At 56.6% G+C, this 113,623-nt stretch carries 113 protein-coding genes and 1 tRNA gene (2 of these 114 cut by a window edge); 86 read left to right on the top strand and 28 right to left on the bottom strand.

Features of this window, described 5'->3' with window-relative positions; genetic code table 11:
* The 5 genes from Q8O73_RS12925 to Q8O73_RS12905 all read left to right on the top strand — a co-directional run.
* A protein-coding gene (locus Q8O73_RS12925) for an FIST C-terminal domain-containing protein (RefSeq protein ID WP_305558578.1) crosses the window boundary here: on the top strand, nt 1-878 show its 3' portion. It extends 250 nt beyond the left edge of the window; 878 of the gene's 1,128 nt are visible here — the last part of the coding sequence; its start codon lies beyond the left edge, outside the window; it ends in the stop codon at nt 876-878.
* Nucleotides 879-1,013: 135 nt separating this feature from the next.
* Nucleotides 1,014-2,054, top strand: coding sequence for an NADP(H)-dependent aldo-keto reductase (locus tag Q8O73_RS12920; protein ID WP_305558577.1), 1,041 nt, complete (start codon nt 1,014-1,016; stop codon nt 2,052-2,054).
* 35 nt (nt 2,055-2,089) lie between these two features.
* A complete protein-coding gene (locus Q8O73_RS12915) occupies nt 2,090-2,950 on the top strand; it encodes a pirin family protein (RefSeq protein ID WP_305558576.1) in 861 nt (286 codons plus the stop codon).
* Nucleotides 2,951-2,978: 28 nt separating this feature from the next.
* Nucleotides 2,979-3,536 carry an RNA 2',3'-cyclic phosphodiesterase gene (gene thpR, locus Q8O73_RS12910; RefSeq protein WP_305558575.1) on the top strand — a complete coding sequence of 186 codons (558 nt, stop codon included), beginning with the start codon at nt 2,979-2,981 and terminating at the stop codon, nt 3,534-3,536.
* Between the two features lie 25 nt (nt 3,537-3,561).
* Entirely contained in the window at nt 3,562-3,756 is a 195-nt protein-coding gene (locus tag Q8O73_RS12905) for an XRE family transcriptional regulator (protein WP_305558988.1), read from the top strand.
* Nucleotides 3,757-3,767: 11 nt separating this feature from the next.
* Here the strand turns inward: Q8O73_RS12905 and Q8O73_RS12900 are convergent.
* Nucleotides 3,768-3,857: transfer RNA gene (locus tag Q8O73_RS12900), tRNA-Ser, on the bottom strand.
* Between the two features lie 331 nt (nt 3,858-4,188).
* On the opposite strand from Q8O73_RS12900, the gene Q8O73_RS12895 reads away from it, so the two are divergent.
* From Q8O73_RS12895 to Q8O73_RS12885, 3 genes are read left to right on the top strand one after another with little or no spacing between them, the layout of a single operon-like run.
* Nucleotides 4,189-4,494, top strand: a complete 306-nt coding sequence (locus Q8O73_RS12895) for a hypothetical protein (RefSeq protein ID WP_305558574.1) — start codon at nt 4,189-4,191, stop codon at nt 4,492-4,494.
* A gap of 27 nt (nt 4,495-4,521) precedes the next feature.
* A complete protein-coding gene (locus tag Q8O73_RS12890) occupies nt 4,522-5,514 on the top strand; it encodes an NADPH:quinone oxidoreductase family protein (RefSeq protein WP_305558573.1) in 993 nt (330 codons plus the stop codon).
* An 11-nt stretch (nt 5,515-5,525) separates the two neighbouring features.
* A complete protein-coding gene (locus tag Q8O73_RS12885; protein ID WP_305558572.1) occupies nt 5,526-6,851 on the top strand; it encodes a bifunctional 2-polyprenyl-6-hydroxyphenol methylase/3-demethylubiquinol 3-O-methyltransferase UbiG in 1,326 nt (441 codons plus the stop codon).
* A gap of 161 nt (nt 6,852-7,012) precedes the next feature.
* On the opposite strand, the gene Q8O73_RS12880 is transcribed toward Q8O73_RS12885, so the two are convergent.
* Nucleotides 7,013-7,231, bottom strand: a complete 219-nt coding sequence (locus tag Q8O73_RS12880; protein ID WP_305558571.1) for a DUF1127 domain-containing protein — start codon at nt 7,229-7,231, stop codon at nt 7,013-7,015.
* A 146-nt stretch (nt 7,232-7,377) separates the two neighbouring features.
* On the opposite strand from Q8O73_RS12880, the gene Q8O73_RS12875 reads away from it, so the two are divergent.
* From Q8O73_RS12875 to Q8O73_RS12845, 7 genes are all read left to right on the top strand, one after another.
* The gene (locus Q8O73_RS12875) at nt 7,378-8,298 is read left to right on the top strand and encodes a LysR substrate-binding domain-containing protein (protein WP_305558570.1); all 921 of its coding nucleotides are present in this window, start codon (nt 7,378-7,380) and stop codon (nt 8,296-8,298) included.
* Between the two features lie 199 nt (nt 8,299-8,497).
* Entirely contained in the window at nt 8,498-10,441 is a 1,944-nt protein-coding gene (locus Q8O73_RS12870; protein WP_305558569.1) for an extracellular solute-binding protein, read from the top strand.
* A 3-nt stretch (nt 10,442-10,444) separates the two neighbouring features.
* Nucleotides 10,445-11,551 carry a microcin C ABC transporter permease YejB gene (locus Q8O73_RS12865; protein WP_305558568.1) on the top strand — a complete coding sequence of 369 codons (1,107 nt, stop codon included), beginning with the start codon at nt 10,445-10,447 and terminating at the stop codon, nt 11,549-11,551.
* A 2-nt stretch (nt 11,552-11,553) separates the two neighbouring features.
* Entirely contained in the window at nt 11,554-12,585 is a 1,032-nt protein-coding gene (locus tag Q8O73_RS12860; RefSeq protein ID WP_305558567.1) for an ABC transporter permease, read from the top strand.
* An 11-nt stretch (nt 12,586-12,596) separates the two neighbouring features.
* Nucleotides 12,597-14,228, top strand: coding sequence for an ABC transporter ATP-binding protein (locus Q8O73_RS12855; RefSeq protein ID WP_305558566.1), 1,632 nt, complete (start codon nt 12,597-12,599; stop codon nt 14,226-14,228).
* Between the two features lie 22 nt (nt 14,229-14,250).
* Entirely contained in the window at nt 14,251-14,862 is a 612-nt protein-coding gene (locus Q8O73_RS12850) for a hypothetical protein (protein ID WP_305558565.1), read from the top strand.
* An 83-nt stretch (nt 14,863-14,945) separates the two neighbouring features.
* Nucleotides 14,946-15,617 carry a LysE family translocator gene (locus tag Q8O73_RS12845; protein WP_305558564.1) on the top strand — a complete coding sequence of 224 codons (672 nt, stop codon included), beginning with the start codon at nt 14,946-14,948 and terminating at the stop codon, nt 15,615-15,617.
* A gap of 253 nt (nt 15,618-15,870) precedes the next feature.
* Here Q8O73_RS12845 and Q8O73_RS12840 read toward each other — a convergent pair whose 3' ends face one another.
* Together Q8O73_RS12840 and Q8O73_RS12835 are read right to left on the bottom strand one after the other, a co-directional pair.
* Nucleotides 15,871-16,218 carry a MarR family transcriptional regulator gene (locus Q8O73_RS12840; protein ID WP_305558563.1) on the bottom strand — a complete coding sequence of 116 codons (348 nt, stop codon included), beginning with the start codon at nt 16,216-16,218 and terminating at the stop codon, nt 15,871-15,873.
* An 84-nt stretch (nt 16,219-16,302) separates the two neighbouring features.
* The gene (locus Q8O73_RS12835; protein WP_305558562.1) at nt 16,303-17,694 is read right to left on the bottom strand and encodes a M17 family metallopeptidase; all 1,392 of its coding nucleotides are present in this window, start codon (nt 17,692-17,694) and stop codon (nt 16,303-16,305) included.
* A 209-nt stretch (nt 17,695-17,903) separates the two neighbouring features.
* Between Q8O73_RS12835 and Q8O73_RS12830 the strand changes: the two genes are divergently transcribed.
* The 3 genes from Q8O73_RS12830 to Q8O73_RS12820 are packed head-to-tail and all read left to right on the top strand — an operon-like array spanning nt 17,904 to nt 19,522.
* Nucleotides 17,904-18,563: a glutathione S-transferase family protein gene (locus tag Q8O73_RS12830; protein WP_305558561.1), complete on the top strand. Its 660-nt coding sequence runs from the start codon at nt 17,904-17,906 to the stop codon at nt 18,561-18,563.
* Between the two features lie 8 nt (nt 18,564-18,571).
* Nucleotides 18,572-19,225: a uracil-DNA glycosylase family protein gene (locus Q8O73_RS12825; protein ID WP_305558560.1), complete on the top strand. Its 654-nt coding sequence runs from the start codon at nt 18,572-18,574 to the stop codon at nt 19,223-19,225.
* A gap of 12 nt (nt 19,226-19,237) precedes the next feature.
* Nucleotides 19,238-19,522: a 4a-hydroxytetrahydrobiopterin dehydratase gene (locus Q8O73_RS12820; RefSeq protein ID WP_305558559.1), complete on the top strand. Its 285-nt coding sequence runs from the start codon at nt 19,238-19,240 to the stop codon at nt 19,520-19,522.
* 12 nt (nt 19,523-19,534) lie between these two features.
* On the opposite strand, the gene Q8O73_RS12815 is transcribed toward Q8O73_RS12820, so the two are convergent.
* The 3 genes from Q8O73_RS12815 to Q8O73_RS12805 form a co-directional block, all read right to left on the bottom strand.
* Entirely contained in the window at nt 19,535-20,296 is a 762-nt protein-coding gene (locus Q8O73_RS12815) for an SDR family NAD(P)-dependent oxidoreductase (protein WP_305558558.1), read from the bottom strand.
* A gap of 93 nt (nt 20,297-20,389) precedes the next feature.
* Complete coding sequence (locus Q8O73_RS12810; RefSeq protein ID WP_305558557.1) at nt 20,390-21,286, bottom strand: DMT family transporter; 897 nt, start codon at nt 21,284-21,286, stop codon at nt 20,390-20,392.
* Complete coding sequence (locus tag Q8O73_RS12805) at nt 21,286-22,275, bottom strand: DMT family transporter (RefSeq protein WP_305558556.1); 990 nt, start codon at nt 22,273-22,275, stop codon at nt 21,286-21,288. Before Q8O73_RS12805 ends, Q8O73_RS12810 begins: the two co-directional genes overlap by 1 nt.
* A gap of 129 nt (nt 22,276-22,404) precedes the next feature.
* Here Q8O73_RS12805 and Q8O73_RS12800 point away from each other — a divergent pair, with 129 nt between their 5' ends.
* From Q8O73_RS12800 to Q8O73_RS12780, 5 genes are all read left to right on the top strand, one after another.
* Nucleotides 22,405-22,860, top strand: coding sequence for an Lrp/AsnC family transcriptional regulator (locus Q8O73_RS12800; RefSeq protein ID WP_305558555.1), 456 nt, complete (start codon nt 22,405-22,407; stop codon nt 22,858-22,860).
* A 189-nt stretch (nt 22,861-23,049) separates the two neighbouring features.
* On the top strand, nt 23,050-24,966 hold the full coding sequence (locus tag Q8O73_RS12795) for a potassium/proton antiporter (protein WP_305558554.1): 1,917 nt from the start codon (nt 23,050-23,052) through the stop codon (nt 24,964-24,966).
* 97 nt (nt 24,967-25,063) lie between these two features.
* Entirely contained in the window at nt 25,064-25,990 is a 927-nt protein-coding gene (locus tag Q8O73_RS12790) for a DMT family transporter (protein WP_305558553.1), read from the top strand.
* A gap of 1 nt (nt 25,991) precedes the next feature.
* Complete coding sequence (locus tag Q8O73_RS12785; RefSeq protein WP_305558552.1) at nt 25,992-26,495, top strand: DinB family protein; 504 nt, start codon at nt 25,992-25,994, stop codon at nt 26,493-26,495.
* Complete coding sequence (locus Q8O73_RS12780) at nt 26,492-27,154, top strand: LysE family translocator (RefSeq protein ID WP_305558551.1); 663 nt, start codon at nt 26,492-26,494, stop codon at nt 27,152-27,154. The genes Q8O73_RS12785 and Q8O73_RS12780 overlap by 4 nt, the downstream gene beginning before the upstream one ends.
* 181 nt (nt 27,155-27,335) lie before the next feature.
* Here the strand turns inward: Q8O73_RS12780 and hisN are convergent, their stop codons facing one another.
* Both hisN and Q8O73_RS12770 read right to left on the bottom strand, forming a co-directional pair.
* The gene (gene hisN, locus Q8O73_RS12775; protein WP_305558550.1) at nt 27,336-28,118 is read right to left on the bottom strand and encodes a histidinol-phosphatase; all 783 of its coding nucleotides are present in this window, start codon (nt 28,116-28,118) and stop codon (nt 27,336-27,338) included.
* Between the two features lie 89 nt (nt 28,119-28,207).
* Nucleotides 28,208-28,933 carry a cytochrome c family protein gene (locus Q8O73_RS12770; RefSeq protein WP_305558549.1) on the bottom strand — a complete coding sequence of 242 codons (726 nt, stop codon included), beginning with the start codon at nt 28,931-28,933 and terminating at the stop codon, nt 28,208-28,210.
* Nucleotides 28,934-29,264: 331 nt separating this feature from the next.
* Between Q8O73_RS12770 and Q8O73_RS12765 the strand changes: the two genes are divergently transcribed.
* A complete protein-coding gene (locus Q8O73_RS12765) occupies nt 29,265-30,011 on the top strand; it encodes a 3-deoxy-manno-octulosonate cytidylyltransferase (RefSeq protein WP_305558548.1) in 747 nt (248 codons plus the stop codon).
* An 85-nt stretch (nt 30,012-30,096) separates the two neighbouring features.
* Nucleotides 30,097-30,969 (top strand): prephenate dehydratase, encoded by an 873-nt coding sequence (locus Q8O73_RS12760; protein ID WP_305558547.1) that lies wholly within the window; start codon nt 30,097-30,099, stop codon nt 30,967-30,969.
* 41 nt (nt 30,970-31,010) lie between these two features.
* Here Q8O73_RS12760 and Q8O73_RS12755 read toward each other — a convergent pair whose 3' ends face one another.
* A complete protein-coding gene (locus Q8O73_RS12755; protein WP_305558546.1) occupies nt 31,011-32,681 on the bottom strand; it encodes a methyl-accepting chemotaxis protein in 1,671 nt (556 codons plus the stop codon).
* A 397-nt stretch (nt 32,682-33,078) separates the two neighbouring features.
* On the opposite strand from Q8O73_RS12755, the gene Q8O73_RS12750 reads away from it, so the two are divergent.
* From Q8O73_RS12750 to Q8O73_RS12720, 7 genes are all read left to right on the top strand, one after another.
* Nucleotides 33,079-34,947 (top strand): DEAD/DEAH box helicase, encoded by a 1,869-nt coding sequence (locus Q8O73_RS12750; protein ID WP_305558545.1) that lies wholly within the window; start codon nt 33,079-33,081, stop codon nt 34,945-34,947.
* A gap of 220 nt (nt 34,948-35,167) precedes the next feature.
* Entirely contained in the window at nt 35,168-35,980 is an 813-nt protein-coding gene (locus tag Q8O73_RS12745) for an ABC transporter substrate-binding protein (RefSeq protein ID WP_305558544.1), read from the top strand.
* 123 nt (nt 35,981-36,103) lie between these two features.
* Nucleotides 36,104-36,574, top strand: coding sequence for a PaaI family thioesterase (locus Q8O73_RS12740; RefSeq protein ID WP_305558543.1), 471 nt, complete (start codon nt 36,104-36,106; stop codon nt 36,572-36,574).
* Between the two features lie 33 nt (nt 36,575-36,607).
* Nucleotides 36,608-37,780 carry an isovaleryl-CoA dehydrogenase gene (locus Q8O73_RS12735; protein ID WP_305558542.1) on the top strand — a complete coding sequence of 391 codons (1,173 nt, stop codon included), beginning with the start codon at nt 36,608-36,610 and terminating at the stop codon, nt 37,778-37,780.
* Nucleotides 37,781-37,804: 24 nt separating this feature from the next.
* Complete coding sequence (locus Q8O73_RS12730) at nt 37,805-38,992, top strand: acetyl-CoA C-acyltransferase (RefSeq protein WP_305558541.1); 1,188 nt, start codon at nt 37,805-37,807, stop codon at nt 38,990-38,992.
* A gap of 92 nt (nt 38,993-39,084) precedes the next feature.
* Nucleotides 39,085-39,702: a carbonic anhydrase gene (locus Q8O73_RS12725; protein ID WP_305558540.1), complete on the top strand. Its 618-nt coding sequence runs from the start codon at nt 39,085-39,087 to the stop codon at nt 39,700-39,702.
* Between the two features lie 49 nt (nt 39,703-39,751).
* Entirely contained in the window at nt 39,752-40,885 is a 1,134-nt protein-coding gene (locus tag Q8O73_RS12720; protein ID WP_371135094.1) for an acyl-CoA dehydrogenase, read from the top strand.
* A gap of 290 nt (nt 40,886-41,175) precedes the next feature.
* Here the strand turns inward: Q8O73_RS12720 and pspF are convergent, their stop codons facing one another.
* Entirely contained in the window at nt 41,176-42,204 is a 1,029-nt protein-coding gene (gene pspF, locus Q8O73_RS12715) for a phage shock protein operon transcriptional activator (protein ID WP_305558538.1), read from the bottom strand.
* 166 nt (nt 42,205-42,370) lie between these two features.
* Between pspF and pspA the strand changes: the two genes are divergently transcribed.
* The 6 genes from pspA (at nt 42,371) to Q8O73_RS12685 (ending at nt 47,218) form a co-directional block, all read left to right on the top strand.
* Nucleotides 42,371-43,036: a phage shock protein PspA gene (gene pspA, locus Q8O73_RS12710; RefSeq protein ID WP_305558537.1), complete on the top strand. Its 666-nt coding sequence runs from the start codon at nt 42,371-42,373 to the stop codon at nt 43,034-43,036.
* 48 nt (nt 43,037-43,084) lie between these two features.
* Complete coding sequence (pspB, locus tag Q8O73_RS12705; protein ID WP_305558536.1) at nt 43,085-43,345, top strand: envelope stress response membrane protein PspB; 261 nt, start codon at nt 43,085-43,087, stop codon at nt 43,343-43,345.
* Nucleotides 43,342-43,890, top strand: coding sequence for a hypothetical protein (locus Q8O73_RS12700; protein WP_305558535.1), 549 nt, complete (start codon nt 43,342-43,344; stop codon nt 43,888-43,890). Before pspB ends, Q8O73_RS12700 begins: the two co-directional genes overlap by 4 nt.
* 200 nt (nt 43,891-44,090) lie before the next feature.
* Nucleotides 44,091-45,467 (top strand): ATP-binding protein, encoded by a 1,377-nt coding sequence (locus tag Q8O73_RS12695; protein ID WP_305558534.1) that lies wholly within the window; start codon nt 44,091-44,093, stop codon nt 45,465-45,467.
* Complete coding sequence (locus tag Q8O73_RS12690; RefSeq protein WP_305558533.1) at nt 45,464-46,066, top strand: EndoU domain-containing protein; 603 nt, start codon at nt 45,464-45,466, stop codon at nt 46,064-46,066. The genes Q8O73_RS12695 and Q8O73_RS12690 overlap by 4 nt, the downstream gene beginning before the upstream one ends.
* A 39-nt stretch (nt 46,067-46,105) precedes the next feature.
* The gene (locus Q8O73_RS12685) at nt 46,106-47,218 is read left to right on the top strand and encodes a serine hydrolase (RefSeq protein ID WP_305558532.1); all 1,113 of its coding nucleotides are present in this window, start codon (nt 46,106-46,108) and stop codon (nt 47,216-47,218) included.
* A 4-nt stretch (nt 47,219-47,222) separates the two neighbouring features.
* Here the strand turns inward: Q8O73_RS12685 and Q8O73_RS12680 are convergent, their stop codons facing one another.
* From Q8O73_RS12680 to Q8O73_RS12670, 3 genes are read right to left on the bottom strand one after another with little or no spacing between them, the layout of a single operon-like run.
* A complete protein-coding gene (locus Q8O73_RS12680; protein WP_305558531.1) occupies nt 47,223-48,068 on the bottom strand; it encodes a hypothetical protein in 846 nt (281 codons plus the stop codon).
* 14 nt (nt 48,069-48,082) lie between these two features.
* Nucleotides 48,083-49,591 (bottom strand): hypothetical protein, encoded by a 1,509-nt coding sequence (locus Q8O73_RS12675; protein WP_305558530.1) that lies wholly within the window; start codon nt 49,589-49,591, stop codon nt 48,083-48,085.
* Nucleotides 49,592-49,616: 25 nt separating this feature from the next.
* Nucleotides 49,617-51,143: an OmpA family protein gene (locus Q8O73_RS12670; RefSeq protein ID WP_305558529.1), complete on the bottom strand. Its 1,527-nt coding sequence runs from the start codon at nt 51,141-51,143 to the stop codon at nt 49,617-49,619.
* A gap of 278 nt (nt 51,144-51,421) precedes the next feature.
* On the opposite strand from Q8O73_RS12670, the gene Q8O73_RS12665 reads away from it, so the two are divergent.
* From Q8O73_RS12665 to Q8O73_RS12630, 8 genes are all read left to right on the top strand, one after another.
* Entirely contained in the window at nt 51,422-52,303 is an 882-nt protein-coding gene (locus Q8O73_RS12665; RefSeq protein ID WP_305558528.1) for a CoA ester lyase, read from the top strand.
* A 25-nt stretch (nt 52,304-52,328) separates the two neighbouring features.
* The gene (locus Q8O73_RS12660; RefSeq protein ID WP_305558527.1) at nt 52,329-53,384 is read left to right on the top strand and encodes a MaoC family dehydratase; all 1,056 of its coding nucleotides are present in this window, start codon (nt 52,329-52,331) and stop codon (nt 53,382-53,384) included.
* 229 nt (nt 53,385-53,613) lie between these two features.
* Nucleotides 53,614-53,994 (top strand): succinate dehydrogenase, cytochrome b556 subunit, encoded by a 381-nt coding sequence (gene sdhC / locus Q8O73_RS12655; RefSeq protein WP_305558526.1) that lies wholly within the window; start codon nt 53,614-53,616, stop codon nt 53,992-53,994.
* 26 nt (nt 53,995-54,020) lie between these two features.
* Nucleotides 54,021-54,404 carry a succinate dehydrogenase, hydrophobic membrane anchor protein gene (gene sdhD, locus Q8O73_RS12650; protein ID WP_305558525.1) on the top strand — a complete coding sequence of 128 codons (384 nt, stop codon included), beginning with the start codon at nt 54,021-54,023 and terminating at the stop codon, nt 54,402-54,404.
* A 3-nt stretch (nt 54,405-54,407) separates the two neighbouring features.
* Nucleotides 54,408-56,204, top strand: a complete 1,797-nt coding sequence (sdhA, locus tag Q8O73_RS12645) for a succinate dehydrogenase flavoprotein subunit (RefSeq protein WP_305558524.1) — start codon at nt 54,408-54,410, stop codon at nt 56,202-56,204.
* Nucleotides 56,205-56,230: 26 nt separating this feature from the next.
* On the top strand, nt 56,231-57,013 hold the full coding sequence (locus Q8O73_RS12640) for a succinate dehydrogenase iron-sulfur subunit (protein ID WP_305558523.1): 783 nt from the start codon (nt 56,231-56,233) through the stop codon (nt 57,011-57,013).
* A 99-nt stretch (nt 57,014-57,112) separates the two neighbouring features.
* Complete coding sequence (locus Q8O73_RS12635; RefSeq protein WP_305558522.1) at nt 57,113-58,831, top strand: DUF4153 domain-containing protein; 1,719 nt, start codon at nt 57,113-57,115, stop codon at nt 58,829-58,831.
* 78 nt (nt 58,832-58,909) lie between these two features.
* Nucleotides 58,910-59,674 carry a M48 family metallopeptidase gene (locus tag Q8O73_RS12630; protein WP_305558521.1) on the top strand — a complete coding sequence of 255 codons (765 nt, stop codon included), beginning with the start codon at nt 58,910-58,912 and terminating at the stop codon, nt 59,672-59,674.
* Here the strand turns inward: Q8O73_RS12630 and Q8O73_RS12625 are convergent.
* From Q8O73_RS12625 to puuE, 4 genes are read right to left on the bottom strand one after another with little or no spacing between them, the layout of a single operon-like run.
* Nucleotides 59,671-60,189 carry an ureidoglycolate lyase gene (locus Q8O73_RS12625; protein ID WP_371135086.1) on the bottom strand — a complete coding sequence of 173 codons (519 nt, stop codon included), beginning with the start codon at nt 60,187-60,189 and terminating at the stop codon, nt 59,671-59,673. The genes Q8O73_RS12630 and Q8O73_RS12625 overlap by 4 nt on opposite strands.
* A complete protein-coding gene (gene alc / locus Q8O73_RS12620; RefSeq protein ID WP_305558519.1) occupies nt 60,186-61,211 on the bottom strand; it encodes an allantoicase in 1,026 nt (341 codons plus the stop codon). Before alc ends, Q8O73_RS12625 begins: the two co-directional genes overlap by 4 nt.
* A gap of 35 nt (nt 61,212-61,246) precedes the next feature.
* Nucleotides 61,247-61,777, bottom strand: a complete 531-nt coding sequence (uraD, locus tag Q8O73_RS12615) for a 2-oxo-4-hydroxy-4-carboxy-5-ureidoimidazoline decarboxylase (RefSeq protein WP_305558518.1) — start codon at nt 61,775-61,777, stop codon at nt 61,247-61,249.
* Nucleotides 61,774-62,706 carry an allantoinase PuuE gene (gene puuE / locus Q8O73_RS12610; RefSeq protein ID WP_305558517.1) on the bottom strand — a complete coding sequence of 311 codons (933 nt, stop codon included), beginning with the start codon at nt 62,704-62,706 and terminating at the stop codon, nt 61,774-61,776. Before puuE ends, uraD begins: the two co-directional genes overlap by 4 nt.
* A 353-nt stretch (nt 62,707-63,059) precedes the next feature.
* Here puuE and uraH point away from each other — a divergent pair, with 353 nt between their 5' ends.
* The 10 genes from uraH (at nt 63,060) to Q8O73_RS12560 (ending at nt 74,773) form a co-directional block, all read left to right on the top strand.
* Complete coding sequence (gene uraH, locus Q8O73_RS12605; protein WP_305558516.1) at nt 63,060-63,413, top strand: hydroxyisourate hydrolase; 354 nt, start codon at nt 63,060-63,062, stop codon at nt 63,411-63,413.
* A gap of 5 nt (nt 63,414-63,418) precedes the next feature.
* Entirely contained in the window at nt 63,419-64,909 is a 1,491-nt protein-coding gene (xdhA, locus tag Q8O73_RS12600) for a xanthine dehydrogenase small subunit (protein ID WP_305558515.1), read from the top strand.
* Nucleotides 64,902-67,256 (top strand): xanthine dehydrogenase molybdopterin binding subunit, encoded by a 2,355-nt coding sequence (gene xdhB / locus Q8O73_RS12595; RefSeq protein ID WP_305558514.1) that lies wholly within the window; start codon nt 64,902-64,904, stop codon nt 67,254-67,256. The genes xdhA and xdhB overlap by 8 nt, the downstream gene beginning before the upstream one ends.
* The gene (gene xdhC / locus Q8O73_RS12590) at nt 67,253-68,281 is read left to right on the top strand and encodes a xanthine dehydrogenase accessory protein XdhC (RefSeq protein ID WP_305558513.1); all 1,029 of its coding nucleotides are present in this window, start codon (nt 67,253-67,255) and stop codon (nt 68,279-68,281) included. Before xdhB ends, xdhC begins: the two co-directional genes overlap by 4 nt.
* Nucleotides 68,274-68,750: a nucleoside deaminase gene (locus Q8O73_RS12585; protein ID WP_305558512.1), complete on the top strand. Its 477-nt coding sequence runs from the start codon at nt 68,274-68,276 to the stop codon at nt 68,748-68,750. The genes xdhC and Q8O73_RS12585 overlap by 8 nt, the downstream gene beginning before the upstream one ends.
* A 108-nt stretch (nt 68,751-68,858) precedes the next feature.
* Entirely contained in the window at nt 68,859-70,430 is a 1,572-nt protein-coding gene (locus Q8O73_RS12580; protein WP_305558987.1) for an ABC transporter ATP-binding protein, read from the top strand.
* On the top strand, nt 70,414-71,496 hold the full coding sequence (locus Q8O73_RS12575; protein WP_305558511.1) for an ABC transporter permease: 1,083 nt from the start codon (nt 70,414-70,416) through the stop codon (nt 71,494-71,496). The genes Q8O73_RS12580 and Q8O73_RS12575 overlap by 17 nt, the downstream gene beginning before the upstream one ends.
* Nucleotides 71,496-72,416: an ABC transporter permease gene (locus Q8O73_RS12570; protein ID WP_305558510.1), complete on the top strand. Its 921-nt coding sequence runs from the start codon at nt 71,496-71,498 to the stop codon at nt 72,414-72,416. Before Q8O73_RS12575 ends, Q8O73_RS12570 begins: the two co-directional genes overlap by 1 nt.
* Nucleotides 72,417-72,544: 128 nt before the next feature.
* Nucleotides 72,545-73,612 carry a BMP family ABC transporter substrate-binding protein gene (locus tag Q8O73_RS12565; protein WP_305558986.1) on the top strand — a complete coding sequence of 356 codons (1,068 nt, stop codon included), beginning with the start codon at nt 72,545-72,547 and terminating at the stop codon, nt 73,610-73,612.
* Nucleotides 73,613-73,759: 147 nt separating this feature from the next.
* Nucleotides 73,760-74,773, top strand: coding sequence for an adenosine deaminase (locus Q8O73_RS12560; protein ID WP_305558509.1), 1,014 nt, complete (start codon nt 73,760-73,762; stop codon nt 74,771-74,773).
* Here the strand turns inward: Q8O73_RS12560 and Q8O73_RS12555 are convergent.
* Nucleotides 74,770-75,147, bottom strand: coding sequence for a hypothetical protein (locus Q8O73_RS12555; RefSeq protein ID WP_305558508.1), 378 nt, complete (start codon nt 75,145-75,147; stop codon nt 74,770-74,772). The two genes, Q8O73_RS12560 and Q8O73_RS12555, sit on opposite strands and share 4 nt — an antisense overlap.
* Nucleotides 75,148-75,355: 208 nt before the next feature.
* Between Q8O73_RS12555 and Q8O73_RS12550 the strand changes: the two genes are divergently transcribed.
* The 5 genes from Q8O73_RS12550 to Q8O73_RS12530 all read left to right on the top strand — a co-directional run bounded on the left by Q8O73_RS12550 (nt 75,356) and on the right by Q8O73_RS12530 (nt 78,809).
* Entirely contained in the window at nt 75,356-75,889 is a 534-nt protein-coding gene (locus Q8O73_RS12550; RefSeq protein ID WP_305558507.1) for a PAS domain-containing protein, read from the top strand.
* Nucleotides 75,890-75,912: 23 nt separating this feature from the next.
* Nucleotides 75,913-77,088: a methyl-accepting chemotaxis protein gene (locus Q8O73_RS12545; protein ID WP_305558506.1), complete on the top strand. Its 1,176-nt coding sequence runs from the start codon at nt 75,913-75,915 to the stop codon at nt 77,086-77,088.
* Nucleotides 77,089-77,164: 76 nt separating this feature from the next.
* On the top strand, nt 77,165-78,202 hold the full coding sequence (locus Q8O73_RS12540) for a histone deacetylase family protein (protein WP_305558505.1): 1,038 nt from the start codon (nt 77,165-77,167) through the stop codon (nt 78,200-78,202).
* A gap of 62 nt (nt 78,203-78,264) precedes the next feature.
* Nucleotides 78,265-78,489, top strand: coding sequence for an antitoxin MazE family protein (locus tag Q8O73_RS12535; protein ID WP_305558504.1), 225 nt, complete (start codon nt 78,265-78,267; stop codon nt 78,487-78,489).
* The gene (locus tag Q8O73_RS12530) at nt 78,477-78,809 is read left to right on the top strand and encodes a type II toxin-antitoxin system PemK/MazF family toxin (protein ID WP_305558503.1); all 333 of its coding nucleotides are present in this window, start codon (nt 78,477-78,479) and stop codon (nt 78,807-78,809) included. The genes Q8O73_RS12535 and Q8O73_RS12530 overlap by 13 nt, the downstream gene beginning before the upstream one ends.
* Here the strand turns inward: Q8O73_RS12530 and Q8O73_RS12525 are convergent.
* On the bottom strand, nt 78,806-79,720 hold the full coding sequence (locus Q8O73_RS12525; RefSeq protein WP_305558502.1) for a LysR family transcriptional regulator: 915 nt from the start codon (nt 79,718-79,720) through the stop codon (nt 78,806-78,808). The two genes, Q8O73_RS12530 and Q8O73_RS12525, sit on opposite strands and share 4 nt — an antisense overlap.
* A 237-nt stretch (nt 79,721-79,957) precedes the next feature.
* On the opposite strand from Q8O73_RS12525, the gene Q8O73_RS12520 reads away from it, so the two are divergent.
* Entirely contained in the window at nt 79,958-81,154 is a 1,197-nt protein-coding gene (locus tag Q8O73_RS12520) for a urate hydroxylase PuuD (RefSeq protein WP_305558501.1), read from the top strand.
* A 53-nt stretch (nt 81,155-81,207) separates the two neighbouring features.
* Here the strand turns inward: Q8O73_RS12520 and Q8O73_RS12515 are convergent, their stop codons facing one another.
* Nucleotides 81,208-82,191 carry an MBL fold metallo-hydrolase gene (locus Q8O73_RS12515; protein WP_305558500.1) on the bottom strand — a complete coding sequence of 328 codons (984 nt, stop codon included), beginning with the start codon at nt 82,189-82,191 and terminating at the stop codon, nt 81,208-81,210.
* A gap of 76 nt (nt 82,192-82,267) precedes the next feature.
* On the opposite strand from Q8O73_RS12515, the gene Q8O73_RS12510 reads away from it, so the two are divergent.
* The 15 genes from Q8O73_RS12510 to Q8O73_RS12440 all read left to right on the top strand — a co-directional run bounded on the left by Q8O73_RS12510 (nt 82,268) and on the right by Q8O73_RS12440 (nt 95,569).
* A complete protein-coding gene (locus Q8O73_RS12510) occupies nt 82,268-83,227 on the top strand; it encodes a LysR substrate-binding domain-containing protein (protein ID WP_305558499.1) in 960 nt (319 codons plus the stop codon).
* Nucleotides 83,228-83,559: 332 nt separating this feature from the next.
* Entirely contained in the window at nt 83,560-84,834 is a 1,275-nt protein-coding gene (gene urtA / locus Q8O73_RS12505) for an urea ABC transporter substrate-binding protein (RefSeq protein ID WP_305558498.1), read from the top strand.
* Nucleotides 84,835-84,954: 120 nt separating this feature from the next.
* Nucleotides 84,955-86,637, top strand: a complete 1,683-nt coding sequence (urtB, locus tag Q8O73_RS12500; protein WP_305558497.1) for an urea ABC transporter permease subunit UrtB — start codon at nt 84,955-84,957, stop codon at nt 86,635-86,637.
* A gap of 3 nt (nt 86,638-86,640) precedes the next feature.
* Nucleotides 86,641-87,828 (top strand): urea ABC transporter permease subunit UrtC, encoded by a 1,188-nt coding sequence (urtC, locus tag Q8O73_RS12495; RefSeq protein ID WP_305558496.1) that lies wholly within the window; start codon nt 86,641-86,643, stop codon nt 87,826-87,828.
* Nucleotides 87,825-88,604, top strand: coding sequence for an urea ABC transporter ATP-binding protein UrtD (gene urtD / locus Q8O73_RS12490; protein ID WP_305558495.1), 780 nt, complete (start codon nt 87,825-87,827; stop codon nt 88,602-88,604). The genes urtC and urtD overlap by 4 nt, the downstream gene beginning before the upstream one ends.
* Before the next feature lie 9 nt (nt 88,605-88,613).
* Nucleotides 88,614-89,309: an urea ABC transporter ATP-binding subunit UrtE gene (gene urtE / locus Q8O73_RS12485; protein ID WP_305558494.1), complete on the top strand. Its 696-nt coding sequence runs from the start codon at nt 88,614-88,616 to the stop codon at nt 89,307-89,309.
* Between the two features lie 150 nt (nt 89,310-89,459).
* A complete protein-coding gene (locus Q8O73_RS12480; protein WP_305558493.1) occupies nt 89,460-90,386 on the top strand; it encodes an urease accessory protein UreD in 927 nt (308 codons plus the stop codon).
* 18 nt (nt 90,387-90,404) lie between these two features.
* Nucleotides 90,405-90,725, top strand: coding sequence for an urease subunit gamma (locus Q8O73_RS12475; protein ID WP_305558492.1), 321 nt, complete (start codon nt 90,405-90,407; stop codon nt 90,723-90,725).
* On the top strand, nt 90,722-91,033 hold the full coding sequence (locus tag Q8O73_RS12470; protein ID WP_305558491.1) for an urease subunit beta: 312 nt from the start codon (nt 90,722-90,724) through the stop codon (nt 91,031-91,033). Before Q8O73_RS12475 ends, Q8O73_RS12470 begins: the two co-directional genes overlap by 4 nt.
* A 2-nt stretch (nt 91,034-91,035) precedes the next feature.
* Entirely contained in the window at nt 91,036-92,745 is a 1,710-nt protein-coding gene (gene ureC / locus Q8O73_RS12465) for an urease subunit alpha (protein WP_305558490.1), read from the top strand.
* A gap of 15 nt (nt 92,746-92,760) precedes the next feature.
* Nucleotides 92,761-93,318 carry an urease accessory protein UreE gene (locus tag Q8O73_RS12460; protein ID WP_305558489.1) on the top strand — a complete coding sequence of 186 codons (558 nt, stop codon included), beginning with the start codon at nt 92,761-92,763 and terminating at the stop codon, nt 93,316-93,318.
* Complete coding sequence (locus Q8O73_RS12455; protein WP_305558488.1) at nt 93,308-94,012, top strand: urease accessory protein UreF; 705 nt, start codon at nt 93,308-93,310, stop codon at nt 94,010-94,012. Before Q8O73_RS12460 ends, Q8O73_RS12455 begins: the two co-directional genes overlap by 11 nt.
* Entirely contained in the window at nt 94,009-94,626 is a 618-nt protein-coding gene (gene ureG, locus Q8O73_RS12450; RefSeq protein ID WP_305558487.1) for an urease accessory protein UreG, read from the top strand. Before Q8O73_RS12455 ends, ureG begins: the two co-directional genes overlap by 4 nt.
* 156 nt (nt 94,627-94,782) lie before the next feature.
* Nucleotides 94,783-95,223 (top strand): SRPBCC family protein, encoded by a 441-nt coding sequence (locus Q8O73_RS12445; protein WP_305558486.1) that lies wholly within the window; start codon nt 94,783-94,785, stop codon nt 95,221-95,223.
* On the top strand, nt 95,210-95,569 hold the full coding sequence (locus Q8O73_RS12440) for a helix-turn-helix transcriptional regulator (protein ID WP_305558485.1): 360 nt from the start codon (nt 95,210-95,212) through the stop codon (nt 95,567-95,569). The genes Q8O73_RS12445 and Q8O73_RS12440 overlap by 14 nt, the downstream gene beginning before the upstream one ends.
* A gap of 560 nt (nt 95,570-96,129) precedes the next feature.
* On the opposite strand, the gene Q8O73_RS12435 is transcribed toward Q8O73_RS12440, so the two are convergent.
* Entirely contained in the window at nt 96,130-96,378 is a 249-nt protein-coding gene (locus Q8O73_RS12435) for a hypothetical protein (protein ID WP_305558484.1), read from the bottom strand.
* Between the two features lie 43 nt (nt 96,379-96,421).
* Between Q8O73_RS12435 and Q8O73_RS12430 the strand changes: the two genes are divergently transcribed.
* From Q8O73_RS12430 to Q8O73_RS12420, 3 genes are all read left to right on the top strand, one after another.
* Nucleotides 96,422-96,967, top strand: coding sequence for a biotin transporter BioY (locus Q8O73_RS12430; RefSeq protein ID WP_305558483.1), 546 nt, complete (start codon nt 96,422-96,424; stop codon nt 96,965-96,967).
* Between the two features lie 63 nt (nt 96,968-97,030).
* On the top strand, nt 97,031-97,705 hold the full coding sequence (locus tag Q8O73_RS12425; protein ID WP_305558482.1) for an energy-coupling factor ABC transporter ATP-binding protein: 675 nt from the start codon (nt 97,031-97,033) through the stop codon (nt 97,703-97,705).
* Nucleotides 97,702-98,304, top strand: coding sequence for an energy-coupling factor transporter transmembrane protein EcfT (locus Q8O73_RS12420; RefSeq protein WP_305558481.1), 603 nt, complete (start codon nt 97,702-97,704; stop codon nt 98,302-98,304). The genes Q8O73_RS12425 and Q8O73_RS12420 overlap by 4 nt, the downstream gene beginning before the upstream one ends.
* A 25-nt stretch (nt 98,305-98,329) precedes the next feature.
* Here the strand turns inward: Q8O73_RS12420 and fghA are convergent, their stop codons facing one another.
* Together fghA and Q8O73_RS12410 are read right to left on the bottom strand one after the other, a co-directional pair.
* Entirely contained in the window at nt 98,330-99,184 is an 855-nt protein-coding gene (gene fghA / locus Q8O73_RS12415) for an S-formylglutathione hydrolase (protein WP_305558480.1), read from the bottom strand.
* Between the two features lie 11 nt (nt 99,185-99,195).
* Nucleotides 99,196-100,332, bottom strand: a complete 1,137-nt coding sequence (locus tag Q8O73_RS12410; RefSeq protein WP_371135085.1) for an S-(hydroxymethyl)glutathione dehydrogenase/class III alcohol dehydrogenase — start codon at nt 100,330-100,332, stop codon at nt 99,196-99,198.
* A 104-nt stretch (nt 100,333-100,436) separates the two neighbouring features.
* Here Q8O73_RS12410 and Q8O73_RS12405 point away from each other — a divergent pair, with 104 nt between their 5' ends.
* Nucleotides 100,437-101,312: a LysR family transcriptional regulator gene (locus Q8O73_RS12405; protein ID WP_305558479.1), complete on the top strand. Its 876-nt coding sequence runs from the start codon at nt 100,437-100,439 to the stop codon at nt 101,310-101,312.
* Nucleotides 101,313-101,454: 142 nt separating this feature from the next.
* Nucleotides 101,455-101,637 (top strand): DUF1508 domain-containing protein, encoded by a 183-nt coding sequence (locus tag Q8O73_RS12400; RefSeq protein ID WP_305558478.1) that lies wholly within the window; start codon nt 101,455-101,457, stop codon nt 101,635-101,637.
* Between the two features lie 16 nt (nt 101,638-101,653).
* Here Q8O73_RS12400 and Q8O73_RS12395 read toward each other — a convergent pair whose 3' ends face one another.
* Entirely contained in the window at nt 101,654-102,436 is a 783-nt protein-coding gene (locus Q8O73_RS12395; protein WP_305558477.1) for a 3-hydroxybutyrate dehydrogenase, read from the bottom strand.
* 96 nt (nt 102,437-102,532) lie between these two features.
* Nucleotides 102,533-104,131: a sigma-54-dependent transcriptional regulator gene (locus tag Q8O73_RS12390; RefSeq protein ID WP_305558476.1), complete on the bottom strand. Its 1,599-nt coding sequence runs from the start codon at nt 104,129-104,131 to the stop codon at nt 102,533-102,535.
* A gap of 212 nt (nt 104,132-104,343) precedes the next feature.
* On the opposite strand from Q8O73_RS12390, the gene Q8O73_RS12385 reads away from it, so the two are divergent.
* Complete coding sequence (locus tag Q8O73_RS12385; protein WP_305558475.1) at nt 104,344-105,561, top strand: methionine gamma-lyase; 1,218 nt, start codon at nt 104,344-104,346, stop codon at nt 105,559-105,561.
* 279 nt (nt 105,562-105,840) lie between these two features.
* The gene (locus Q8O73_RS12380) at nt 105,841-108,222 is read left to right on the top strand and encodes a transketolase (protein WP_305558474.1); all 2,382 of its coding nucleotides are present in this window, start codon (nt 105,841-105,843) and stop codon (nt 108,220-108,222) included.
* Nucleotides 108,223-108,367: 145 nt separating this feature from the next.
* Here Q8O73_RS12380 and Q8O73_RS12375 read toward each other — a convergent pair whose 3' ends face one another.
* Nucleotides 108,368-109,060 (bottom strand): MarC family protein, encoded by a 693-nt coding sequence (locus Q8O73_RS12375; RefSeq protein WP_305558473.1) that lies wholly within the window; start codon nt 109,058-109,060, stop codon nt 108,368-108,370.
* Nucleotides 109,061-109,171: 111 nt separating this feature from the next.
* Complete coding sequence (locus Q8O73_RS12370; protein ID WP_305558472.1) at nt 109,172-110,038, bottom strand: M48 family metalloprotease; 867 nt, start codon at nt 110,036-110,038, stop codon at nt 109,172-109,174.
* 423 nt (nt 110,039-110,461) lie between these two features.
* Here Q8O73_RS12370 and Q8O73_RS12365 point away from each other — a divergent pair, with 423 nt between their 5' ends.
* Nucleotides 110,462-112,561, top strand: coding sequence for a type I secretion system permease/ATPase (locus Q8O73_RS12365; protein WP_305558471.1), 2,100 nt, complete (start codon nt 110,462-110,464; stop codon nt 112,559-112,561).
* A protein-coding gene (locus Q8O73_RS12360) for an HlyD family type I secretion periplasmic adaptor subunit (RefSeq protein WP_305558470.1) crosses the window boundary here: on the top strand, nt 112,558-113,623 show its 5' portion. 239 nt of this gene lie beyond the right edge of the window; 1,066 of the gene's 1,305 nt are visible here — the first part of the coding sequence; the start codon lies at nt 112,558-112,560; the stop codon falls past the right edge of the window. Before Q8O73_RS12365 ends, Q8O73_RS12360 begins: the two co-directional genes overlap by 4 nt.

Here is a 113,623-nt window from a genome sequence, read left to right as displayed (position 1 = left end):
TCGGGGTGCCTGCGGCATCTGTGCTGATTGCACCGATGGCACGCGACCGGTTCCATATATTTGAGCCGCTCCAAAGCGAAGACGACATTGATGCCCCTGAAATGCGGGCGGCCATCGCCCGCTTGCAGCCGGTTTTCGGGCTGGTGCATTGTGATCCCGGTGCGGTTGGCGCGTTAAAAACCCTGCCGGAACTTGCCCGGATCGGATCGACCTATCTGGTGGGCGGTGTGGCATCGGGTGAACGGGTGGCACCGCAAATCGCCGACAAGGTAGTCGATAGCGGCCTTTCGGGGGTGTTGTTTGCATCCGACGTGGCGGTTCAGGTCGGGTTGAGCCAGGCTTGCACGCCCATCGGGCCGATCCACCGGATTACCGAAGGACGCGGCGGCATTATATCGATGATTGATGATCGACCAGCTTTGGAAGTCTTCCGTGAGGAACTGGAACGCGATGGCGGCGGGCAAGCGATTGCCACCGGGCGTTATCATGTCGCCTTTATGATTCCGGGGTCCGATACCGGCGATTTTGTGGTGCGCAACCTGATGGGGATCGATCCGCAAAACAATCTGATGGCGGTCAGCGGTGAATTTCGTCTGGGCGATACAATCCGCTTTGTCCGCCGCGATGCCGCCGCCGCCGAACAGGATTTGCGTCGCATGTTGGGGGATGTGCAACGCCGGTTGCCCGGCAAGCCACGCGGGGCGATTTATTGCAGTTGTGTGGCGCGGGGGCCGCATCTGTTTGGTACCGAAAACCGTGAAATGATGATCATCCGCGAAGAACTGGGCGATTTACCGCTGACCGGATTTTATGGCAATGGCGAGGTCTGCAACGACCGTTTCTATAATTATACCGGGGTTTTGACCCTGTTTGTCTGACACATCCGGGCGGGGTATTTGCATGAAATTACATAAAATATCGCCCCGGTAGTTTCATTGTCGCCGCATCGCGATATATTCAGACCAGTTCTAATTCAGCCCGCGTCGCAATGTGGGTAAAAAGGGGATTGTTGTATGGAATATCGTCGTTTGGGCCGCACCGACATCAATGTCAGTGTGATTTGTCTTGGCACCATGACATGGGGCCAGCAAAACACCGAGGCCGAAGCCTTTGAACAGCTTGATTACGCCACCGCGCATGAGGTCAATTTTATCGATACCGCCGAAATGTATCCGGTCCCGGCGATGGAAGAAACCTTTACCCGAACCGAAACCATCATCGGCAACTGGCTGGAAAAACGCGGGCGTCGCGATGATCTGGTGATTGCCAGCAAAATCGTTGGCCCGGCGGATCGTTTTGCCTATGTCCGGGGCGGGCCGCGTTTGACACGCGCCCAAATTTTTGAGGCCATTGACGGGTCGCTGAAACGTCTTAAAACCGATTATCTCGATCTGTATCAATTGCACTGGCCCGACCGCAACGCCAATTTCTTTGGCAAACTGGGATATCAGCACGAGACGGACGAGGATTTCACCCCGATTGAAGAAAGTCTTGCCGCTCTTGATGAAATTGTGAAGGCGGGCAAGGTGCGCCATGTTGGCCTGTCCAATGAAACGCCGTGGGGATTGATGAAATTCCTGGCGTGCGCGGAAAAGTCCGGTGGTCCGCGGGTTGTATCGGTTCAAAATCCGTATGGATTGCTGAACCGTACCTATGAAGTTGGCCTTGCGGAATGTTCGATCCGCGAGGATGCCGGGCTTCTGGCCTATTCGCCGCTGGGCGGCGGGGCGTTGTCGGGCAAATATCTGGGCGGGGCAAAACCGGAAGGCACACGGGTCACCAAATGGCCGCAATATTTCGGGCGGTATCTGACTGAAAATGGCGTCAAGGCGACCGAAGCCTATGTTAAACTGGCCCGCGATCACGGCTTGGACCCGGCACAAATGGCGCTGGCCTATGTCAATTCCCGCCCGTTCCTGACGGCCAATATCATCGGGGCAACCTCGATGGCGCAGCTTGAAAGCAATATCGGTTCGGCCAAAATCAAACTTGATGATGATGTTCTGGCCGGAATTGAATCGATTCAGACTTTGTGGCCCAACCCCTGCCCCTAAGGGTCGGGCGGGCGTTTAAGAAAAGGAGACGGCGCATGGTAACGATCCTGACAGGCAAGGAAACTGATCTTGGGAACATGACTGTGTGCCGTTTCATCCCGCATCGTGATGTGCGGGCAGTGGGGCCGTTTGTGTTTTTTGATCATATGGGCCCGGCGCGGTTTGCGGCTGGGGATGGCATTGATGTCGCCCCGCATCCCCATATCGGTCTTGCGACCGTGACTTATCTGTTTGACGGGGCGATCCTGCATCATGACAGTCTGGCCAATCATCTTGAAATCCGGCCGGGCGACCTTAACTGGATGAATGCCGGGCGTGGGATTGTACATTCCGAACGCGAAACACCCGAAGTCCGGCAATCGGATCATAGCCTGCATGGCTTGCAATTATGGGTCGCCCTGCCCGAAGATGCCGAGGACAGCGACCCGGATTTTTACCATATCCCCCGGGATGATTTGCCTCTGATTGACGAGGCAGGTCTTCATATGCGTCTGATTGCGGGTACGGCTTTTGGCAAAACCGCGCCGGTGCCGGTGAAATCAAAACTGTTTTATCTGGATGTGCATATGGATGAAGGGGCGCAATTGTTGCTGCCCGGCGAGAATCAGCAAGCCGCCCTTTATGTGATCGAAGGCCGACTGCGTGTTGATGGCATCCCTCATGATCCGTTTGCCTTTATCTATGTCGCGCCCGAAGAAATCCCCGATATCGTGGCGGAAACACCGTGCCGGGTGATGCTTCTGGGCGGGATGCCGCTTGGCCATCGTCATATCTGGTGGAATTTTGTCGCCAGCGACAAGGCCCGGATCGAGCAGGCCAAGGAAGACTGGTTGCGGGGTCGGTTTGACCCGGTGCCGGGCGAAGATGATGTGATCCCGCTACCCGGTCCGCGCTGAATATACCCAAAGACAAACAGGTGATGCCATGCGGTTATTCGTCGGCATTGAAATTCCCGATGATATTACTGCAGGATTATATCCGCTGGCCCGCGGGATAAAGGGGCTGGATGCGCAAACGCCGCACAACATGCATGTCACCCTGAAATTCATTGGCGAAGTCCCGCCGGTGCTGGCCCACGAGATTGACCGCGCCCTCTCGGCGGTGGATTTTGCGCCGTTCGATTTGCAAATTTGCGGCCTTGGCATGTTTGCATCGGCCCGCAAATTGCGCATTTTCTGGGCGGGCGTCCGGCCTCAGCCGGAACTGGATGCCTTGGCGCGACGGGTGGAAAATACCCTGCTGGCGATGGAAGGCGGGCCGGAACTTGAACTGCGCCATTTCAAACCGCACATCACACTGGCCCGCAACCGCGATGCTGATCGCCGCCGCATCGAACAAATGATCGCCGATCATGCCGACCTGACCAGCCGGATTTTCACGGTGGACCGTTTTTGTCTGTATCAATCCCATGCGGGGATGGACGGGCCGGATTTTCGGGTGGTGGCGGCGTATGACGGGGTGGATGGAAAGATAAAGAGCTAACCCCATGGCATAAAAATTACGGGGTCTGGTACAAAAGGATCTTGCCGAACATCTGAATATTCAGCAGGCGTCGGTTTCCAAAATGGAATGCCAGACCGACATGTACCTTCCAACATTGCGCAATTTTGTCGAGGCTTGTGGCGGGTGTCTGGGCTTGACCGTGACTTTCCCTGACCAGAAACAACCATTGCATCTGACATCTTTGAGTGGTGAGGTTTGATTTTGCTTTAGTGGCAGAGAGGAGGGGATTCGAACCCCTGAGGGGCTTACACCCCAACACGCTTTCCAGGCGTGCGCCTTAAACCACTCGGCCACCTCTCCACAGGCGATATCATCTATCGCAAAGCGGGCGGACATTAGCCGACCCGATCCCGGATGACAAGGCCAAATCAGGGCCTTTTTCCGCTTTGTTTTGCGCACCCGGTTTTGACCCGCCCACCGGGATGATTTCCCGGCGATCCTGAAAGATTTTCCGGTTTTTACCTGTTGTTCAGGTCTTGTCCCCTAAAGTTTTCAGTCAGATGCCGTATTTTTGGCACTAAATCGGTGTTATATCGGGGTCTGCCCTTTACGGGGCGACGATAAAACCGTTACGGTTGGTGCGGTTATATCGAAACCGGAAGTTTTACAGCCAGATTTGGCGGAGCAAGACATGTGGGTGTTCAGGGTTCTGGGCTGGATCTTTCTTTTTTCCAGCCTGGCCGTTTTGGTCGGTGACGCGGTGGGCGGTTTGCAAACCGGGACGTTCCGGTTCGTCGCGGCAGGAGAGCTATGGTATCGCCTTGATGCGGGCAGCCTGAATTTTATGCAGGCGATTACGCAACGTTATGTGTCGGCATGGTTATGGGACAGTGTTTTTGTCCCCGCCCTTCTGGTTCCAGCCTTTGTGTTTTTGCTGGTGCCTGCGGTAATTTTTCTGGTGCTGGGCCGCCGCCGCCGCCGTCAGAGATATTTTTAAATCACGATCTTTCCGGGAACGGCAGACATGCGGGCAATGATCTGTTCGGCATTGGGTGAATCACCCCGTCTGGTTGATGTGGCCGAACCGGTGCCTTTGGCCGGTGATGTGGTGATTGATATTGCCGCCTGTGGCGTGAATTTCGCCGATACCCTGATCCTGCAAGGCAAATATCAGAAACGCGCCGATCCGCCCTTTGCGCCGGGTTTTGAAGTGGCCGGGGTCATCGCATCGGTGGGGGCGGATGTCACCGGCTTTGCACCCGGTGATCGAGTGATGGCCCTGCCTGATTTTGGCGGCTATGCTGACTTGGTTTGTGTGCCGGCCCATCTGGTGACCCATCTGCCGGATTCGGTTGATTTTATCGATGCTGCGGCATTTCAGATTGCCTATGGAACATCCTGGATCGGGTTGAAATATCGCGCCGGGGTTCAGTCGGGCGAGGTGGTTCTGGTGCATGGGGCCGCCGGGGGTGTCGGGGCAACGGCGGTGGAGTGCGCCAAAATGTTGGGGGCCTCGGTAATCGCCACCGCAGGCGGGCCGGAAAAATGTGCGCTGGCCCGGCATTATGGTGCCGATTTCACCATTGATTACGCCTCCGAAAATATCCGTGACCGGGTTCTGGAAATCTGTGCGGCACAAGGATGGAAGCGCGGGGTGGATGTGGTTTATGACCCGGTGGGGGGCGATGTTTTTGCGCAATCCTTGCGTTGTGTCGCCCCCGGTGCGCGTTTGCTGGTGATTGGTTTTGCCAGTGGTGATGTGCCGCAAATTCCTGCCAATATATTGCTGGTGAAAAATATCAGTGTTCTGGGATTTTATTTCGGCGCGTGGCTGGATCAAAATCCCGATCAGGCGCAAGAAGCAATGGGCGGATTGTTGGCGCATCTGGCGGCAAAGGATATCTCGCCCGTGATATCGAAAATTTATGATCTGGCCGATGCCAATGCCGCCCTTGATGCGCTGCGGATGCGCACGGCGACGGGCAAGCTGGTGATTGATTGTCGCACCGGAAGATAATCCGGTCTGGCATGTCTGGTCATGACAGCCTGTTTTATGGCAGTGTGCCGGACCCCGTTTTTGCCGAAAGAATCAAGATGAGCAGCAACAAGCCCCGCCCTGCAAAACCATCGAAAAACCGTACCCGCGATCAATATGAAACCTTTCCCTATCCGGCCCGAAATGCCGGGGAAGAGGATTCCCGCCTGATCGTCGGATCGCCGGGCAATTGGGGTGAGGTGGTGCATTATGTTTTCGGCGGGCGTGATCCGTCGCAGGATGGCATACCCTTGCGCATTCTGGTGGCAGGCGGCGGCACCGGCGATGCAGGGGTGATGCTCGCACAGCAGGCACAGGATCGCGGAGTGGCGGCCGAGATCGTCTATGTCGATCTGTCCACGGCATCCCGCGCAATTGCCGAGGCACGGATTGCCCGCCGCGGCCTTGATAATGTGACCTTCGTTACCGGATCATTTGTCGATCTGGCGGCTGAACTGGGGCCGTTTGATTATATCGATTGTTGCGGGGTGTTGCATCATCTGCCCGATCCGGATGCCGGATTGCGGGCCTTGGCTGCCGCCCTGAAACCGTCGGGCGGCATGGGATTGATGGTCTATGGCGAGTTGGGCCGCATTGGTGTTTATCATATGCAGGATATGATGAACCGCCTGTCAGCAGCGGCAGGCGGGCGCAAGCGGTTGGAACTGGGCAAGGAAGTCTTTGCCGGTTTGCCAGCCACCAACTGGCTGAAACGCAACCCGTTTGTGAATGATCATATTCAGGGCGGCGATGCCGGGTTTTATGATTTGCTGTTGCATCAGCAAGATCGCGCCTATCGTGTGGATGAAGTGTTTGATTTTGTCGAACAGGCAGGATTGCGCCTGCAAGGTTTTATCGAACCGATGCGCTATGACCCGCTGACCTATGCCAGCAGCCCCGCCATCCGCAAGGCCGTTGCTCGGCTGGATTTTCGCGGGCAGGCCGCCCTGGCGGAATTGATGGTGGGCAATCTGGCAAAGCATATTTTCTATGTGGTCCGGGCCGATAACCCGGCAAGGCCGACGGTGCTCGATGGCAATGCGGTGCCATATTGGGGCCGGATCGATGGCGCGGTTCTGACCGCATCGATTGCCAAAAATAATCAGGTCAAGGTCAATCTGAATGGCCTGTCGGTGACATGCCCCTTGCCGGTCGGAACGGCGGAAATCATTGCGCAGATTGACGGGGTGCGCAGCATCGCACAAATCCGCAAATCAATGCAGCCCGTACCCGACAAAAAGGATTTCACCGCCCGGTTTGACGGGATTTACCGGGTATTGTCCGGGGCCAATTTGCTGTTTTTACGGGCCGGGGCATAAAGACAAAACAAAGGCCGGACATCGGGCGATGACCGGCCTTGATCTTTATTTATCCCCGTTTCGAAGGCCGGGCAAAAACCCCAAGCAGGGCTTCAAGCAACTGGCTGGTAAAAGACGGGGTGCGCTGTGCGCGCAAATATCGGGGGGACATGATAAAACTCTCAGGCTTTCCAAAACGGTTTATAGGCTTCAAGCCGCGCATCGCTGGGTTCCCAGCCGATATCGCGCAGCAGATAATCATCCATAACCGCCAGTTTGCGGCGCAGGGTGTAACGGGCGGCCCACTGTGCCGGAACGGCAAACAGGCGGTCCGCAAGATCGCGCACATCGTGGCGCGGGGCAGTGGCAAAGACACCGGCATGACGGATGAGGGCAGCCATGATCATATTCCTTTAATCTGCGGGCCGTTACCTGTCAGGTCGGTCCATGAATTTCGTGTTGAAAACAGGATTACGCCTGTTTTTACTTGTGCTCAAACCATATTTCGTCATCATTGCATGATATAAACTCATGCAAAGGCTTGGTTATGAAGCGTCGTCCATTGCCGTTGAACGCCTTGCGCGCCTTTGAAGTTGCAGGGCGTCATGAAAGTTTTACCAAAGCATCACAAGAACTTAATGTCACGCAAGGCGCTGTCAGCCGTCAGGTACAACATCTTGAGGATGTTCTGGGTCGTAAATTGTTTGACCGTCATCACAGGCGATTAAAACTCACAAGGCCGGGGCGTATTTTTCTCGCCGCGATCAGTTCGGCGTTTGATTCGATTGAACTGGCGGTGTCCAAAATTGAAAATCGCGCCGACGATACACAGTTAAAACTGTTATCGCCCCTGACATTTGCCATGCGCTGGATCGTGCCGCGTTTGGGCCGGTTTCAGATGGAACATCCCGATTTGCAGGTGCAACTGGGCACCTATAGCGACGATAGCCAGCCGGTTGATTTCAGCGAAACCGATATTGCGATCCGCTTTGCCGATACCGGCGATGATCAGCTTGTGCATGAATTCCTGACCGGCGAACGTCTGTTGCCGGTCTGTCATCCCGATCTGGCAACACGGTTAAAAAGCCCGGACGATCTGTCCGACGTGACGTTGCTGCATTGTTCCGCCCAGCGCGAAGACTGGCGTATCTGGTTAAAGGGTACTGGGATTACCGGGGTCGATCCGGATCGCGGTCCGGTTTTTGCGACGCTGGATATGGCGATGGAAGCAGCGGCAAGCGGGGTGGGTGTGGTGATTTCCGATCCGGCAATGATCGGTGAATATGTGGTGACCAAACGCTTGATGGTGCCGTTCGACCTGCCGGTTGACAGCCCCTATGCCTATTCGTTGTGCTATCCCGAAGGCCGGTTGGAGCGGCGCAAGGTCCGGGCGTTCCGGGATTGGCTGATGGGCGAAATTCGCCATGAAATCGAAAAACGCAAACTGTCGCAAAAAAGAGGCACCTGATGCATGACGCCTTGAAATCGAACCATTTTGTTCTTCATTATAGTAAGGTCGCCGTCGGCGGATGGGGGTGATGTCTGGTTGATGTCCGGTCCGGGGCTTGTGCAGCGTCCTTATTGATGACATGTGAAACGATAACAATCGGCATGGCCGGAATTCAGGCTTGGCACCGCAGAAATTTCAGGAAAAGACGGTCATATTGATGAACAGATATACAGGCGGGGTCCGGCGGACCGGATTGGCGTCATCACGATGGATTGCGGCCCTGATGACGGCGGGCATGGCAATGATAATGCCACTGGCCGGGGGGCAGGCGCAAAATGCCGACAAACCCAAAATCATTGCCGCCCCCACCGTCCCGGTCAGCGAGGAACCGCTTGAGGTTCTGGCCGTGCCGCGTCACGGGATTTCGGTCTATGGCGAGGCCGATCTGAAATATGACGAGAATTTCACTCATTTCGATTATGTCAATCCGGATGCGCCCAAGGGTGGCACCCTGATTGACAGTGCGACCGGGTCGTTTGACTCTCTTAATCCCTTTATCCTGCGTGGCAGTCCGGCGGTCGGTCTGGGGTTGATCTACGATACTCTGATGGTCGCCAGTATGGATGAGCCCTTTTCAAAATATGGCCTGATCGCCGAAAAAATCGAAGTCCCTCAGGATTTATCCTTCACCACCTTTCATATCAATCCGAGCGCCCGCTTTCACGATGGTGAACCGATTACGGCCGATGATGTGATTTTTTCATTCAACACCCTGATCGAACAGGGATCGCCGGTTTATCGGCAATATTATGCCTCGGTGGACCGGGTGGAAAAAATTGATGATCTCAAGGTTAAATTTGTTTTCAAGCCGGGTGATAATCTTGAATTACCACTGATTCTGGGCCAGATTCCGGTATTGCCCGCCCATTACTGGAAAGACCGCGATTTTTCCAGAACCACCTTTGAAATCCCGGTGGGCAGCGGCCCTTATCGCATCCGCTCGTTCGAGCCTGCCCGTCAGATTACCTATGAACGGGTCAAGGATTACTGGGCGCAGGATTTGCCGACCCAAAAGGGATCGAACAATTTCGATGTCATTCGCTATGATTATTATCGCGATCTGGATGTCGAACGGCAGGCCTTTATGAGTGGCGCCTATTATTACCGGTCGGAACATTCGGCCCGTGAATGGGCGACGGCCTATGACATTCCGGCGTTTCAGCGCGGTGATTTTATCAAGGAACTGATCCCCAACAGGCAACCCCGTGGCATGCAGGCCTTTGTCCTGAATAACCGCAATCCGTTATTTGCCGACCGGCGGGTGCGTCGCGCCCTGCAATATGGCATGGATTTCGAATGGCTGAACCGGGCGATGTTTTACGGGGCCTATAAACGCACCGACAGTTATTTTGTGAATTCCGAACTGGCGGCAACCGGCCTTCCCAAAGGCGAGGAATTGATCATTCTGGAACAATATCGCGATCAATTACCGCCCGAACTGTTTACCGAACCGTACCATTTGCCCAATTACGACGCCGAAAACGGCCGTCGCGAGGCCTTGCGCGAATCCATGGCGTTGCTTAACGAAGCCGGGTGGGAATTGCGCGATATGAAACTGGTCAACAGGGAAACCGGTGCGCCGTTTAAATTCACCCTGCTGTTGCGCCAGCCGGGGGTCGAGAAAATCGCCCTGATGATGCAGACACGGTTGCGGCAACTGGGCATTGATATGGATTTCCGCCTGATTGACAGTGGCCAGTGGGTCAATCGCATTCAGGCCTTTGATTTCGATGTCACCAGTTTCTGGTGGCAGCAAAGCCTGTCGCCGGGCAATGAACAACGCTGGTTCTGGACATCGGAATCCGCCGATCAGCCGGGAACGCGCAATTTCGCCGGGATCAAAAACCCGGTGATTGACGATCTGGTCGATCTGGTGATTTCGGCCGATAACCGGCAAAGTCTGGTGGAACGGACCCGTGCCCTGGACCGGGTTTTGTTGTGGGGGGATTATGTGATCCCGCAATGGTATCAGGATTCCGACCGGATATTGTATTGGGATATTTTCGGGCGGCCCGATGAAATTCCGTTGATGGGCAATTCAATCATGAATTGGTGGATTGATCCGGAAAAATCCCGGGCGATGCGCAAGGGAGGGTATTAGGCGATGCTCAGTTATGTCCTTCGTCGTCTGTTACTGATTCCGGTGACTTTGTTTGGCATCATGGTTCTGAATTTTACCATTGTGCAATTTGCCCCCGGTGGCCCGGTTGAACAATTGATTGCCCAGTTGCAGGGTACCGATGTTGCGGCCACTGCCCGTATTTCAAACGAGGGCGCGGATGGTGGGTCGGCACCATCGGCGGCGACCAATAATTTTTCCAGTACTTCCACTTATCGCGGGGCGCAGGGGCTGGACCCTGAAATCATCACCCAGCTTGAAAAACAGTTCGGGTTCGACAAACCGGCGTATGAACGGTTCTGGCTGATGATGAAGAACTATGCGACGTTCGACTTCGGCCAAAGCTATTTTCAGGACCGCGATGTGATTGACATCGTTCTGGATAAAATGCCGGTGTCGGTGTCGCTGGGCCTGTGGTCCACCCTGATCATTTATATAATTTCGGTGCCGCTGGGCGTGGCCAAGGCGGTGCGTGACGGATCGTCCTTTGATGTCTGGACGTCGGCGGCGATCATTGTCGGTTATGCCATTCCGGGCTTTTTGTTTGCGGTGATGCTGATCGTGCTGTTTGCCGGGGGCACCTATTTTGATATTTTCCCATTACGTGGTCTGACTTCGTCGAACTGGGAAGAATTATCGCTGTGGGGCAAGATCGGCGATTATTTCTGGCATCTGACCCTGCCGATCATTGCCCTGACGATTGGCGGTTTTACCACCCTGACGATGCTGACCAAAAATTCGTTCCTTGATGAAATCAACAAACAATATGTGGTGACGGCCCGCGCCAAGGGTGTCAGTGAAAAGCGCGTTTTATACGGACATGTGTTTCGCAATGCCATGTTGCTGGTGATTGCCGGGTTCCCCAGTGCGCTGATTGGTCTGCTCTTTACCGGATCGGTGCTGATCGAGGTGATTTTCTCGCTCGACGGGTTGGGGCTTTTGGGCTTTGAGGCGGTGATGAAACGCGATTACCCGGTGATGTTCGCCACTCTTTATATCTTTACGCTGTTTGGGCTGGTGCTCAATCTGATCAGTGATCTCAGCTATCACTTCGTCGATCCGCGCATCGACTTTGACGCGCGGGAGAATTGATCATGACCGGTTTGAAACTGTCCCCGCTCAATGCGCGTCGTCTTGCCAGTTTCCGGGCCAATCGCCGGGGATACTGGTCTTTGATGATTTTTGCGGTGTTGTTTGTTGTGTGCCTGTTTGCCGAAGGCATTGCCAATGACAAACCGATTTTCGTCAAATATGACGATAACTGGTATTTCCCGATTGTCCGGGATTATCCCGAAACGGCCTTTGGCGGCGATTTCGAGGTCGAAACCGATTTTTACGACCCTTATTTGCAAAACAAGATCAATGAACATGGTTTTGCGATTTGGCCGCTCATCCCGTTTTCCTATGACACCATCGATTTTGATATGCGCGAAACCCTGCCTGCCTCACCATCGGCGCGGCATTGGCTGGGCACGGATGATCTGGGGCGCGATGTCCTGGCACGGCTGATTTACGGGTTCCGGATTTCGATTGTTTTCGGCCTGGCGCTGACCGCGATCAGTTCGGTAATCGGCATTATAGCCGGTGCGGTGCAGGGATATTTTGGCGGCTGGACCGATCTGACATTCCAGCGGGTGATTGAAATCTGGTCCGGATTGCCGCAATTATTCATCCTGATTATTCTCGCCAGCCTGTTTGTACCGGGATTCTGGAGCCTGTTATTCATTCTGGTGTTGTTTAGCTGGATGAGTCTGACCGGGCTGGTGCGGGCCGAATTTTTACGGGCACGCAATTTTGAATATGTCCGGGCGGCCCGCGCCCTTGGCATGACCGATTATCGCATCATGTATCGCCATGTTTTGCCCAATGCGATGGTGGCGACGATTACGTTTTTGCCTTTTGTGCTGAACGGGTCGATTGTCGCGCTGACCTCGCTTGATTTTCTGGGGCTGGGCATGCCGCCGGGTTCGCCTTCTTTGGGTGAATTGCTGTCACAGGGCAAAAACAATCTGCAATCGCCGTGGCTGGGCATGACGGCCTTTTTCACGATTGCGGTGATGCTGAGTTTGCTGATTTTCATTGGCGAGGCAGTGCGCGATGCATTCGACCCGCGCAAAACCTTCTAGGAACATAATATATGTCAGAGTCCCCAAAGACCGAGAACCTTCTGGAAGTCAGTGACCTGTCGGTGCATTTTGGGCCGATCCGGGCGGTGCGCAATATCTCCTTTGCGATGAAACGCGGTGAAACTCTGGCGCTGGTGGGTGAAAGCGGATCAGGCAAATCGGTGACCGCCCTGTCGATCCTGCAATTGCTGCCCTATCCGCGCGCCAGCCATCCGACCGGATCAATCCTTTTTGACGGGCGTGAAATGGTCGGGGCCGAAGAACGCATGTTGCGCCAGATCCGGGGCAACCGTATCAGCATGATCTTTCAGGAACCGATGACGTCGCTGAACCCGCTGCATAATGTTGAAAAACAGATTGGCGAGGTTTTGGGCCTGCATAAAGGCCTGCGTGGGGCAAAAGCACGTGAGCGGATTATTGAATTGCTGGAACTGGTGGGGATTGATGATCCGGCATCGCGCCTGCGATCCTTGCCCCATGAATTGTCCGGCGGGCAACGGCAACGTGTCATGATTGCAATGGCGCTGGCCAATGAACCGGAATTGCTGATTGCCGACGAACCGACGACGGCCCTTGATGTGACGATTCAGGCGCAAATTCTGGAACTGTTGCGCGATTTGCAGGCCCGCATGGGCATGGCGTTATTGCTGATTACCCATGATTTGCAGATTGTCCGCAAAATGGCCGATCAGGTCTGCGTGATGAAGGATGGCGAGATCGTCGAGGCTCGCGAAACCGCCGCCCTGTTTGACGATCCGCAACATGCCTATACCCGCAAACTGCTGGATGCCATTCCACGCGGCACGGCGCACCCGGTGCCCGAAGGGGCCGGGGAACTCTTGCGCACCGGCGATATTCATGTGCGCTTTCCGATTGGCAAAAAAGGCATTTTCGGCCGACCGGAACGCTATATCAATGCGGTGGATGGCATTTCGGTTTCGGTGCGTCAGGGCGAAACACTGGGCATTGTCGGGGAAAGCGGATCGGGCAAAACCACGCTGGCACTGGCGATTTTGCGGCTGTTATCGTCCAGTGGTGATATTACCTTTGACGGGCAGAATATCCGGGAACGCAGCGGGGCCGGTTTGCGGGCCTTGCGCCGCGATATGCAGGTGGTGTTTCAGGACCCGTTCGGTTCCTTAAGCCCGCGCATGTCGATTGCCCAGATCGTGGGCGAGGGGCTGGAAATTCATGAACCCGGTCTGGATCGTGCAGCCCGCACCGCCCGCATTGCCGAGGCCCTGCACGAGGTTGATTTGCCACAGGATGCGATGGATCGGTACCCTCATGAATTTTCCGGCGGGCAACGGCAACGCATTTCGATTGCCCGTGCGCTGGTGCTCAAACCGCGTTTCATGGTGCTGGATGAACCGACATCGGCCCTTGATATGTCGGTACAGGCGCAAATCGTTGATTTGCTGCGCGATTTGCAACGGCGTCACAATATGGCGTATCTTTTTATCAGCCACGATCTCAAGGTGGTCCGCGCCCTGTCGCATCGGGTGATGGTGATGCAGGGCGGCAAGATGGTCGAAAGCGGGGTGACCGACGATGTGTTTGAACGCCCGCAACAGCCCTATACCCGTGCCTTGCTTGCCGCTGCCCTTGATATCCGGACGGACAAGGGGGCAATGGCCCGCTGATGAAAAATGCAAAGGTTGGGTTATGAATATCCGTAAATTTCTGCTGCGGGCGGGGTGCCTGCTGGGATGTGCTGCCATGCTGATGACGGCGGTCGGCAGTGAATCCCGTGCGGCCGGTGGTGCAGCGCGTGCCACCGCCGATGGGGTTCCGGCCAATGTTTATGTGCTTGATGCGATGACGCTGACCATTGTGTTGCCGCGTAATGGCATGCTGCGCAATGTATCGGCGCGCATCTGGCTGGAAATGACGGACCCGATTCATGCGGCGACGATTGAACGTAACAAGCCAAAAATCATCAACGGGTTCCTGCGGGATTTTCAACGCCATTTTTACCGTGATACCGAACGGCGTGCCGCCCTGCCCGAAGACCAGCGCGGTTATGTCTATCATGCCCCGGCCCTGATCCCTCCGCCCGCTCCGGTCGAAGGCGCGGAAGAAAAAGAAGACTCACCGGAAGAAAACGGTGCTGTCACTTCGGCACCGGTATCGCCCTTTGCTCCGACCACAGATGTCGATATTGCCCGGTTGCAGGCGCGCCTTCTGGCCGGTTTGCAGACCATATTGGGACCCAATATGGTTACCAGTGTCCAAATTCGCACCATTCAGGACCGCTGGCCTGCTGCCATTCAATAATGCGATTTCAATAACAGAACTTGCCGTTCCTGATGTTTGTGATACGACGCCGGGGCGGGTGTTTTGGAGGTGGTTCTGTAATCATGTCATTTGATGTCTGGCTGGGTTTTTGTGCGTTGGTGGTGTTGGTGGTCAGTACACCGGGGCCAAGTGTTTTGATCGGCATGTCGCATTCGATGCGATATGGTATCAAACCGGTGATGATCACTGCCTTGGGAGATGTCACCGCCAATATGATTCAGATGGTGATCGCCGCCGTTGGTCTTGGCGCGATCCTCGCCACATCGGAAAGTGCCTTTGCGATTGTCAAATGGGCTGGGGTTGCTTTCCTGATGGGGATCGGGCTGATGGCCTTTCTGCGCAAACCGACACCTGCCAATCCTGAAAATAACGATACCGAAACGAAATTAAATCACGGGTATGAAGCCGCAAGGCCGGGTCGCCTGTTTGGCGATTGCTTTTTGGTTGCCGCAGGCAATCCCAAGGCGATTGCTTTTTTCGGGGCGCTGTTTCCACAATTCATCGATGCAGGCAGCCCACTTGCCCCACAATTATTCATTCTGGGTGCGACCTTTGTCATTTTTGATTACAGCCTCGTAATGATTTATGCAATGGGTGCGGCACGACTGATGCCGTGGCTGAAACGGCGGGGCGGTAACAACGTGATTGGTCGGGTCAGTGGGGTGGTGTTGATCCTGGCGGCGGTGATTTTGTCGCTGATTGACACTCCGCAAAGCATCGCCCGCGAGTCATAAATCGGTGTTTTTCTCTGGCAAGGCGGTTGCGGCAGTTATCCCCGGATTGGAGGGAAACAGGCAAATGCCAGACCTTGCAGAGATATGATTCCCCTACAGAAATAAAGGAACTGCCACAATTCTATACAGAATTCAGATTGCATACCAACTGGTATGGATGTGTGACATTTTCGGGGTATTTTCGAGGGAGCGGGCCAAGGGGCTGCGCAATTTCAGGTTCAGGGATTAAATGCACCGCAAGGTCAAAAAAGACCTAGGCGGTTTCCTTGCCTGCCGCGACGATGATATCGCCAAATTCACGCAGAAAGACTGACCCCTTGACCGTCCGCTGGATCAAAACAGACCGCCGATCGTCTTCATCTACCTTGCGTTTGACCATGCCCAGCGAACTAAGCCGGTCAAGGGCGCGGGTAATTGCCGGTTTGGAAATATTCAGGGCATCGGCAAGGCCACGCACCGTATGCGGGGCCGGGGTCAGGTAAACCGACAACATCAGGGCCATCTGTCGGGCAGAAAGATCGGGGGAATCCCGTCTGACGCTTTCGACAATCGCGATACGCCAAAGGTCAAGTGCCTGTGACGGTTTGATCTCGATCGACATGCCCTGTGCCCAGTCGTTGTTTTGTTACGAATACGTAATCTGTTTACCTGACCCCTTGGTAGGTGTAAAGGGGCTTTTATTAATTTACTTTCCGTAACGACCCGAGATCAACCGGAAAGCGGTGCGGATGCCCTGGGCTTCGCCGCCTTCGGGGCGACCGGGGCGGGTCGAAGGGTTCCACGCCATCAGGTCGATATGTGCCCACGACTTTGCCCCTTCTGCGAAACGATCCAGAAACAGGGCGGCAATGATCGCGCCGCCAAAGGGGGATCCGGAAATGTTGTTGGTGTCGGCGGCCTTGCTATCAAGCATCGGGCGATAGTCATCCCACAGCGGCAACCGCCATACCGGATCGCTGATCGCCATGCCGGTTTCCTGCAAATCGGTCGCCAGTTTGTCGTCATTGCAAAACAGGGCCGGCAGGCCAAGGCCAAGGGCGACCCGTGCTGCCCCGGTCAGGGTGGCAAAATCCAGCAGGATATCCGGGTCCTCGCTGGCGGCTTCGGTCAGGGCGTCGGCCAGAACAAGACGGCCTTCGGCGTCGGTATTACCGACTTCCACCGTGATGCCCTTGCGGGTTTGCAAAATGTCGCTGGGCCGGAATGCTTTGCCCGACACCATATTTTCAACCGCCGGAATCAGAACCCGCAAGCGCACCGGCAGGTTTGCCGTCATGATCATGCGCGCAAGGCCCAATACCTGTGCCGCCCCGCCCATATCCTTTTTCATCAGTAACATATTGTTGGATGGTTTGAGGTCATAGCCGCCAGTGTCAAAACACACCCCCTTGCCGACCAGCGTGATTTTGGGTGCGGTTTCATCGCCCCAGCGCAGATCAATCAGGCGCGGGTCGCGGTCACTTCCTTTGCCGACCGCATAAATCGCCGGATAGTTTTTCGCCAGCAAATCCTCGCCGATGATGCTGGTGACTTTTGCGCCAAATTCCGCGCCCAGATGACGGGCGGCGTCTTCCAGGTCGGCCGGGCCCATATCATTGGCCGGCACATTGATCAGATCGCGGGCCAGCCCGATGCCACGGGCAATATTTTCGGCGGTGTCGGCATCAGGGCCGCCAGGGCGGACAAACCGCGCCCGGCTTTCCGGGGCCTTGCGATACCGGTCAAACCGGTAACCGCCCAGATAAAGCCCAAGGGTCGCCTTGCCGGTTAGCGGGCCGTTCCGGGTGATGCTGTCATCAAACTGATAATCCCCGACTGGAAGGGCTGTCGGCAGGGTGGCAAAATCCCACAGGGTTTTGGCATCATCGACATAGCCCAAAATCACCGATTGCACCGTGCCATTGGCATCGGGCAGCAGGATCAGGCTGCCTCGTTTGCCTTCAAACCCGTTGGCGGCAATCCATGCGCGATGGGCCGGGCTTTGGTGCGACAGCCAACCGGCAAAATCATTTTCGGCGACGGCAAAAATCGAAACAGGGTTGGTGGTATCGGGGGTGGCAATCATATGGTCGAACAATTTGATGGTCCTTGCTGATGGTAGCGCATCGCAGCCGCAATGCCGAACCCGGAACCGGGTTTGGGGCAGCATCGGGTGCGACCGGAAAACAGGATGCCTGATCTTAGGGGGATGTGAAGCCGGGAGCAATTACCCATTGCGTTGGTCTTGCCAGCGGGTGCAAAAAGTCCGACAGTCGCGCCCTTGGTCAGGATGCAGGAGAGATCGTCATGGAACAGCTACCGGTGCTGTATATCGGCAATAAAAACTATTCATCATGGTCCTTGCGGGCGTGGCTGGGCCTGAAAATGGCCGGGGTGGCATTCGAGGAAAAACTGGTGCCGCTTTATGGCCCCGACTGGGCAGCCAAGGCCCCGGTCATTTCGCCCAGTGGCAAGGTTCCGACCCTGTTTGACGGCGGTAAAACCATTTGGGAAGCCTTGGCGATCCTTGAATATATCGCCGATTGCAGGCCCGATACGATGTTATGGCCGCTTGATATCGACATCCGGGCGATGGCGCGGTCGGTGTCGATGGAAATGCATGGCGGGTTTTCGGCCCTGCGCACCCATATGCCGATGAATTTGCGCAAAAACCTGCCGGGGCGTGGCCGCAATGCGGCGGTTGAAAAGGACATTGCCCGTATTGGTGAAATTTTCCGCACCTGTCGCCGTCAATACGGGCAGGGCGGCGATTTCCTGTTCGGGTCTTTTTCGATTGCCGATGCCATGTACGCGCCGGTGGTCACACGGTTTAAAACCTATGGCGTGGAACTTGATGCGGTCGGTAACGCTTATATGGAAACCATCCTTGGCTTGCCCGCGATGCAAGGCTGGTACGCCGATGCGAAGGACGAAGAATGGGTCATCGCCGCATCCGAACTTGACTGAGGTTTTCCATGGTTGGCCTGACAGGACACTTGCCGGACATTGATCCACCCGGCAATGACCCCGCCCTTGATGCAACCTTGCGCGAGGTGCGGGCCTGTCGCATCTGTGCCGCCGATTTGCCATTGGGGCCGCGCCCGGTGGTGCGGATGGCAGCGGGGGCGAAAATCCTGCTGATCGGGCAGGCACCGGGGACAAAGGTTCATGAAACCGGCCTGCCGTGGAATGATGCGTCGGGTGACCGGTTGCGCGACTGGTTGCGGATGGATGTCGCCAGCTTTTACGATCCGGCAAAACTGGCGATCATGCCGATGGGGTTTTGTTATCCGGGGCGGCTGGCCGGGGGCGGGGATGCGCCGCCGCGCCCCGAATGCGCCCCGACATGGCATGATCCCCTGCGCCGTCATTTGCCCGACATCCGGCTGACGCTTCTGATCGGCCAATATGCGCAAAGGTTTTATTTGGGAACGCGGCGTGCCAGAACCATGACGGCAACCGTGCAACAATTTGAAAATTATCTGACCGATAACATCATGCCGTTGCCCCATCCCAGTTGGCGCAATACCGCATGGATTCGTAAAAATCCGTGGTTTGAACACCGTTTGTTGCCGGTGTTGCGTCACAGAATTCATGATATCCTGACGATAACGGGCAACCCAACCTGACAGGAGACGACAATGACCAAACTGTCCAAAGCCGAGATCGATCATGCATTGCAGGCGCTTGAAGGCTGGGCCCTTGCCGAAGATGGTCTGTCGATTGCCAAAAGTTTCCGCTTTCGCGATTTTAACGCCGCCTTTGGCTTTATGACGCGCATTGCCCTGATGGCCGATAAAATGGATCACCATCCCGAATGGTTCAATGTCTATAACAAGGTCGAAATCACCCTTTCGACCCATGACGCCGGGGGCGTGACCGACAAGGACATCACGCTGGCGAAATTTACCGATACGCTGGTGTGAGAGGCCGTCCTGTTATTTTGGTTCCAGCCGGACGGCGCCATCAATGCGGATGGTTTCGCCATTGATCATGCCGTTTTCGCAAATATGCAGGGCCAGACGGCCATATTCTTCGGGATGGCCCAGCCGTTTGGGAAAGGGCGTATTGGCGGCAAGGCTTTCCTGCACCTCGTCGGGCAGGCCCATCAACATCGGGGTGCCAAACAGCCCCGGCGCAATCGCCACCACCCGGATGCCATGACGGGCCAGTTCCCGCGCCGCAGGCAGGGTCAGGGCATGAACGCCGCCCTTTGATGCGGCATAGGCTGCCTGTCCGATCTGCCCCTCAAAGGCTGCGATCGAGGCAGTATTGATGATCACGCCACGTTCACCATCAATCAGGGCCTCGTTGCGGCTCATGGCATCGGCGGTGACGCGCATCATGTTGAACGTACCGATCAGATTGACATTGATCACCCGGGCAAAGGCGGCCAGATCGGCCGGGCCATCGCGCCCGATAATGCGTTCGCCATGCACGATCCCCGCACAATTGACCAGAATGCGCGGTGCGCCCATTTCGGCCGTAACACGGGCAAGGGCGGTTTCGACGCTATGGGCATCGGCAACATTGACGGGAAATCCCCGTCCGCCCAGCGGGGTTGCGGTTTGTGTTGCGCCTTCTTCATTCAGATCAAAGGCGGCAATTTTGGCCCCGGCATCGGCCAGAACCCGTGCGGTTGCCGCCCCCAAACCCGATGCCGCCCCGGTGACGATGGCAATATGACCCTTGACCTGCATGGCGTATCCATCCCGTTCAAATTTATAATAGGTATTTCTATACCAAATTATATCTTTATCGGGCAAGCCCCGGATATGCGCAGCAGATAAAGCCTATGGGCTGGTTTTCGGGGCGGTGGTGTGGCTTTTGCGTTCACGATGCACGACATAAAGGGCCGCCCCGATAATCAAGGCACCGCCGGGCAAAAGCCAGATATCAGGGATTTCACCAAACAGGATAAAGGCAAGCAAGGCAATCACCGGCAGGCGTAAATAGGAAAACCCGACGAAAAAGCTGTAATCGGCCAGTTGCATCGCCCGGACATTGCAATATTGCATGACATTCATCATTGCCGCTGCCAGCGCCATCAGCAAAACCGGCTGCCAGCCGGGCATTTGCCAGACAAACAGGGCGGGGATCAGCGAAACCGGTGTGGTAAACAGCATCAGATAAAAAATGATGGTGGTGGCACTTTCGGTCCGCACCAGCATTTTCATGGTAATGCCGATCATCGCCATGCACATTGCTGCGGCAATCGGCAACAACCATGCCGGGTCAAGGGGGACGGCACCGGGCCGGATCACCAGCGCCACCCCGATAAAACCGACCAGCACCGCCAGCCAGCGATGCGCCCGGATTTTTTCCTTGAGGATCAGGGCGGCAAGCAGGGTGCCAAAAAGCGGTACCGTAAAATTAAGCGTGGTGGCCGTTGCCAGCGGCAACCAGACAAGGGCCAGAAACCAGAAGCACATTTCCGCCACCGACAAGGCGGCACGCAGGCCCAGCAAGGGTAATTTGAGGGTGCGCAACGATGCAAACCCACTGCGCAAAACCATCGGCGCGATCAGCAACAACCCAAAGAAAAACCGAAAAAACACTGCCTGAAACGGATGAATATCGGTGGTGGCAATCCGCACGGTAATCGAAAAACAGGCGGCAATCACGGCAGCGGCTATTGCAAAAATAGCCGCCCGCATCAACGCAGGCAGGTTGTCAAACCAGTGCCGCATCAGGTTCGAGGTCCGTATGATGCCGGATCGGTGGCGGTTCGGGCCTTTGTTGCCGGAATCGCCTGTGCGTCGGCCGGGGCGGTGGTCGGCGGTGGCAGGGTTTGTTTATTTTTGCGCGCCAGAACGGCCTCGCGCCGGGCGATATACAGGGTGGACCCGATAATCAGTGCCGCCCCGGCCCATGTCCAGAAATCCACCGTTTCGCCAAAGGCGATATAGGCAAGGGCGGCGACAAAGGGCAGGCGCAGGAAATCAAACGCCATGACATAGGATTGATCGGCGGCCCGGTTGGCACGGACAAAAAGTTGTTGCCCGGCGGTGGCAAGAATGGCGATCAGCAACAGGATTGCGGTTTGCATCCATGTCGGTGTTTGCCAGACAAACAGCATGGGAATCAATGACAACGGTGCCATGATCAGGCCCATCCATGTGACAATGGCATTGGCACTTTCGGTTCGCGACAGCAATTTGACGGTGGTCACTGACGCCGCCATGAAAAATGTCGCGGCAATCGCCAGAATGATTCCGGTGCTCAGCTCCTGTGCGCCGGGCCGGACAATGATCATGGCCCCGACAAAACCGATGGCGACCGCACTCCAGCGCCGCGCACGCACCACTTCGTGCAAGACAATGGCGGCCAATATGGTCGTGAGGATCGGCACGGTGAAATTAATCGCAATAACCTGTGCCGCCGGAGTGCTGGCAAGGGCTGAAAACAGGCAAAACATGGCGATCAGGCCGATGATCGACCGGGTGACATGCAATTTCAGGCGCAATGTCCGCAATCCGTTTAACCGGTTGCGCAGCAACCATGGCACCATCGGGATCAGCCCGTATAAATTCCGGAAAAAGACCGCCTCAAACGGATGCAATTCCTGGGTGATCTGCCGGATCAGCACCGCCATTCCGGCAAAGCACATGGCCGCACCGGTCATCAGAAGCGCACCGCGGAGCGCGCCATTATCGGCAAGAATTGTGGAAACTGTCATGGTCATACAGGGATAAACCGGATTTTATAAAAAATCCACCATGCCGGAATAAAAAGGGCAGTGCATGTGCAACTGCCTGATTTTTGTGTATTATTGCAGCTACGCCGAAATTTTTAAGGAAAACAGGTCATGGACGCGATTGATCGCAAATTGCTTGATATTTTGCAGCAGGATGCATCGCAATCTTATGCGGTTTTGGGGGCGGCGGTCGGGCTTTCGGTTTCGGCCGTCAATGACCGGGTGCGCAAATTGCGCGAACAGGGCATCATTCGCGCCTATCGGATCGAGGTGGACCCGGTGGCCGTTGGTTTGCCTTTAACCGCACTGGTATGGCTGCGGACCGATCCGGCCAAAGGCAACAAAAAACTGGTCAAATCCCTGATCAAGGCGGACGAGGTTCTGGAATGTCACCACATGACCGGGCGGTTTGATTTTCTGTTGAAATTGCGGTTGCGCGATACGGCACATCTGGAAAGTTTTGTTGCCGATACCATCAAGGAACTGGGGGGCATTGTCGAAGTTCTGCCGGAAATCGCCCTGTCAACGGCCAAGGAAACTGCGTTTCTTCCGGCGCAGGCGGAATAAATCCGGTTTGTCCGGTCAGTTATTCCGGCAAAGCGCGGCGATTTCGGGCAATTTGCAAAATTTGCCGTAACTTTGCCGCCTTTGGGTGTTGTCAATCACAGACAGGGCCACAGATATAGTCTGGCGGATCATGTCGGTTTCGGGTGCCCGCAGCGTAATGGAAATTTTGGCAGGAAAGGAGGCTGAACAATGATCGATTCGATGAATCTGGTGATCCTGGTTACATCGCTTCTGGTTGTTGTTGCCGTTTTTACCAGCCTGATCAGTTTCCGGGTTGGTGCCCCCTTGCTGTTGGTGTTTTTGTTTGTCGGCGTGGCGGCGGGCGAGGATGGCATTGGCGGCATTGCTTTTGACAATGCGCCGCTGGCCTATTTTATCGGCAGTACCGCCCTTGCCATGATCCTGTTTGACAGCGGCTTTGAAACCCCGACGCGCGCCTTGCGCATTGCGGCCGCCCCGGCCCTTGTGCTGGCGACTTTCGGGGTCATTCTGACCACCGGGGTCATTGGGGCGGCGGCGTGGTTTTTGCTGGGCGTGCCGTGGCTGGTGGGCTTGCTGTTTGGTGCGATTGTCAGTTCAACCGATGCGGCGGCGGTGTTTTTTCTGTTGCGGGTTGGCGGTATCCATTTGCGTGATCGCACGCGATCCACCCTCGAAGTCGAATCGGGCAGCAACGATCCGATGGCGGTGTTTCTGACGATTTCGCTGGTTGAACTGATTGTCATGGGGGGCGGTGACAATATCGCCTTTGATCTGTTTCAACGGTTTGTCTTCCAGATCGGCTTGGGCGGGTTGTTGGGGCTTTTGGGCGGGCTGATCATTGTACAGGTGATCAACCGGGTCAAACTGGAACCCGGACTGGTGCCGATTGTCGTTCTGGCCTGTGCGCTCAGCCTGTTTGGCGCAACCAGCCTGATCGGCGGCAGCGGTTTTCTGGCGGTTTATGTTGCCGGTCTTTATGCAGGGAACAGCAAAATACGCATGGCAGTGGGCATCCGCCGGTTTCAGCATGTCACCACATGGTTGGCACAGATCGGCATGTTTGTGACCCTTGGCCTGCTGGCGACCCCCACCGAATTTGCCGATGTTTTGATTCCGGGTATTTTGCTGGCGCTGACGCTTGTGTTTGTGGCGCGCCCGGTGGCGATCTGGCTGTGTTTGCTGTTTTTCAATTTTTCACGCAATGACACGGCCTTTGTGTCGTGGGTCGGGTTGCGCGGGGCGGTGTCGATCCTGCTGGCGATTGTGCCGATGGTCGAAGGGGTCGAACAGGGACAGCTTCTGTTCAATACCGCCTTTATCGTGGTGATTACGTCTTTGTTGTTGCAAGGCTGGACGATCCGGCCAATGGCGAAATGGCTGGGCATTATTGTGCCGCCCCGGCATGGTCCGGTGGACCGGATTGATCTTGAATTGCCGGGTAATGCCAATCAGGAAGTGGTGGTGTATCGCGTCCATCCCGACAGCCCGGTGGCCGGGGGGCAACGTATTCCGCGCTGGGCGCGCCCGTCACTGGTGCTGCGCGATGGCAAATCACTGCGCCCGCAGGCCGCAGGCCGTCTTCAGGTTGATGACCGGATTTATATCATCACCCCGCCTGAACATGTGTCCTTGCTTGATCAGTTATTTGCCGGGGCGGCCGAAGGCGAAAACGACCGCGATCTGTTTGGCGATTTCAGTTTTGCCCCGACCACCCTGATTGGCGATCTGGGTCGCCAATACGGATTTCCGGTGGCAGTAGGCGATGCGGAACTGACGGTGGCCGATATTTTGCGCCGGGAATTGTCAGGAGACATCGAACCGGCCGACCGTGTACCCTATGGTCCGGTTGAACTGATTGTCCGGCGGATTAATGACGAACATGGTGTGGTTGAAGTCGGCCTGGCGGTTGAACAAATTGTGCATGTCAAGCGCCGTTTGCCGTTGTTTCATTCGCGCACGGAATTGCTGGCCCTGTGGAAACGCAGGAAACGCGCCCGCTTGCGCCGTAAATTACGCCTGAAACGGGCCGGGTCCGCCGGGCGAAAATCCCCGGCAAAAAAACAGTCCGATGGCGATGCGTCGCCCAAATCAACCGATAATCCGGCTGATCCTGATCCATCATGAATTAGCGTGCCTAATACATATATGACAATTGCTGGTTTGTCGTACAGGCGGCAATCGCCCTAAATATTCCGGTCATTGACCTGCCGGGAAAGCCATCATGGGCCAATTGGGATTATATGCCGCCGTTGTGCTGATTTGGGGCACGACCTGGATCGCCATCAAATATCAGCTTTCAGTGCCACCCGAGGTCGCGGTGGCATGGCGCTTTATCCTTGCTGCGGCAATCCTGTTTGCCTATGTCGCGATCCGGCGGTTGCCGATGCGTTACAGCCTGCGCGATCACGTTTTTATGGCGGTGTTGGGCGTGTGCCTGTTTTCGGTCAATTATGTGCTGATTTATATCGCCGGAGGCTATTTGACATCCGGGCTGCTGGCAGTGGTGTTTTCGACCATCGTCATCATGAACATGATTAATGGTGCGATCTTTTTTCATCGCCGCCCGGAAACCCGCACCATTATTGGCGCTATCATTGGCATGGCGGGGATATCACTGGTTTTTGCCCGCGATCTGGCGGCTTTTGATCTGGCAACCGGCGGAAGCATCGGCCTGATTGTTTCCCTGGTCGGCAGTTATATTGCGTCGCTGGGCAATATGGCCTCGGCCCGTAATCAGTCGCGCGGCATTCCGGTCATACAGGCCAATGCTTGGGGCATGTTTTACGGATCGGTATTGCTGGTCCTCTATATCCTTGTCAGCGGCACCGAATTTACCTTTGACACCAGCCCGTCTTTTGTTGCCGCCCTGATTTATCTGTCGGTTTTTGGTTCCATTCTGGCGTTTGGATTTTACCTGACATTGCTGGGCCGGATCGGGCCGGACAAGGCGTCTTACAGTTCGGTGATGTTTCCGGTGGTGGCCCTTTTGATTTCCACCTTTGCCGAAGGTTTTGTCTGGAACAGCAATATCGTTCTAGGCGTCGGCCTGACATTGCTGGGTAATATCGTCATTCTGACGCGCCGTTTGCCGGTGCGCCCGGTGACGGCGGCGATCACGCCCGAACCCTGCAAGATTGAGGGACGCTAGCATGAATATCGATTATTTTCGCATGATGGCCCGTTATAACCAGTGGGCGAATGAGCGCATGCTGGCTGCTTGTGCGACGCTGGATGGGGGGGCGCTTGCGGCCCCGCGTGTGGCGTTTTTCCCCTCGATCCTCAAAACCTTCAACCACATTCTGGTCGCGGATCGTTTGTGGCTGGCACGGCTGGAAGGGCGGGTGGAAAAACTGGCCCTTGATGATGTGCTGTATCCGGAATTTGGTGCCTTTCGGTCGGCCCGCATGGCGCAGGATCAGGCGATCATCGCCTTTGTCGATGCTCTGGATGACGACGTTCTGGCAACGGACCTTGCCTATCGCAATGTGGCGGGCAAGGCGTTTGAAACGCCACGCTCCGTTGTAATCGGACATTTTTTCAATCATCAAACCCATCATCGAGGGCAATTGCATTCGATGTTGCTGGAGGCCGGATGCGGGTCGCAGGAAATCGACCTGATTTATTTTGCCCGCCTGCACGGATATTCAAAATGATCGACCTTGTGGCGCAATATGGGACTTTTCTGGTGGCGGTAGTGTTGCTCAGTATCACACCGGGCCCGGATATGGCTTATTTGCTGGCGCAGGCCGCCACCCATGGCCGGCGGGTCGGGATCATGGCAAGCCTTGGCGTCTGTTCGGGGGCATTTGTGCATGTGATTGCCGCCGCCCTTGGTCTGTCGGCGATTCTGGCGACATCGGCAATGGCCTTTGCCGTGGTGAAATGGATTGGTGTTGCCTATCTGGTGTGGCTGGGTGGGCGGGCAATCTGGCAAAGTTTTCGCCCTCCGCAGGATGATCCGGATGATCTGATTGTCGTATCCGCCGTCGTGCCCTTGCGTCAGCCGGGATATTTCCGGGCATGGGGACAGGGGGTGATGATCGACATTTTCAATCCCAAGGTCGCGCTGTTTTTCATGGCATTTCTGCCGCAATTTGTCGATCCGGCGCATGGGGACATGGCGGCCCAGTTTTTGGTGTTGGGCCTGATGGTCAATGTGATCGGTTTTATTGTCGAATGTGCGCTGGTGTTCGCTGTTGCCTTTATGGTCGGGCGGTTTACCCGGAAATCCGGGGTGTCTGTCTGGTTGCAACGCTCCCTGGGCGGTATGCTCATTGCACTGGGCGCACGCCTTGCGCTCAGTGATCGTTAACGAACGGCATTCGTCGGGCGACCGGTTCTGACCGGTTCCGTCGCCCGGCGATACAGGGGCATTGTGTTCAGGCACAATGTTCCAGGTCCGGTTCAGGCCGGACCCTCTGGCATTCCAGAGCTCTCTACAGCAAACCTTCGACTTGCGCCCGGCCTGTGCCGGGCGTTTTTTTGTCGGCAGGTCAGGCGATGGCGGCGGCAATCATATCAACCACTTGCCGGTGACAGCGGGAATCGCCACTGGCGATCACCTGTCCGCTGCTATGCATGCTCAGGTCTTTACCCTGCCAGTCGGTGATGGCACCACCGGCGCCCGCCAGAACCGGGGCAAGGGCGCAAAAATCATAGGCCTGAAGTCCGGCCTCAACCACAATGTCGGCCAGTCCCAGCGCCACCAGCCCATAGGCATAGGCATCCATGCCATACATCGGTTGACGGCAACCATCGCGCACCGCCTCATATGCCTTTTGCTCGACGCCGCGAAACAATTCGGGGGCGGTGGTAAAGAAAATCGCCTGATCCAGTGACGGGCAGGCGCGGCTGGAAATAGTGGTGCCGTTAAAGGTCGTCGATTGACCTTCGGCCCCGAACCAGCGTTCATCGGTGATCGCCTGATCAATCAGGCCCAGCACAGGAACACCATTACGGCACAGAGCAATCAGGGTAGTGAAACTGGGCTTGCCGGTAATAAAGGATTTGGTGCCGTCAATCGGGTCCAGAACCCAGACATATTGTGCATCCATATTGTGACGGCCATGTTCCTCGCCCAGAATGCCGTGATCGGGCAATTCGCGGGTCAGAATCTCGCGCATGGTGCGTTCGACCTCGCGGTCGGCGATGGTGACCGGGCTGGCATCGGCTTTGACATCGATGGCGACTTTGGTGCGGTAATAGTGGCGCACGACAGGGCGGGCCGCATCGGCCAGTTGATGGGCGATATCGATAAAATTCCGGTCAACGGCCATATTGCGAACTCCTGATCTGATCAGACATCAAAAAAACAGGGGACGGCAAACCGTCCCCTGTCAGAATTATCGGCACATCACCGGCACGCTTACTGTGCGGGTGCGGCTTCGGTTTCGCCAGTTGCTTCGCCAGTTGCTTCGCCTTCTGCCGGAGCAGATTCAGCTTCGGCATCCACGCTGCCTTCCCCTTCGGGTGCATCCGCCGGGGCGGTTTCACCTTCTTCGGCAACAGCTTCGTCAGCCGGAGCTTCTTCTGCAACTTCTGCCGGGTCCGGATAAGGTAACGGATTGTCCGACATGCTGTTGAGATAGGCAATGACATTGGCGCGATCCGAGGCCTTGCTCAGACCGGCAAAGCTCATTTTCGTGCCGCTGATGTAATCACGCGGTTTGAAAAGAAACTCGTTCAGTTCGGCAAAACCCCAATTGCTGCCATGTTCGGCCATGCCTGCGGAATAGGCAAAGCCATCCATATGGGCAAAGCTGGCACCGACAATACCATAAAGGTTCGGGCCGACCTTGTTCGGGCCGCCTTTGGTAACGTCATGACATGACGCGCATTTTTTAAAGACGGCTTCGCCATCGGCGATACTGGCACTGGCCAGCATGGCCAGAATGGGTTCCGGACCAGCCGGTGCCGCGGGGGCACTGGCGGGCGCATTCGCCGCTGCAAGCAGATCGTCAGAGAAGGGATAGACGGGTTCTTCCAACTCTTGCGGGTGCACGAGTGCACCACCGACCTTGCCAACAACGATAACCAGAAGCACGGCGCAAATTACACCGGCGACGATCTTGTTGATTTCCATCGTTTTCATGACGGGATCCCGTTACAGCCTGTTCACTCTCAAGTCTTCATTTGACGCTGCTGACCCATGCGTCTCCGACGCTCTCACAAGAATACGCATGCGACAGCAGGTCAGACTGGTCGGACGGAAACTATACGTTTCAGGGATTTGCATCAACCTTTCTTAACAACCGATCCAAAACTTGCGAAAAAACAGGACTTTCCGGGCGATTCCGGCTTTTCCTTGCAGGGTAAAACCGGCTATTGTCGCGCCGCTTTCATGATCCGGGCCGGGGTGGGGGGTGCCTTGCATCCACCCGGATTCTGCCTGATCGTTTCTGTTTGCCACTTCGGAGGCTTTGATGTCCGTGCCGCGCAATCCTGTCATTATCATTCCGGCCCGTCTGGGATCGACCCGGCTGCCCGACAAGCCATTGGCCGATATTCATGGCGAGGCGATGATTGTGCATGTCTGGCGGCGCGCGGTTGAGGCCGGGATCGGTCCGGTGATTGTCGCCTGTGCCGAACAAAAGATTGCCGATGCCATCACACAGGCCGGTGGTATTGCGGTTCTGACCGATCCGGATCTGCCCAGCGGGTCTGACCGGGTGCATCAGGCCTTGCAGGAATGTGATCCCGACGGTCTTTATGATGCGATTGTCAATGTGCAGGGTGATTTGCCGACGATTTCTCCCGAAGACATCCGGGCGGTGTTTGATCCGCTGTCCGACCCGTCAGTGGATATTGCCACCCTTGCCGCCGTCATCACACGCGATGGTGAACGCACCAATCCCAATGTGGTCAAGGCGGTGGCGGCATTTGGTGGCGGGCGTGTGGCCCGCGCCCTGTATTTCACCCGGGCAACGGCCCCTTATGGTGACGGGCCGCTTTATCATCATATCGGGCTTTATGCTTATCGCCGTGCCGCGCTGGACCGGTTTGTGACCCTGCCGCCCGCCGAACTGGAACAGCGCGAAAAACTGGAACAGTTGCGCGCCCTTGAAAACGGTATGGTGATTGCGGTGGCGCTGGTGGACGGGGTGCCGCTGGGTGTCGATACACCCGAAGACCTTGAACGGGCCCGCGCCGCGCTGGGTCCCCGGCCCTGATCGCAGGATCGCGGTTTGATGTTTTGATTTGCCGAAAAATAAAACGGATGAGTAAATTTTACCTAATAATTCGGGAATGTGCCAGATGACTGCCGAAAAAACCGCCCATAAACGTATTGCCTTTCAGGGAATGCACGGTGCCTATTCCGATCAGGCCGCCCGCCGGTGTTTCCCCGGGGCGGTGACGGTGCCCTGCCGGACATTTGAAGGGGCATTCGGGGCATTGCGCGATGGTGAAGTCGATCTGGCGGTGATTCCGATTGATAATTCGCTGGCCGGGCGGGTGGCCGATGTGCATCACCTGTTACCCGAGTCGGGCGTCCATATCATCGGCGAAACCTTTTTGCGCATCAATCACGCCCTGCTGGCGGTCAAGGGGGCGCAGATTTCCGATATTCGCGAAATCCACAGCCATGTGCATGCGCTGGGCCAGTGCCGCAAAATTCGCAAGGAACTGGGCGTGCATACGGTGGTCGGGCCTGATACCGCCGGATGCGCCAAGGAAGTCGCGGATCGTGGCGATAAAAGCATCGCGGCGATTGCCCCGGTGCTGGCCGCCGAGATTTACGGGCTGGATATCCTGCGCACCGAAATCGAGGATGCCGAACATAACACCACCCGTTTCATCATCCTGTCACGCGATGCACAGGAAGCCGCGATTGACAGTGGCCCGGTGGTGACCAGTTTTGTCTTTCGGGTGCGCAACGTTGCCGCCGCCCTTTACAAGGCGCTGGGCGGGTTTGCGACCAACGGCATCAATATGACCAAGCTGGAAAGCTATATGGTGGAGGGGCATTTCACCGCGACGCAATTCTTTGCCGAGGTCGAAGCCCATCCCGAAGAATTACGCCTGCGCCACGCCCTTGAAGAATTGCAGTTTTTCTCGCACGAAGTCCGCATTCTGGGCGTTTATCCGGCCGATCCGTTCCGCCGGGATAACGATCTTCCGGCAGAATAAATATAAATCCGGGAGCCCGAAACCGGGCCCCCGGATCAAGGTTATGCGTTGGCCTGTGCGACCAGATCGCCGGAAAACCGGTTGATGATCTTGGTCAGTTCTGCCGACTGGCTGGACAGGGCCTCGGACGCGCTTTTAAGTTCGTCGGCATGAATTGTGGTGGCGTTGGCGTCTTTCATGGTCTGGCTGACATTGTCGGAAATCTGTTTGACGCCATCTGCACTGCGATTGGCGTTTCCGGCGATTTCCTGGGTTGCGGCCCCCTGTTGTTCGATGGCTGCGGCAATGGCGGTCGAGGCATTGCGAACCATTTCGATGGTTTCGGAAACCTGACCGATGCCGCGTACTGCCCGTTGTGTTCCATCGACAACGCCATTGATCTGGTTGGCGATTTCTTCGGTGGCGCGGGCGGTCTGGGTGGCAAGGTTTTTGACTTCGCTGGCGACTACGGCAAAGCCCTTGCCGGCATCTCCCGCGCGGGCGGCTTCAATCGTGGCATTCAGGGCCAGAAGATTGGTCTGCCCCGCGATATCATTGATCAGATTGACGATTTCCTGAATTTTATCAACAGAACGTGACAGGCCGCCGACATCCTCGCTGGCACGGTTGCTTTCATCGGTGGCGCGGACAACCGTATCGGCCATCTGGGTAATCTGCATGTTGATTTCGGCAATCGAGGAGGACAGTTCCTCGGTGGCGGCGGCAACGGCATCGACATTGTGGGAAACGTCACTGGCGGCCGAAGAAACCGTGCTGCTGTGTTGCAGAATGCCCCCGGCATTGCGCGACATATTGACCGACAGTTCAAGGCTGCGATGAACCGATTGATCGACCGAGCGGGCGATACTGCCGACTTCGCTTTCAAGTTTGTGGGCGATGTTGCGGATATTTTCCCGCCGTTCGTTTTCGCTGCGGCTTTTTTGTTCGGCGGCATCCTGTTCGAGTTGCTGGGCGCTGGCCGATTTGTCGCGCAGTGCCAGAATACCCGATGCCATATCCTGTATTTCGACGAATTTGGACTCGGTATCGACCGGGGCCTTGTAATTGCCTTCGGCGATGGTGCGGATATTGCGGTTCAGCGAGACGATGCTGTTGGTGATCCGGGTGCCGACCAGCCACGACAAAGCCCCGGCAATCGCAATGGCGATGACCGATATGATGGCGATATTGGTCATCACTTCCTGAAATTCGGCCTGAACATCATCCATATATACACCGGCACCCAGGGCCCAGTTCCATTCGGGAATGCCCCGAATATAGGCCGCCTTTTCAATCAGGCGTTCACCTTCGCCGGGTTTTTTGGTTTCATAGGTGATGATCCCGCCACCGGATTTGGCAGTGCTGACAATCATTTTGCGAACGGCACTGTCAGGTTTGCATTCGCCTTCATCACCGGGGCTGAGCGGATCAAGAACCATGCAATGGTTCAGATCGGAAATGAAAATGTAATTCTCGCCGTCAAAACGGTAATCCCGCAGAATGGCAAGGACGCGGCTTTGGGCTTCGGCCTCGTCAAATTCGCCCTGTTGCGCACGTTGCATATGGGATGTGACGATTTTGGTGGCACCTTCGGTCAATTGGCCGATGGCCTGAAATTTGCCGTTTCTGAGGCTTTCCTGATAATTCAGGGCGACCGTCAGGATGATGGCCAGCAAGGTCAAAAGACAGATGGCCGGAATCGAGAAAATACCCGTTACTACACGAAACTTCATAACACCTGTTCCCCGGTAAGACATGTCGGTTAACTTACATTGGCATCACAGGGTTTAATTATAAGGTCTTTCAGTAAATTAGAGGTAACAAATTTATCGGGCGCGCGTTCGGCGCATGGCTGCCCGGCGTTCGGAACGACAATTGAATTGATTGACTTTCGCAGGGCGGGCCTGTATCACCCCCTCATTCCTTCGCTTGTGGGCAGATTTGAGCTGCCAGGAACTGTATGAATAGGCGGGGGCGGCAGTGACGTGATGACGTCAGTGCCTCATCATATGCCTCTCATGCAGGGTCCTTGGCGCCGATTTGACGCGCACCGGGATGCTTTGCGCCTGAGCAGGCTTCTTTGTGGCGTGAACATGGCGCCGACCGGTGATTTGAAGGATCATCCTGATTATGACAAGTTTTGAAGGGCTCAAACTTATCGAGCCCCTGCTGCGCGCTGTTGAAGCTTCCGGCTTCACCGCACCGACCGAAATCCAGTCCGCCACCATTCCGGCATTGCTGGAAGGCCGCGACCTGATGGGGATTTCGCAGACCGGTGGCGGCAAGACCGCAGCCTTCTGTTTGCCGATGCTTCAGCGTCTGGCTGAAAATCCGAAACGCTCTGTCCCGGGTCAGCCGCGTGCGCTGATTCTGGCACCGACCCGCGAACTTGCCAACCAGATCGGCCAGTGCCTGCGCGATTTCAAAAAAGGCATCCGTCTGTTTTCGTCTGTCGTTTATGGTGGCGCGCCGATGGGCCCGCAGATTCAGGAACTGCGCCGTGGCGTAGACATTCTGGTCGCGACCCCGGGTCGTTTGCTCGATCATATGTCGCGCAATACCGTGCGCTTTGACGATGTCGAAGTCTTCGTGCTTGATGAAGCCGACCGGATGCTCGACCTTGGTTTTTCGGAAGATGTCCTGTCTGTTGCCGCTTTGCTGCCGAAAGATCATCAGACGGTGATGTTCTCGGCCACCATGCCGGCCGAAGTCAAACATCTGACCGACCGCCTGTTGAATAACCCGGTCATGGTTCAGACTGCACCGCAGTCCAGCGTGACCGAACGTGTAACCCAGCGTGGCATGTTCGTGACCCGTCATAACAAGACGCCGCTTCTGGTGCAGCTTCTGAAACGTGAAGGCGCGGATCGCGTTCTGGTTTTCACCAAAACCAAGGCGGATGCCGACGAACTGTCTTTCCAGTTGCGGGATGAAGGCGTTCAGGCCGATGCCATTCATGGTGACAAGCAGCAGCGTATTCGTCAGAAAATCCTGCGCAATTTCCGCGATGGCCGGTTCCCGGTTCTGGTGGCGACCGATGTCGCCGCCCGTGGTATTGACGTTCCGGGCATTTCGCATGTGATCAACTATGATTTGCCGACCGATCCGGAAAATTATGTTCACCGTATTGGCCGTACCGGTCGTGGTGGCGCAGACGGTATTGCGATTTCGTTCTGCGAACCGCGTGATGTCCGTCATCTGCGCAATATTGAACGCACCATCCGTCAGGATGTTGAAATCGATGCCGATCATGAATTCCATTCGCCGCCTGCCGCCCGTCGCGAAGGTGCCGGTGCAGGCCGTCCCGAAGGCCGTGGCCGTAACAGCAATTTCGGCAGCGGTCGTCCGTCTGGTCGTCCGGGTGCCGGTGGTGGAGCCGGTCGTGGCTTTGGCGGCGGTCGTGATGGCGAACGTTCGGAAGGCAAGCGTCGTTTCGATGGCCCGCGTGATGGCGAACGCCGTTTCGACCGTGCCGATCGTCCGGCAGCCGCCCGTCGCACCTTTGAAGAAGATCGTGCGCCGGATCGCGACAAGCCGCGTTTTGACGGCCCGCGTGGTCGCAATGAACGGTCGGATTTTGCCGGTCGCAACACCAATGATCGTCCGGAACGTTCGGATCGTGCCGACCGTGGTGCCCGTTTCGAGCGCAGCGGTGGTCGTGGCGAAGGCTTTGCCGCCGCCGCAGCCGGTGCGGGTGCCGGTCGTCCGACTTCGTTCCGTCCGCGCAGCGAACAGGGTGAAAAACCCGGCGCACGTTTTGAGCGTGCCGGTGAGCGCGGCGGTGAACGTGGTGCAGAACGTGGCGGCGAAAAACGTTTCGCAGGCAAGCCGCGTGTCGGTGCCGACCGTGGCAAGCCGGGTGGTTTTGCCAGTCGTGACCGCGATGACCGCAGCCGTGATTTCAGCGCCGACCGTCCGCGTCGTGCGGAAGGCCGTCCTGAAGGACGCAGCGAAGGTGGCCGTAGCGGCCAGCAGGGCCTGAAACGTCGTTCTGCCTAAGGGTACGATGCTGTCATTGATGACGGTAACAGATTTTTAAAAAGGGGCTCCGGTTTATGTCGGGGCCCCTTTTGCGTCAGGGTGATGTGGTTGTAATTATTTGAAATTTATGGTTGATTTTCAGGGGTGATAAAAAAAGTTATTCGCGACATTTTCCGGCGTATATTTGACACCATATAAAAATCCGGGGCGGTCAGGCAGGGCGAAAGGGCAGGCACAGATGCAGGTTTTTGAGCGTGGTTATCTGTGTTTTCTGATAGTGCTGGGCGCGATTGCGGTGGTGACACCCGGCATCGCGCAGGCCGATACGGACCGGTGCCATAAACTGGTGGCGTCAGGCAATCCGGATTACCCGCCCTATCTGTGGCGCAATCTCGAAAATCCAAATGAACTGATCGGTGCCAATGCCGATTTCATGGATCGTCTGTCGCGTGAAATTGGCATCCATATTGATGTGATCTATGTCGGCCCGTGGGGCCGCGTACAGGAAGAGGCCCGGTCCGGCAAGATTGACCTGATTGCCGGGGCGTTTCTGACATTGCCGCGCATGGAATATATGGATTATGTCCATCCACCGTTTCAGGGAACCGAAACGGTGATCTGGACACCCGAAAATTATACGATGGCGTATCAGAAGTGGGATGATCTGATCGGGCTGGAAGGCCTGACAGTGATCAATAACAGTTTCGGTCAGGCATTTGATACCTTTGCCCGCCAATCCCTGACCATTCGTGAAACCCCCAATCTGGAACAGGCCCTGCGCATGTTGTCGCTGTCGCGGGCCGACTATCTGATTTACGAGGAATATCCCGGTGCCGCCTATGTGGCGCGCTATAACATCGAGGGTATCCGCGCCCATGCGGTGCCGGTCAGTACCGAAGACCTTTATATTACCCTGTCCCATCAGTCGCCCTGCAATAATGGGGCCTTGCGGGGCCGTCTGGCGCAGGCGGTTTTCAAGCTGGTACAGGAAGATGTGATGACGGAAATGATTGCACGCAATGTTGCGCGATGGGGATCGGATACCAACTGACGGGCCGTTTTTTGCAAGGTCGCGCTTAAATCCGCATAGCAGTACGGATTTAATTTGACGTTTACGTTAACGTCAACTACAACGGAGTCCATATTTGATCCGGCAAGGTGACAGGATGGCCCGATGACTGTGTTTGAACCGTCAAATCCCGATTACGCAACCGAAGTCCGCCTCCGGTTTCGCCAGCAACCCTATAATTTGGCAATCGGGGCGGAAATTACCGATGTCCGGCCCGGTCAGGTCGAAATGGTCCTGCCTGCGCGGGCCGATCTGATCCAGCATAACGGCTATTTTCATGGCGGGTTGATTGCCGGGCTGGCCGATATCGCCGGGGGATTTGCCGGATGGAGTCTGGTCGCCGCCGATCAGGGCATGTTGACCATCGAATATAAACTGAACATTGTCGCCCCCGGACAGGGCCATCGCCTCAGGGCGGTGGGGGATGTGATCAGCCGGGGCCGATCGATCATTGTGACCCGTATTGATGTTTTTGGCGAAAAAAACGGTCAGGACAATCTGTGCGCCACCGCGTTGCAAACCCTGAAAGTCATGACATTGCCACCGGAACTGCAAGGCGCACAAACCGCCGGTTAAAACCATAATCCCACCCAGGGCAGGAAACACATAATGGCCTTTATTGATCTTCCCGGTTTGAAATTTGACCTTGGCGAAACCGCCGAGGCAATCCGCGATGCCGTTTCGACCTTTGCCGAGGCCGAAATCGCCCCCCGCGCCGCTGAAATTGATGCAAAAAACGAATTTCCGAACGATTTATGGCGCAAATTCGGTGATTTGGGCCTGTTGGGCATTACCGTGCCCGAAGAAGATGGCGGCACAGGCCTTGGCTATCTGGAACATGTCGTGGCGATGGAAGAAATCAGCCGGGCTTCGGCCTCGGTCGCGTTGTCTTACGGGGCGCATTCCAATTTGTGCGTCAATCAGATTCGCCGCAATGGCACGGCAGAACAAAAGGCACGTTATCTGCCCAAACTGATCAGTGGCGAACATATCGGTGCCCTGGCAATGAGCGAACCGGGTGCCGGATCGGATGTGGTGTCGATGAAACTGCGCGCCGAAAAAAAAGGCGACCGCTACATCCTGAACGGCAATAAAATGTGGATCACCAACGGCCCGGATGCCGATACGCTGGTGGTTTATGCCAAGACCGATATGTCCGCCGGGCCCAAAGGCATTTCGGCCTTTATCATCGAAAAGGGTTTTGCCGGATTTTCCACCGCGCAAAAGCTCGACAAGCTGGGTATGCGGGGTTCCAACACCTGCGAACTGGTGTTTATCGATTGCGACGTTCCCGAAGAAAATATTCTGGGCAATCCCAATGGCGGGGTGCGGGTATTGATGAGCGGCCTTGATTACGAACGTGCCGTTCTGGCCGCAGGCCCCACCGGGATCATGCGGGCCTGTATGGATGTGGTGGTGCCCTATATCCATGAACGCAAACAGTTCGGTCAGGCGATTGGCGAATTTCAACTGATGCAGGGCAAGATCGCGGACATGTACACGACGATGAATGCCTGCCGCGCCTATGTGTACGAGGTTGCCAAGGCCTGTGATCGCGGTGAAACATCGCGCAAGGATGCGGCGGGGGTCATCCTCTATGCCGCTGAAAAGGCAACATGGATGGCACTGGAAGCCATTCAGGCACTGGGCGGCAATGGCTATATCAACGAATATCCGACCGGTCGTTTGCTGCGTGATGCCAAACTGTATGAAATTGGCGCAGGCACCAGCGAAATCCGCCGCATGTTGATTGGCCGCGAATTGTTTGGCGAAACCGCCTGAAATATCTGACAGGAACATAAAATCATGAACCAGAATGATCCGATTGTCATTGTGTCCTGTGCACGCACCCCGATGGGCGGGTTTCAGGGCGATCTTGCCGGGATGACGGCATCCGAACTGGGCGGAATTGCCATTCGGGCCGCCCTTGAACGCGGTGGTGTGGCGGCGGCCGATATTGATGAAATCATCATGGGCAATGTCCTGTCGGCCGGACAGGGGCAGGCCCCCGCCCGACAGGCGGCATGGCATGCCGGAATCCCGCGCAGTGCCGGGGCAACCACACTCAATAAAATGTGCGGATCGGCGATGAAGGCGGCGATGCTGGGCCATGATGCGCTGATCGCGGGTAGTGCAACCATTGTGGTCGCGGGCGGAATGGAAAGCATGACCAATGCGCCGTTCCTGCTGCCCAATATGCGTAATGGACAGCGTTACGGCCATAGTCAGGTTTATGACCATATGGCGCTGGACGGGCTGGAAGATGCCTATGACAAGGGCCATTCAATGGGCACCTTTGCCGAGGATACGGCGGATAAATACGGTTTCACCCGTCAGGAACAGGATGATTATGCCATAACATCCCTGACACGGGCGCAAAATGCCGCAACCGGTGGCTATTTCGATGCGGAAATCACCCCGGTAACGGTTGCAACCCGCAAGGGTGATGTCATCGTCGGTACCGATGAACAGCCGCCCAAAGCCAATCCGGAAAAAATTCCAACATTGCGTCCCGCCTTTCGCAAGGATGGTACGGTAACGGCGGCGCATTCGGCATCCATTTCGGACGGGGCGGCAGCATTGGTGCTGATGACGCAATCTGAATCGCAAAGGCGCGGCCTGAAACCGCTTGCCCGGATTGTCGCCCATGCCACCCATGCGCAGGAACCCTGCTGGTTTACAACCGCCCCGATTGAGGCCAGCCGCAAGGTTCTGGCGCGGGCGGGCTGGACTGTTGATGATGTCGATCTGTGGGAAATCAACGAAGCCTTTGCCGTGGTGGCGATGGCGGCCATCCGCGATCTGGAACTGGATCATGGCAAGGTCAATGTGCATGGCGGGGCCTGTGCGTTGGGCCATCCGATTGGTGCGACCGGGGCGCGGTTGATCGTAACCCTGATTCATGCGCTGCAAAGCCGGGGCGGGCGCAAGGGCGTGGCATCGCTTTGCATTGGCGGGGGCGAGGCAACGGCATTGGCGGTTGAATTGCTATAGATTTTAATAATCCAAAAGAGGGGCTACCATCTTTGGCGCTCTGCCCTTATTTTGTCGCAGCTTATTTTGCGGCATAGGAGGGAACCAGACCAATGACCATGCGCACAATAGACCGGATGATGGCAGGATTTCGCAGTTTCCGGGCGATCTATTATGAACAGCGCCCGGAACGGGTGGCCGATCTGGTCGAAACCGGACAGCGCCCCGAAGTCCTTTTGATCGCCTGTTCGGATTCCCGTGTCGATCCGGCGATCCTGATGAATGCCGAACCGGGCGAAATGTTTATCGTGCGCAACGTCGCCAATCTGGTGCCACCTTACGAACCCGATGATCAGTATCACGGGACTTCGGCGGCGATTGAATTTGCGGTGCGCGACCTGAAGGTGCGCGATGCCGTGGTGTTGGGCCATTCATCCTGCGGCGGCATCAGTGCGCTGGTGGACAGTGCCGAAGGCGGTGTGGTCCCGGATCATGATTTTATCGGGCCGTGGATGAACATCGCCCGCTGCTGTCTGGAACATGGCCCCGATATTGACAAGGTATCGCGCCATTCGGTGCGCAATTCCTTGAAAAATCTTCTGGATTTCCCGTTTGTGCGCGACGCGGTGGATGCCGGAACCCTGAATGTGCATGGCTGGTGGTATGGCATGAAGGAAGGCGCCTTGTGGCGTTACCGGGCCGACGAAGACAAGTTTTACAAGGACGACTGACGGAACCGGTTTTCTTTCTGGTCCGTCCCATTGCGGAGAAGAAAGCATGCTGCGGCTGGAAGATCATCAGGTTATGGTGCGCGATACGGCGCGTGAATTTGCCGAAAATGAACTACGACCCCATGCCGAAAAATGGGACCGCCACCATACTTTCCCGGCCGAGGCAATTGCCGGTCTGGGCGAACTTGGCTTTCTCGGCATGCTGGTGCCCGAACAATATGGCGGGGCGGGCATGGATCATGTGTCCTATGCGCTCGCACTCGAAGAAATCGCGGCGGGCGATGGCGCGACATCGACCATCATGTCGGTGCATAATTCGGTCGGCTGCATGCCGGTCCTGAAATTCGGGACCGAGGCGCAAAAACAGGATTATCTGGTGCCGATGGCCCGCGGCGAAAAAATCGGCGCATTCTGCCTGACCGAACCGCAGGCCGGATCGGATGCCAGTGCGCTGCGTACCCGGGCAATTCGCGATGGCGATCATTGGGTTCTGAACGGGTCCAAGCAATTCATCACATCGGGCAGCGAAGGCGACATCGCCATTGTCTTTGCCGTCACCGACCCGGAGGCGGGAAAACGCGGCATTTCCGCCTTTATCGTGCCAACCGATACACCGGGTTATGTGGTGTCGCGGGTCGAGGAAAAACTGGGCCAGAATGCCTCCGATACCTGCCAGATCACCTTTGTCGAATGCCGGGTGCCGGTGGAAAACCTGCTGGGTGTCGAAGGCCAGGGCTATAAAATCGCCCTTGCCAACCTCGAAGGCGGGCGGATTGGCATTGCCGCCCAGGCCGTCGGCATGGCGCGCGCCGCGTTCGAGGCCGCACAGGCCTATGCCAATGAACGCGAAACCTTTGGCAAGAAAATCATCGATCATCAGGCGGTGGCGTTTCGCCTTGCCGATATGGCAACAAAAATTGATGCCGCCCGGTTGCTGGTGCTGCGCGCGGCTGCCTTGCGCGATGATGGCAAGCCCTGTTTGACCGAGGCCTGCATGGCAAAACTGTTTGCATCTGAAATGGCCGAAGAAGTCTGTTCCGCCGCTATTCAGATTCATGGCGGTTATGGATATCTCAAGGATTTCCCGGTCGAACGGATTTATCGCGATGTCCGGGTTTGCCAGATCTACGAAGGCACATCCGATATCCAGCGCATGGTGATTGCGCGGTCGTTGGCGGATTAAGGCTTTGCTGCCCGCCGCGCATGTCAACAGCACGCAAGGCAATGTGCAGGTTATTGTTTTGCGGGTTGCGCATCAGGCTGTTTTTGTTGTGACACCGCGATCATTGATGAGGCGGTGGTGCAAAGTGGTCGAGAAATTCTGTGTGTTCTGCGCGTCATATCGCTCGATAAAAGCATAAGCCAGAATGTGACAGGCTCCGCAGGCGAAAAATACCCGGTCTGGCAAATGCCAGCGTTTAACGGCGTCGTGTTTTGAATAGCCAGGCGTGCGGGGTTGATACATGTTGGCGTCTATTTTAGCGGCAACAGGTTGTATTTTTCCAGCAAGCGCCGCAGCTGATGATAATTCAGTTTCAGCATCTCGGCGGCTTCGGTCTGGTTGTTGTGGCTTTGGCGCATGGCGTGTTCCAGCAGGATAATTTCGTAATCGCGGGTTGCGGCTTTAAAATCGATTTCGCTTATTGTCAGGGTGGGCGGTGAAGGCGCGTTGGCTAAGCCGGGAGCGGTATTGTTTGCTGGTGTCGTGGTGTTTGTGTCCGTCTCGCTCCATATCTCGGCAAACGGGTCCAGCACGATATGCGAAACAGGTTTGTCGCCATCGTCGGACAAATACAGGCTGCGTTCAACCGCGTTGCGCAATTCGCGCACATTTCCCGGCCAGTCATGGCCCAAAAGCTGCCGGGTGGCACGCGGCGAGAATCCGCTGAAAACCTGCCGCGACAGGCGTTTGGTCATATCAAGCGCAAACTGTTCGGCCAGCAACAAGATATCATCGGTACGTTCGCGCAGAGGCGGCACGGCAATCACATCAAAGGCAAGACGATCCAGCAAATCGGCGCGGAATTTCCCCTGTGCGGCCAAATCGCGCAAATTTTCATTGGTGACGCCAATCACCCGCACATCGATATCAATCACCTCGCTGCCGCCGACCCGTTCGATTTCACCATATTCCACCACGCGCAGCAGTTTTTCCTGCACCACCGCGCTGGCGGTGGCGATTTCGTCCAGAATGATTGTGCCGCCATGCGCCCGTTCGAACCGGCCAATATGGCGTTTGGCGGCCCCGGTAAAGGCCCCGGCTTCGTGGCCGAACAATTCGGTATCAAGCAGGGATTCGGATAATGCCGCGCAATTGATCGTCACCAGCGGCCCGCCCCAGCGCGTGGACAGATAATGCAAACGCGCCGCAATCAGTTCCTTGCCCGACCCGCGTTCGCCAATCACCAGGCAGGGGCGATTGATCGGCGCCAGCCGCGAGACATGCTCGATCACCGCCAGAAACCGGGGGTCTTCCCCAAGGATGGGTTGTAAATGATCCATGATTGCGAAAAACGTTATCGAAAATCGATAATAAAGTCGCGATAAAAGTTAAGTGTAATGGTGAAAAATTTTGAAAACCATGTAATATCAATGAATTAATAAAATGGCATGCTTCCTGCAATTATCGGGGCAGAATAATGTGTCCCCCAAAACAGGAGATCAGACAATGGGCGTGTTTTCGCGTTTGTCCGATATCGTTAATGCCAATATCAATTCGCTTCTGGATCGTGCCGAAGACCCGGAAAAGATGGTTCGCCTGATGATTCAGGAAATGGAAGATACCCTGGTCGAAGTCCGGTCATCCGCCGTCAAGGCGATTGCGGATAAGAAGGAAGTCGAACGCAAGCTGAAAAAGCTGTATGACGGCCAGAATGAATGGGAACAAAAGGCCGAGTTTGCCATTGCCAAGGGCCGTGACGATCTGGCCAAGGGGGCGCTGATGGCGCGCCGCCGTCTGGCCGATCAGTCGCTGGTTCTGGAGCGCGAACTGGAAGTGATCGAGGAAACCCTTGGCAAATTTGACGAGGACCTCACCAAGCTGCAAAACAAGCTGAACGAAGCCAAGGGCAAACAGCGCACGGTGGAAATTCGCATGAAGACCGCCGAAAAGCGGGTTAAGATGCGTGAAAAGATCCATTCCGGCCAGATCGACGAGGCGCTGCTGCGCTATGAGCAGATGGAACGCCGGATTGACGAACTGGAAGCCAGTGCCGACTCATATGATCTGGGCCGAGGCCAGACGCTGGAAGAACAGTTTGGCGATCTTGAAGTGGAACTGGGGATCGAGGATGATCTCAAGGCGTTGAAAGAACGGGTCAAAAAAGACAAGTAACCGGATCCCGCCCACCGGGGCGGGATCAGTTTCAACCAGAAATCAGGTTTGAAAGCCAATATGTGGGCATTTGTGGTACCGTTAATCGTCTTTGTGGTCGTGGTCGGGCCGATTTGGGTGGTGTTTTATTACATCACTGTCTGGAAACGCATGAAGGCCGAACGTCCGCAAATGTCCGCCGATGATGATGCGCGTTTCAGGGAGGCAGTCAGCAGCCTGAAACGCCGGGCCGAAGGCCTTGAAAATCGTGTCGAAACGCTTGAACGCCTGTTGGATGCCGAGGTTGCCGAATGGAGGAACAGGATATGACTGCCCAGCAAGCGACAGCCGGATGCGGCTATCATCGCGGTCATGATAAGAACAAACGCCATAATTGCCGGTTTTCCCGCAATTCCGGCGACGAAGGCCAGAAATGCAAGGGTGTTTTCGGACGCACATTGCACGGCATTTCAGAAAAATTCGGGATTCCGCGCAAGGGTGTGCTGGTTGCCTGGATCATTACCCTGATTTTCAGTTTCCCGGTCGGGGTGGCGCTGTTTGCGCTGGCATGGGCCTTTGTCCATCATCCCGAATGGTTTGACGGATTGCGCCGCAAGGGGCGCGGCACGGCAACCCGCCCGGCAACGGCGGCCTCTGCCGCATCGGCGTCATCGGATGCCGAAGATGACCGTCCGGTGGTCGGGGTGGATTTTGAAGACCCGTGGATGGAAGAATTGCGGCGCAAATTCGATGATCTTGAGGCCCGCACCGGTTCGATGGAAGGTTATGTTGCCTCGGGCGATTACAAACTGTCATCGGAATTCAACAAGATGCGCAACGAAGACCGTGATCGCGAAGACGACAGCAAGGCCTGATCCCCTGTCGTACCCGGTCTGAATGAAAACCGCCCCTGATGCAGCGCATCCGGGCGGTTTTTTGTTTTTACCGGTTCCGGCCCTTGAAAAATCCCTGCATCTCAAGCATTTGTTAAAAACATACCGAATAAGGTTTATTACGAAACCTAATTCGGGTTTATGCCGGATAAAATCATCTGGCCGGTACGGGGTGGGGCGATATGGCGACCTTGGTCGATCATCCGGGCGAACCGGATTTCTTGCGGCGTCTGGTGCTGGACAATCCGTGGTGGGATGGCATTACCGACGACAAGGTGCATCACCTGTCGCCACGCGCCTTTTTCAAACGGTTCTGGACGGCGGTTGAAAAGAATGACGGCAGCAAGGCCGTGATTCTGACCGGCCCGCGCGGGGTTGGCAAAACCGTGATGTTGCGTCAGGCGATTTCGCAATTGCTGGATGGCGATACGCCGCGCCGCCATGTGTGTTACGTGTCGCTGGAACATCCGCTGTTTATGGAACTGGACCTGGTGCGTCTGCCCAAAATGTTGCGGGCGACACGCGGTATTTCGGCCGATCATCCCTTGTGGCTGTTTATCGACGAGGTATCATATCAGCGTGACTGGGAAAGCAGCCTGTCGCGTCTTTTGACGGTTGATCCGATGTTGCGTGTGGTTGCGGTCAGTGCGCTGGCCCCGACAGCGGCGGCAAAATCGCATTTGACCACTCTGTTCCTGCCGCCTTTCAGTTTCGCCGAATATCTGGAACAACGCGGCATCAATCCCCGCGATGTTTTGCCCGCCGCCCCCAATGCCAGCCGTTATACCGCCGATATTCCCGACGGACTGACCGAACTGAATCATTTGTTTGAAGATTATATTTACGAAGGCGGTTTTCATGACCGTGATGGCGAGGCCGGGGCGATTCACCGGTCCCTGCATTCGGATTTACCCGGCCTGCATGGCATTTCCAGCCCGTCGGATTTGCACCGGCTGTTTGTGTTGCTGGCCTATAATACCGGGTCGGAATTTTCGATTGAAACATTGGCGCGGGAACTCGACATCGCCAAAAACACCCTGCGCCGTTATCTCGATTATCTGGAATCGGCATGGCTGGTGCGACGGTTGGAACGGGTCGATCAGGATGCCAGACTGTTTCAGCGGGCGGTGGCCTTCAAGGTGCATCTGATCCATCCCGGTCTGCGCAGCGGCCTGACTGGCGGGCGGGCCGAAGACAGCGCGACGATGACGCGCCTGGTCGAAACCGCGATCCAGACCCAGTTTCTGGCCTCCAATGCCGGGATGGAAAGCCTGTTTTACGCCCGATGGGGCCATTACGAAGTCCCGTTTGTGTTTCTGGACCGGCGCAACGGCACACCGTTATTTGCCTATCATTGCCTGTGGCGCGACGAGGGGATCCGCAAACCCAGAGAAGTCCGGGCGCTGGTCAATTTCAAAACCGCTCATGCCTTGCCGCTGGGGGCGTTTGTCCTGACCAAGGCGCAATGGCATGGCGGCAAGCTGGGTGGCGAAGCCATGCGGTTTGAACCGGCCAGTGTGCTGGCCCTGCGCATTGGTCTGGAATTTTCACAATTATGAACATGCGATCCGCCCTTTTGCTGATGCTGTGGGCGGTGGTGCTGACATCCCCCGCACAGGCCCTTGACGGGCAGGATGCGGCGAATACCGCCCTGATTGCGGCCCTTCCGGCATCCTGTCCGCATGATGTTGTGCAATGGACGCAGGAAGATATCCCGGTCAATCTCAGTCATATTTTTTGTGGTGAAATTGCATCGGGGCGCAAGGCCAAGGGCCTGCATGCCCGCCCGAATGGCGATGCCCCGGCGATTTTGCTGCATATGGAAATGGTTCTGACCCCGGATGCTCAGGGTGTTTACGCCGCACGGATAACACTTGCGCAGGATGGCAGATCGGCCCAAAAATATTCCAGCTTTTTCCCCGATCATTGCGATGCAAGTGCCGTGATTGCCTCGATCCGTCATGCCGCCCGCCATCCATCGGTCTGCCCGGCCAATGCGCCGCGCTGGGCATCCTGCGGCCCCGGGGCGCCAAAGGTCTTGACGGATGATGAGGCGCAAAAATCGGGGTTTTGCATGGGCGCGGATGGATCGGTGATTGATATTGCGATTGGTTATCTGCAAGACGGGCGGATCAACACCGCCTTTCCACCGCGATGAAGGTGCCATGAGGGCGCGATGAAGCCAGGGGGATGTAAATTGGTCCGCATCGGGTGTCTGGTGCTTGTGATGATGGCGGGGATGCTTGTGGCGCCGGTGTTGCTGCGTGCCCAGGGCAATGCCGATTTGCTGCAATCCTATGTGTCGTCCTATATCCGGCAGGCCGGATTGCCGGGTGCTGTCATTGGTATTTCCTATCCTGATGGTGGCATGCGTCTGGCGTCTGGCGGCCTTGCCAAAGCCGCCCCCAAACAGCCGATGCGCGATGATCATTTGTTTTATATCGGGTCGCTGACCAAAATGATGACGTCGGTGGTGATCCTGCAACTGGCCGCCGAAGGCTGGCTTGATCTGTCGGACCCGGTGGCGAAATGGTTGCCGCCCGATGTGGGGCCGCGCATTGCCAATGGTCATTCGGCGACGATCCGCGATTTGTTGCGCAATGCGTCGGGCATTCCCGATTATCTGGATGGTGATTTCTTCTTTGAACTGGTGGGTAGCGACCCGCAGCATGGCTGGCGCAATGCCGAATTATTGCCATTGATCATGGATCGCGACCCGCATTTCCGCGCCGGGACCCGCTATGCCAATTCCAACAGCAATTATATCCTGTTGGGTGTGATCCTTGAACATGTCGAACAGGACGATATCGAACAGATTTTTGCCAAACGGATTTTTGAACCGCTGGCAATGCGCGACACGTCTTTTGGTATTTTTCCGCGCCCGGCCCGGCTGGCGCGGGGCTATGATGACGGCAATGGCGACGGCCAACTCGAAGATGTCAGTGAATTTGACGTTGGCGACCGTCTGGCCGATGGCGGGGTGGTATCAACGGCGGCAGATATGCTGCGCTTTGCCCGCGGCCTGTTTGCCGATGGCAAGTTATTGGGCCCCAACGCCCTGAAACGCATGACCGAAGACACCCTTCTGGCCGGGGACGGGTCCTATGGCTATGGCCTGATGACGGGTGAAAGCGACTGGGGGTCGGTCTGGGGGTATGACGGGGTCTATTTCGGTTATTCTGCCGAATTTTCATGGTTCCCCGATCAGAAAACCGCGATTGTTTTCCTGTCCAATGGCCGGGCACTAAACGATGTGCCACGCGCCACCCAACAACTTTTGCCCGGCTTGTTTGGCGCGCCGCAGCAATAAATATTCAGTCGCCGATCTTTCCCAAAAGGGAAGGTGTGCCGAATAATTTCATCGTACCGTTGGAGCGTTCAAAATACGCTGTCCAGAAATCCTGAAGCGATTTCAGTTCGGTTGAAGGGCGATAATTGCCATCCGACACATACCCGCCCCCAATGACATAGGCTTTGGCACCTTGCATGTCGCCAAATACTCCGGCGGCGTCAAGGCGGTCAAGTTCCGGGTCTGTCGCAAATTTGTTCAGTTTTCCCGCACCATAAAATGATGCCAGTTCGGAATTTTCCATCATGTCCGACACAAGCAAAACATATTTGTCGGGAATGTCCGATTTGGAAATCACATCATTCGCAATGGTGCGCAGGCTGGCCAGTATTTCTGTTTTGGGCAGATCGGTGCTGGCTTGTGAAAACGCATATATCAAGGCCTTTCCCGTATTCTGACGGACCTGAATATCCTGATTTTTCTGACAGGCATCAAGACGTTGCAAGGACCGTTTCGGGATGCTGTAGCGATTGTCGTCGGTCAGGCGCTGATCGATCTGGCCGCTCAGGATGATATGTGTATAACGATCAGAGACATTGGCCGAAAAACCAATGACATGAACCGCATCCCCCGGCGACAGGAATTGAAGGATCTTTTGGAACGCTTCTTCCTTGATGCTTTGGTTAAAGACAAGTGTCTGATCTACAATGACAAAAAGTTCACGCGAAAGAGGGGGGGGCGTTACTCCCCCAAGATCAGCACCCTGATAACAGCTTCCGATGACGGCTGTTGCGGCGTTTGCCGGTTGCACATGGGCCACCAGCGCCGTGATTGCTGTAACGACAGCCGCCTTTCCGAATTTTCGCAACATCTTGCTATCCTGTTTTAGGGCTTCATTTCTGCGGCCAGTTCCTTGCGGATACGCTCGCGCATTTCTTCATCGCTTTCGGGTTTCGGGGCCGCTGCCGCCATTTCCTGCATTAATTCAGCCCGGATGCGGGCTTCTTTTTCTGCCGGTGTTTCTTCTGGCGCTGTCACGGGTGGCGTTGAAACGGGTTTCGCAGAAGCGGCATTTGTTTTCCGGTCCTTGCCAGCTTGGCGGACCTGCTCGGTTTTTTCCTCGGACTGCTGGTAATGATCCATAAAGGTCCGGTCTGCCGATTGCAGCAAAATCTCGCGGTGGGACTTGTCAACGCCGCTTTCGGCGGCCCGGATGGTCAGACGGGATTGAAGGTTGGAAAGATGTTTCTGGGCAACCCGGGCAATGGCATCGCGCTTGCGCTCGTACCACGATTCATAAGAAACCCGGCTTGGAAAATTCCGGATAATTTTGCGGGCTTGCGAACTTTCTTTCCCGGCAAATCCTGTTTTGTAACCGATACCAATACCCATGATCTGTATCAGAATGAACAAGGTGGCCAGAATGGCATAGGTTGTCAGATTGGCCGCATCCCGTGCGCCGCTTTGTTCATTGCCAGCCTGATTGTCTGCTTCATCTTGCGGCTGTTGCAAAATGGATGGCAGGCCACTGCTTTCGGGTATCAACTGATCCAGCGAGAAGGTGTTGGTATTTCCCGGTGCCGTCAGGCCTGCAACCTCGGCGGTTTTTTCCTGTTGATAGGTTTCGTAGCGGACATAGGTTGCGCCAATTGCCACACCGATAATTGCGATGGCGGCAATGATTGTCCACATCGGCGTTCCCGGTGTGACGTGGGCATTGCTGTCAACCCGGTGCAGGATTTGCAAATAAGCCGGATCATCATCGTCCAGATGGTCGTTTTCCAGTGTAACCTTGTTGGTGCGGCCAAAAAGATTGGGGCGGTTTTCATCGGTGTCATGCATCCACCAGATACGCACCTTTTTAATCAGGCCGCGTTTATGAAGTTCATGACCCGATTGGTGCGTCAGATACACCAGAACAGCCGAAATAAGGAACGCGATCAGAAACGATCCCTGGACCTGTAACTGTTCGCTGGCACCGGGCAAGGTGTAACCCGACAGGATGTAGGCAAAGCCGAGGGCCTCGACAAAAACCATGGCGATCAACAAAAGACGCATGAAAAAGCCCAGTTCACTACGGCCCAGTTCCTGAACTTTTCCAAGATAGCTTTTGGATTTGTCATACATGTCCGGATCGGCGGCAATGCGCCGGATATCGCCTGAAAAATCGTCGCAAAGTGTTCCTTCGGATGCAAACCACCCATTCTTGCGGATCGAAATGTCTTTTGACAGACGGGCCGTTTTTCCAATAACCGGCAGGCTGTACAGCATGCTTTTAAAGAATAATTTGACCTCGTCCCACCAGTTGATAATCAACAAAACCAGAACTGCGGTCAGGACAACCGCACTGATGATGGTTCGATAAGCCATGATGAAAGCAAAAATTTCGTTCATTGTCTGGAATCCTGATCCTAAAAATTCACTTCATTGGCTTGAAAGAGATATCGTTGGCATAGACGCTGTTATCTTTGTCGTAATAGATGCGGCCACGCGATGCCTGAAATGCCTTGTCCTTGGAAAAAACAACATCAAGGCAACGGGCAGGCCATGCGGATTCATCAAGAAATACCCGATAGATCACGCCGTTTTTGCCAACATAGGACCGGGCCTGTGCTGTTGTATTAAGGGTCGGCGTTTCGGTTCCGGGCTGGTAATTTTCAAAGACGACAAAATCCGGGGCCTTGTCGACAAGGCCGCTATCTTCCAGAACGGCAACTTTGGTCAGGCCGACAAGATGACCATTGACGGTGTCATGCCATGATGTCGAATACAGTCCCGGAAGATATTCAGATGTGCGGCGAACCGGCGCATCGGTTTCAAGCGACATGACCTTGCCAATTGGCCGGTAGGTGTCATCAATGCAGGAACTGTCGAGCATGGAGGAGTTTTCCGATGCCTGTGCATCGGAAATCGGCCAGATTGATGACAACAGACTTTTGTCGTCGTTCTTTTCGACAAGAGATGCGATGTTCTGATCGTCACCATCGATTTTATGCCCGCCAAAATCAATGGATTTCCCGGCCTTGAGAACAGCAGTTTTTGTGTTCGGAACGCTTGCAGGCGGGGCCGTGACGGATGGTTTTGCCGGGGTTGGTGCTTGTGGGGCTGCCGGTGCCGGAACGGCTTTTGAGGCAGCAACCCGCGAAGGCAGAAAAGGATCGGTCTCGACAAGGCTGTCATAGGCGATGATGCCGTCTTCTGTTTCCAGTTCGACCACTTCAACCCGACGGTTCTTGCCTCGGCCTTCGGCGGTCAGGTTGCTTGCAATCGGGCGGTCTTCGCCAGCACCTTTGTAATAAAGATGTTTTTTGCTGACGCCGGCCTGTTCAAAAATATTGGCAACCGTGCGGGCGCGTTCTTCGGACAGGCGGCGATTGCCTTCGGTGGAACCGGTATCATCGGTGTGGCCAAGAATCAGCACGCGGCGCTGTGTCCCTGCGTATGATTTTGCAAGTTCGGTCAAATCTTTGGCGGCGCTGGCTGTCGGTTGTGATGCACCCGTTGCAAACATGGCGTCATTGGCAACCGTAACCGAAAATCCTTGCTCGATCTCATCTTTGGATGCCGCGTCGGGATTGCTCCAGGTGCTGTTGGCAACCGAAATCGGCTGCACACCCAGTTGGGTTTCCTGCATTTTTTTCTGAACGGCGGCAAATTCTTCGCAACGGCTTTGCAAATAGGATTGCAGTCCTTTGCCTGCGAGGCCGCCTGCCGCCCCGCCTGCAACACCGGCAAGTCCCTTGTTATCACCGCCAACAAGCAAGCCGATGCCAATGCCAATGATGGCGCCACCGATCACATAAGCGGCTTCGTTGTAATTGCAGGATCCGTCTGCGCCGGGGGTTGTGCTTAAAAAGGATGGCGTGCCCTGATTGGTTACGCATCCGCCAAGAATGCTGGTAACGCAAAGCGAGGCGACAAACGCACGCACTGATTTATGGTTCATAAAAACCCCCGATTTGGCAGAAGTCCAAACATTATCCCCAACTATACTATTAGCTGCAATTTCTAATGGTTCGCAAGGCGGGTTTTACCTGCTTGCGGAAAAATATCCGTCGGAATGGATGTGGAATTCCCAATCGCCGATCTGTTTTGCCGCCGATCCGCCTTTTTACCAATGCCGCACTGCAAAATATGGCTTGCCCTGAGGGGAGTGGTTCGGTAATTTTTGGAATAATGAATTCATAAAATTGTACGAAAATTACCAAATCGAGGAAATCTGTCATGGTTGCAGCAGTGCGTCCCCGCCGTTCGGTTCTGTATATGCCCGGTTCCAATGCCCGGGCGCTGGAAAAGGGGCGGGGGCTTTTGGCGGATGGCCTGATCCTTGATCTGGAAGACGCGGTGGCACCCGATGCCAAGGATATGGCGCGTGATCAGATTGTTGCCGCCCTTGATGCCGGGGGGTATGGCGGGCGCGAAATTCAGGTGCGTGTCAATGGTCTGAACACGCCGTGGGGCCATGCCGATCTTGTTGCTGCCGCCAAAACATCGGCCGATGCCATTTTGCTGCCCAAGGTCGAAAGTGCCGATACCGTGCGGCAGGTCGCCGCCATCCTGGAGGCCGAAGGCGCCCATGATGCCATGCGCATCTGGTGTATGATGGAAACACCGCTGGCGATGCTCAATGCCAAAGAAATTGCATCTGCCCATCCGCGTCTTGGCGGGTTTGTGATGGGCACATCCGATCTGGCCAAGGATTTGAATTGCGCCCATACGCCGGATCGCCTGCCAATGATCACCAGCCTTGGCCTGTGTTTGCTGGCCGCACGGGCCTATGGCCTTGCCATTCTGGATGGCGTTCATCTGGATCTTGCCGATGATGCCGGGTTTGCGCGCGCCTGCCAGCAGGGGCGCGAATTAGGCTTTGATGGCAAAACCCTGATTCATCCCAAAACCATCGATGTCGCCAATGCCGCCTTTGCCCCCCATGCCGACGAGGTGGACTGGGCGCGCAAAATCATTGCCGCCCATCAGGCCGCCAGCGCCAGCGGACAGGGGGTGGTCGTGGTCGATGGCAAGCTGGTGGAAAATCTGCATGTGGTGTCGGCAAAACGTCTGGTGGCGATGGCCGATCAGATTGCCGCGATGGCGGACCCGGCATGAACAACCTGGCAGGAGGAACAGCGCGATGACATCCAAAACCAGTCAGGGCAATTTTTTCGAGGATTTCCGCATCGGTCAGGAAATCCGCCATGCGACGCCGCGTACGATTACCAGCGGGGATGTCGCGCTGTATAACGGGCTGTATGGTCCGCGCTTTGCCGCGCAATCGTCCGATGAATTTGCCCGCGCCATGGGTTATCGGGCCGCCCCGGTCGATGATTTGCTGGTCTTTCATATGGTGTTTGGCAAAACCGTGCCCGATGTGTCGTTAAATGCGGTGGCCAATCTGGGTTATGCAGGCGGGGTGTTCGGGGTGCCGGTTTATCCTGGCGATACGGTGTCCACCACATCGATTGTCACCGGATTAAAGGAAAATTCCAACGGCAAGACCGGGGTGGTGTATGTCAATTCGACGGGGCGTAACCAGCGCGGCGAGATGGTGATTGATTACAGCCGCTGGGTCATGGTGCGCAAACGCGATGAAACCCGCCCTGCCCATGACGAAACGGTGTTGCCCGAACTGGCGCATGGTGTTGCCGCCGATGCCCTGCATGTGCCGGTTGGGCTGGATCTGTTGTCATATGATTTCGATCTGGCCGGGGCACCGCATCGCTGGGGCGATTATCAGGTCGGCGAGAAAATCGATCATGTCGATGGCATGACAATCGAAGAAGCCGAACATCAGATGGCAACGCGGCTGTATCAAAATACCGCACGGGTGCATTTTGATCAGGTCGCGGCAATGCAGGGACGGTTTGGCAAACGCCTGATTTATGGCGGGCATATTATTTCGCTGGCGCGCGCCCTGTCATTTAACGGCCTTGCCAACGGGTTCCGGATTGCCGCAATCAATGGCGGCACCCATGCCAATCCGGCCTTTGCCGGGGATACAATATTTGCCTGGTCCGAGGTGCTGGACAAATACGAGATTGCCGGTCGCCATGATGTCGGGGCCTTGCGGTTGCGGCTGGTGGCGGTGCGGGACCGGCAGGGAAACGATTTTCCGTTGCGCGATGCCGAAGGCAAATATGACTCCGCCGTGTTGCTGGATTTTGATTACACCCTGCTGATCCCGCGATGACCAGCCTGCGTAGAAAGACTGTATTGCGTCGTGATCCTGAAAATATGGTGTGATATCCCCCGGCCCATGGGGGAAACTGTGCCGCCCCTATCATCTGACGAATGAGACTTTTGGCGGTAATTCGCAGATTTCTTTGGGTTTCAAAGGTGTGGTGATTGACTCATGCCCTGTGCATGGCTAAATAATCGCTGCTTTCCCGCCAGCATATTTGAGAAGAGGCAAATCCGTCATGAGCAAAGCCAATCGGCCGCTGTCTCCCCATTTACAGGTGTACAGACTTCCGATGGCAGCAAAGATGTCCATCTCTTTCCGCGCGATGGGCGTCGGCCTTGCTATTGGTTTCGTATTCCTGGCGTCCTGGCTGATTGGGGCCGGCGCCGGTCGTGATGCCTTTAACGGCTATCACGCATTTTTCACCTCGTGGTTCGGTCTGTTGCTGCTGTTCGGTTGGACGGTGGCGTTTTATTACCATGCCTGCAACGGTGTCCGGCATCTTGTCTGGGATACCGGTCGCGGCCTGACGAATGAAGGGGCGGCGAAATCCACCCCCGTCGTTCTTGGCGCGGCAGTCGTGCTGACCGTGGTCACGTGGGTTATCGGTCTGGCGTAAGCCGGGCAAAAGGGGACAAGGTTGTTATGAGTATGCAATCCGATCTGGGCCGCGTGCGCGGTCTTGGTTCTGCCAAAAGCGGTTCGGCGCATTGGTGGAGCCAGCGCGTTACCGCCATCGCCAACCTGCCGCTTGGCATCTGGTTTATCCTGTCCATTCTGGCGGGTCATACCGCCGATTATGACAGTGTCCGGGCATGGCTTGGTTCGTATTTCCATTCGACGATGATGATCTTGCTGGTCATCTCTGTGGCCTGGCACTTTACGCTGGGCTTGCAGGTTGTGATCGAGGATTACGTTCATAACCGTACAATTGAAATCACATCGCTGATGCTGATCAGGGCTGCTGCGGCTTTTCTGTCGGTTGCCGCCATAGTGTCGGTGCTGCGTATCGTTTTTGCCGGAGCCTGACCCATGACCGAATCCTATAAAATTATCGACCATAACTACGATGTCGTTGTTATGGGAGCCGGGGGTGCCGGTTTGCGGGCGACGCTGGGCACGGTTGAGGCCGGTTTGAAAACCGCCTGCATCACCAAGGTCTTCCCGACCCGTTCCCATACGGTTGCCGCCCAGGGCGGCATTGGCGCCTCACTGGGCAACATGTCCGAAGACCATTGGCAGTGGCATATGTATGACACTGTCAAGGGATCGGACTGGCTCGGCGATCAGGATGCCATCGAATATATGTGCCGCAATGCGGTGCCTGCCGTTCATGAACTTGAACATTACGGCATGCCGTTTTCGCGCACCGCCGAAGGCAAGATTTACCAGCGTCCGTTTGGTGGCCATACCCGCGACCACGGCAAGGCCCCGGTCGAACGCGCCTGTGCGGCGGCCGACCGTACCGGTCACGCCATGCTCCATACGCTGTATCAGCAATGCCTGAAGCACAAGGCCGAATTCTTTATCGAATATATCGCCCTTGACCTGATCATGGACGAAGACGGTTCGTGCCGTGGTCTGGTGGCGTGGAACCTTGATGACGGCACCATTCACCGTTTCAACGCCAAGATGACCGTTCTGGCATCGGGCGGTTATGGTCGCGCCTTCTTTAGCTGTACCTCGGCCCATACCTGTACCGGCGATGGTCATGGCATGGTGGCCCGTGCCGGTCTTGGTCTTCAGGATATGGAATTTGTGCAGTTCCACCCGACCGGCATTTATGGTTCGGGTTGCCTGATTACCGAAGGCGCGCGCGGCGAAGGCGGCTATCTGACCAATTCCGAAGGCGAACGTTTCATGGAACGTTATGCCCCGACGGTGAAAGACCTGGCATCGCGCGACGTTGTGTCGCGCGGTATGGCCCAGGAAATTCGCGATGGTCGCGGTGTCGGCGAACATGGCGAATATATCCACCTGCATCTTGAACATCTGGGGTCGGAAGTCCTGTGGGAACGTCTGCCGGGCATTACCGAAACCGCCAAAATCTTTGCCGGTGTCGATGCCACCCGCGAACCGATCCCGGTTCTGCCGACGGTCCATTACAATATGGGCGGCATTCCGACCAATTATAAGGGCGAAGTCCTGAACCCGACGGCCGATGACCCGAACCGTGTGGTGCCGGGCCTGATGGCGGCGGGCGAGGCGGCCTGTGTGTCGGTTCATGGTGCCAACCGCCTTGGCACCAATTCGTTGCTCGATCTTGTGGTGTTTGGTCGCGCCTGCGGCCTGCATGCTGCCGAAGTGGTCGATCCGAAATCATCCTTCAAGGAACTGAAAGCCAGCGACGGCGAAATCGGCATTGCCCGGTTTGACCGTCTGCGCTGGGCCAAGGGGTCGCGTCCGACCGCCGATATCCGCCTGGAAATGCAGCGCGTCATGCAGGGCAATTGCGGCGTGTTCCGCACGGCGGAAATCCTTGGCGAGGGTGTTGAAAAACTGTCGAAGACCGCGGCAACACTTCCCGATGTTGCCGTCAGCGACCGCTCGCTGATCTGGAATTCCGATCTGGTGGAAACGCTGGAACTGGAAAACCTGATGGTCTGTGCTGCCTCAACCATGAATTCGGCCGAAGCCCGTCATGAATCCCGCGGGGCCCATGCCCACGAGGATTACCCCAAACGGGACGATGAAGTGTGGATGAAGCATACGATTGCAACGGTCGCGTGGGACAAGGGTTACGGGGTTGATCTGACCTATCGTCCGGTCAACACCTTCACCCTGACCGATGAAGTCGAATATATCGAGCCGAAGGAACGCGTCTATTAAGGCGCGGCAAGAGAGGATTTGAGAGAATGGTAGAGTTCAATCTTCCCGCCAATTCGGTCGTGAAAGAGGGCAAGTCGTTCTCGGCCCCGGCCGGTGCGAAGACCCCGCGCAAGTTCAGGATTTATCGCTACGATCCCGATAGTGGCGAAAATCCGCGGACCGATACCTATGAACTGGATCTGGATGCCTGCGGCCCGATGGTTCTGGACGCGCTGATCAAGATCAAGAACGAAGTCGATGCGACCCTGACTTTCCGCCGGTCCTGCCGCGAAGGCATTTGCGGGTCCTGTGCGATGAATATTGACGGGCGCAACACGCTGGCCTGTCTGAAACCGATCGAAGACATCGATGGCGAGGTCAAGATCTATCCGCTGCCCCATATGCCGGTGGTCAAGGATCTGGTGCCCGACCTGTCGCAACCCTATGCGCAGCTTGCCTCGATCGAACCGTGGCTAAAGGCCGACAGCCCGGCACCGCCCGATGGCGAACGCCTTCAGTCGCGCGAAGAACGCGCCAAACTTGACGGTTTGTGGGAATGCATTTTGTGCTTCTCCTGTTCAACCGCGTGCCCGTCCTATTGGTGGAATTCGGACCGTTATCTGGGCCCGGCCGTTCTGCTGCAAGCCTATCGCTGGCTTGCGGACTCGCGTGATGAATATACCGGTGAACGTCTTGATATGCTCGAAGACCCGTTCCGCCTGTATCGGTGCCACACGATCATGAACTGCACCAATACCTGCCCCAAGGGCCTGAATCCCGCGCTTGCGATCACTGAAATCAAAAAGATGATTGTCGAACGCAACATCTGATTTGGTGACTGCCTTAAAAAGACCGTTTAAAGCCGCTGGTTTATCGCCAGCGGCTTTTTTATGATCAGGCGCAACGCGCCCCGCGACCCGGCAAAAGGAATGATTGATATGCGTATGGCAAACTGGCTTTTCCCGGCAAGTGGTGCGGCCTATGGACTGGCATTCTGGTATCTGGCGTCGGAATCCGGTGCGCAACCGTCCTTTCTGATGCCAATGATGACCTTTGTCGCGACATTGGCTTTTGCCGGATGGTTCGTGGCCGGGGTCCGCGATGTCTGGCGGGACAGTCTGGTCGCGCTGGTTCTGGCCGGATTGGCGGGATTGCAGGTCTGGCTGTTTGATCTCATGATCGGCTTTGTCCATGTCGATGACATTTCCCTGATCGGTTTGCTGTTGTGTCAGGCGATCTGGGTCGGGGTGGTGGTGGCGGCATGGCGGGTCTGGGGGCCGGTGCAGGGGACGGTGTTGCCGCCGGAGAAAAACCGCGCCTTGCTGGTGCCGGAAATCTGGTTGATCAAGATATCGCTGGCATTCGGGATGCTGGCGATTGGCCTGTTCTGGGGCATGATCTATGTCCTGTCGGTTTTGCTGGAACTGGTCGGGATTGACGATATCTGGGATTATATCGGCCATGCTCCGGTCGCCAGCACCCTGACCGGGCTGGCCTTTGCCACCGGTCTGTTGCTGGTGCGAATGATGGACCATTTGCTGGTGCCGGTGCGCCAGGTGATTGGCGCAATGTTTCGCGTTCTGTATCCGTTGCAGGCACTGGGTTTGTTGCTGTTTCTGATTCTGGCGGCCTTTGGCGGCTGGCGTATTTTTCTGGAACGTCAGGACGGGGTGTGGTGGACGGTGATTGCCGGGGCATTCGCCCTTTCCTATCTGTTGTTTGGCACGGTACAGGCCGATAATCGCCCGACCCTGTTTGGCCGGTATGGCGACCGGGTGTTTCGCGCCACCTTGTGGATGGCCCCGTTATTGTCCCTGATGGCGCTGGCGGCGATTTATGTGCGAATTGATGATTATGGCCTGACGCCATCCCGGCTTTACGGGGTCTGGGTGGCGGTATTTTCCCTGATTGCAACTTTCTGGCTGGCCTGTGCGGCCTTTGGCCGTCGGCAATCCACACCCGATGCCTTGCGCGGGACTTTTGGCCATATCCTGATCTCGGCGGCGGGGGTGGCCTTTATCCTGCATTTGCCGATGATTGATCCGGTATCAATGTCGGTGCGCAGCCAGATGCAGCGGATTGTGGCCGATGATCAACCCGATCAGAATGATCTGATTTTCATGGTACAGGATCTGGGCAAACCGGGCGAGGCCGCCCTGGTCGAACTTGCCGGGCTTTACCCCGATCAGGTCGCCGATATTGCGACCCTGCGCGCCCGTTATATCGGGCAAAACCGCCAGGAAGATACGGTTGCTGTCGATCATATTCCGGTCTTTCCGGGCGGAACACAGCTTACCCGCGACCAGATTTCGCGTCTTCTGGAAAATGAATTGAAATATGCGCGTCAGAACTGTCTGGCCGATGGTGACATCGCGGATCGGGGCGGGCAGAATATGTGCGCCCTCCTGCTGGTTGATCTGGATGCGGATGGCCGTGAAGAAGCCGTGTTTTTTGGCAAATATCCGTTTGCTGAAATGTATGCCCTGCAAAATGACGGGGTATGGCAACCGGTTCTGACCTTTCGGCTGGGGAGCGATATTACGCCCGGATCGGTGCTGGAGGCGCTTGAAGCAGGGGATTATCAAACCGTCATTCCGCGCTATCGCGATCTTGAAGTTGGCGGGCAACGTTGGGAACAACATCGTTAACCGATGGCTTATCCCGTCGGGTTAGGATGGGGCAATGTGCAGAAGGGGTGAATGACAATGGCGGGATCGGAACGTTTGTTGAAATCTGTTATGCCGCTTGCGGTGATGGTCATGGCATCGGTTCTGGTGGCCTGTGGCGATACTGCCCCGAAATGGGAACCGCAAAGCATGTTCGGAACCCCGGCGGCACCGGGGATCGATGATCAGTATCTGGCGATGGCGGATTTCAAGGCAATGGCACGCGATGAAGCGGGCAAGATGTATCCCGCCGGGCCAAATGCCACGGTTCTGGGCGCGGTCGAAGAAGCCGTGGTGTTATGCCAGAATGGTGGTGGTACAGGCTGCAAGGCCGTCCGGGTGGGCCTGACTTATCTCGAAGGACTGGACCGCACCGCCATTGATGCGGCGATTTCATCCTATCGCGATACCCTGACGGCGGAAGCCTATCAGGCGGCACGGGCGGGTAATGCCGAAGCCGCCAACTGGCTGGCCTATCATTATGCGACGCGCAACGAAAATCTGGGCGAGGCGGAACGCCTGATCCGTGCGGCGATGGCGCAACAGCCCGACAACCCCAATATCCTCGATACCTATGGTCTGATCCTGTTTCGCAAGGGTGCCTATGCCGAGGCCGAAGAAGTCTTTGTCGCGGTTAACCGGGTGTCGCCCAGTGCCGAACATATCGCCCATTTCGCCGACAATGCACTGGCAATGGGCAAGACCGACATGGCACGGGCGGCGTTTTTGCGCGCCCTGGATGCCGGGCCGGGGCCGGTCCTGCAACAACAGATTCAGCAACGGTTATTGTCGATTGACCTTGGAAACGGCAATACCACGCCTTAACCCGATACCGGCCAGTCCAGTATAACGGGCCTGCCATCAACCAGTGGCAGGTCGATCTCATCAAGGTTATTACCCGGCCCGCTGCGATCCACGATCAGAAAATCACTGTCGGGTTCCAGCACCAGAAGCGGATGATGCCAGACATTCTTGGCATAGGTCACCCCCTGCGTGCCGTCCGATATGAAGGCCCGCAGATCGTCCGGTTTCGGGGTGTCGGTGCCGGTTGCCACCACAATCAGGAATTTCTGCTGTGCCATCGGCATAAAGGCCTGCGATCCCAGCGGATGGCGTTCCATCATTTTGATTTCAATCGGCATCGGGCGCGGTGTGCCGCGAAAAATGCTGATGATCGGGGTGCCGCCTTCATCCGCAACATCAACTCGCGCAATTTCGTGAAACCGGGTCGTGGTGCCCAGATTGATCGTATAACAATCGCGGGCGGTGGCGGTTGACATCACCTCGCCAAACGGCGCAAAGGCTTCGGCGGTCAGGGGTTCGACTGTCAGTTTCATCACGCCTGCCGCTTTGCCGGTTTGCCAAGGATGCGGATGCGGCTGATGCCGCCATCGGGGATCGAATTGATCCGCAAATGGCTGACTGGGCCGGTGGCGGTGATATGGGCGGCATCATATTCATGGATATGATCGGCCTGCATTTTTTGTTCCGGCAAAAGGGTTGGCCAGAACATGGATCGCGCAATGATCGATTTGTCCTTTTCGCCGTCAACATAGGCCGCCTGTATCGATACCCGGTCGGGGAAATTGCCCTTGAAATGACAGGTATCGACAATGATTTTGTCGATCATGCCGGGATGGCCCAGTTCAATAATCAACCACTCATTGCCCGGTTCGCGCCGCCGCCGGGTTTCCCAGCCATCCCCCATATTGATGCCGCGTCCGGGGGCCAGCACCACATTGGGGTTGCCGTAATGGGCATTGGACCATGCCACCGCAATGCCGCCATTGATCATCGATGCCAGATCAACCTGGCTGCCCGATTGCGCCAAATTGCTCCAGTCCCGGTCCGGGCGGCCATACACCCGCAGTCGCGCCACCCCGCCATCGGGATAGATATGCAGGCGGACATGGCTGTAAACCGCATCATCGGTGACGCTGGCATAATGATGCGCACTGGCACCCAGCCCGATCGGCGCGACGATTTCGGTCCATCTGGTCGCATCATCCGGGTCGCCATCCGGGCAATAACATCCTTCTAGCGAGGCCGCCGGGGGAAAATTGCCGGTGAAATGGCTGGTGTCGATATCAACGCCATAAATCCGCGCCGATGTCGCCAGGCGGACAATCGCATAATCATGGCCTTCAACCCGCTTGCGGCGGCTTTCCCATCCATCCATCCATTTGCCATTGTCGTCATATTTGTCCGGATAAAAAATCGCCGGGCCGCTTTGCAACATGCGTTGCCGGTCGGCAAAAAAATCATCGGTGGCAAATATGGCAATGGCACCAAGACGTTCATCGGCAATATTGACAAATCGCCGGACAAATTCCGGTGCGGATGGGTCGATGTCATGGCTCATGGTGAAAATTCCCTGTTATTTGATTATTGTTGCGGTCAAAGACCTTGCAGGCGCAGCAACGCGATGCGGTGAACCTGGGCAAGGGCCTGGGCAAATTCGGTGTCCGGGTCGTTTTTAACCCGTTTTTCAAAGGCGGCCAGAATATCGCGGCGATGATATCCCTTTACCGCAAAAATAAACGGAAACCCGAATTTGGCTTTGTAAAGATCGTTCAGTTCAGTAAAGCTCGCCAATTCGTCGGGCGTGCATTGGTCAAGCTGTGCGCCGGTCTGCTCGGCCCGCGACGATGCCGTCAGGTCGGCCAGTTTCAGTTTCCCGGCCAGATCGGGATGGGCGCGAAGCAAGGCCAACTGTTCGGGTTTCACCGCCCGGTCCACAATCAGCGCCATGGCCGCGGCCAGTGTTTCCGGGGTGTCGAGGATATCGGGAATGCCTTCGTCATAAAGCCGTTCGGCAATCCACGGCGAATGTTCGTAAACCCCGCCATACAGATTGACAAACGCCTTGCGGGCCAGCGTGCTGGGCGGATTGGTGGCAAACAGCGATGCCGGATTTTTTGCCGTCATTTACCACCCCCCGGAAACGGATGATGCTTGCGCCAGTGGCGGGCAATGTCGATGCGCCGGGCAAACCACACATCATCATGGCCGCGCACATAATCGACAAACCGTTTCAGCGCGGCAAACCGGCCCGGCCGTCCAACCAGACGGCAATGCAGGCCAACCGACAACATTTTCGGGGTATGCACCCCTTCCTCGTACAAAATATCGAAACTGTCTTTCAAATACTGAAAATATTGTTCGCCGGAATTGAACCCCTGAAAGGCGGCAAACCGCATGTCGTTGACATCAAGGGTATAGGGCACAATCAGGTGCGGGGTTGCGGTCTGGGTGCTCCAGAACGGCAATTCGTCGCTGTAATCATCGGCATCATATAAAAATCCGCCTTCTTCGGCGACCAGACGCCGTGTATTGGGGCTGGTGCGGCCAGTATACCAGCCCAAAGGCCGTTCCCCGGTCACATCGCGGATGATTTCAATCGCCTTGTGCAGATGTTCGCGTTCCAGATTTTCATCGAAATACTGATAATCGATCCAGCGATAACCATGCGAACAGATTTCATGCCCGTCTTTCATCGCGGCTTCGCCCACCTTGGGATGGCGGGCCAGCGCCATGGCGACGGCAAAAATCGTGATCGGAATATCGCGTTCGCGAAACAGGTTCAGGATGCGCCACACCCCGACCCGCGATCCATATTCATAGATCGATTCCATGCTCATATGGCGGACACCCTTGCGCATGTCGGCCCCGACGATTTCCGACAAAAAGGATTCCGATGCGGCATCGCCATGCAGGATGCAGTTTTCACCACCTTCTTCGTAATTCAGGACAAACTGCACGGCAATCCGCGCCCCACCTGGCCAGTTGGCCTTGGGCGGATTGGGGCCATAACCGACAAGATCGCGGCCATAGTCCATATTGGTGCTGTCTGTCATTTCTGCCTCCTTGCGAAACCCGGTATTGTCTGTCGCGTTATTTGGTGTAGCATTCACCATTGGCTGCGGTGCAGCAAGAACGATCTCTTGCTGAAATCCGCCCGACTATCAAACTGATTTTGATAATGCTTGCCAACAGGTCCGCACCCTGAGGCCACTTTGCCCGAAATCCGCCGGTTCGTTTTTCAAAGAATTATTGATATAGTTTCACTTTATCCCCTCTTTCCCGGTCTGCGTTGCAATGCGACCTTTTTAAAAGATTATAAAAGAAATATCCGGTGGCAAAAACAGCCGGGATCAGAGGCAGGCAAATATCGCCAGATCGACCAACGCCAAACAAAGGAGGCCCCGCAATGGGACGCCTGACCACCCATGTGCTTGATACGGCAAGGGGATGCCCCGCCAGTGGCATCAAAATTGAATTGCGCCGTGTTGACAACGGACAGGGCGACCTTGTGGCAACCGCCATCACCAATGCCGATGGCCGCACCGATGCGCCGATGCTGGCTTCTGATGTGTTTCACACCGGCTGTTATGAATTGACGTTTTTCGCCGGGGATTATTTTGATGCAACCGGGCTGGATTTGCCGGACCCGAAATTTCTGGATCAGGTGGTGATCCGGTTTGGCCTGTCGGCGCAGGAAACGCATTATCATGTGCCGCTGTTGCTCTCGCCATTCGGCTATTCCACCTATCGCGGCAGCTGAGGCGCATGATGACAACCGCACCCCGCGATGATATCCGTTTTTTGCTGGGCGATGAAGAACGCCGTTTGCGCGGTATCGATCCGCAAATGACGGTTCTGAATTATCTGCGTTTGCAGGAACGCAAATGCGGCACCAAGGAAGGTTGTGCCGAAGGCGATTGCGGGGCCTGCACGGTGGTTCTGGGCGAGGCGGATGGCAAGGGTGGCCTGCATTATCGCACGGTCAATGCCTGTATTCAGTTCCTGCCGACCCTTGATGGTAAACAGGTCCTGACCGTCGAACATCTGAAATCACCCGATGGCAGTTTGCATCCGGTGCAACAGGCGATGGTCGATACCCACGGGTCGCAATGCGGGTTTTGCACACCCGGTTTTGTCATGAGCCTCTATCAGATGTGGCTGGATGGCGGAACGGATGACCGGGGGGCGATCAATGATGCGCTGGCCGGGAATTTATGCCGTTGCACCGGCTATGGCCCGATTATCGAGGCGGCCCGCAAGGCTGGCGGCATCGCCGCATCGGACCCGGTGGAACATCACCGCCGGATGGCGATTGCCGACCGGCTTGCCAGATTGACCAGCGATAAGGCGATGTTGGCGATAGAGCATCCGGCAGGCCGGTTTTTTACCCCGAAAACTGCCGACCAACTGGCGCAATTGCTGGTCACCCATCCCGATGCCACGGTTCTGGCCGGGGGGACTGATGTCGGTCTGTGGGTGACAAAACATCTGCGACGTCTGGACCCGGTGATTTATCTGGGCGATGTCGCCGATCTCAAAACGGTCGCGATGGTTGGCGATGATCTGCATATCGGGGCCGGGGCAACCTATAGTGCGGCGCATGACGCCCTGGGCCATCTGTCGCCCGATCTGGGCGAACTGGTGCGGCGCATCGGATCACGGCAAATCCGCAATGCCGGAACCGTCGGGGGCAATATTGCCAACGGGTCGCCGATTGGCGACATGCCGCCCGCCCTGATTGCGCTGGGCGCGCGGCTGGTTCTGCGGATGGGCGATGTCCGGCGTGAAATCCCGCTGCAAGATTTCTTTATCGCCTATGGCAAACAGGACCGGGCGAAGGGTGAATTTGTTGAAAAGGTAATTGTGCCCAAACCGGCGAATGCGACACAGTTCAGGGCTTATAAAATTTCCAAACGGTTCGATCAGGATATCACCGCCGTTCTGGGCGCATTTGCGATAACGCTGGAAAACGGTGTGGTGGCGGATTTGCGCGTCACCTTTGGCGGCATGGCCGCAACGCCGATGCGGGCCCGCCAGTGCGAGGATGCCCTGCGTGGCAAGCCGTGGAATACGGCAAATCTTGAAGCCGCCCGGCAGGCACTTGCCCGCGATTTCACCCCGATGAGCGACATGCGCGCCTCGAAGGAATACCGGACACTGGTCGCGCAGAATCTGTTGACCCGGTTGTATTTTGAAACGACATCGCCCGGTGTGGCGACCCGTCTTGTCGGGGCGGAGGCCATGGCCCATGCTTGAAACCCCCGATATCCTGATGCCGACACCGGGCCTGTCTGGCGGGGTCGGCCGTGCCAGCAAACATGACAGCGGTCCGAAACATGTGACCGGCGAGGCGGTCTATGTCGATGATATCAACGAACCGCTGGGCACCTTGCATCTGGCACCCGGTGGGGCGACCATCGCACATGGCCGGATCACGAAAATGGATCTGTCCAAAGTCCGGTCTGCGCCCGGTGTGGTCTGTGTTTTGACCGCCGATGATATTCCGGGAGTCAATGATATCTCCCCGGCCCATACCCATGATGAACCGGTTCTGCCCGACGGGCTTGTGCAATTTTACGGGCAGCCGGTGTTTTGCGTGGCCGCCGAAACTCGCGAACAGGCCCGCGCTGCCGCCCGGCTGGCCGTGATTGACTATGACGAATTGCCCGCCATTCTGTCGATTGACGAGGCCCTGGCCCAGCAACTTTATGTCGCCCCGCCCCATGTGATGCGGCGCGGTGATGCCACATTGGCCCTGTCACGCGCCCCCCGTCGCCGGGCGGGCCGGATGCACATAGGCGGACAGGATCATTTTTATCTGGAAGGGCAGGTGTCGCTGGTGGTGCCGATGGAGGATGGCGATGTCTTCATCCATTGTTCGACCCAGCATCCGTCCGAAGTCCAGCATAATATCGCCAATGTACTGGGCCGCCCGGCCAACGCCGTGACGGTCGAGGTCCGGCGCATGGGCGGCGGTTTTGGTGGCAAGGAAACCCAGGCCATGCAATGGGCCGCCCTTGCGGCGATTGTCGCGGTCAAAACCGGACGCCCGGCCAAATTCCGTCTGGACCGCGATGACGATATGATCATGACCGGCAAACGTCATGATTTCATTGTTGATTACGATGTCGGCTTTGACGATGACGGGCGGATTTGCGGGCTGGATCTGCAATATGCCGCCAATTGCGGGTTCTCGGCCGATTTGTCGGCGGCGATTGCCGATCGGGCGATGTTTCATACCGACAATGCCTATTATCTGGGCGATGTCACTGTCCGGTCCTATCGTTGCAAGACCAATCTGGTGTCCAATACCGCCTTTCGCGGCTTTGGCGGGCCGCAGGGCATGATGGCGATTGAACGCATCATTGATGAAATCGCCCTGACCATCGGGGCCGATCCGCTGGATGTGCGGATCCGCAATTTTTACGGCAAGACCGACCGCAACATCACGCCCTATCATATGGTGGTCGAGGATAACGTCCTGCCGGAACTGACCAATGATATCGTCAAATCTTCCGATTATCGCCAACGCCGGGCCGATATCGCGGCCTTTAACGCGACAAGCCCGGTTTTAAAACGCGGTATCGCGATCACGCCGGTCAAATTCGGCATTTCCTTTACCACCACCTTCCTCAATCAGGCCGGCGCACTGATCCATATTTACAGCGACGGGTCGGTGCATCTCAATCACGGCGGCACGGAAATGGGGCAGGGCCTGTTTGTCAAGGTCGCCCAGGTGGTCGCCGAGGAATTCCAGATTGATCTCGACCTGATCAAAATCACCGCCACCAATACCGGCAAGGTGCCCAATACATCGGCCACGGCGGCGTCCAGCGGTGCGGACATGAATGGCATGGCGGCGCGGAATGCCGCGATCATCCTGAAAAACCGCCTGATTGATTTTGCCGCCGGTCATTACGGCGTTGCCACCGATGATGTGCGCTTTGTGCCGGGTCGGGTGCAAATTGGCGACGTGGCCGATATCGGTTTTGCCGAACTGGTCAAACTGGCCTATCTCGGTCGGGTGTCCTTGTCGGCGACCGGGTTTTATGCAACGCCAAAAATCCATTACGACCGCGAAACCGCATCGGGGCGACCCTTTTACTATTTCGCCTATGGCATGGCTTGTAGCGAGGTAATGATCGATACCCTGACCGGCGAAAACAAGGTGACTCGGGTCGATATCCTGCATGATGTCGGCCGGTCGCTGAACCCGGCGATTGATCGTGGCCAGATCGAAGGCGGCTTTATTCAAGGCATGGGATGGCTGGCATCCGAGGAATTATACTGGGATGATGCCGGACGATTGCGCACTCATGCACCCTCCACCTATAAAATCCCGGCCTGTTCGGATTATCCACAGGATTTCCGGCTGGCATTATGGTCCGCCGGACGCAATGTCGAAGACAGCATTCATCGGTCAAAGGCGGTGGGCGAACCGCCTCTGATGCTGGCGATTTCGGTGCATCGGGCAATTGCCGATGCGATTGCGGCGGTCGGTGATCATAAAATCATCCCGGTTCTTGATACCCCGGCGACCCCCGAAGCCATCCTGCGGGCGGTATCAAGGGTTGCTGCTGAAACGGCGGGGGGCGGACGATGATATCCCTGTCCACCCTGCGGTTGTTGTTGCAATCGGCCGAACCGCTGGTTCTGGTCAGTATTGCGGCCATTCGCGGATCAACCCCGCGCGAGGCCGGGGCCTTTATGGTGGTCAGTGCCGGTGATGTTGCCGGCACCATTGGAGGCGGCAATCTGGAACATCAGGCGACGGCCCGCGCCCGGGGTATTTTGCAACATCCCGATGCCCCGTTGGTGGAACAGGTTCGCTATCCGCTGGGGCCGACATTGGGTCAGTGTTGCGGCGGGTCGGTCGATGTGGCGTTCCATGTTCTGGACCCCGCGCAAAAACGCGATGTTCTGGCGGCCCTTGATGCGGCGGCATCTGGCAATCGCTGGATGGCGTTATCGCTTGATGGTCGGGGTGCCATCCTGTCGGGGACGGAAATTTCGGCGCAATGTGCGGCGTCTTTTGGTCTGCTGCGCGGGGGAATCACGCAAATTGCCGGGCGCGATGTTCTGGCCCTGCGTCTGGATGCGGCGGCAACGCCGCTATGGCTGTTCGGGGCGGGGCATGTCGGACAGGCAATTGTCCGGGCGCTGGAAGTTTTGCCGTTTGATATTCATTGGGTTGATTCGCGCCCCGATTACCTGGCGGGCCGCGATGACGTAAATGTTCAATTCCATAACAGTCCCGATCCGTGGGAAGAAGTGGCCGATATACCGTCCGGGGCGATGGTGCTGATCCTGACCCATTCGCATATGCAGGATTATGACATTTGCCGGGCGGCGTTGCGGCGCGACGATATCGGTTTTGTCGGCATGATCGGCAGTCAGACCAAACGCGCCCGGTTTATCCGGCGGTTACAGGATCGCGGTCTTGGCGACGGTCAGATTGCGCGTCTGACCTGCCCGATTGGCCTGCCGGGGATTACCGGCAAACAACCGGCCATCATTGCGGCGTCGGTGGCGGTGCAATTGTTGGCGGTACGTGAAAATCTGATGGCGCAAGGCGGTGCTGTAATGCTAAACGGCCGCGTTTATAAAGGAGAAACCGGCTGTGTGTGACGCCAGACACCAACATATGCGCCATGCCGTGCAATTGTCGCGGACCAAAATGGACGAAGGATGCGGCGGGCCGTTTGGCGCGGTGATCGTCAGGGATGGCAAGGTCATTGCCGAAGGCTGGAACAATGTCACCTCCAGCAACGATCCGACCGCCCATGCCGAGGTATCGGCGATCCGGGCGGCGTGTGAAATCCTTGGCACGTTTGATTTGTCGGGATGCGAGATTTACACCAGTTGCGAACCCTGCCCGATGTGTCTGGCGGCAATTTACTGGGCGCGGATCGACCATATTTATTATGCCAACGGGCGCGAGGATGCGGCGGCCATCGGCTTTGACGATCAGTTCCTGTATGACGAGGTTGCAAAACCTGTATCCGCACGGTCCTTACCATGTGATCATATCGAATTGCCCGAGGCCCGCGAGGTGTTTCAGGCCTGGGCAGAAAAAGAAGACAAAATTCCATACTGAGACAGTTTGATCAGAACGCCGGACGCGGTTAAAACGCACAGGCGACGATGATCGGGGCGCAATCGGGGGATGGCAAGAGTGACGGCAGATACCGGCAATTCCGGAGAAATGGCAGCAACCAGACAGGATGCCGCACAGCTTGAAGTGTGCGGCGTGACCAAGGCCTTTCCGGGTTGCATTGCCAATGACGATATCAGTTTCCGCATCGAACCGGGCGAAATCCATGCGCTTTTGGGCGAAAACGGGGCCGGGAAAAGCACGCTGGTCAAAATCATGTATGGCGTGTTGCAGGCCGATTCCGGCGAGATTTTGTGGAACGGCCAAAAGGTCGATATCACAAGCCCGCATGTGGCGCGGGATATGGGCATTGGTCTGGTGTTTCAGCATTTCTCGTTGTTTGAAACCATGACGGTTCTGGAAAACATCGCACTGGCGATGAATGATGTCCGCGATATGGATGTGCTGCGCAAACGTGTGCTGGAGGTTGAAAAAACCTATGGCCTGCCGCTGGACCCGGATCGTCATGTCTATACATTGTCGGTGGGCGAACGCCAGCGCATCGAAATTGTGCGCTGCCTGCTGCAAAATCCGAAATTGCTGATTCTTGATGAACCGACATCGGTATTGACGCCGCAAGAAGTCGAACGCCTGTTTGAAACCCTGCGCCGTCTGTCGGCCGAAGGATGCGCCATCCTCTATATCAGCCACAAATTGCACGAGGTGAAATCCCTGTGCCATCGTGCCACCGTGTTGCGCGCAGGCAAGGTGGTGGCGGTCTGTGATCCGGCGGTTGAAACTGCCAAATCAATGGCCGAAATGATGATCGGCCAGAAACTGGTGGCACCGGATCGGGGCGAGGCCCGCATACCGGGTGCTGTCCGCCTTGCGATCAGCAACCTGTCGCTGATTACCGATGAACCATTTGGCACCGATCTTAAAAACATCAATCTGACGGTACGCGGCGGCGAAATTGTCGGTGTTGCCGGGGTGGCGGGCAATGGACAGAACGAATTGTTCCGCGCCCTTGCCGGTGAAACCGAAATTTCCGGCGATGCCGGGTGCATTGCAATTGACGGGACGGCGGTGGCGCATTTCGGCCCGCGCCGTCGCCGCCGTCTGGGGGCTGCCTTTGTGCCCGAAGAACGCAACGGGCATGGCGCAATCCCCGATATGAGCCTGTCGGAAAACGCCTTTCTGACCGCGTTTCGGCGCATGGCTCTGTCGGCGCGGGGCTTGATCCGCGAAGTCCCGACGCGGTCCTTTGCCAACAGCATCATCAAAACCTTTGACGTGCGCACCACCGGCGCCGGTGCCGAGGCGGGCAGCCTGTCGGGCGGGAATTTGCAAAAATTCATCGTCGGGCGCGAAATCATGCAGGACCCCGGCGTTCTGGTGATTTCCCAACCGACCTGGGGTGTCGATGCCGGGGCGGCCAGCGCCATTCATCAGGCCCTGATCAATCTGGCGGCCAAGGGCACGGCGGTTCTGGTGATTTCGCAGGATCTGGACGAAATTTTTGCGATTTGCGACCGGGTGGTGGTGATGTCGGCGGGCAATATGTCGGCCTCGCGCCCGATGGACGCGGTCAGTATCGAGGAAATCGGTCTTTTGATGGGTGGCCTTCATGACCTTGAAGGCAATGTGGCGCAAACCGAAGGAGGCCATGTTGATCAGGCTTGAACCCCGCCGCCAGCATTCGCAGGCAATGGTTTATCTGTCGCCGGTTCTGGCGATTATCCTGACGCTGATGGCCGGGATGGTTATTTTCAGCATCATGGGCAAGGACCCGCTGCGGGCACTCCATACGTTCTTTATCCTGCCGGTCAATAACATCTATGGCATCACCGAACTGTTTGTAAAGGCAACGCCGCTGGTCATTATCGCCATTGGTCTGGCGATGGGGTTTCGCGCCAATGTCTGGAATATCGGGGCCGAAGGCCAATTGACGATGGGGGCGATTTTTGGTGGCGGGCTGGCCCTGCTGTTTCATGACAGCACCAGTGTCTTCCTGTTGCCTGCCATGCTGGTGATGGGGGCGTTGGGCGGGGCATTCTGGGCGGCAATCCCGGCCTGGTTGCGTACCCGCTTTAACGCCAATGAAATTCTGACCAGTCTGATGCTGACCTATGTCGGGGTTCTGGTCCTCAGTTATCTGGTGCATGGCCCGTGGCGCAGCCCGGATGGCTTTAATTTTCCGGAATCGCGACCTTTTCCGGCCGCCGCCCTGTTGCCGGTGATTTATGATGGCACGCGGGTGCATCTGGGATCGCTGATTGCCTTGCTGGCGGTGGTTGGTGGCTGGATCTTGTTATCGAAATCGGTGATCGGGTTTCAGTTGCGCGTGGTCGGCAAGGCCCCGCAGGCCGCCCGCCATGTCGGGTTCCGGCAAAAACGCATGGTGTGGTTTACCCTGCTGTTATCGGGCGGTCTGGCCGGTCTGGCCGGGTTGTTCGAGGTTGCCGGACCCATCGGGCAGCTCCAGCCGCAAATTTCGCCCGGTTATGGCTTTACCGCGATCATTGTTGCCTTTTTGGGCCGGTTGCATCCGGTCGGCATTCTGTTTGGTGGTTTGATCATGGCTCTGACCTATCTGGGCGGGGAACTGGCCCAGATCATGATGGGCCTGCCCAATGCCGTGACCGGCCTGTTTCAGGGGATTTTGCTGTTTTTCCTGCTGGCCTGTGATGTTTTGACCAAATACCGCGTCCGTTTCGGATCGGCGGCACCGAAAGGGAGGGCCGCATAATGGAATGGTTCGTTCCGATTATTCTGACCGTGATTACCGCCTCAACCCCCTTGTTGCTGGCGGCGACCGGTGAACTGGTTGCCGAAAAATCCGGCGTTTTGAATCTGGGCGTTGAAGGCATGATGCTGGTTGGCGCGATTGCCGGTTTTGCGGCAACGGCATCTTCCGGATCGGCGATTTTGGGTATTCTGGCGGCGGTGGTGGCCGGGGTGCTGATGTCGCTGATTTTTGCCTTTCTGACCCTGACCCTGATGGCCAATCAGGTGGCGACCGGGCTGGCCCTGACGATTTTTGGCGTCGGGTTTTCGGCCCTGATCGGGTCGGGGTTTGTCGGATTCCCGATTCAACCCCTGCCGGGGCTGTCGATCCCGTTTGTATCCGGTATTCCGGTGATCGGACCAATTGTATTTGGTCAGGATTTTCTGGTTTATCTGTCGATTGCCGGGGTGATCGGGGTGTCGTGGTTTTTGACACGGACCCGGGCCGGGCTGATTTTAAAGGCGGTCGGGGATTCCCATTCATCGGCCCATGCCATTGGTTATTCGGTGATTCGCATCCGCTATATGGCCACATTGTTTGGCGGGGCGATGGCCGGTTTGGGCGGGGCATATCTGTCGCTGGCCTATACGCCGATGTGGGCGGAAAACATGACGGCGGGCCGGGGCTGGATTGCGCTGGCGCTGGTGGTGTTTGCCACCTGGCGTCCGGGGCGGCTGTTGCTGGGCGCTTATATGTTTGGCTGTATTTCGGTGCTGCAATTGCATGCGCAAAGTGCCGGTGTGCATATCCCGTCACAATTCATGTCGATGTTGCCTTATCTGGCGACGGTGATCGTTCTGGTGATCATTTCCAGCGACCGCGCCAAAATCAGGCTTAATGCGCCTGCCTGTATCGGGCAGGCGTTCCGACCGGCGCAATAAGACCGGCGGAAAAGGGAGGAAGCGCGTTTTGGCGCGTTTAAATTAGCAGATTGTTGATTGCTCAGGCGATTGGGTTTAAATCCTGATCAGATACTTTACAGGGAGACCATCTAATGAATGTTCGTTTTATGAAGCGTACAATGGCCGCAATGATGGCTGTTGGCGCATTGGCGGCCGGTGCGGGTGCGGCACAGGCCGAGGACGCCAAGGTCGGCTTTATCTATGTCGGGCCGATTGGCGACCATGGCTGGTCCTATCGTCATGATATCGGCCGTTTGGCCATTGAAGAAGCCCTTGGCGACAAGGCGACCACAACCTATGTCGAAAGCGTGCCCGAAGGGGCCGACGCCGAACGTGTGATCCGTCAGTTGGCCCAGACCGGCCATAACCTGATTTTCACCACCTCGTTCGGTTTCATGAACCCGACGCTGAAAGTTGCGGAACAGTTTCCCGATGTGAAATTTGAACATGCAACCGGTTTCAAACGCACCGATAACGTATCGACCTATGCCGCCCGTTTTTACGAAGGCCGTTATATTGCCGGTGTGATTGCTGGCAAAATGACCAAATCGAACATCATCGGTTATGTCGGGTCGTTCCCGATCCCCGAGGTGGTGCGCGGCATCAATTCCTTCATGCTCGGCGCATGGTCGGTCAATCCCGACGTTCAGGTGAAAATCGTCTGGGCCAACACCTGGTATGATCCGGGCAAGGAAGGCGACGCGGCCAAGGCCCTGATCGATCAGGGGGCGGACATCATGGTGCAACATACCGACAGCCCGGCCCCGCTTCAGGTTGCCGAAAATCGCGGCATTCTTGGTTTTGGCCAGGCATCCGACATGATCAAATTCGCACCGAAAGCCCAGATGTCGGCGATTGTCGATAACTGGGACAAATATTATGTCGCCCGCGCCCAGGCCATCGTCGATGGCACTTGGGAATCCATCGATACATGGGGTGGTATCAACACCGGCATGGTTGAAATGGCCCCTTACACCAACATTCCCGATGACGTGAAGGCAATGGCCGAAGAAATCGAAGCCAAAATTGCGTCGGGCGAACTGCATCCCTTCACCGGGCCGATCTATGATCAGGCCGGTGAATTGCGTATCGCCGAAGGCGCTGTCGCCGATGACGGCATGCTGTTGGGCATGGACTGGTACGTTAAGGGCATTGATGCCGAACTGCCGAAATAAGCAGAACGGTTCGTGACAAAACCCCGCATTCGTAACTGAACCGGATGCGGGGTTTTCGTTTCCGGCCATAACGGCGGCATGGCATCCCGGGGCAAGGACGCGCTATATACTGGGTCAAACCGATTTTCAGGATAAGGAGAAAACAGAATGGCGCATCATGAAAGCCTGATCGCAGCCCTGCCCAAGACCGAACTTCACATCCATATCGAAGGCAGTCTTGAACCCGAAATGATGTTTGACCTGGCGGGTCGCAATGGCGTCAAATTGCCTTATGCCAGTGTCGAGGAAACCGGTGCGGCCTATCAATTCTCGAATTTGCAGGATTTTCTTGATCTGTATTATCAGGGCATGTCCGCCCTGATGACCGAACAGGATTATTTCGATCTGACCTATGCCTATCTGAAACATTGCGCCGATGACAATGTCCGCCATACCGAAATCTTTTTTGATCCGCAGGGTCATGTCAGCCGGGGTGTTGATTTTAAAACGGTGTTTGACGGGGTGTCCCGCGGGCTTGAGGCCGGGTTTGATGAATTTGGCATTTCGCATGAAATCATCATGTGTTTCCTGCGTCATCTGGACGAAGACGACGCCGAACGCATGCTGGATCTGGCCTTGAATTATCGCGACAGGATTGTCGGCGTCGGGCTGGACAGTTCCGAACTGGGTCATCCACCGTCAAAATTCAAAAATGTCTTTCGCCGGGCGCGGGATGCCGGGTTCAAACTGGTGGCGCATGCCGGTGAAGAAGGCCCGCCGGAATATGTGTGGGAAGCGATTGATGTTCTGGGTGTTGACCGGATTGATCACGGCAACCGGGCGCTGGAAGACAAGGAACTGGTGCGCAGACTGGCGCGGGACAAAATGCCATTGACGGTTTGTCCGCTGTCCAATCAGCGCCTGTGCGTTGTGCCGGATTTGAAAAAACATCCGATCCAGCGCATGCTGGATGCCGGATTGGTGGCGACGCTCAATTCCGATGATCCGGCCTATTTTGGCGGCTATATGAACGATAATTTCAATGCCCTGGATCAGGCCCTGTCGCTGGGCCGCGATGAAATTGTCGGGCTGGCCCGCAATGGCTTTGTCGCCGCCTTTTGCGATGAAGATCGCAAAAGCGACCTGTTGCGCGATTTTGACCGGGCCGTTGCCACCCTTTAAAGGCTATCGACAAGGCCGGATTTTTCATCCGGTTTTTTGGGGGCGGGTTCGACTTCTTCGTAAAACACCATGTCGGAACGCGGATGACACAGGGCATACAGGGCGGCGCGCAGAAACCGTAATTTGACCTTTTTGCTCCGCGCCTTGCCCGACCATTTTTCGCGAAACAGTTCCATGTCATCACGCCGGGAGAAATAAATCACCATATCGACAAACGGTGCCGATTGTTGGGCGCGGGGCAATTCGATATTGCGAATACCCATGGTCCAGCGATCCGACCGGATGTTTTTATCGAGCCAGTCCAGCACCAGTTGCGCCGAACGTTTTTCGTGAATAACAACCCGATAGGGAAAATCGCGCAAATCCTTGCTCATGCCATACCCCAATCAATGAAAGCACCATGATGACGGTAAATTCGCGGTCGCCAAAGATATTTTTATTCATGGGTCCGTCCCCTGAACTCGTTTATAATAATTCGACAATTAAGTCTTCATGGCTGTGTTCCAACATGTTATGCGAACATCACAGGCACGATACAAGACGGCATGATACGCCGTCAGACAGGGCAATCGGGGTGGAAACGTGACCGAGACACTGAAAAAACCGACACCAACCGGCAAGGAACGGCATTTTGCGGCCGACGAGCTGATTGTCAGCAAGACCGATCTTAAAGGCCGGGTGACTTACGCCAATGATGTTTTCCTGAAAATCGCCGGTTATCGCGAAAGCGAAATTCTGGGGCAGCCGCATTCCCTGATCCGTCATCCGGATATGCCGCGCTGTGTTTTCAAACTGTTATGGGATGAAATATCGGCCGGGCGCGAAATTTTCGCCTATGTGATCAATATGGCAAAAAACGGCGATCATTACTGGGTCTATGCCCATGTCACGCCCAGTTTTGATCAAAAAGGTGCGATCATTGGCTATCATTCCAGCCGTCGGGTGGTGGACCCCAGGGTGGTGAATGACGTGATCAAGCCGCTTTATGCCCAGTTGCGCAAAATCGAAGAAAGCCACGCCAATCGCAAGGATGGCATGAATGCCGCGATGGAGGCCGTTGTCGCCAAACTGCAAAGTGCCGGTGTCAGCTATGACCAGTTTGTGCAAAGCCTGTAATCCCAGAAAGTCGAGGTTTGAAGATGTCCCTGTTTGGCGGTTCCCATAAATCAGGTATCAAAAAGGCGCTGGATGTGGTCGAGGCGGCGGCGCGGGGCGATTACGAAGCCCGCATCACCCATATCGACAGCCATCCCGATATGCGCGACCTGTTTAATGCCATCAACCGGCTGATTGATCGCAATGATGCGTTTTTGCGCGAAAGTGCCGCCTCGATGGGCGCAGTCAGCGAAAACCGTTATTACCGTCGCATCGTTGAAACCGGTCTGGTCGGCAATTACCTGGTCTCGGCCAAAAAGATCAATGCCGCCACGGCGTCGATTGAACATAAATTGTCGGGTTTCCAGAAAAAAGTCGAAGAATTCCGCAGCGGGTCCTTTGATGCGGTCGATCAGATTGCCGATGCGTCGGGCGCCTTGGAACAGGCCTCAAACGATGCCAACAGGATCGCCCATGAAACCAGCACGCGCTCAACCAATGTTGCCGCCGCGGCCCAACAGACCGCCGATAATGTCTCAAGCGTTTCCAGCGCGTCCGAGGAACTGAACCAGTCGATCCGCACCGTGTCCGAACAGGCCCGCGAATCTGTTGATATTGCCCATCGTGCCAATGGTCTGGCCCAGGAAACCGATGGCCGGATCGGGCAGTTGGAAACCGCGGCGGTGGAAATTGTCGAGGTGGTCAGCTTTATCCGCGATATTGCCGCCCAGACCAATCTTCTGGCCCTGAATGCAACGATTGAGGCGGCGCGTGCCGGCGAAGCAGGCAAGGGCTTTGCCGTGGTCGCCAACGAGGTCAAGGGGCTTGCCAATCAGACCAGCAAGGCAACAGAATCAATCGAGGAAAAGGTCCGCGACATTCAGAATGCGATTGAAATGTCGGTGGGCTCGATCCGCGAAATCGCCAGTGTGATTGACGATCTGGCGGCACGGTCCGACCTGATTTCAAACAATGTCGATACGCAATCGGCCCTGTCGGGCGACATTACCCACAGTGTCGAACAGGCATCGTCCGGGTCGCGCAATGTGACGGAAAACATCACGGCCGTTTCCGATATGGCGATGAAAACCGGCCATGCCGCCGAAACCACCCGCGAAATGGCCGCAAGGCTCGCCCGGCAGGCCGATACGCTGCGCACCCAGCTGGGCGGGTTCCTCGATGATATTGCGGACTTGCTTTATACCTCGTCGCGGAAATAACATCCTTCGGGTCCTGTGCCATGCACAAGCGTCCGGCCCGAACCGTGCCGGACGTTTTTGTTGAAGGAGTATCGCCATGCGCGTTTTTTTCAATTCCAGCCACGATGCCCATGACGGGCAGGGGGAAATGCATCACGGGCGCATGGTGCCGTGTTTTGACAATGCCCGGCGCATGGGCCTGATCCGCGATGCGGTGGCGCTGGCGGTCAAGGCGCAACTGGTTGATCCGGCCGATCATGGCATGGCACCGATAACCGCCATTCATGATCCCGCCTATCTGGCCTTTATCGAAAACGCATGGCGCGACTGGCAGGCCGCAGGCCATACCGGCGATGCCTTTCCCTATATCTGGCCGACCGCCGGGCTTGCCGGGGGCGCGCCGACCCATATCAGTGCGCGGCTGGGGCAATATGCCTTTTCATCCGATACGCCGATCACGCCGGGCACATGGAAGGCGGCTTATTGGGGGGCGCAAACCGTGGTGTCGGCGGCCGATGCCGTGATGAAGGATGGCGAGGCGGCCTTTGCCCTGACACGTCCGCCGGGGCATCATGCCCATGCCAACCGCTATGGCGGATATTGTTTTTTGAATAATTGCGCCATCGCCGCACAGTATATGCGCGACAAAGGCGCAAAAAAGATTGTTGTGCTGGATGTCGATTATCATCACGGCAATGGCACGCAGGATATTTTCTATGAACGGGCCGATGTCCTGACGGTTTCAATCCATGCCGATCCCAAAGACCATTTTCCGTTTTTTCTGGGCTTTGCCGACGAAACCGGGCGGCTGGACGGGCAGGGCGCCAATCTGAATATCCCCCTGCCGGGCGGAACCGATTTTGGCGGCTGGTCACAGGCCTTTGCCCGCGCCATGCAAAAAATCCTGGGATTTCAGGCCGATGCCCTGGTGGTCGCCCTGGGCGTTGATGCCCACGAAGCCGAACCGATTTGCGATTTCAAACTGGTGACCGATGATTTCAACCGCATCGGTCAGATGATTGGCCGTCTGGGCCTGAAAACCCTGTTTGTGATGGAAGGCGGCTATGCCCATGATGTGATCGGGCAAAATGTCGCCGGGGTTCTGGGCGGCTATCTGTCACAAGCCAAAACGTGACTTTCATTGACAATTCTTCATCTTCCGGTTACGTTACATGTAACGTTTCGGAGGATGGATTGATGGTTGCATCGGTATCGGAAAGAGTCAAAAAGCACCGGGCAGCCTTGCGCGCCGCCGGTCTGCGCCCGATTCAAATTTGGGTGCCAGACACCCGCCGCCCCGGTTTTGCCGAAGAATGCCGTCGGCAATGTCTGGTAGTGGCCAAGGCCGAAGCCGAAGATCGTGATCTGGCCGATTTTATGGATGCAGCCCTTGCCGATATGGATGATGAATGGCAGGCGTAAAGCGGGGTGATCTGGTAACGGTCGCCATTCCCGGAGATTTCGGGAAACCCCGCCCGGCCCTGATCATTCAGGCCGATGCTTTTCCGGCCATCGGGACCGTCACGGTTCTGCTTTTGTCAGGCACCATCATCACCGCCCCGATCATTCGGCTTGATATTGTGCCGTCGCCTGTGAACGGTTTGCGCAAACCGACACAGATCATGATCGACAAAATCATGTCGGTCCGCATTGAACGGGTTGGCAAGGTGATAGGCCGCCTTGACGACGATAATATGCTGGCGGTCAATCAGTCTCTGGCGCTGTTTCTGGGCTTTGCCTAACCCTTCTCCCACGGCGGGGTGCCGCCAAATTCACCGACCAGAAAATCGACAAGGGCGCGAACCCGCGTCGGCAAATAACGGTTTTCGGGATACAGCGCATAAACCGCATGGGCGGGCGGGGTATAATCCGGAAGGATGGTCACAAGACGCCCGTCTGCAATCAGATCGCCCACATCCCACATCGATTTCAGGGCAATACCATGTCCGTCAAGGCACCAGCGCGTCAGGACCTCGCCATTATCGGAATCCATCGATCCGGAAACCGACAGGGTCACCGGGCCCTCGGTATCGGGGCCGTTCAGAACCCATTGAAATTGCCGCGATCCGGGAAACCGCAACAACAGGCAGTTATGCTGCAACAAATCGGTGGGTATTACCGGCGTGCCATGCCGTTTCAAATAGGCCGGGCTTGCGACCAGAACCCGGCGGTTGGACGCCAGTTTGCGCACAATCAGCGAACTTTCCTTCAGATCGGCAATGCGGATTGCAACATCGACCTTGTCCTGCAGCAAATCAAACAGCCGGTCGGACAAATGCAGGCGCATTTGCACATCGGGGTTCTTTTCAACAAATTTCGGGATGATCGGGGCGACGAATTTATTGCCGAACGCCACCGGGCAGGTCAGGGTTACCGGGCCGCGCGTGGTGTTTTTCTGATTGGCAATGGCGTTTTCGGCTTCTTCCATTTCCGCCAGAATGCGCAGGCAATGCCGGTAATAAACATCCCCTTCGGTCGTCAGGCTGACGCGCCGGGTGGTGCGGTTCAACAACCGGACGCCAAGGCGTTCTTCCAGCCGCGCAATGCGGTTCGATACCACGGCGGCCGAATGACGCAATTCGCGCCCGGCCCCCGAAAGATTGCCAAGTTCCGCCACCCGGACAAAAATCTGGATGTCCTCAAAATCGGACATGGGGCCTGCCTCTCACTCTGTCGCTATCTTGTTTGTTTTGCCGCCACTGTGCCATTTTAAAAAATAACTTGAAAGTCATTTCGATTATGCCCGTACCCTAAATAATAGGGCGGGCACGGGGGCTGTGTTAGGAAAATACGATCTGGAAAAATTCAGAAAGATTGCCTGCACGGGTCTTGCAAGGCAAAACGGATATCAGGGGCGGGGCCGGTTGCCGGTCAGACGGAGGGAGAGCAGGTGGAAATTGCATTTCAGGACTGGATCAATCTGATATTGCGCTGGGCGCATCTGATTACCGGCATCGCGTGGATCGGGTCTTCTTTCTATTTTGTCTGGCTGGATTTATCGCTGCGCAAGCGTCCGGGCATGGAAGACGGCGTATATGGCGATGCCTGGCTGGTGCATGGCGGCGGGTTTTACCATGTCAATAAATGGATGGTCGCCCCCACAACCATGCCGCCCGATTTGCACTGGTTCAAATACGAGGCCTATTTCACCTGGCTGACCGGCTTTGCCCTGCTGGTGACGATGTATTACTGGAGTGCCGAAAGCTATCTGATCGATCCGTCGGTTTTGCCGCTGGGCAAATGGGATGCGATCATTATCAGTTTGCTAAGCCTGATCGCGGGCTGGGTGATTTATGATGTGATGTGCAAAAGCGCGATTGGCAAAAATACCGGGACACTGGCGGTCGGGGTGTTTGTGCTGGCGCTGGCGGCGTCCTGGCTGTTTACCCATGTGTTCAGCGGGCGGGGTGCCTTCATTCATGTGGGCGCGATGCTGGGCACGATCATGGCGGCCAATGTCTTTGTCATCATCATTCCCAATCAGAAAAAAGTCGTCGCCAGCCTTCTGGCCGGGGAAAAACCCGACCCCAAACTGGGCTTGCAGGCCAAACAGCGTTCCACCCACAATAATTACCTGACCCTGCCGGTCTTGCTGATGATGATCAGCAACCATTACCCGATGCTGTTTTCCCATGATCTGTCATGGGTGATTGTCGGCCTGATCCTGATCATTGGCGGTCTGGTCCGGCATTTTTTCAACACCCGTAATGCCGGCGGGCAGGGCCGGGCGATTGCATGGCAATTGCCCGCCGCCGGGGTTGGCATGGCCATTCTGGCGATGTTTGCGTCCTATGATCCGAATGCCGCATCCCATGCCGGGGCGGATGTGATTGCATCGGGCAAGGCGATTGAAATCATTCAGACCCGCTGCGCCAGTTGCCATTCGTCACATCCAACCGACGAAGGTTTTGACGAGGCCCCATCGGGGGTGATGTTTGATGATCTCGATCAGATCCACGCCAATGCGCAACGCATTCTGGCGCAGGCGGTGATTGGCCGGGCCATGCCGCTGGGCAATATGACGGAAATGACCGACGCGGAACGGGGCGATCTCGGTCGCTGGATCCGGGCGGGGATGCCGGAATAACCCGGCAAAACGGATCACGGGCGGCATCGTGGTGCCGCCCGTTACATTCCTGATTACAAATCGGCGCGATAATTCATCGGCACCCAGTCGTAATTGGTGGCATCGGTGCGGACATGACCAATCCCCGGAAAGGCGATATGCGCCCCGGCGATCCAGTATTTTTCGGCCACGGCCTCGTCAAAGGCTGCCTGACGGCTGCGAACGGCCTGATCGGAGTCAATGTCAAAGGCGATGGCGACACCCGGTTCGTCAAATTGCAAAACATCGCCGTGGGTGATATCCCCCCAATAGACAAATTTTTCACCCTTGCTTTCGATGGTCAGCGCACTGTGCCCCGGCGTATGGCCGTTGCGCAGGGTGGACGAAACCAGACCCGGCAACGGGGCGGCATTATCGTCAAAGGTTTTGAACCGCCCGGCATCGATATAGGGTTGGCAGGCCGCAACCGCCTGATCGAACATCGGTTTAAGATCATCGGATGCCGCGGCCTTTTGGGCCGGGTCCAGCCAGAAATCGACATCGCGTCTGGGCGCATGCACAATGGCATTGGGGAAAACAACCTGATCATTCAGAACAAGCCCGCCGGAATGATCGGTGTGAATATGGGTCAGGACGATATCGTCAATCTGGTCCGGGGCATAACCCGCCGCCCGCAAATTGGCAGGCAGTTTGCCCAGTTGCGGTCCGAACATATCGCCGGTTCCGGCATCCAGCAGCACCAGCCGTTCGCCGAAATTCACCAAATAGGCATTGACCGAGGTATGGGTGGGCGAGCCGCGAAAGGCCGCCGCCAGCGCCAGATCGACATGTTCCGGCGTGGTGTTGAGATAAAGTTCGTTAAAGGGTAGCGCGATGGTCCCGTCCGACAGGGCGGTAATTTCGATATCGCCCAGCATCATGCGGTAATATCCGGGGGCCTGTGTTCCGGCCAGCGGGGCCTTGGCCTGTGCCAGCAACGGCACAAAGACCGACCCGCTGGCGGCCCCGGCGGCAAGGGCGGCAAGCGATCCTTTAAGCATCGAACGACGTGACAGCATAAAACAGTTTCCTTGGTTGAATTGCGATGCCCAAAGAGTATATTGTGGCGCATCAGTAATCAAATCGATGCCAGTCATGGAAAACATTAATCATTTCAATTTACGGTCCTTTGACCTCAATCTTCTGATTGCCTTTGACGCAATGATGCAAGAAATGAGCGTGACCAAAGCCGCCGAAAAATTGCGCATCGGCCAATCGGCCATGAGTCACAATTTATCGACCTTGCGCCTGTTGCTTCAGGATGATTTGTTTATCCGTGTCGGACAAACCATGCAGCCGACCGCCCGCGCCCTTGCCCTTGGCGGGCCGGTGCGGGCCGCCTTGCATCAGGCGCAATCTGCCCTTGATGCCCGCGATGTTTTCTGTCCGCACAGCGAAATCCGGCTGTTTCGCGTGGGCCTGACCGGCGAAATGGAAATGGTCTTGCTGCCGGCATTGATGGCCCGGATTCAACGGCTGGCCCCCGGTGTGAAATTGCTCAGCCGGACGGTGACCGCCGATACTGTCGATACGATGATGGATTCCGGGGCGATTGATCTGGCGGTGGGGTGCAAGGAAGTCTTGCAGTCGCGCTATTGCGGGGAAATCCTGTTTGAATCACAGGTCGCCTGTTGTTTTAACCCGACATTGTTGCCGTTTGACGGCGGGCTTGGACGCAAGGAATATCTGGCGGCGCGTCATGCGGTTTTGTCGCAAACCGACAATGTGACGGGATGTGTCGGGGCCGCCCTTCAGGGGTTGGGGATTGAAATCGATATCGTGATGGCGGCACCCGATTTTATGCCGCTTTTGGCCGCTGCCCGGACCGCGCCCTTGATTGCAACGGTGCCCGGCCGAATCGCCAGCCAATATGCCGCCCTGTTTGGGCTTGCGGTTTGCGACATGCCGATTGAAATCCATTTCCCGCCGGTTTCGATGAACTGGCCCTTGCGCACGGACAAGGATGCCGGGGGCATGTGGCTGCGCGATCAGGTGCGCGCCGTGGTTCAGGAATTAAACCCGTCAGAATCGCCTGCGGTGATCGCCGCCGAATAAAACAACACCCCGCCGGTTGCCCGGCGGGGTGCGAGGTATTGTGGTGCAATAACCTCAAAGAGGCCAAAACCTCTGGCCTTGAAATAGGGTGGTTGATGGTGCTGGTCAAGCGCTGCGCGGTTGATTAAAAAATAATCAAAAAAAATTAATTGAACCAAAAATAGTCACATATCGCGCTCTGCGCGCAAATATTCTCCTGATTTGTGCTGTTAAATAGTCATTTATTGCGTTGAGTCTCCGGGATTCTTGCCCGCATCGCAGATAATTTCAAAACTGGCATGATTTTAGCTAGTAGCGCTGCGGTGCAATAAACTCGCAGTGGAGGCTGTAAAATGAATAAAAAGCTTCAGGCGCTTTTCGGCGCAGGGGCGCTGGCGTTTTCGACGCTGGCAATGACACCGGCGCAAGCGGCCGATACCATCAAGGTCGGCGTGCTGCATTCTCTTTCGGGGACGATGGCGATTTCGGAAACCACGCTCAAGGATACGGTCCTGATGCTGGTTGATGACATCAACAAAAAGGGTGGCCTGCTGGGCAAGCAACTCGAAGCCGTGGTTGTTGATCCGGCATCCGATTGGCCGCTGTTTGCGGAAAAGGCCCGCGAACTTCTGGAAAAGGAACAGGTCGCCGCCGTTTTCGGATGCTGGACCTCGGTCTCGCGCAAATCGGTTCTGCCGGTGTTCGAGGAGCTGAACGGCATGCTGTTCTATCCGGTGCAATATGAGGGCGAGGAAAGCTCGCGCAATGTCTTTTATACCGGTGCCGCCCCGAATCAGCAGGCGATCCCGGCTGTCGATTACATGATGAGCGAAGATGGCGGCGGGGCAGAACGTATTGTTCTGCTGGGCACGGATTATGTTTATCCGCGCACGACCAACAAAATCCTGCGGTCCTATCTGAATGCCAAGGGCATTGCCGATGCCGACATCATGGAAAACTACACGCCGTTCGGTCATTCCGACTGGCAGTCGATTGTCGCCGAAGTCAAAACCTTTGCCTCGACTGGCAAAAAGACTGCGGTGATTTCGACGATCAATGGCGATGCCAATGTGCCGTTCTACAAGGAACTGGCCAATCAGGGCATCAAGGCTGAAGACATCCCGGTTGTGGCGTTTTCGGTGGGCGAAGAAGAACTGGCCGGGATCGATACCGAACCCCTGATCGGTCATCTTGCCGCCTGGAACTATTTCCAAAGCGTTGAATCCGATGCCAACAGTGCCTTTATCGAAAAATGGCATGCCTTTATCGGCAATGATGCCCGCGTGACCAACGACCCGATGGAAGCCACCTATATCGGCTTTACCATGTGGGCGCAGGCCGTGCAGCAGGCCGGGACCACCGATGTCGATGCCGTGCGTCAGGCCATGTATGGCCAGCAAGTCCCGAACCTGACCGGCGGTGTGGCGGTGATGAACACCAACCATCACCTGTCCAAGCCGGTCCTGATCGGCGAAGTACAGGGCGATGGCCAGTTTGACGTTGTCTGGGCCACCGATGATACGGTTGTCGGCGACGCATGGTCGGATTTCATCCCCGAAAGTGCCAAGCTGACGGCGGACTGGACCTATCCGTGGGTCTGCGGCAATTGCGAAAATCCGATGTATTGATCGGATGATCTGTGGGTCGGCCATCTTTGATGGCCGACCCTTTTTCCGGCCAAATGCCGGTATTCTTCCGGCCCTTTGGCCCTTTCCCGATTTTTCTTGCTGTCCAAAGGCTTTCTGACCATGAGTAATGCCATGATCCGGTCTGTGCGCGGCCTTGTGCCGATGATGCGGTGTCATCTTGTCTGTCTGATGATGGTGCTGGGGGCGCTGACGGTTTCGCCGTCACCGGCATCGGCCTTTAGTGACGAGGAATTGCGCATTGCCGCCGACCGGCTTGCGGGCGACGGGGCCAACGACAAAATCGCGCTGATCAACAATATGGCGGCGGATGGTGATCCCCGTGTGGCCCCGATCCTCGAGGCGATGCTCGATGGGCGGCTGTTCTTGCGCAAAACCGATCAGCATGTGGTGATTGGCGAAAAACAGGGCAGCATCTGGCGGCATATCGATGTGGTCAGTGGCGATGTGGCCGGCGAAAGCCCGGCATCGGGGCTTGAGAAATTACGGGTCAATAACCGCCTGCGCGGTGCCTTGCGCGATGCGCTGGGCGGGTTGAATCTGTTCAGTCTGGATATTGCGTCGCGTCGGGCGGCGGTGGAAACCGTGATGGGCGCCCGCGATCCCTCCATGTTGCCGCTTCTGGTGCGGGCGATTGAACGCGAATCCGATGAAACCCTGCGCAACCGCATGGAACTGGCGCGTGCCACCATGGCGCTGGCCGCCGGGGTCAACAAGGAAGAACGTCTTGCGGCGATTGCCGCCCTTGCCGGGGAAACCACCCCGCAAATCCGCGCCGTTTTGTCGCAATTCATTCAAAGTGCCGATGCCGAAAAAATTGAACCCGACGTGATCGAGGCCGCCGAAACGGCGCTGGCATCGGTCGAACGGCGTCTGGGCCTGTGGCAGACATTCGGCGATCTTTATCGCGGGATCAGTCTGGGCTCGGTTCTGTTGCTGGCCGCGGTCGGGCTTGCCATCACCTTTGGCGTGATGGGGGTGATCAATATGGCGCATGGCGAAATGGTGATGATCGGGGCCTATACCACCTTTGTCGTGCAGCAGGTGATCCAGAATGTCTTTCCCGCCGGGTCGGGCTGGTCTTTGGCGGTGGCGGTGCCGATGGCGTTTCTGGTTGCCGGTCTGGTCGGCATTGTCATTGAACGCACGATCATCCGGTTTTTATATGGCCGCCCCCTGGAAACCCTGCTGGCGACATGGGGGTTAAGCCTTGTGTTGCAGCAAACCATCCGCAGCATTTTCGGCGCCACCAACCGGCAGGTCATGGCCCCCGATTTCATGAGCGGTGCCATTGAAATGTCCAGCGGCCTTGTCCTGACCTATAACCGCTTGTGGATCATTTTATTCAGCCTGATCGTCGTGGCCGGGATTGCGGCGGTGTTGCGCTATACCGCCTTTGGCCTGCAAATGCGGGCTGTCACCCAAAACCGCCGCATGGCCGGGTCGGTCGGGATCCGCACCGGGCGGGTCGATGCCCTGACCTTTGGTCTGGGGTCGGGGATTGCCGGGATTGCCGGGGTCGCGCTCAGCCAGATCGACAATGTCAGCCCCAATCTGGGCCAGGGTTACATCATCGACAGTTTCATGGTGGTGGTCTTTGGCGGGGTGGGCAATTTGTGGGGCACGGTTCTGGGCGCATTCAGCCTTGGCATCGTCAACAAGTTTCTGGAACCGGTGGCCGGTGCGGTTCTGGCCAAAATCTTTGTCCTGATCGCGCTGATCCTGTTTATCCAGAAACGACCCAAGGGGCTGTTTGCCCTTAAAGGCCGCGCGGTGGAGGCATAAGACATGACCGACTATCGCCAGAAATACCAGACCACGCCGGTCATCGGCTGGTTGATGAAGGACCGGGGTGGCATGATCCTGCTGGCCATACTGGGGCTTGCGATCATTCTGGTTCCGGCGGGCAATCTGCTGGTCCCCAAAGACTCGCTGTTTCATGTGCCAACATGGGCGCTGGGCCTTTTGGGTAAATATCTGTGTTATGCGTTGCTCGCACTCAGCGTCGATCTGATCTGGGGCTTCTGCGGCATTCTCAGTCTGGGCCACGGGGCGTTTTTTGCACTGGGCGGTTATGCGATGGGCATGCATCTGATGCGTCAGATCGGCGATCGCGGGGTGTATGGCAATCCGCTTCTGCCCGATTTCATGGTGTTTCTGAACTGGTCCGAATTGCCGTGGTACTGGTACGGATTTGACATGTTCCCCTTTGCCATTGTGATGGCCATGTTTGTGCCGGGGCTTCTGGCCTTTGTGTTTGGCTATCTGACATTCCGTTCAAGGGTGACGGGGGTCTATCTGTCGATCATCACCCAGGCGATGACCTATGCCCTGTTACTGGCGTTTTTCCGCAATGATATGGGCTTTGGCGGCAATAACGGCCTGACCGATTTCAAGGATTTGCTGGGCTTTAACCTGCAAACCGATGGCATGCGCTCCAGCCTGTTTGTCGCATCCGCACTGGCATTGGCGGTGTGTTATATCGTGGCACGCGGCATTACCCGGTCGCGTCTGGGCAAGGTCCTGATTGCCATTCGTGATGCCGAAAGCCGGGTGCGTTTTACCGGCTATCGCGTTGAACATTACAAATTGTTTGTCTTTACCGTTTCGGCGGTGATGGCCGGGATTGCCGGGGCGCTGTATGTGCCGCAGGTCGGCATCATCAATCCGGGCGAATTTGCCCCGGCCGCCAGCATCGAAGTCGTGATCTGGGTGGCGGTTGGCGGGCGCGGCACCCTGTATGGTGCGGTTTTGGGCGCGTTTCTGGTCAATTATGCCAAAACCTATTTTACCGGGGTCTTGCCGGAATTGTGGCTGTTTTTCCTGGGCGGGCTGTTTATCGCCGTCACCTTGCTGTTGCCCAAGGGCATCATTGGCGCGGTGCCGACATTCGGATCACCCGACCGGCAATCGGTTTTTGTCACATGGCGCAAACGCCTGAACGACCGGCGCAGCCGTCAGGGAGGTTCGGCATGAACGCCGCAGCAATGTCAACCGCATCGGCAAAAGCCCAGGGCGGAACCATCCTGTATGTTGACGGGGTATCGGTGACATTCGACGGGTTCCGGGCGCTCAATAACCTCAGTTTCTATGTCGAACCGGGTGAATTGCGCGCCATTATCGGCCCGAACGGGGCGGGAAAAACCACGATGATGGATATCATCACCGGCAAAACCCGGCCCGATAGCGGCGATGTGCTGTTTCAAAGTGAAATCGACCTGACCAAACTCGACGAGGCCGAAATCGCCAATCTGGGCATTGGCCGCAAATTTCAGAAACCGACGGTCTTTGAAAGCCATACGGTTTTTGACAATCTTCTGCTGGCTTGTTCGGGCGGGCGCGGGGTGTTTCAGGCGCTGTTTCACCGTCTGGGCACGGCAGAAAAACAGCGGATCGAGGAAACCCTGACCACCATCATGCTGACCGACAGCCGCGATGCCCTTGCCGCCAATCTGTCGCACGGGCAGAAACAATGGCTGGAAATCGGCATGTTGCTGATGCAGGAACCCGATCTGTTGCTGGTCGATGAACCGGTGGCCGGGATGACCGATTCCGAAACCGAACAAACATCGAAATTGCTGCGCACCATCGCCAAGGACCGGTCGGTGGTGGTGGTCGAACACGATATGGAATTTGTCCGCGATCTGGATTGCAAGGTGACGGTGTTGCACGAAGGATCGGTTCTGGCCGAAGGCAGGCTGGATGTGGTGCAAAAAGACCCGCGCGTGATCGAAGTGTATCTGGGACGATAGGAAACCGCCATGTTGGAAGTCCGTAATATTGATCTGTTCTATGGCGCGTCCCATGCCCTGCGGTCGGTGTCCCTCAATGCGGAAACCGGGCGGGTGACGGCGGTTCTGGGCCGCAACGGGGTGGGCAAGACATCGCTGATGCGGGCCGTGGTCGGCCAGCATCCGATCCGCAATGGCGATATCCTGTGGGAAAGCAAAAACATCTCGCGCGATCCGTCGTGGAAACGCTCGGCATCGGGGATTGCCATCGTGCCGCAAGGCCGCGAGATTTTCCCGTTGCTGACGGTGCGTGAAAATCTTGAAACCGGTTTTGCCGCCCTGCCGCGCCCGATGCGTCATATCCCCGATGAAATTTTCGATCTGTTTCCGGTGCTGCGCGATATGTTGGGGCGGCGCGGCGGCGATTTGTCGGGCGGGCAGCAACAACAACTGGCAATTGGCCGCGCCCTTGTGACGCGCCCGCGATTGCTGGTGCTGGACGAACCGACCGAAGGTATTCAACCCTCGATCATCAAGGATATCCAGCGCGTGATCAAACAACTGGCCGGGCGCGGCGATATGGCGATTTTGCTGGTCGAACAATATTTCGATTTCGCCCATGAACTGGCCGATGAAATTGTCGTGCTGGAACGGGGCGAAGTCGTTCTGGCCGGGGCCAAAACCGAACTGGACCGTGAAAAAGTCCGCAGTCATCTGACTGTTTGATCATCATCTGCCTAAAATCTGCGCATGCAAAAACAATGTGCAGGGCGGCAGATCGGCACAAATGCGCCATCAGGCAACTGGCCCGTATTTTGCTGTTAACGGTGTCCGGCTGCTATTGCCGGTCATCAGGTTTCAGCTTCAGGATCACCGGTGCAGCTTCGCAAGATCAACAATCCGGTCCATGAGGACGTTATATCAAAGGCCCCGCTGCGCCCGGTGGTGACCAATGGCCGGGCCGAGGTGACGTTTCAGGCATCGGATCGCCCCGGTGCGCAGGCGGTTCTGGATCATCTTTATTACCGCGATCCGATGAAAATCCTGTTTCCGCGTCCGATGGCCGATGATCTGGTCGCGGCGGCACTGGTGACGACATCGGGCGGCATGGTCGGCGGCGATTGTCTGGCGTTTGAGGGCGGCGTCGGGCCGGGGGCGGCCGGGCTGTTTACCGCACAGGCGGCGGAAAAGATTTACCGGTCGCTGGGGCCCGATTGCAAAATGGATGTGGTGTTGCGGGCTGCGGATGGCGGCTGGCTGGAATGGTTGCCACAGGAAACCATCCTGTTTGACGGGGCGCGGTTGCGCCGGACGACACAGGTGCATGTCACCGGTTCCGGGCGGGTTCTGGCCGGGGAAATCATGGTGTTCGGGCGGTTGGCCCGCGGCGAGGTATTTGATCGCGGTCTGGCCCGCGATGCGTGGGATGTGACGATTGACGGGCGGCCGGTCTGGCGCGATGCCCTGCATCTGGAAGGCGATATTCGCCGCATTCTGGATCATCCCGCCAGTTTCGCCGGGGCCAGGGCCTGTGCAACGGCCATTCTGGCGGGGCAGGATGCCGCGTCGCATCTGGATTTCGCCCGCGCGTGTCTGTTGCCGGTTGCTGGTGATGCGGGTGCTGATGACGGTTCGCATGACGGCGTTCTGGCGGCGGCCACCGCGATCAACGGGGTTCTGGTGATGCGCTGGCTGTCACCGGACCCGATGAAATTGCGCCGGTCTTACGGCGCGTGGTGGGCGGCTTTCCGTCATGGCATACAGGGACTTCCGGCGCGTCTGCCGCGCCTGTGGGATATTTAGACACAAGGGGATGAAGGCATGAATCTGACGCCACGGGAAAAGGATAAATTGCTGGTTGCGATGGCGGCCATCGTCGCCCGCCGCCGTCTGGAACGCGGGGTCAAACTGAATTACCCCGAAGCCATCGCCCTGATCAGCGATTTCGTCGTCGAAGGGGCGCGCGATGGCGTGCCGGTCGCCGATCTGATGCGCGACGGGGCCACGGTTCTGACCCGCGATCAGGTGATGGACGGCATCCCGGAAATGATCCACGAAATCCAGGTCGAGGCGACCTTTCCCGACGGGGTCAAACTGGTCACCGTTCACGAACCGATCCGCCAAAGGGGGCAGCAATCATGATACCGGGCGAAATCATCACGATGGACGGCACCCTGATGTTGAATGAAGGGCGCGAGACCCTCAGTCTCAAAGTCGCCAATACCGGGGATCGTCCGGTACAGGTCGGGTCGCATTACCATTTTTACGAAACCAATCCGGGGCTTGATTTCGACCGCGAAGCCGCCCGCGGGTTTCGTCTGGATATCCCCGCCGGAACGGCGGTGCGGTTTGAACCCGGTCAATCGCGCGAAGTCCGGCTGGTGAAATATGCCGGGGCCCGCAACATTTATGGCTTTAACGCCAAAATCAACGGCGCGTTGGAGGGATAATCATGGCCTATGAAATTGATCGTGCTTCCTATGCTGCCATGTTCGGCCCGACCGTGGGCGACCGCGTGCGCCTTGCCGATACCGACCTTGTGATCGAGGTCGAAAAGGATTTCACCATCCTGGGCGAAGAAGTCAAATTTGGCGGCGGCAAGGTGATCCGCGACGGCATGGGCCAATCGCAGGTATCCCGCGCCGACGGATCGGTCGATACCGTGATCACCAATGCCCTGATCCTTGATTATACCGGCATCATCAAGGCCGATATCGGCCTGCGCGATGGCCGGATCGCCGGGATCGGCAAGGCCGGAAACCCCGATGTGCAACCCGGTGTGGATATCATCATCGGGCCGGGCACCGAAGTCATTGCCGGCGAAGGCAATATCATCACCGCAGGCGGTATTGACGCCCATATTCACTGGATTTGCCCGCAACAGGTGGACGAGGCACTTTATTCCGGTGTCACCACCATGCTGGGCGGGGGCACCGGGCCTGCGGCAGGCACCAACGCCACCACCTGCACACCGGGCGCATGGCATATCGAACGGATGTTGCAGGCCGCCGATGGCTTGCCGATGAATATCGGTTTCTTTGGCAAGGGCAATGCAACCCTGCCCGCCGCCCTGATCGAACAGGTCAAGGCCGGGGCCTGTGGCCTGAAACTGCATGAAGACTGGGGCACCACCCCGGCCAGCATCGATAATTGCCTGTCGGTGGCCGATGATCTGGATGTGCAGGTCGCCATCCATACCGATACATTGAATGAAAGCGGTTTTGTCGAACATACCCGGGCGGCGTTCAAGGGCCGCACCATTCATACCTTCCACACCGAAGGCGCGGGCGGCGGTCACGCCCCCGATATTATCAAACTGTGCGGCGAGGCCAATGTCCTGCCCAGTTCCACCAATCCGACCCGGCCCTTTACGGTCAATACGATTGATGAACATCTTGATATGCTGATGGTCTGCCATCATCTGGACCCGAAAATCCCCGAAGACGTCGCCTTCGCCGAAAGCCGCATCCGCCGCGAAACCATCGCGGCCGAGGATATCCTGCATGATATCGGTGCCTTTTCGATCATTTCATCGGACAGTCAGGCCATGGGCCGGGTGGGCGAGGTGATTTGCCGCACATGGCAGACCGCCGACAAAATGAAAAAACAGCGCGGCCAACTGGCCGAAGACGGTCCGGGTAATGACAATTTCCGCGCCAAACGCTATGTTGCGAAATACACCATCAATCCGGCGATTGCGCAGGGCATTTCGGCCCATGTCGGCTCGGTCGAGGTCGGCAAGATTGCCGATCTGGTGATGTGGAAACCGATGTTTTTTGGCGTCAAACCCGATATCATCGTCAAGGCGGGCATGATCATCGGGGCGGCAATGGGCGATCCCAATGCCTCGATCCCGACGCCGCAACCGGTGCATTACCGCCCGATGTTCGGGGCCTATGGATCGGCGCTGGCCCGCACATCGTTTTCGTTTGTCTCGCAATTGTCGATCGATGCCGGGATTGCCGCGCAATACGGGCTGTCCAAGGGATTGCTGCCCGTCTCAAACACGCGCAATATCGGCAAAAAGGACATGAAACTGAATGATGCCCTGCCGAAAATGGAAGTCGATCCGGAAACCTATCAGGTCCGTGCCGATGGCGAACTTCTGACCTGTCAGCCCGCGACCAGCGTGCCGATGGCACAACGTTATTTCCTGTTTTGAACAAGGGACAATTTCATGCGGCGTGCCATTGAACATATTGCCGTATCACACGCCAGCCCGGCAGAAGTCCGTGGCACCGTCACCCTGGCCTTTGCCGACCGGCACCGGCGGCGCATCCGCCTGACCGATGATACCGGCGAGGCCTTCCTGCTTGATCTGCCACATGCGGTACGGCTGGGCGATGGCGACCGCTTGCGTCTGGATGATGGCGGGGTGATTGTCGTCATTGCCGCGCCTGAAAACGTTCTGACCATCACCTGTGCCGGACCGGTTGCGGCATCGCGCATTGCCTGGCATATCGGCAATCGCCATACCCCGATGCAGGTGCTGCGCGACGGGCGGTTGCGGATCATTGATGATCATGTCCTGCGCGAAATGGTGATCGGTCTGGGCGGGGTGGTTGATGCCGAAATCGCCCCGTTCGATCCGGAACGCGGGGCCTATCACGGCAAGGCTGCTGCGGCAGAATCGCGTCACGGGCATGGTCATGGTCACGGTCATGACCATTTCGACGATCACGATCATGACGACCATGATCACTCCCACGCATCCGGGGGCGGGCATGACCACTGATCCCCTTGGCCCCGCGGGGCTGATGCGTCTGATGACATGGTTGGGGCCGTCCTTTCCGGTCGGCGCCTACAGCTACAGCCACGGCGTGGAATATGCGGTGGAAGATGGCCGGGTGTCCGACACCCAAAGCCTGACCTCATGGGTCGAAGGCGTTCTGCTGTTTGGCGCGGGGCGGGTCGATGGTGGCCTGTTCCGGCAGGCATGGGATGCCGCCCGCCAGGGTGATTTTGACCGTCTGGTACAGGTCGGCATTCAGGCCGATTGCTGGCGCGGGACGGCGGAAATGGCGCTGGAAACCACCGCACAGGGGCGGGCCTTTGTGTCGTCGGTTGCAAAGGTCTGGGGCGATGATGTGCTGTCGCGTTGGGCACAGGCCATGCGCGACGATGACCGGCAACCGTCCTATCCGGTGGCGGTTGCCATTGCGGCGGCACAGGCGGGCATTCCGCTGGCCGATGCCCTGACGGCCTATCTGCATGCGATGGCCGCCAATCTGGTGTCCAGTGCGGTGCGGCTGGTGCCGCTGGGTCAGACCGATGGTTTGATGGCGCTGGCCGCTCTTGAACACATCGTCACCGATGCCTGTGCGCAGGCGATCACGACCGGCGACGGCGATCTGGGGGCCTGTGCGCCGCTGATCGACTGGACGTCGATGAAACATGAAACGCAATATACAAGGTTGTTCCGATCATGACATCACCCCTGCGTATCGGGATTGGCGGGCCGGTCGGCTCGGGCAAGACCGCCCTTCTGGAACGTCTGTGCAAGGCAATGCGCGATGACTTCAACATCGCGGCCATCACCAACGATATCTATACCCGCGAGGATGCCGAATTTATGACCCGTTCGGGCGCGTTGCCTGCCGACCGCATTGCCGGGGTCGAAACCGGCGGCTGTCCGCATACCGCCATCCGCGAAGATGCGTCGATCAATCTCGCCGCGGTCGAGGACATGACGGCCCGGCATCCGGGGCTGGAGGCTATTTTCATTGAATCGGGCGGCGATAACCTGTCGGCAACCTTTTCACCGGAACTGGCCGACATCACCATCTATGTCATCGACGTTTCCGCAGGCGACAAAATCCCGCGCAAGGGCGGGCCGGGCATTACGCGGTCTGACTTGCTGATCATCAATAAAACCGATCTGGCACCGCTGGTTGGTGCCGACCTTGGCGTGATGGCCCGCGATGCCAAAAAAATGCGCGGCGACCGGCCCTTTTTATTCACCAATCTCAAGGCCATGGACGGCCTCGAAGACGTGAAAAAATTCATCATCGAGACAGGGGGGCTCTGTCAATCTGCTGCGTAATCTAACGCACCAGAACGCAGATGACGGGAGCACCAGACACCCGGCCCGGATTGGGCCGGGTGTTTGTTTTGGGGCCACCAAACATTAAATGCAACTTTTTGGTTGCTCAATCAAAAATCATCTGCCATGTTAAATGCAACAAAGGAGTTGCATAAAATGACAAACACAATTGAAAAAAAGATCACGATCAAGGCATCACGCAGTCGCGTCTGGCAGGCATTAACAGACCACAAGGAATTCGGAACATGGTTCGGCGCGCGAATTGATGGCCCGTTCAAAACCGGTGAAACCTCGACGGGTGATCTTACAATTTGCGAAGGTGTAAAATGGCAATCGACCATCAAGGCAATGGAAGAACCGGCTTATTTCGCCTATACATGGCACCCGTTTGCGATTGATCCCGGGCAGGATTACAGCAAGGAACCCGAAACACTTGTCGAATTCTGGCTTGAGGAAAAAGGCGGCATGACGCAGGTAACCGTTCGGGAAACCGGCTTTGACAATTTGCCGGCACACCGCATGGCAGCGGCCCTTCAGGCCAATACACAGGGCTGGGGCTTCCAGTTGGAAAATATCAGGAAACATGTCGAAAACTGAAACCCGTCTTTCCGGGGCAGGCAAAGATCCGGACTTTGCGGAAATCTTTGCCGCTCTTGGCGATCCGACCCGGTTGGCAATCTTTGATCGCCTGTCGGATGGACAGGCCCGGTCGATTGCCGTTCTTTCCGACGATGCCGACATGACCCGGCAGGCCGTTACCAAGCATCTCCATGTTTTGGAAACAGCGGGTCTGGTTGAAAGTCACAAGGTTGGTCGCGAAAGCCGGTATGTCTTTTGCCCGGACCGTCTGGCCCTTGCGCGGGCCTGGCTCGAACATGTTGCCGGTCGTTGGGATTTTGCACTGATGCGGCTCAAATCATTTGCCGAGGACGATAGCCGTTAGGCCATGACAGGTTTCTGAAAATGAAAACCTGCCGGTTGATCCTCATGCGGTCCACCGGTTCCGACGATGCCCGATGATTCCGGGCATTCGTCCCTTCGCCAACCGGACCCGCCGCAAGATGACCTTCCGCCTTTAGGGCGGCGACGGCAACGCCCCCAGCTAAAACCACCCTTGCCGACAACGCGGAATCCGGGCAGTCGCCAGCCTCACCGGCAAACCCGCACAGGACCCAGCCCTGCTTTCGCCGGTCGGATGGCAAGCGACGGCCCCCCACGGCCCCCGTCGGTGCCGGGGCCACGGAAGCCCGGACAAACTTCGGGCCTCCGCCCGCCGCGCCAACAGGCCCGGCAACGGACCCACTGCTCGCTGCTGCCACCCCCGGCAAGACCGGACGCTGCCCGATGACGTCGGACACCCTCCGGGCAGGTCCTGCCACCGACAAGACGCAATTCGGGCGTCCTGACAAATGGCCGGATTAGCGGACCCGCATCATGCCCCCGTAATGGCTCCTCCATCCGCCGGTCATAATCCTGCGGGTGCGCCTGCCGCCTTGTCTGTCTTTATATTGCTGCATCATCATCGCCTCTTTCCTCTGGCCCAAACGCAAAAACCCGCAAGGCATCAAGCCTTGCGGGTTTCGCTCCGGGCGGATTTGTCCCGTTGATTTTTCTGTTATGCCACAGAAAAAAGAACAAATCAAGAACTTTTTTCAAGAAATCTGAAATTATTTCTGATCGCCCTAGAGGCCGGTGGCGGGCTTTATTTTCCTTGGCGTTGCGGGATTTTGCCGCTATCCCTGCCGTCACCATGCCGGTTCGGGGCCGGGCAGAAAAATAAAATCGGGGTCGGAACATGAACACCAAAGATATCGTCTATATCGCATTGTTTGCTGCTGTTACGGCAGTGCTGGGCCTGTTTCCGCCGATCACCCTGCCGGTCGGCGTTCCGGTCACCGCGCAATCGCTGGGGCCGATGCTGGCCGGGGCGATTCTGGGCGCCCGGCGCGGCGGGCTTGCGATCCTGCTGTTTGTGGTGCTGGTCGCGGTCGGTTTGCCGTTGCTGTCGGGCGGGCGCGGCGGATTCGGGGTGTTTTTCGGCGCGACCGGCGGCTTTATCATTGGCTGGGTTGTGGCGGCCTTTGTCATCGGGTTTTTGATCGAAAAATTCTGGCACCGGCTGAATGTCGTCACTGCGGCGGCATCCATTGCGATTGGCGGGGTGATTGTCGATTATGCGATTGGCAATATCTGGGTCGCCGCCGTGGTCAAAATCAGTTACTGGCAGGCCACGGTCGGGATGGCACCGTTCCTGATCGGCGATGGCATCAAGGTGGCGATTGCCACCATCGCCTGTCTGGCGGTGAAACGCGCCTATCCCTTGATTTCCCGGTCGCGCTAGGCTTTTCTATAGGGCGCGGTTTTCAGATCGCGCCCCTTACCCGCCGCAAATCGCCGGATAACGATGATCACGCTTGAAAATGTAACGGTGCAATTCGACCAGCGTCGCGTGCTTGACGCTATTTCCGTAACATTGACGGAAAGGCGGATTGGCATTGTCGGGGCCAATGGATCGGGTAAAAGCACCTTTGTCCGGTTGCTCAATGGTCTGCAAACCGCCACAACCGGCACGGTGCGGGTCGATGATTTTGATGCCGCCAAAGACGGGCGCAAATTGCGCCGTCATGTCGGATTCGTCTTTCAAAACCCTGATAATCAGATTGTCTATCCGGTGGTGGCCGAAGACCTGGCCTTTGGTCTGAAATCCCTGAAACTGCCACAGCATGAGGTGGACCGACGGATAGACGATATGCTGGCGCGCTATGACATGACCGCCTTTCGCAACCATCCCAGTCATTTGCTCAGCGGCGGGCAGAAACAGCTTCTGGCGATTTCCGGCGTGCTGGTGATGGACCCGCGCTATATCATTTTTGATGAACCGACCACATTGCTGGATTTGCGCAACCGCAACCGGGTGGAACGCGCCATTGCCGGGTTGGATCAAACCGTGATTACCGTGTCCCATGATCTGGATCTGATTGCCGGTTATGACCGGGTGCTGGTGTTTGATCGGGGCCGGATCGTGATGGATGATCTTCCGGCCCATGCCCTTGCGCATTATCGCGGGATGATGGCGTGATCGCCGGGCTTTATATCGCGGGGCATTCCGCCCTGCACCGCGTTGCGGCGGGGGGCAAGATTCTGGCGTTGATGGTTCTGGGCACCGGGGTTTTCCTGATTGCCGACTGGCCGGTTTTGGCCGCTGTTTTGATGGTGGTTCTTGTGCTCTATCCCCTGTCGGGGTTTGGTTGGCATATCCTGTGGGTACAGGCCAGACCGATGATCTGGCTTCTGGTTCTGTTTTTTGCCGTGCAGCTTTGGTTGAATGACTGGCAGGCCGGGCTGGTGGTGGTTTTGCGGCTGGCGGCGATTGTGTTGTTTGCGGCTCTGGTAACGCTCACCACCAAAACATCGGCCCTGCTGGCCGCCCTTGAACGGGCGATGGGGCCCTTGCGCCGGTTGGGGGTCAACCCGCAAAAGGTCAGTCTGGCCTTCTCGCTGGTGCTGCGCTTTATCCCGGTGATTGCACAGGTGGCGTCCGAAATCCGCGATGCGCAACGGGCAAGGGGGCTTGATAAATCCATCCTTGCCCTGATCGTGCCCCTGATCATCCGCACCCTTAAAATGGCCGATGATGTGGCTGATGCGATAGATGCGCGCAGTTTTGATGCCGACTGACACGCCCGTCCGGTTCTGCTACGGGCTATGCCAGCCCCAGATGCCGGGCGTGAAAGCGCAGATGATCCTCGATAAAGCTGCTGATAAAATAATAGCTGTGATCATAGCCTTCCTGCATGCGCAGGTTCAGCGGATAGCCCGATTTGGCCGCTGCGGCAAACAGGGCTTCGGGTTTAAGCTGCTCTTTCAAAAAGCCATCCTCATCACCCTGATCGACCAGGGCGGGGGTAAAGCCATCCGGGCTGGCCGCCGCCATCAGATGCGATGAATCCCAGTTTTTCCAAACCGTGACATCCGCGCCCAGATAACGGCCCAGCGCCTTTTGCCCCCACGGGCAGTTGACGGGGTTTGAGATCGGCGAAAAGGCGGTGACGGATTTGAACATGCCGGGATTGCGCAGCGCGATCATCAGGGCCCCATGCCCGCCCATCGAATGGCCGGAAATCACGGCGTCATCCGTGACCGGGAAATGGTTTTTGATCAGGTCGGGCAGTTCAAGGGTGATGTAATCATACATGCGGTAATGGCGCGACCACGGTTCCTGCGTGGCATTGACATAAAACCCCGCCCCCTTGCCAAAATCATAGGCGGCGTTTTCATCATCGGGCACATGATCGCCGCGCGGGCTGGTATCCGGGGCGACAATCGCCATGCCCAGTTCGGCGGCAATGCGGTATGCCCCGGCCTTTTGCATGAAATTTTCATCGGTGCAGGTCAGGCCAGACAGCCAGTACATCACCGGGACTTTTTTGCCCTTTCCGGCCTGCGGCGGCAGAAAAATGGCAAAGCGCATGTCACAGCCCAGCACATCGGAATGATGGCTGTATTGTTTGTGCCAGCCGTCGAAACTTTTGTTACTCGACAGGTTTTCGATGCTCATGCCCGTTTCCTTCACGCGGCCGGATTGTAATGCACGACGCTGCGAATGCTTTCGCCGTCATGCATCAGATCAAAGGCGGTGTTGATGTCTTCCAGTTTCATAGTGTGGGTGATGAAATCGGAAAGTTTGAACTCACCGGCCAGATACCGTTCGACATAATCGGGCAATTGCGAGCGGCCCTTGACCCCGCCAAAGGCCGTACCGCGCCAGACGCGCCCGGTGACCAGCTGAAACGGGCGGGTGGAAATTTCCTGTCCGGCCCCGGCGACACCGATGATCACGGATTCCCCCCACCCCTTGTGGCAACATTCAAGGGCGGATCGCATGATGTTGACATTGCCGATACATTCAAAGCTGTAATCAACGCCGCCATCGGTCATCTCGACAATCACATCCTGGATCGGTTTGTCGAATTTCTGCGGATTGATCACATCGGTCGCACCCAGTTGTTGGGCAAGATCGAATTTCTTTTCATTGATATCAATCGCCAGAATGCGCCCGGCCCCGGCCATCTGACAGCCAATGATGGCCGAAAGCCCGATGCCGCCCAGACCAAAAATCGCCACCGTATCACCCGGTTTGACCTTGGCGGCATTGGTGGTTGCCCCCATGCCGGTGGTAACACCACATCCCAGCAGGCAGACTTCTTCCAGCGGGGCGGTTTTGTTGATTTTCGCCAACGAGATTTCCGGCAACACCGTGTATTCCGAAAAGGTCGAACAGCCCATATAATGATAGATCGGCTTGCCATTTTGCGAAAAGCGCGTGGTGCCATCGGGCATCAGGCCCTTACCCTGTGTGGCGCGGATTTTCTGGCACAGATTGGTTTTGCCCGATTTGCAGAATTTGCATTCGCCGCATTCCGGGGTGTAAAGCGGAATGACATGATCGCCAACCACAACGCTGGTTACCCCTTCGCCAATCGACTCAACAACGCCGCCGCCTTCATGGCCCAGAATGGCGGGAAAAATCCCCTCCGGGTCGTCGCCCGACAGGGTAAAGGCATCGGTGTGGCAGACACCGGTGGCGACAATGCGCACCCGCACTTCCCCGGCCTTGGGCGGGGCAACCTGAACCTCTTCAATCGACAGGGGTTTACCGGCTTCCCAGGCGATGGCGGCTTTGCAGGTGATGGTTTGGGCGGTCATGGCGTCGTCCTCCACGGGTGATGATCATATGAATCAAAGTGTATTTATTTCCCCGCAAATGATAATCCTGTCATTTGGAAAATGACTTTTACGGATGCGTAATAATGACGGCGTGGGATGGCATTGGCGAATTTGTTGCGGTGGTCGAAAGCCAAAGCTTCACCAAGGCCGCCCGGCAGCTTGGCATTTCGATCGCCCAGGTCAGCCGCCAGATCACCGCCCTTGAACACCGGCTGGCGACGCAATTGTTTTATCGCACCACCCGCAAGGTAACCGTGACCGAGGCCGGACAGATTTATTACCGCCATTGCCGCCAGTTGCTGGACGGCCTCGAAGATGCCGAAAATGCGCTGAGTTCCTTGCAGGATACCCCGCGCGGGCGGTTGAAAGTTACGGCGCCAACAACATATGGCGAAACCATTATCGCCCCCTTGCTCAATGATTTTATCGCCCTTTATCCCGATCTGGAGGTGCAATGCCATTTCACCAACCAGAAACTCGACCTGATCCTTGAGGGTTATGACCTCGCCATTCGGCTTGGCAAGCTTGATGCGACGCCGGGATCGTTGATGACGCAACAATTATCAACCCGCAGACTGTATGCTTGTGCGTCACCTGCCTATCTGGCGGCCCGCGGCGAACCTCATTCCTTATCGGAACTTGCCCGGCATAATTGCCTGCAAGGAACGCTGGATTACTGGCGTTTTTGCGAAGACGGGCGGGATCGCACCATCCGCATTCACGGCAATCTGACGGCCAATAGCGGGCAGGCACTGCTTGATGCGGCACGCAAGGGGATCGGTATTGTGCAATTGCCCGATTATTACGTCGATCCCTTTATCGCCAGCGGTGATCTGGTGCCGATCCTCACGCGATTTCAACCCCATGACGAGGGGATCTGGGCGCTGTATCCCACCAACCGGCACTTGTCGCCCAAGATCAGGATGCTGGTGGAGTATCTGGGACGTTATTTGGGGTAATGTCAGGACGATAAAATATGTGCGCAGCGCATATTGAGGGGCATTTTGGGCAATAACACCGGTTTCGGTTTCATCACAATATGGCCCTGACAGCGTCTTGGAGCAGCACACAACCACGCCAATTCCAGACAGGAGGGCTGATATGGAAAGCTGCAAGGATTCCAATGGCGACAAATGGGAAATTTACAAAAGCGGTGATGACTGGCGGTGGCGCCGGACAGCATCGAATGGCAATATTGTCGGTGCCGCAACGCAAGGCTATGCGCACAAAAAGGACTGCATTACCAATGCGCAACGCAATGGCATGAAATGTAATCCTGTTTGACGGTTTGCGCCGGACCTTATTGCGCCGTCCAGCCCCCATCTACCGAAAGCGTGGTGCCGGTCATCTGGCTGGCCGCGTCCGAACACAGGAACAGGGCTGTCTGGCCGATCTGTTCCGGGGCGACGAACTGTTTGGACGGGTGTTTGTCCGATACCAGATTGGTTGCGGCTTCTTCGATGGAAATGCCACCTTCTTTGGCCTTGGCTTCGATCTGGCGTTCGACCAGTTCGGTGCGGACCCAGCCGGGGCAAATCGCATTCGCCGTAATGCCGGTTTCGGCGGTTTCAAGGGCGGTGACCTTGGTCAGGCCGACAATGCCGTGTTTGGCCGCGACATAGGCGGATTTTTGCACCGAGGCAACCAGCCCGTGCGCGGATGCGGTATTGATGATCCGGCCCCAGTTTTGCTGTTTCATATAAGGCAGGGCAAGGCGGGTGGTGTGAAAGGCCGATGTCAGATTGATGGCAATCACCGCATCCCATTTTTCGGTCGGGAAATCCTCGATCAGGGCGGTGTGCTGAATCCCGGCATTGTTGATCAGGATATCAATCCCGCCCAGTTTTTGGGCGGCGGCGTCCATCATTGCCGCGATTTCGTCGGGTCTGCACAGGTCGGCACCGTTATAAAAGGCTTTGACGCCAAATTCACCCTCAAGGCCCTGACGGGTTTTTTCAATGACATCTACATCGCCAAATCCGTTCAGCATCACATCTGCCCCGGCCCCGGCAAGGGCACGCGCCATCGCAAGGCCAATGCCGCTGGTCGAGCCGGTAACAAGTGCGCGTTTGCCGTTGAGCATGATGTTTCTCCCTGTGAATGCGGCGTTGCTGCTTTTTGATTTAACGCGATCATGCCGCAGCGCAATGTCATAGGCAAGCGGCGGCGAGGCAGAACCTTATCCCCCAATGCCATATTTGCGCAATTTGTTGGCAATGGCGGTATGCGAAACGCCCAGCCGTTCGGCCAGTTTGCGCGAACTGGGATAATCTGGGTAAAGCCGGCTCAGCAATGCCTTTTCCATGCCGTCCATGGCGGTGGGCAGACTGTCTTGCCGCAGGGCGGTATCAAGAAGGGTGTCACTAAAGAGCGGGGGCGCAGAAGTGGCGGTGTTATCGGAAACCAGGCCGCTCACGCCAAGGGTGTCGGCCAGATCACGGGCGCGCAAAACCGGGCCGTCAAGCAGGGCAACGGCGCGAAACAGGGTGTTTTCCAGTTCGCGAACATTGCCCGGCCAGTCGTGGGCGCGCAACCATTTGCGGGCATCATCGGATATTTCCGGCACATCGCGTTCGGTCTGGCGGGCGATGCGGCTGATGAAGTAATCGGCCAAAGCGGCAATGTCTTCGCGCCGGTCGCGCAGGGGCGGCAGGGTGATCGTCAGAACATGGATGCGAAAATACAAATCCTCGCGAAACCGGCCATCCTGCGACATGGCTTCAAGATCGCGGTTAGTTGCACTGATCAGGCGGACATCAACGGTGATTTCATCCGTGCCGCCGACCCGGCGAAACCGGCCATCCTGCAAAACGCGCAGTAATTTTGCCTGCAAATAGGGCGATAATTCGCCGATTTCATCCAGAAACAACATGCCGCCATCGGCCAGTTCCAGCAGGCCCGGCTTGCCGCCGCGCCGCGCACTGGTAAAGGCCCCGGCGGCGTAGCCGAACAATTCGCTTTCGGCCAGTCCTTCGGGCAGGGCAGCGCAATTGAGTGCGAGAAAAGGTTGCCGGGCACGCGCGCTGGCCTGATGGCAGGCGCGGGCGAATAATTCCTTGCCGGTGCCGGTTTCGCCCAGAATCACTAAAGGCGCATCAATCGCCGCCTGCCGACGTGCCTGTGATTTCAGGCGGGCCATGATGGGGCTGTCACCAATGATATTATCGAAATCATTGGCGCTGCGATCCTGAAGGGCGGTCATCACCCGGCCCAGCCGTGCCGCCCGGTGAAACACCAGAACTCCGCCCCACGGGGCAGTCTCATCCTCGCCATCTCCCTGATCATCGACCCGGCCAATCGGTTCGACCTGCAACAGATAGGTCTGCCCGCCCAGTACCACTTCGCGTTCGGGGAAATGAAAACCGCCTTCGCGCAGGGTGGCAATATCGGGATCGGCCAGAATATCGGCAAGTGGCCGGTCGCGTAGCGGTACGCCTTGCCCGGCAAGGTCTTGTGCCGCCGGATTGGCCTGCGCAATCAGGCCGTTGGCATCCACCGCCAGAACCGGATCGCCAAGGGCGGCCAGGGTGGCGTGCAATTGCGCCCGGCGGCGTTCGGTCGGCAGATGGTCAATCGGCTGAACATTCTGAATGCCGGGCAGGCGCAACAAAACATGGGCCAGATCGTCAAATTGCGACGGGCGAATGGCCGGAATATCGGCATAGATATGATGGGTAGTAACCTCAAAGGCACGGATATCCAGCCCCCGTGCCGTCAGGGTATCAACAACATCGCGGGTGATGCCCACCCGGTTTTCGCCGGTAATTTCAAAACGCATATCTGTAACGATAAATTTACAACGTAAAGATATTTGTACGTTAATAAACCCCGGTTTTCCAGAGGAAACAGGTCAATTCTGAATTTTGGAAGAAATCGTAAATTATTGTTTACGGCGCCAATTTATCAAGTCATTGAATTTCAAGGCTGTTCTGTATGGCATGGCTCTTGCGTTGATGGGGATAGAAACAATCATCAATGGGAGTGCCTTTCATGTCGATTTCGCACAATGCCAAAACCGGCTTTGCCACCCGCGCCATTCATCATGGCTATGATCCCGCCAGCCATAATGGTGCCCTGAACCCGCCGGTTTATATGAGTTCGACCTTTGCCTTTGATACGGCAGAACAGGGCGGGCGGATGTTTGCGGGCGAGGAAAAGGGCTATATCTATTCGCGGATCGGCAATCCGACACTGGCCCTTCTGGAAGACCGCCTTGCGGTTCTGGAAGGTGGCGAGGCGGCGATTGCCACCGCATCGGGCATGGGGGCGATTACTTCGGTTTTCTGGACGCTGATTTCACCGGGCGACGAGGTGATTGTTGATCGGACCCTTTATGGCTGCACCTTTGCGTTTTTCCGCCACGGGCTGGAACGGTTTGGTGTTAAACACACGCATGTCGATCTGACCGATCCGAAAAATCTTGAAGCGGCGATTTCGGATAAAACCAAGGTGGTTTATTTTGAAACCCCGGCCAATCCCAATATGCGCCTGGTCGATATTGCTGCCATTTCGGAAATCGCCCACAAACATGGTGCGAAAGTCGTCGTTGATAACACCTATTGCACCCCGTATTTGCAACGTCCGCTGGAACAGGGGGCCGATATTGTTGTGCATTCGGCCACCAAATATCTGGGCGGGCATGGCGATTTGATGGCCGGTGCGGTGGTTGGATCGGCCGAAGAATTGGAACCGATCCGTCTGGTCGGGCTCAAGGACATGACCGGGGCGGTTTTGTCGCCGCAGGATGCCAATCTGGTGCTGCGCGGGCTTAAAACGCTAGAACTGCGGATGGAGCGTCATTGCGACAATGCTGAAAAAATCGCGGCGTTTCTGGAAGCACATCCGAAGATAGACCGCGTTTATTATCCCGGCCTTGCCAGTTTTGCCCAACATGACCTTGCCAAACGCCAGATGGCGCGGTTTGGCGGCATGATTGCCTTTGAACTGAAAGGCGGGATCGAGCAAGGTCGCAAATTGATGAATGGCCTGAAACTGATTACCCGTGCGGTCAGTCTTGGCGATGCCGAAACCTTGATCCAGCATCCGGCCAGCATGACCCATTCGACCTATAGCGCCGAAGAACGCGCAAAATATCAGATTACCGATGGCCTGATCCGCATTTCAGCCGGTCTGGAATCGATTGACGATATTCTGGCCGATCTGGAAAACGCACTCGACGATAGCGCGATGAAACTGGCGGCAGAATAACCACAACCATATCCGGCGCGGTCGCATTGGCGAATCGCGCCGGATTTTTGTCCGGTTTTTGTGATTTGGCGCGCGGTGGCGCATTCGACAAAATCACCGGAAATTGCGTCGCGCCAGCGAAGATTTTTCAAAAGTTTCGCTGATGCTACGAAAGACGATCATTTCGCTTGATTGATCGGCAATCGCGATAAAAATCAGCAAATCAATACCGAATTGCGATGCGCAAACAGCGGGCAGAACCGCCGCGCATGGATATGACCTGAGCGGGAGAAAGTGATTATGGCGGCACAAACAGCAACAGCGACCGAAGGCGAGATGATCGAAAGCACGACCGGCAGCAAGGCCAGTGCCAAAGACCTTGCAATGCTGGGCGCGCTGGAACGCAAGGTGCGCTGGTTGGCAAGCTGGACCATCCATAACGCCAATCATATCCGGCCCAAACGTGATGGCATCAAAGTTGGTGGCCATCAGGCCAGTTGTGCGTCGATGACCACTTTGATGACGGCCCTTTATTTCAATGTGCTGCGTCCGCAAGACCGGGTTGCGGTCAAGCCGCATGCATCGCCGGTATTCCACGCGATCAACTATCTTTTTGGGCGTCAAAGCCGCGAAAAACTGGAAAATTTCAGGTCATTTGGCGGGGCGCAATCCTATCCGTCACGGACCAAGGATGGCGATATGGTGGATTTTTCCACCGGGTCGGTTGGCCTTGGGGCAGCGGTCACCAATTTTGCCGCCCTGACACAGGATTATCTGCGCTATAAAAACATGTTACCACAGGATGAAATTCCGGGACGCATGGTTGCCTTGGTGGGCGATGCCGAACTGGATGAAGGCAATATTTACGAGGCGTTGCTTGATACCTGGAAACATGACATTCGCAATGTCTGGTGGGTGATCGATTATAACCGCCAAAGCCTTGACGGCATGATTGACGCCCATCTGTTTCGGGTGATTGGCCGGTTTTTCCGGGCGGTGGGCTGGAACGTTATCACCATCAAATATGGCCGCAAGCTGCATGACGCCTTTGGCAAGCCGGGTGGGAAATCGCTTAAAAAATGGCTGAACGAAGCGCCGAATGACATTTATTCCGCCCTGACCTTTCAGGGCGGGGCGGCATGGCGCAAACAGATATTGACCGATATGCAAGGCGATAATGCGCTGGCAAGCCTTCTGGGCGATTATGACGATGATGCCCTGCATGATCTGATGACCAATCTGGGTGGGCATTGCATGGAGGCAGTGCTGAATGCCTTTGAAAATGTCCCCGATGACAAACCGACGGTGTTTATCGCCTATACGGTCAAGGGTTATGGCCTGCCATTGCAGGGGCATAAGGACAATCATGCGGGCCTGATGAATATTCCACAGATGGAAGCCTTCCGGGCGATCAACAATATTGCCCAGGGGGCGGAATGGGATATCACCGCCGGGCTGGATGTGGATGAGGCCGATTTGCGTGCCTATATCGATGCCGCCCCGTTTAATGACGGCAAGCCACGTGGCAAACCGGCCGATGTCATCACCATTCCCGCCATGCCCTATCAGCGCAGTGATGTTGCCAGCACGCAGGAAGTGTTTGGAAAAATCCTCAATGAACTGGCGAAATCCAAGGAGGCGCTGGCAGACCGGATTGTCACGACCTCACCCGATGTCACTGTATCAACCAATCTGGGCGGGTTTGTTAATCAGCGCGGGCTGTTTGCGCGGGAAAACCTTGCCGATGAATTTCGTGATCGCAAGGTGCCCTCGGCGCAAAAATGGATCCGTTCGCCCGACGGGCAGCATGTGGAGCTGGGCATTGCCGAAAACAATCTGTTTTTGAATCTTGCCGCCCTTGGCCTGTCGCACAGCCTGTTCGGGCAACGGCTCTTTCCGATTGGCACGCTATATGATCCGTTTATTGCGCGCGGTCTGGATGCGTTGAATTATGCCTGTTATCAGGATGCGCGTTTTATGGTGGTGGCAACGCCCAGTGGCATCACCCTTGCCCCCGAAGGCGGGGCGCATCAATCCATTTCCACCCCGATGATCGGCATGGGGCAGCCGGGCCTGACCAGTTTTGAACCCGGCTATGGCGATGAACTGGCGGAAATTATGGGGTGGTCGTTTGATCATATGCAGGATCCGGACGGTGGATCGGTTTATTTGCGCCTGTCCACCAAGCCGGTAACGCAGCCCGACCGCGTGCTGGATGCTGCCACCCGCTCGGCGATTGTGCGCGGTGGTTACTGGCTGCGCGAACCGGGGGATGCTTGCAAAATGGCGATTGCTGTGTGTGGGGCGATGACGCCTGATGCCCTGACCGCTTGGGAGAAATTGCAGGATGATCATTCCGGTCTGGGCCTTTTGGCCGTTACATCAACCGACCGGCTTTATAACGAATGGCAAGATATGGAACGCGCCCGCCTTGCGGGCAAATCCGATGGCCGTATGGCCCATGTCGAGGATTTGCTGAAACCGCTGGCGAAAGACGCCCGCCTGATCACCGTGATTGACGGCCACCCGGCGGCCCTTGCGTGGCTGGGGTCGGTGCGCGGTCATGCGGTGGCCCCGCTGGGTGTCAACGCCTTTGGCCAGTGTGGTGACAGCATAGATCTGTATCATCATTACCAGATTGACGCCGATGCCATCATAAGGGCAGCGCGGCGGTGGGATTAATGTAATCTGCTGAGGCAATTGAAAAACGGGATGTGTGAAAACACATCCCGTTCTTATTTGTTTGTTTTTAAAAGCTTCGTCTCGATACCAATCAGATTCGTAGTGGTGATAGCTCTGATTATAGGAGTTTTGGGGTCGGGATGTTTCAGAAAAATGCCTGCTTGATCCCGTCAATGATAAACTGCACCGCAAGGGCGGCCAGAATCATGCCAAGCAGTCGGGAAATGACCGTGGCGACGGTGGGGCTGAGGCGTTTGGCAACAAGGTTTGACAGTAAAAACATCACAAGGGCGGTGATCATCACTAGGGCGACGACGCCAATCACGCCGATCTGCATGACGACACTGCCTTCATATTTCCCCATCAGAAGCATAACCGTGGCAATCGACCCCGGTCCGGACAGAAACGGGATCGACATCGGAAAAATCGAAATATCTTCGGGGTCGTCTTCGGTTTTTGCTGCGGGCTGGCCCGCCGGTTCGGTCGCATGGTCGCTTTCAAGTTCCTGATGAACCTGTTCGGCGCGTTCATTGCGTTTTTTGCCGCGCCGTTCAAACAGCATTTCCAGTGCAATCAAAAACAGCAATGTGCCACCCGCGATGCGAAAGGCAGGCATATGAATGCCGAAAATCCCCAAAAGGCTTTCACCAATCAGCGCAAAGGCCGCAAGGATCAGAAAACTGGTAACTGTGGCGCGAATTGCCATGCGGCGGCGATGGGCCGCCGTTGTGCCTTGTGTGAGGACGATAAAAACCGGCACCAGCCCCAGCGGATCGACAATCACAAACAATGTGACAAAAACCGGGATCAGTTCGCTGAGCATGGCAAGGGTCGGCATGGGGCATCCTTTGAGGCAAGATGTCAGGGAATATCATTCGCGCAGGCGCTACCATAGCGCCCCGGCATCGGTTGTGCATCTTGCAATATCGGCAAGGCGTTTGGGCGGGTATCAGGGGCGGGTGAAAAACCCCTGCCAAATATGGGGTTTCAGGGCCTTGAGCGCCGCGATCCGCGCACTGACCGATGGGTGGGTATCAAACAGCGAGGGCGGTTGGGTGCTGCGATAAGGCAGCAGGCGCAGCGTGCGGCGGTTGATCTGGTCGATATGCAGCAGGGCGTCAATCATGTCTTCAGGGCCGCCCAAAAGGTCGCTGGCTCCATGATCGGCGGCAAATTCGCGGTCGCGGATTACGGCACGCTGGAACAGAAAACTGATCGATGGGCTGGCCCCGAATAGTAACACCATCCAGATTGGCGGGTTGGCATCGCTGAACATGAACATCAAAAGTCCGAAGATCGCCAGGGTCCACGTCGCCCGGTGCAAGACATCGGTCATCATTAAAATGCGGGTGTCGCTGTGCCATGCGTGGGCGATTTCATGGGCCAGAACGGCGCGCAATTGCCGGGGGGAAAGGCTGTGAACCGCATCCGACGACAGGGCGATGGTGGTATCCTGATCGGTGCCGGTGGTAATCGCATTCACCCCCTTGCCCGGCAGCAAAAACAGATGCGGGCGATAACCCAGCCCCGCCCGTTCGGCCAACAATCCGGCCATTTCAAACACGGCGGGAAACCGCACCGCGTCCAAAGGCCGGGCACGCAACAGCTTCATCAGGAATTGCGGCGAGATCATCGGGCTGAGACCCAGCATCAACAACACGGCAAGCAAGGCGGATATCATCATCGATACCCCGCCCAGAAGCCAGGCGCAGCCAACAAGCGTACCGGTCATGCAAGCCAAAAGCGGGATGGTATGCGATATGCTGCCGGGGCTGAGGGCGAGGAAACGCTGCAAAAAGCCGGAAAGTTGCTGCATCGGTTGGTCGGCCTTTCTGTTATGGGGGCGATTATACCCTGTCCGGAATGTAGAAAGGATCATCAGGGCGGGCAAGGCTTTGTAGCGGATTCGGTGCGATATCCTGGAGGATGGGGGATGGCGCAGCCTTGCGGGTTTGGAATAGTGGTCACTGGTGAAATCGCATGGATGCGCAGCCATGATGCAGGGCTGGATGGCGGAAAACGGCGGATGTACGGGGTGTTGCGGGATGCAGGGCGGGATGTGCCGAAGGTTTTCTGCCGGGTGGTATGGGATCGAAGAGTCTGATTTCGTTAACGCATCCTTATAGGTTCTCCTAGAATAGTCCAACTGGATAGGGTGGCCCGTGGCCTGTGTTTGCAACGGGCCTGTTCGCTATGGGGTAAGGGCGCGGCGAATGCCGCGCCGGGGATAAGGACCGGTATGGCCTTGCTTGGCAAAATCCGGCCTGCACAAAAGATGCAGGACCGCGAGGGAGATCGCACACCGCTGGAACGGTTGTTCTGGCGCTCGATCGCTATTGTCGGCGGGTTCAGCATGGTGATCAATTTCCTGAATATGGTTATCCCGATTTATTCGATGCAGGTGTTTGACCGGGTGCTGTCCAGCCGCAGCGTCGATACGCTGGCGTTGCTGACGGCGGGGATCGGTATTGTATTGCTGTTTATCGCCGCGATGGAGCAGTTGCGCTCCCGCGTGCTGATCCGTATCGGCACGGCGCTCGATACACAGTTGGGCGGCGATCTGTTTGCCCATGTTGTCTTTAATGCCTCACGCGGGGTTCCAAACCGGCAACGTCCCTTGCGCGATTTGTATGGTTTGCGCGGGTTTCTGACCGGATCGGGGCCGTTTGCCCTGATCGATTTTTTGTGGGCGCCGGTTTATATCGGTGTTGTTTTCATCTTTGACTGGCGATTGGGGATGGTGGCCTGTGCGGGGGCGGTCATCCTGATCCTGATTGCCTTTGTTAACGAAGCCTCGGCAAAGATTTCGGTTGACCGGTCCGAGGAATCCCATAATCGCGGCATGGCGCAAGAAGAAACCTATGTGCGCAATGCCGAGGCGATGGAAGCCATGGGCATGACCAGTGCTGCCCGGCAACGCTGGCAGGCAGAACAATCCGACTCGCTTTACTGGGAATCACAGGCCAGTCGCCGTGTCGGCACATCGACCACCCTGTCGCATTTTGTCCGCCTCGCCATGCAGGTCGCCTTTATCGGCACCGGTGCCTATCTGGTGCTGACCGAAAGCATTACGATTGGCATCATGGTGGCCTCGATGATTTTGGGTATGCGCGGCCTGGCCCCGTTTGACGGGGCGGTGGGGGCGTGGCGGTCATGGTCGGCGGCGCGCAATTCGTTTGAACGCCTGAACCGTATTTTACTGGAAAAAAATCCGCAACGTGCTGTCCCGCGCCAGTTGCCGCAGGGCATGGCGGTGACGGTGGATCGTCTGGTTTTTGCCCCGCCCAACAGCCGGAATGTGTTGTTCAAGGGATTTTCCTTCAAGGTCGGGCCGGGGCAGGTGATTGGCATTGCCGGGTTTAACGGTGTTGGTAAAACGGCCCTGTTGAAACTGATTATTGGCATATGGTCGCCGGGGTCAGGATCGGTCAAGCTGGACGAGGTTGAGGCATCAAAGCTGGATCGCGCCCTGATCGGACCGCAGATTGGTTATCTGGCGCAAAATCCGTTTCTGTTTCCCGGTACCATTGCGGAAAACATCGCCCGGCTGGGTAATGCCGGGATGAAGGATATCGTGCAGGCGGCCGAACTGGCCGGGGCGCATAAATTCATTCTCGATCTGGCCGATGGGTATGAAACGCGGCTGGATCGCGGTGGCAGCAATCTGTCTGGCGGTCAACGCCAACTGATTGCGCTGGCCGCGGCCCTGTATGGCCGCCCGCGTTTGTTGTTGCTTGATGAACCGACAACCGCCCTTGATGATGGCGGTGTGAAGCAGATGGCGGTCTTGCTGGAAATTGTCCGCCGAGCCGGGATCACCACCTTTATCGTCAGTCACGAACGCGCTGTTCTGACACGCACCGATGCCATCATTGCGATGGCCAATGGTCAGATTCAGGTGGTGCCGGTACGCGGGGCCGATTTGCAGGCATCCTCCGGCCCGGCAGCGCAGCCCGATATGCCACAGGCAGCGACGGGAAACGCCGCCGGAACAGCTGACGGGCAAATGCGTATCACCCCGAAAAAGATTACTGTTCCCAATCGGGCGGTTGCTGCGCACTCCGAACAGAAGCCCGCGGCCCCTGCGGATGCGGTGAAAACGGCACCCCGTTCAACGCCGGGTGGCACCATGATGACCATGCGCCCGGTCGATCCGGAACGTCAGGGTAAAAAAGCCGCAAGTGCAGGCACAAAGCTGAGCCAGCGCAAAACCGTGCGCGAAGCAACCCGCACACCGCCAGAACCGCCAATTGTGACGCCGCCACGTCCAAAACCCGGACAAAAACCGGAATTGCGGGTGGTGGAAGGTTCGGGGCGACGACGCGGGGGCGGCGCATGAACGGTGTGCAACTTCCCGAAACACGGGTGCTTGATACCGATGTCAGGCCGCTGGTGCGGCTGGGCCTGTTGATTCTGATTATTGGTTTCGGGTCGATTTTTGTGTGGGCGGCGACGGCGCGGGTCAATTCGGCGGCAACCGCAACTGGCGTGGTTGCGCCGTTTTCGGGGCGGCAAACCATCCAGCATCTTGAAGGCGGAATCATTCGCGCAGTTCTGGTGCGCAACGGCGCAAGGGTTACGGCAAACGAATCCCTGATCCTGCTGGATGAAACCCGGGCCAGCGCGACCTATGAATTATTGTCCAAGCGCCATCTGAATGCGATAGCTACCCAGGCACGGCTGATGGCCGAACGCAATGGCGATGATATGTTGCAATTGCCCGCAATTCTGGATGATCCATTGCATCGCGATATTGTGACGGCGCAAACCGAGCTGTTTCAAAGCCGCACCAAGGCCTTTCACGGCGAATTAGCCCTGTATGACGAGCAAATAAAGGAACAGCGCCGCGAAATTATCGGCATTCGTGAACAAAAAACCGCCGCCGAACAACAGGTGGGCATTGTCAAGGAAGAACTGGCGATGGTCAAACCAATGGTCGATCTGGGATATGAACGGCGGACGCGCTTGCTGTCGCTGGAAAGCCGTTTGGTAGAGGTTTTGGGCAATATTGGCCGTTTTGCCAGCGACATCGCCCGCACCGAACAGCAAATTCAACAGGTCCGGGCCGGTCAGGCACAGTTGCTGCGCGACCACTTGCAGCAAATCAACACCGAATTGCGCGACATTCAGGCAGAATTGTCGGATTTGACGGAACGGTTGCGTTCGGCACGTGATGTGTTGGATCGATCCGTAATTCGTGCGCCCCGTGAAGGAACGGTGACCAATCTGCAATTCACCACCGTGGGTGGGGTGATTCCGCCTGGTGCGCAAATTCTTGATATCATTCCCTTTGATGACCGTCTGGTGATTGAGGGGCGCATCTCGCCCAATGACATTGATGTGGTGGTGCCGGGTTTAAGTGTAAATATCCGCATTACCGCTTTTAGCCAGCGCTGGTTTG

Source organism: Thalassospira sp. (genome assembly GCF_030690045.1).
GTDB lineage: Bacteria > Pseudomonadota > Alphaproteobacteria > Rhodospirillales > Thalassospiraceae > Thalassospira.
Note: the sequence above shows the minus strand (reverse complement) of the source record. Positions and strands in the feature narration are given on the sequence as shown.

Excerpts from the sequence above, each read along its gene's own strand:
- Q8O73_RS12850 (WP_305558565.1), top strand. The coding sequence starts at position 14,251 with ATGAATATCCGTAAATTTCTGCTGCGGGCGGGGTGCCTGCTGGGATGT.
- Q8O73_RS12830 (WP_305558561.1), top strand. The coding sequence starts at position 17,904 with ATGGAACAGCTACCGGTGCTGTATATCGGCAATAAAAACTATTCATCA.
- Q8O73_RS12675 (WP_305558530.1), bottom strand. The coding sequence starts at position 49,591 with ATGAACGAAATTTTTGCTTTCATCATGGCTTATCGAACCATCATCAGT.
- fghA (WP_305558480.1), bottom strand. The coding sequence starts at position 99,184 with ATGAGCATCGAAAACCTGTCGAGTAACAAAAGTTTCGACGGCTGGCAC.
- urtD (WP_305558495.1), top strand. The coding sequence starts at position 87,825 with ATGAACGCCGCAGCAATGTCAACCGCATCGGCAAAAGCCCAGGGCGGA.
- pspF (WP_305558538.1), bottom strand. The coding sequence starts at position 42,204 with ATGGATCATTTACAACCCATCCTTGGGGAAGACCCCCGGTTTCTGGCG.
- xdhB (WP_305558514.1), top strand. The coding sequence starts at position 64,902 with ATGCTTGAAACCCCCGATATCCTGATGCCGACACCGGGCCTGTCTGGC.
- Q8O73_RS12815 (WP_305558558.1), bottom strand. The coding sequence starts at position 20,296 with ATGCAGGTCAAGGGTCATATTGCCATCGTCACCGGGGCGGCATCGGGT.
- Q8O73_RS12755 (WP_305558546.1), bottom strand. The coding sequence starts at position 32,681 with ATGAAGTTTCGTGTAGTAACGGGTATTTTCTCGATTCCGGCCATCTGT.
- Q8O73_RS12410 (WP_371135085.1), bottom strand. The coding sequence starts at position 100,332 with ATGACCGCCCAAACCATCACCTGCAAAGCCGCCATCGCCTGGGAAGCC.
- Q8O73_RS12580 (WP_305558987.1), top strand. The coding sequence starts at position 68,859 with ATGGCAGCAACCAGACAGGATGCCGCACAGCTTGAAGTGTGCGGCGTG.
- sdhD (WP_305558525.1), top strand. The coding sequence starts at position 54,021 with ATGAGTATGCAATCCGATCTGGGCCGCGTGCGCGGTCTTGGTTCTGCC.
- Q8O73_RS12405 (WP_305558479.1), top strand. The coding sequence starts at position 100,437 with ATGACGGCGTGGGATGGCATTGGCGAATTTGTTGCGGTGGTCGAAAGC.
- Q8O73_RS12570 (WP_305558510.1), top strand. The coding sequence starts at position 71,496 with ATGGAATGGTTCGTTCCGATTATTCTGACCGTGATTACCGCCTCAACC.
- Q8O73_RS12385 (WP_305558475.1), top strand. The coding sequence starts at position 104,344 with ATGTCGATTTCGCACAATGCCAAAACCGGCTTTGCCACCCGCGCCATT.
- Q8O73_RS12445 (WP_305558486.1), top strand. The coding sequence starts at position 94,783 with ATGACAAACACAATTGAAAAAAAGATCACGATCAAGGCATCACGCAGT.
- Q8O73_RS12845 (WP_305558564.1), top strand. The coding sequence starts at position 14,946 with ATGTCATTTGATGTCTGGCTGGGTTTTTGTGCGTTGGTGGTGTTGGTG.
- Q8O73_RS12870 (WP_305558569.1), top strand. The coding sequence starts at position 8,498 with ATGAACAGATATACAGGCGGGGTCCGGCGGACCGGATTGGCGTCATCA.
- Q8O73_RS12810 (WP_305558557.1), bottom strand. The coding sequence starts at position 21,286 with ATGCGGCACTGGTTTGACAACCTGCCTGCGTTGATGCGGGCGGCTATT.
- Q8O73_RS12790 (WP_305558553.1), top strand. The coding sequence starts at position 25,064 with ATGGGCCAATTGGGATTATATGCCGCCGTTGTGCTGATTTGGGGCACG.
- Q8O73_RS12510 (WP_305558499.1), top strand. The coding sequence starts at position 82,268 with ATGGAAAACATTAATCATTTCAATTTACGGTCCTTTGACCTCAATCTT.
- Q8O73_RS12390 (WP_305558476.1), bottom strand. The coding sequence starts at position 104,131 with ATGCGTTTTGAAATTACCGGCGAAAACCGGGTGGGCATCACCCGCGAT.
- Q8O73_RS12735 (WP_305558542.1), top strand. The coding sequence starts at position 36,608 with ATGGCCTTTATTGATCTTCCCGGTTTGAAATTTGACCTTGGCGAAACC.
- alc (WP_305558519.1), bottom strand. The coding sequence starts at position 61,211 with ATGAGCCATGACATCGACCCATCCGCACCGGAATTTGTCCGGCGATTT.
- Q8O73_RS12455 (WP_305558488.1), top strand. The coding sequence starts at position 93,308 with ATGACCACTGATCCCCTTGGCCCCGCGGGGCTGATGCGTCTGATGACA.
- Q8O73_RS12865 (WP_305558568.1), top strand. The coding sequence starts at position 10,445 with ATGCTCAGTTATGTCCTTCGTCGTCTGTTACTGATTCCGGTGACTTTG.
- Q8O73_RS12540 (WP_305558505.1), top strand. The coding sequence starts at position 77,165 with ATGCGCGTTTTTTTCAATTCCAGCCACGATGCCCATGACGGGCAGGGG.
- xdhA (WP_305558515.1), top strand. The coding sequence starts at position 63,419 with ATGATGACAACCGCACCCCGCGATGATATCCGTTTTTTGCTGGGCGAT.
- puuE (WP_305558517.1), bottom strand. The coding sequence starts at position 62,706 with ATGACAGACAGCACCAATATGGACTATGGCCGCGATCTTGTCGGTTAT.
- Q8O73_RS12370 (WP_305558472.1), bottom strand. The coding sequence starts at position 110,038 with ATGCAGCAACTTTCCGGCTTTTTGCAGCGTTTCCTCGCCCTCAGCCCC.
- Q8O73_RS12470 (WP_305558491.1), top strand. The coding sequence starts at position 90,722 with ATGATACCGGGCGAAATCATCACGATGGACGGCACCCTGATGTTGAAT.
- uraD (WP_305558518.1), bottom strand. The coding sequence starts at position 61,777 with ATGACGGCAAAAAATCCGGCATCGCTGTTTGCCACCAATCCGCCCAGC.
- Q8O73_RS12555 (WP_305558508.1), bottom strand. The coding sequence starts at position 75,147 with ATGAGCAAGGATTTGCGCGATTTTCCCTATCGGGTTGTTATTCACGAA.
- pspA (WP_305558537.1), top strand. The coding sequence starts at position 42,371 with ATGGGCGTGTTTTCGCGTTTGTCCGATATCGTTAATGCCAATATCAAT.
- Q8O73_RS12695 (WP_305558534.1), top strand. The coding sequence starts at position 44,091 with ATGGCGACCTTGGTCGATCATCCGGGCGAACCGGATTTCTTGCGGCGT.
- hisN (WP_305558550.1), bottom strand. The coding sequence starts at position 28,118 with ATGGCCGTTGACCGGAATTTTATCGATATCGCCCATCAACTGGCCGAT.
- Q8O73_RS12565 (WP_305558986.1), top strand. The coding sequence starts at position 72,545 with ATGAAGCGTACAATGGCCGCAATGATGGCTGTTGGCGCATTGGCGGCC.
- Q8O73_RS12740 (WP_305558543.1), top strand. The coding sequence starts at position 36,104 with ATGACTGTGTTTGAACCGTCAAATCCCGATTACGCAACCGAAGTCCGC.
- Q8O73_RS12400 (WP_305558478.1), top strand. The coding sequence starts at position 101,455 with ATGGAAAGCTGCAAGGATTCCAATGGCGACAAATGGGAAATTTACAAA.
- Q8O73_RS12515 (WP_305558500.1), bottom strand. The coding sequence starts at position 82,191 with ATGCTGTCACGTCGTTCGATGCTTAAAGGATCGCTTGCCGCCCTTGCC.
- Q8O73_RS12860 (WP_305558567.1), top strand. The coding sequence starts at position 11,554 with ATGACCGGTTTGAAACTGTCCCCGCTCAATGCGCGTCGTCTTGCCAGT.
- Q8O73_RS12825 (WP_305558560.1), top strand. The coding sequence starts at position 18,572 with ATGGTTGGCCTGACAGGACACTTGCCGGACATTGATCCACCCGGCAAT.
- urtA (WP_305558498.1), top strand. The coding sequence starts at position 83,560 with ATGAATAAAAAGCTTCAGGCGCTTTTCGGCGCAGGGGCGCTGGCGTTT.
- xdhC (WP_305558513.1), top strand. The coding sequence starts at position 67,253 with ATGATATCCCTGTCCACCCTGCGGTTGTTGTTGCAATCGGCCGAACCG.
- Q8O73_RS12805 (WP_305558556.1), bottom strand. The coding sequence starts at position 22,275 with ATGACAGTTTCCACAATTCTTGCCGATAATGGCGCGCTCCGCGGTGCG.
- Q8O73_RS12745 (WP_305558544.1), top strand. The coding sequence starts at position 35,168 with ATGCAGGTTTTTGAGCGTGGTTATCTGTGTTTTCTGATAGTGCTGGGC.
- Q8O73_RS12820 (WP_305558559.1), top strand. The coding sequence starts at position 19,238 with ATGACCAAACTGTCCAAAGCCGAGATCGATCATGCATTGCAGGCGCTT.
- Q8O73_RS12665 (WP_305558528.1), top strand. The coding sequence starts at position 51,422 with ATGGTTGCAGCAGTGCGTCCCCGCCGTTCGGTTCTGTATATGCCCGGT.
- Q8O73_RS12365 (WP_305558471.1), top strand. The coding sequence starts at position 110,462 with ATGGCCTTGCTTGGCAAAATCCGGCCTGCACAAAAGATGCAGGACCGC.
- ureC (WP_305558490.1), top strand. The coding sequence starts at position 91,036 with ATGGCCTATGAAATTGATCGTGCTTCCTATGCTGCCATGTTCGGCCCG.
- Q8O73_RS12440 (WP_305558485.1), top strand. The coding sequence starts at position 95,210 with ATGTCGAAAACTGAAACCCGTCTTTCCGGGGCAGGCAAAGATCCGGAC.
- Q8O73_RS12760 (WP_305558547.1), top strand. The coding sequence starts at position 30,097 with ATGACTGCCGAAAAAACCGCCCATAAACGTATTGCCTTTCAGGGAATG.
- uraH (WP_305558516.1), top strand. The coding sequence starts at position 63,060 with ATGGGACGCCTGACCACCCATGTGCTTGATACGGCAAGGGGATGCCCC.
- Q8O73_RS12885 (WP_305558572.1), top strand. The coding sequence starts at position 5,526 with ATGTCTGGTCATGACAGCCTGTTTTATGGCAGTGTGCCGGACCCCGTT.
- Q8O73_RS12770 (WP_305558549.1), bottom strand. The coding sequence starts at position 28,933 with ATGAAAACGATGGAAATCAACAAGATCGTCGCCGGTGTAATTTGCGCC.
- Q8O73_RS12890 (WP_305558573.1), top strand. The coding sequence starts at position 4,522 with ATGCGGGCAATGATCTGTTCGGCATTGGGTGAATCACCCCGTCTGGTT.
- Q8O73_RS12525 (WP_305558502.1), bottom strand. The coding sequence starts at position 79,720 with ATGTCCGATTTTGAGGACATCCAGATTTTTGTCCGGGTGGCGGAACTT.
- Q8O73_RS12660 (WP_305558527.1), top strand. The coding sequence starts at position 52,329 with ATGACATCCAAAACCAGTCAGGGCAATTTTTTCGAGGATTTCCGCATC.
- Q8O73_RS12425 (WP_305558482.1), top strand. The coding sequence starts at position 97,031 with ATGATCACGCTTGAAAATGTAACGGTGCAATTCGACCAGCGTCGCGTG.
- ureG (WP_305558487.1), top strand. The coding sequence starts at position 94,009 with ATGACATCACCCCTGCGTATCGGGATTGGCGGGCCGGTCGGCTCGGGC.
- Q8O73_RS12700 (WP_305558535.1), top strand. The coding sequence starts at position 43,342 with ATGACTGCCCAGCAAGCGACAGCCGGATGCGGCTATCATCGCGGTCAT.
- Q8O73_RS12530 (WP_305558503.1), top strand. The coding sequence starts at position 78,477 with ATGGCAGGCGTAAAGCGGGGTGATCTGGTAACGGTCGCCATTCCCGGA.
- Q8O73_RS12785 (WP_305558552.1), top strand. The coding sequence starts at position 25,992 with ATGAATATCGATTATTTTCGCATGATGGCCCGTTATAACCAGTGGGCG.
- Q8O73_RS12560 (WP_305558509.1), top strand. The coding sequence starts at position 73,760 with ATGGCGCATCATGAAAGCCTGATCGCAGCCCTGCCCAAGACCGAACTT.
- Q8O73_RS12375 (WP_305558473.1), bottom strand. The coding sequence starts at position 109,060 with ATGCCGACCCTTGCCATGCTCAGCGAACTGATCCCGGTTTTTGTCACA.
- Q8O73_RS12545 (WP_305558506.1), top strand. The coding sequence starts at position 75,913 with ATGTCCCTGTTTGGCGGTTCCCATAAATCAGGTATCAAAAAGGCGCTG.
- Q8O73_RS12635 (WP_305558522.1), top strand. The coding sequence starts at position 57,113 with ATGATTGATATGCGTATGGCAAACTGGCTTTTCCCGGCAAGTGGTGCG.
- Q8O73_RS12840 (WP_305558563.1), bottom strand. The coding sequence starts at position 16,218 with ATGTCGATCGAGATCAAACCGTCACAGGCACTTGACCTTTGGCGTATC.
- Q8O73_RS12380 (WP_305558474.1), top strand. The coding sequence starts at position 105,841 with ATGGCGGCACAAACAGCAACAGCGACCGAAGGCGAGATGATCGAAAGC.
- urtC (WP_305558496.1), top strand. The coding sequence starts at position 86,641 with ATGACCGACTATCGCCAGAAATACCAGACCACGCCGGTCATCGGCTGG.
- Q8O73_RS12535 (WP_305558504.1), top strand. The coding sequence starts at position 78,265 with ATGGTTGCATCGGTATCGGAAAGAGTCAAAAAGCACCGGGCAGCCTTG.
- Q8O73_RS12435 (WP_305558484.1), bottom strand. The coding sequence starts at position 96,378 with ATGGTGACGGCAGGGATAGCGGCAAAATCCCGCAACGCCAAGGAAAAT.
- Q8O73_RS12680 (WP_305558531.1), bottom strand. The coding sequence starts at position 48,068 with ATGTTGCGAAAATTCGGAAAGGCGGCTGTCGTTACAGCAATCACGGCG.
- Q8O73_RS12640 (WP_305558523.1), top strand. The coding sequence starts at position 56,231 with ATGGTAGAGTTCAATCTTCCCGCCAATTCGGTCGTGAAAGAGGGCAAG.
- Q8O73_RS12780 (WP_305558551.1), top strand. The coding sequence starts at position 26,492 with ATGATCGACCTTGTGGCGCAATATGGGACTTTTCTGGTGGCGGTAGTG.
- sdhA (WP_305558524.1), top strand. The coding sequence starts at position 54,408 with ATGACCGAATCCTATAAAATTATCGACCATAACTACGATGTCGTTGTT.
- Q8O73_RS12670 (WP_305558529.1), bottom strand. The coding sequence starts at position 51,143 with ATGAACCATAAATCAGTGCGTGCGTTTGTCGCCTCGCTTTGCGTTACC.
- Q8O73_RS12795 (WP_305558554.1), top strand. The coding sequence starts at position 23,050 with ATGATCGATTCGATGAATCTGGTGATCCTGGTTACATCGCTTCTGGTT.
- Q8O73_RS12920 (WP_305558577.1), top strand. The coding sequence starts at position 1,014 with ATGGAATATCGTCGTTTGGGCCGCACCGACATCAATGTCAGTGTGATT.
- Q8O73_RS12690 (WP_305558533.1), top strand. The coding sequence starts at position 45,464 with ATGAACATGCGATCCGCCCTTTTGCTGATGCTGTGGGCGGTGGTGCTG.
- Q8O73_RS12915 (WP_305558576.1), top strand. The coding sequence starts at position 2,090 with ATGGTAACGATCCTGACAGGCAAGGAAACTGATCTTGGGAACATGACT.
- urtE (WP_305558494.1), top strand. The coding sequence starts at position 88,614 with ATGTTGGAAGTCCGTAATATTGATCTGTTCTATGGCGCGTCCCATGCC.
- Q8O73_RS12880 (WP_305558571.1), bottom strand. The coding sequence starts at position 7,231 with ATGGCTGCCCTCATCCGTCATGCCGGTGTCTTTGCCACTGCCCCGCGC.
- thpR (WP_305558575.1), top strand. The coding sequence starts at position 2,979 with ATGCGGTTATTCGTCGGCATTGAAATTCCCGATGATATTACTGCAGGA.
- Q8O73_RS12575 (WP_305558511.1), top strand. The coding sequence starts at position 70,414 with ATGTTGATCAGGCTTGAACCCCGCCGCCAGCATTCGCAGGCAATGGTT.
- Q8O73_RS12750 (WP_305558545.1), top strand. The coding sequence starts at position 33,079 with ATGACAAGTTTTGAAGGGCTCAAACTTATCGAGCCCCTGCTGCGCGCT.
- Q8O73_RS12895 (WP_305558574.1), top strand. The coding sequence starts at position 4,189 with ATGTGGGTGTTCAGGGTTCTGGGCTGGATCTTTCTTTTTTCCAGCCTG.
- sdhC (WP_305558526.1), top strand. The coding sequence starts at position 53,614 with ATGAGCAAAGCCAATCGGCCGCTGTCTCCCCATTTACAGGTGTACAGA.
- Q8O73_RS12475 (WP_305558492.1), top strand. The coding sequence starts at position 90,405 with ATGAATCTGACGCCACGGGAAAAGGATAAATTGCTGGTTGCGATGGCG.
- Q8O73_RS12725 (WP_305558540.1), top strand. The coding sequence starts at position 39,085 with ATGACCATGCGCACAATAGACCGGATGATGGCAGGATTTCGCAGTTTC.
- Q8O73_RS12430 (WP_305558483.1), top strand. The coding sequence starts at position 96,422 with ATGAACACCAAAGATATCGTCTATATCGCATTGTTTGCTGCTGTTACG.
- Q8O73_RS12460 (WP_305558489.1), top strand. The coding sequence starts at position 92,761 with ATGCGGCGTGCCATTGAACATATTGCCGTATCACACGCCAGCCCGGCA.
- Q8O73_RS12875 (WP_305558570.1), top strand. The coding sequence starts at position 7,378 with ATGAAGCGTCGTCCATTGCCGTTGAACGCCTTGCGCGCCTTTGAAGTT.
- Q8O73_RS12765 (WP_305558548.1), top strand. The coding sequence starts at position 29,265 with ATGTCCGTGCCGCGCAATCCTGTCATTATCATTCCGGCCCGTCTGGGA.
- Q8O73_RS12395 (WP_305558477.1), bottom strand. The coding sequence starts at position 102,436 with ATGCTCAACGGCAAACGCGCACTTGTTACCGGCTCGACCAGCGGCATT.
- Q8O73_RS12730 (WP_305558541.1), top strand. The coding sequence starts at position 37,805 with ATGAACCAGAATGATCCGATTGTCATTGTGTCCTGTGCACGCACCCCG.
- Q8O73_RS12800 (WP_305558555.1), top strand. The coding sequence starts at position 22,405 with ATGGACGCGATTGATCGCAAATTGCTTGATATTTTGCAGCAGGATGCA.
- Q8O73_RS12855 (WP_305558566.1), top strand. The coding sequence starts at position 12,597 with ATGTCAGAGTCCCCAAAGACCGAGAACCTTCTGGAAGTCAGTGACCTG.
- urtB (WP_305558497.1), top strand. The coding sequence starts at position 84,955 with ATGAGTAATGCCATGATCCGGTCTGTGCGCGGCCTTGTGCCGATGATG.